Here is a 114,884-nt window from a genome sequence, read left to right as displayed (position 1 = left end):
GCTGAGCACGCTACCGGGCGGTAGCTCAAGGTGCAGGCGTACGCCGCGCTCATAGGCGTTGCGCAACGTAGCACGCCAGTCGACCACCCGCGCCATGTTGCCGGCCAGGTCGTCGCGCAGGCGCTGTGGGTCGAATATCGGCCGTGCGCTGCTGCCACTTAGGTACGTGATACGTGGCCGTTGCAGCACGACCGTGGCGAAAGCACTGGCCAGTTCCGCCGCCGGGCCGGCCAGTAGCGGGCAATGCGACGGCACGCTGACTGCCAGGCGCCGGGCCGCACCTTGGCCAAGGCGACGCGCCCTGGCTGCGACCGCAGCCATCGCAGTATCGCTACCGGCAATAACGATCTGGTTTTCACTGTTGAGGTTGGCGACGTACACCTCTCCCGGCGCCTCGCTCAGCAGGCGCTCGACGCTGGCCAGGTCCAGGCCGCTGAGTGCAGTCATGCCATACCCCTGTGGGTAGGCGCGCTGCATCAGCTCGCCACGCAGGGCAACCAGGCGCACAGCGTCGGCAAACCCCAAGGCGCCCGCTACCACCGCAGCCGGATAGGCACCAATCGACAAGCCCGCCACGTAGTCCGGCGCAGGGCTGCGCTGCATCAGCCAGCGCGCCCAGGCCACACCGAACAACAGCAGGCACAGCTGCACGGCACGGGTCGCTTGCAGTGCATGCTGGCTGTCCAGTGCCAGCGCCGGCTGGCCAAGCACATCGCTGGCCTCTTCCAGCAACTGCCCCGAACCTTCAGGCAGGCGCTGCAACATGCCTACCTGCTGGGCGCCTTGACCGGGGAAGGCGAACAGGCTGCTCATGCCGCGCGCTCCTGCGCCGCCCACGGGTCGCCGACCAAGCGTGGCCCATGGTCCGACTTGAGCAGCACGCGGCGAGCGAAACCGGCCCACTCTCGCAGGGCGACAGCCCCCGCTGGGGTTTCCAGCTGCACGTCGATACGGCAAGGCGCGCAGTCGAGGATATCCAACAGCTCCCGCGCCTGGGCACGGGCCAGCGGTTGTGGCGTATGCAGCAGCAAGTCCAGGTCGCTGCCGGTATGGAGCACTTCGATACCGGTAGCGATCTGGTACCCCGCCCCGCCTGTTGGTCCCCAGGCCAGGCCACTGGCATTCAACACCGGGGCGACCGAGGCCAACGCCTGCAGCGCAGGCCACGGGCTTTGCCCAGGCCCGCGCAGCGCTTCGGGGCCTTGCTGGCGCTGAATGTCGACCAGACGCATCAACGCTGCAAAACGCTGTGTCCGGCCCTGACCACGCAGCCCGACCGCCACCCAGCCATGGTCACAAATGGCACGGCGTACCACCACCGGCTGAGCACCGGCCAGCACGTCCAGCGCCCACTGCGGCGCATCGGCAGGCAAGGCCGACACAGGCATCCCCCACAGCAGGTCGTGCGGCCTTGGCGCGTTCATCTCAGGCGCCCTGCCACTGACGACGCAGCTGTTCACGAACCTGGCGCGAGGCACTGCGGTTTTCGCCCGCCAGCCGTGACGTCAGGTCAGTCGAGTTGCCGATGTCATGCACCGCCTCAACCAGGCAAGTACGCACCCGAGCGAGGTCAGCGCTGCTCGGCGTCTCGGCGCTGTCTACCGCCAGGCGGCGCCACAGCAGGCCCAGCGAGGCGTAGCTGCCCAGGTCGTAGGCCATCGGCGGCACCTCGGCGGCCAAGGCTTCCAGTTGCTCGACGCTGCGCAAGGTGATGCGCGCCGCTGCCGCCTTGCCCATGGCGTGCACCATCACCCCGGCATCGTCCAGGGCAATCAGGCGCTGGGCTTGGTAGCCATGGGCCAGGAAGGCGCCTGACATGGCCTTGCCGACCAGTAGGCCGATCACCGGGTGCCCGGCCAGCCGCGCCTGGGCATAGGCCTGCACGGCACCGGCCAACGCCTGGTGGATACCCAGCGCTTCTTCGCGGCGGCCATAGGCCTGGCTGGGCACGTCGATCACCGCGACAATGGCGCGCTTCTGGCCGTTGCGATCAGCTTCCACCGCGTCGCTCACGGCCTTGGCCAAACCCCAGCCTTCCAGCAGGCCGACCTCGCCTGAGCGCGCGCGGGGAACGGGTTGTCGGCATCCGGCACCACGGCGATGAAGCGTGCCAGGCGGTTGTCCAATTCGCCGTCGATCACCCGCAGCGAGGCAGGATAGCCTGGCAAGGCTTGCCCACCGGCCAGGCCCAGCAGCCAGTTCAAGGCACGGTTCATTGGGTTTCTCCTTGGTAAAGGGCGCGCACGGCGGCGGCATCCAGTTGCGGGCAGTCGTCGCCCAGCTGGGCCAGGTGTGCAAGGAACCAGGCGTGTTGGCTGGCGCGGTCTTTGGAAGGTTGGCCCAGCAGTTGCTGCAAGCGTTCGCGCAGGGCTTCGATGTCGTCGGCCACGTAGGCGTCCACCAGCCCGCTGGCATGGCGTTGCTCGCCACCGCTCAGGCTCCAGATGAAGGGGCGGTCCTTGGCGTCGTATTCGCCAATGCCCGCCTCTTGCTCGATGACCTGCGGGCCATTGAGGCCCAGGCGGGCTTCGCGGGTGACCAGCAAGTGGCTGCACAGGCCGGCGGCGATGGACATGCCGCCAAAGCAGCCGACCGAACCTGCGATCAGCCCGATCACCGGCTGCCAGGCGCGCAGCTCGACGATGGCAGCCTGGATTTCGGCAATCGCCGCCAGGCCCAGGTTGGCTTCCTGCAAGCGCACGCCGCCGGTTTCCAGCAGCAACACGGCGCAGGTGGGGATGCCGTTGCGGTTGTCTTCGATGGCCAGTTCCAAGGCTCCGGCAATCTTGGCGCCGCCCACCTCGCCCATGCTGCCGCCCTGGAACCCCCCTTCAATCGCAGCGACCACGGCATTGCGCCCGTTCAGCAGGCCCTTGGCGATAACCACGCCATCATCGGCCTGTGGCACGATGCCCTGGCGCGGCAACCACGGCGACATCAGGCGGTCGAACGGGCCCAGCAGTTCACGGAAGCTGCCAGGGTCGAGCACAACGCGGGCGCGCTGGCGGGCACCCAGTTCGACAAAGCTGCGGCTGCGCAGCAAGCGTGCGGTGTCAGTCATGGGCGATCTCCTCGAAGCCTTGCTCAAGGCGCAGGCGCACCACGCCTGGGGTGGCGCCGAAGTCATGGATGTCGATGTTCACGGCCGGCCAGGCGCGGCCCTCGAACAGGCGCTGGAACAGTTGCGCCCAGCGGGCTGCACTGCCGTTGACCGAGGTCACCACCTGGATCTGCAGGCTGCCGGCAGTGCCGGGTTCGATCAGCACTTCGAGGTCGCCGGAGCTGACGCAGCCCACCAACGTACGGCCACGCCCAGGTTCGGCGGCGGGAAAATTAAAGGTCAGGGTTTCCATGTCACAGGCTCCCGGCTTTGTCGAGGAACAGGCAGGCGGCAAGCAAGTCGGCGGCGCCGCCCGGTGAGGCATTCAGGTGCAGCAGTTGCTGGTCCAGCCGGCGCAGGTGCCGGCGCCCGGCCAGGGTGGCGCTGCCGCCTTCAGTGAGTACGGCACGCGCCCCGTGCTGCACGGCGGCCAACCCGGCTGGGCCGCTGCGCCACAGCACGCAGGTGTCGCTAAGCACGGCCATGATCGCCAGCAACGCGTCGAGCCGGGCATGCGGCTCGCCGGCCCCGGCAGCGCGGCTGCGCAGCAGTTGCGGCAAGCCATGGCCGATAACCGCGGGGAAGCCTTGCTGTGCCTGCTCGCGGGCGCCGCCGGTGCCGTAACGGTGACGCACCTGCTGGCCGTGGCTGTTGTGGTGCGGCATGGCCGGGTCGTCGAACAGGGCGATACGCCCGGCGCGGGCGGCCAGGGTGGCGGCGTCGGCCTGAGGGGCAAGGGCCCTGGCGGCTACCAGCAAGCCCAACGCCCAGATCGCGCCACGGTGGGTGTTTACCCCTTGGGTGGCGGCCAGCATCGCGGTTTCTCCTTCGCGGCCAAGCTGGCCCAGCGTGGCGCGCAGGGGCTGGCCGATCGTACCGATGGACTGGGCGGCAGCTGCCATGTTGCGCAGGCATGGCCACAGGGCCAGTGCCGAGGCGTGCATCAAGGCCAGCGTCATGTCGTGGTGAGCGCCGTTGCTGCGGCGGTCGACCAGGCCGGGTTTGGGGGACAGGTCGGCTTCGTCGATCAGCGCTTCCACAGCCAGGTCGGCGAGGTGGTCTGGCAGTGGGATTGGCGTTGGCTGGGCTGGCCGCTTAACGGGCACACCCGCTCCCACAAGGACCGAAGTGGCTTCAAAATTCAGGTTTTGTGCCTTCATCACCAGCTCCTGAACCGTGCAGGCGGGTTGTAAAGGCCGCCGGACCATTCGACCAGGTCGGCGATGCTGCGCGCGGCCAGCAGCTCACGGCTGGCGTCGGTACGGCGGATGCCGAGATCTTCGGGCAAGGCGATCAGGCCCTGCTGGCGCATGCGCAGGGTGTCCTTCGGGTCGTGCCGCAGGCCGATGGCAGTGACCCCGGCCACGGCCGCGATCATCTGCTGGCGCTCTTCCAGGCTACGGGCCTTGTACAGGTAGGCAATGCCCTCCTCGGTCAGCAGGTGGGTGACGTCGTCGCCGTAGATCATCACTGGTGCCAGCGGCATACCGGCCTTTTTGGCCACCTCCACGGCATCGAGGGTTTCCACGAAGGTGGGCTTGCCGCCTTCCTGGTAGGTCTCGACCATCTGCACCACCAACTTGCGGCCACGCTCCAGCATTGTTTCCGGCACGGTCATGTCGAGCCAGGCCGGGGTCGCGTGGCGCCGGCCACGAGGGTCGTGGCCCATGTTCGGCGCACCGCCGAAGCCGGCCAGGCGGCCACGGGTCACGGTCGAGGAATGGCCATCACCATCCACCTGCAAGGTGGCGCCAATGAACAGATCGACCGCGTACTGCCCGGCCAGCTGGCACATCATGCGGTTGGAACGCAGCGAGCCATCGCGGCCCGTGAAGAACACATCCGGGCGCTGGGCAATGTAGTCCTCCATGCCCAGCTCGGTGCCGAAACAGTGCACGCTTTGCACCCAGCCGGTTTCGATGGCCGGGATCAGTGTCGGGTGCGGGTTGAGCGTCCAGTTGCGGCAGATCTTGCCCTTGAGGCCCAGAGACTCGCCGTAGGTCGGCAGGATCAGCTCGATGGCGGCAGTGTTGAAGCCAATGCCGTGGTTCAACGACTGCACCTGATGTTTCTCGTAGATGCCACGTATGGCCATCATCGCCATCAGCACATGCACCGGCTTGATATGGCGCGGGTCGCGGGTGAACAGAGGCTCGATATAGAAAGGCTGGTCGGCAACCACCACGAAATCGACCCACGACGCGGGGATATCGACCCGTGGCAGGTCATCCACGCGGTCCACCAGTTGGTTGACCTGGGCGATGACGATGCCATCGCTGAACGCGGCCGGCTCCACCAGGGCCGGTGTGTCTTCGGTGCTGGGGCCGGTGTACAGGTTGCCGTCGCGGTCGGCCATGAAGCCCGCTACCAGGGTAACGTTGGGGATCAGGTCGACCAGCAGCCGCGAGTAAAGCTCGATATAGGTGTGGATGGCACCGACTTCGAGCAGGCCATCTTCCAGCAACTGGCCAATGCGCAGGCTCTGCGGGCCAGCGAAGGAAAAGTCGAGCTTGCGCGCGATGCCGCGCTCGAACAGGTCCAGGTGCTCGGCGCGGCTGACACTGGGCATGATCATGTGCAGGTCGTGCAGGCGCCCGGGGTCGACCTTGGCCAGCGAGCGGGAAAGGAAGTCGGCCTGCTTCTGGTTGTTGCCTTCCAGCACTACCCGGTCGCCGGGCGCCAGCAGCAACTCCAGGGCTTCGACGATGCGGTCGGTGGGCAGCACCACGCCATCGGCAAGGTGGCGGACCCGATCGAGGCGGCGCTGCTTTTCGGCGCGCCGTCGCGACCATTGCGGCGGTGGATTCTGAGTTATTGTCATGGTGACTCCACAGGTTCGCTGTCGTGGAGGCCACCTTAGGGTTGGGCCGCTTGGCGGATCAATCAAGCAACTGGCATGTTCGTTACGGTCAGGTTAATGAATCGCCCAGCCCGATGACTGGCTCACAGCAAAAATGCACGATGCCCCTGCATAATTGTCGATTGTGCAAGGCAAATTCGCATGACAGGATCCTCAGATCCTCCAGCGAACTCCAGACTTCACTTGGAAAATCAATAACAAAGCAGGGAGAACGCAATGACTGCGCACGCTAATGCCTCGGCAACCGACACTATCCTGGCCGAAGTCCGCAACCAGATCGGTCACCTGACCCTGAACCGCCCTGCCGGCCTCAATGCCCTGACCCTGGACATGGTACGCAGCCTGCGCCAGCACCTGGACCAGTGGGCCGAAGACCCGCATGTGCATGCCGTGGTGCTGCGCGGCGAAGGCCCCAAGGGGTTCTGTGCCGGTGGCGATATCCGCTCGCTGCACGACAGTTTCAAAGCCGGCGACACGCTGCATGAAACCTTCTTCGTCGAGGAATACGCCCTCGACCTGGTCATCCACCGCTACCGCAAGCCGATACTGGTATTGATGGACGGTTTCACCCTCGGTGGCGGCATGGGCCTGGCCCAGGGCTGCGACCTGCGCGTGGTGACCGAACGTAGCCGCCTGGGCATGCCCGAAGTCGGTATCGGCTACTTCCCTGATGTCGGCGGCAGCTATTTCCTGTCGCGCATCCCCGGCGAGCTGGGCATCTACCTGGGTGTCAGCGGCGCCCAGGTCCAGGCAGCCGACGCCCTGTACTGCGGCCTGGCCGACTGGTACCTGGCCAGCGACCAGCTCGCCGCCCTCGACCAGGGTCTGGACCAGCTGACGTTTGGCGACACCCCGCTCAAAGACCTGCAAAACCTGCTGGCCAAGCTCGGCACCCAGGTGCTGGGCGATGCACCACTGGAAAAACTGCGCCCGGTCATCGACCACTTCTTCGCCCTGCCCGACCTGCCTGCCATTGTCGAACAACTGCGCGCGGTGAGCATTGGCGACAGCCACGCCTGGGCGGTGGCCACCGCCGACCAGCTGGAAACCCGCTCCCCCCTGGCCATGGCGGTTACCCTGGAGATGCTGCGCCGGGGCCGCCAGTTGGGCCTTGACGATTGCTTTGCCATGGAGCTGCACCTGGACCGCCAGTGGTTCCAGCATGGCGACATCATAGAGGGCGTGCGTGCCCTGATCATCGACAAGGACAAGCAGCCCCGCTGGAACCCGCCGACCCTGGCCGCGCTGCAGCGCCAGCGGGTCGACCAATTCTTCGAAGGCCTGTGAGCCCGGGAGTACACAGATGCAAGACCTGGAACTGAGCGAAGAACAAGTCATGATCCGCGACATGGCCCGGGACTTTGCCCGTGGCGAAATCGCCCCGCATGCCCAGGCCTGGGAAAAGGCCGGCTGGATCGATGATGGCGTGGTGCGCAAAATGGGCGAACTGGGCCTGCTGGGCATGGTGGTGCCAGAGGACTTCGGCGGCAGTTACACCGACTACGTGGCCTACGCCCTGGCCGTGGAAGAGATCGCCGCCGGCTGCGGTGCCACCGGGGCAATGATGAGCATCCACAACTCGGTAGGCTGCGGCCCGCTGCTGGCCTATGGCACGGCTGAACAGCAACAGCAATGGCTGCCACGGCTGGCCAGCGGCGAGGTGATCGGTTGCTTCTGCCTGACCGAGCCGCAGGCCGGCTCCGAAGCGCACAACCTGCGCACCCGCGCCGAGCTGGTGGATGGCCAGTGGGTGATCAACGGCGCCAAGCAGTTCGTCAGCAACGCCCGCCGTGCCGGTTTGGCCATCGTTTTCGCAGTGACCGACCCGGAGCTGGGCAAGAAAGGCCTGTCGGCGTTTTTGGTGCCCACCGACAACCCTGGGTTCAAGGTTGACCGCAGCGAGCACAAGATGGGTATCCGCGCTTCCGACACCTGCGCGGTCACCTTCGACAACTGCCGCATCCCTGCCGCCAACCTGCTGGGTGAGCGTGGAAAGGGGCTGGCCATTGCCCTGTCCAACCTCGAAGGCGGCCGTATCGGCATTGCCGCCCAGGCCTTGGGCATTGCCCGCGCTGCATTCGAGGCCGCGCTGGTCTACTCACGTGACCGCGTGCAGTTCGGCAAGCCGATCAACGAACACCAGAGCATCGCCAACCTGCTGGCCGACATGCAGGTACAGGTGAACGCCGCACGTTTGCTGATCCTGCATGCCGCGCGCCTGCGCAGCGCCGGCAAGCCGTGCCTTTCGGAAGCGTCACAGGCCAAGCTGTTCGCTTCGGAAATGGCCGAGCGGGTGTGTTCGATGGCGATCCAGGTACATGGTGGCTATGGCTACCTGGAAGATTACCCGGTGGAGCGCTATTACCGGGATGCGCGGATTACCCAGATCTATGAAGGGTCGAGCGAGATCCAGCGCATGCTGATTGCGCGCGAGCTGAAGCACTATCCCCTGTAACACGGCGGCCTGTAGGAGCGGCCTTGTGTCGCGATTGGGCCGCAACGCGGCCCCACAATCTGCGTCACACGCCGAAATTGCTGGGGCCGCTTTGCGGCCCAATCGCGACGCAAGGCCGCTCCTACAAGAAAGCAGATCAGTATTTCAGCGCCAATACCTCGAATCATCCACCACCCTGGCATGCCCCTCGAACAACGCCGGCAGTTGCTCCTTGAGGTAGTCGATCCAGGTCCGCACCTTGGCATCCAGGTAATGCCGTGACGGGTACATCGCATACAGCGCACTTTCCCGCAGCCGGTACGGCGCCAGCAGCCGGCACAAACGCCCCTGCTCGATCGCCTGGCTGGCCGTATAGAACGGCAGCAGGCCAATCCCCATGCCCAACTCACTGGCCACCAGCATGGCGTCGGCCACGTTGGTGGAGAAGTTGTCGCTCGGTGTGATCACGCACTGGTCCACACCCTGGGGAATACCCAGTCGCCTTCATACATCGGGTAAGCCATGCGTAGGCAGCGGTGCGCATGCAGGTCCTCGGGGCGCTCGGGCACGCCATGCCGGTTCAGGTAGCTGGGTGCCGCACAAGGGATACTGAAGATGTTGCCCAGCGGCACGGCTATCAACTGCGAATCCGGCAGCGCACCGTCCACGGTGATCACCACGTCATGCCCTTCGGCCAGCGGGTCTGGGTTGCGCTGGGACAGGGTCAATTCGATTACCACTTCCGGGCACAGCGCGTTGTAGCCGGCCACCAGCGGCATCAACAACAGGCCCAGGCCGTGCGGGCAATGCAGGCGCAGATGGCCACGCGGCGTGAGGTGCGCACCTCGGGCCTCGCCCACCGCCTCTTCGGTCAGCAGCATGATCTGCCGCGCACGCTCCAGAAACCGTTCGCCCGCCTCGCTCATGCGCAGGCGCCGGGTGGTGCGGTGCAACAGGCGGGTCTGCAGCTGGTTCTCAAGCTCCGCGACGATGCGCGAAACCTGTGCTGCGGAAATATCCAGGGCATTGGCGGCTGCAGCGAAACTGCCACATTCCACCACACGAGCGAAGGTACGCATGGCATGCAGCATGTCCATGAGGGTGTGCTCCTTGTTCAGTCTTATTCTTGCGTTACAGGCAGGAATCTATCACGAGTTAGCCCATTTATTGTGGATGAGCAATGAATACATCATTAGTCATACATTGAAAAAGGAGCCTGCCATGAAACGTTCGATCGCTGTGTTTGCCGTTGCCGCTGCCCTGGCTTCGTTCGGTGCCTTCGCTGATACGGCCAGCAACCAGCCCGTGAGCAACACCTATGAATACGGCATGCCGCTGGACGTGGCCAAGGTCATCTCCATCACCCCGGCCAGCAACGCCGCCGACTGCCAGGTGGGCACCGCACACATGGTGTACGTCGACCACCAGGGCCAGAAGCGCGAAGTCGACTACCGGGAAATGGGCAACTGCTCGCAGCAGTGAATCAGGCCAGTAGCTGGGTGATCCAACCCACCTGCTGATTGAAGTCGTCGATTTTCGCCTGTGGCACCGCGTCACGGGCCCGCTGGAAATTGGCCAGGGTCTGCTGCTTCTGCCGCAGCATCCGCTGCCACTTGACCCGAAACGCTTCGCTTTTTTCCTGCATCAGTACCGGGCCGAAGTACAGCTGTTCTGCGCTATACACCACCCTGCCCGGCTCGGCGACGATGATTTCGTAGTCGAAGCGGTTTTCCCGCAGCAGCTCTTCGCAGACGATCTGGTAACCATTGCCCGCCAACCACTGGCGCAGCTCGCGCTCACCGCCATTGGGCTGCAGTACCAGGCGCGTGACGCCGCCCAGACACTGCTTGCCGGCCTCGAGAATCTCGCACATGGTGTCGCCGCCCATGCCGCAGATGCTCACCACCGAGATGCGGTCTTGCGGCTCGATCGCTGCCAGGCCATTGGCCAGGCGCACGGTTACCCGCTCCTGCAGGCCGTTTCTGCGCACATTGCGCTGGGCCGAAGCGAACGGCGTCTCGGCCACTTCACCCGCCACGGCGGCCTCGAGCACGCCACGCAGCATCAAGGCCACTGGCAGGTAGCCGTGGTCCGAGCCGATGTCGGCCAGGCGCGCGCCCTGCGGCACATGAGCGGCCACGCGCTCCAGGCGCCTGGACAAAGTCTGTTCGTTCAACGTAAACCCCTGGTTTTGCAATCGGCCGCGATTCTGACGGTGAACGCCGCGTATTTCAAACACCGGGGCACCCTCGACCGGGCTGGTGCGCTCGCGTAGGCTTGCCGTTTTCCTTCCGTAGCAAGGCAAAACACACCATGGCACATGCAGACATCATCTACACCCCGGACCCGGACGCCGAATCGATTTCGTCCGATGTCGCCGAGTACAACGGCGTGCTGGTCACCACGCAGATCCCGACCCACGCCGATGGCAGCCTGGAGCTGGGCGGCATCGTCGAGCAGAGCGAATGCACCCTGCAGGCGCTGAAAGTGGCGCTGGAGAAGGCCGGCAGCGGCATGGACCGCGTGCTGCACCTGACCATCTACCTCACCGACATGGCCGACCGCGCCGCGTTCAACGAGGTGTACCAGCGCTTCTTCAGCAAGCCCTGGCCGGTGCGTGCCGCCGTGGGTGTGGCCTCGCTGGCATTCGAAGGCATGCGCGTCGAAGTGACCGCAATGGCCGCCAAGCGCTGATCGGCGCTTGTGGGAGCGGTCCTCGCTCCCACCTTACCCTGCACCTCCCGGCACCCCGATGATGCCGCCAACCCGTTTCACCGCTACAATGCCCGCCTAAACCGTGACAGCCCGAAAATATAACGACATGTCTCTTCCAAAGAATCACCTGGAACTGCTCAGCCCTGCCCGTGACGTGGCCATCGCCCGTGAAGCGATCCTGCACGGCGCTGACGCCATCTATATCGGCGGCCCAAGCTTCGGCGCGCGCCATAACGCCTGCAACGACGTCAGCGATATTGCCGAACTGGTCGAGTTCGCCCGTCGCTACCATGCACGCGTGTTCACCACGATCAACACCATCCTCCACGACAACGAGCTGGAACCGGCGCGCAAGCTGATCCATCAGCTGTACGACGCCGGCGTCGACGCACTGATCGTGCAGGACCTGGGGGTGATGGAGCTGGACATTCCGCCCATCGAGCTGCACGCCAGTACCCAGACCGACATCCGTACCCTGGAACGGGCCAAGTTCCTCGACCAGGCCGGTTTCTCGCAGCTGGTACTGGCCCGTGAGCTGAACCTGCAGCAGATCCGCGCCATCGCCGCTGAAACCGATGCCGCCATCGAGTTCTTCATCCACGGCGCGCTGTGCGTAGCGTTTTCCGGCCAATGCAACATTTCCCATGCGCAGACCGGCCGCAGTGCCAACCGTGGCGACTGCTCGCAAGCCTGCCGCCTGCCCTACACCCTTAAAGATGACCAGGGCCGCGTGGTGGCGTTCGAGAAGCACCTGCTGTCGATGAAGGACAACAACCAGACCGCCAACCTGGCCGACCTGGTGGATGCCGGCGTGCGTTCGTTCAAGATCGAGGGCCGCTACAAGGACATGGGCTATGTGAAGAACATCACCGCCCACTACCGCAAAGAGCTCGACGCCATTCTTGAAGGCCGCCCGGAATACGCCCGTGCGTCCAGCGGCCGGACCCAGCACTTCTTCCTGCCCGACCCTGACAAAACGTTCCACCGTGGCAGCACCGACTACTTCGTCACCGACCGCAAGGTCGATATCGGCGCCTTCGACTCGCCAACCTTCACCGGCCTGCCGGTGGGTGTGGTGGAAAAGGTCGGCAAGCGTGACATGCAAGTGGTCACCGACGTACCGCTGACCAACGGCGACGGCCTCAATGTGCTGGTCAAACGCGAAGTGGTGGGCTTTCGCGCCAACATCGCCGAACCCCGTGGCGAGTTCGAGGAAGACGGCAGCAAGCGCTACCGCTACCGCGTCGAACCCAACGAAATGCCCGAAGGCCTGTACAAGCTGCGGCCCAACCACCCGCTGTCGCGCAACCTCGACCACAACTGGCAGCAAGCCCTGCAACGCACCTCCTCCGAGCGCCGGGTCGGTGTGGAATGGCACGCAGTACTGCGCGAGCAGCGCCTGATGCTTACCCTTGGCAGTGAAGAAGGTGTGAGCGTGCAGGTAGCCCTGGACGGCCCGTTCGGCGCAGCCAACAAGCCGCAGCAGGCGCTGGAACAACTGCACGACCTGCTCGGCCAACTGGGTACCACGATGTACCATGCCGACAGCATCCAGCTGGATGCCCCGCAGGCGTACTTCATCCCCAACTCACAGCTCAAGGCTCTGCGCCGCGAAGCCATCGAGGCACTGACCGAAGCACGCGTGCAGGCGCACCCGCGCGGCGGGCGCAAGGCCGAGACCACGCCGCCGCCGGTATACCCCGAGTCGCACCTGTCGTTCCTGGCCAACGTGTACAACCAGAAGGCGCGCGATTTCTACCACCGCCACGGTGTGCAACTGATCGACGCGGCCTACGAGGCCCATGAAGAACACGGCGAAGTACCGGTGATGATCACCAAGCACTGCCTGCGCTTCTCCTTCAATTTGTGCCCCAAGCAGGCCAAAGGCGTAACCGGTGTGCGCACCAAGGTGGCACCGATGCAGCTGATTCAGGGTGACGAAGTGCTGACCCTGAAGTTCGACTGCAAGCCGTGCGAGATGCATGTGATCGGCAAGATGAAAAACCACATCATCGACCTGCCGACCCCAGGTAGCGCGGTGGCGCAGGTGGTGGGGCATATCAGCCCGGAAGACCTGTTGAAGACGATTCCGCGCGGGGCGCATTGATCGTTAGCCGGTAACGGCCCTTTCGCCGCACAAAGCTGCTCCTGCACCCTGTGGGAGTAGCCCTGTACGGCGGGGCGGCCAGCCAAGACACAAAAAAGTCTCATATGAGACCTTAAAGCTTGATCCATGCCTCATTTTCTGCACAATAATTGCCCTGCGACCCCACGCGAGGCATGCCGATGACCCCCACTCCCCACGATGAACGCCTGCTCAAGGCCCTGGCCCACGCCATCGTGGTCCACCCGCGCGCCACGCTCAAGGAACTGGCCGAGACCGCCGGCGTCAGCAAAGCTACCCTGCACCGCTTCTGCGGCACCCGCGACAACCTGGTGGCCATGCTCGAAAACCACGGCGAGCAAGTGCTCAACCAGGTGATTGCAAATGCCGCCTTGCACACCGCTGCCCCCTTGGAAGCGGTGCGTCACCTGATTGCCGAACACCTCAAGCACCGCGAAATGCTGGTGTTTCTGATGTTTCAGTACCGCCCCGATACATTGCTCGGCGACAGTGAAGACCGCCGCTGGTTGACCTATACCCGGGCGATGGATGCGTTTTTCCTGCGTGCGCAACAGATGGGCGTGTTGCGCATCGACATCAGCGCAGCGGTGTTTACCGAAGTGTTCATCACCCAGATCTACGCCATGGTCGACGCCGAGCGGCGCGGGCGCGCAGCCAGTGCCAATTCGGCGCAGGCCTTGGAGCAATTGTTCCTGCAGGGGGCGCTGGCCAGGGGATGAGGCCATTGGCCTACGCGCAAAAAAAGGCCCCTGGGCACAAGTCCCAAGGGCCAAAGCGGTTGGATCATCCAACCAAAGGAGCCTTTTTCAGCCGCGTGCCGGCCAGCCGCCGCCCAAGGCGCGGAACAGGTCCACCAGCGCAAGCTGCCGTTGTGTACTCGCCTCGATGTACGCCGCTTCATTCACAAAATCGCTACGCTGCGCATCCAGGTAACGCAGGTGGCTGTCGATCCCACCCTCATAGCGCGCCTTGGCCAGGGTCAAGGTGGCGCGGCTGGTATCGGCCAGGGCCCGCCGCGCGACTTCCTCACGGCGCAGGGTATCGGTGGCCGCCAGGGCATCCGCTACTTCGCGGAACGCCTGCTGGATCGCCCCTTCATAAGCTGCCACCGCCGAATCCTTGCGCGCCTCGGCCAGGCTCAGCCCAGCCTGATTGCGCCCAGCATCGAATATGGGCAGCGACACCTGGGCATGAAGCTCCAGCTACGCGAACCGCCCTCGAACAAACCAGACACCTGCGTACTCGACGTACCCAAGCTGCCGGTCAGGCTGATACGCGGGAAGAACGCCGCCCGCGCCGCGCCGATATCGGCATTGCGCGCCCGCAAGCGGTGCTCGGCAGCAAGGATGTCCGGGCGCCGTTCAAGCAGCGCCGACGGGGCACCGGGGGTAATGTCCTGCAGCACGCTGGGTTCTGCCTGGCGTTCGACCGGTAGAGCCTGGGTCGCCTCACTATTGCCTACCAGCAACACCAAGGCGTTGTAGGCCTGCTGGCGCTGGCGCAGGTTGCTTTCTTGCTCGGCGCGCGCTTGCTCGACCAGGCCGAGCGCTTCCTGGTGGTCCAGCGCCGTGGCGGTCCCGGCGGCGCGGCGTTGGTCGATCAGCGCCAGCGAGCGCTCGCGGCTGGCCAGGGTCTGCCGGATCAACGCCAGGCGCCGCTCGCTACCGTCCAGGGTCAGGTAGGCCTGGCTCACCTCGGCGATCAAGGCGATGCGCGCCGCACGGCCAGCCTCCTCCGTGGCCAAGTATTGCTCCAGCGCTGCATCGCTCAGGCTTTTCACCCGACCGAACAGGTCGACCTCGTACTCAGGCAACGAAAGGCCAACCTGATAGGTGCTGGCGACGCCCTCGCGGCCATCACTGGACAGCCCGGCAGGCTGGTGCTGTCGATTACCGGAAGCACCAGCGCTCAGCCCCGGCACACGGTCCGCGCGCTGGATGCGGAACTGCGCCCGTGCCTGGTCGATGTCCAGCAGCGTCTGGCGCAGCGAGCGGTTGTCGTCCAGCGCCGTGTTCACCAACTGGCGCAACGTCGGGTCGACGATAAAGGCTTGCCAGCCCAGCTTGTCCACCTGCTGCCCTGTGTGGTTGGTGGCGTCGCTCCACTGGTTCGCCACCGGCGCCTCGGGGCGCTGGTAGGTCGGTGCCAGGGAGCAGCCGCTGGCCAGCAAAGCCATGGCAATCGGCACGAACAGATTACGCATGGCCATCACTCCAGCACCTCGGCAGGTTGGGCCTGCGGCGCTGGCTTGCGCTTGAGCAGCGACAGCACCCAGACAAAACAGATCGGCACGAACAGCACGCCCAGCAACGTGGCGCTGAGCATGCCGCCGATCACCCCGGTACCAATCGCCCGCTGGCTGGCAGCACCGGCACCGCTGGCGATCGCCAGGGGTACCACGCCGAGGATGAACGCCATCGAAGTCATCACGATCGGCCGAAAGCGCAGGCGCGCGGCTTCGATCGCAGCGTCACGCAGGCTATAGCCTTTCTCCCACAGCTCCTTGGCGAACTCGACGATGAGGATGGCGTTCTTCGCCGCCAAGCCGATGATGGTGATCAGGCCAACCTTGAAGTACACATCGTTGGGCATGCCGGTGACCATCACCGCCAGCACCGCGCCCAACGCACCGATCGGCACGATGAGCATCACCGTCAGCGGGATCGCCCAGCTTTCGTACAACGCCACCAGCAGCAGGAACACCACCAGGATGGCCAGGGCGAACAGGCTGCTGGCCTGGCCGCTGGAGACCTTCTCCTGGTAAGAAAGCCCCGTCCAGGCGTAGCCGATCCCCGGCGGCAGTTCACTGACCAGGCGCTCCATTTCGGCCATCGCCTGGCCGGTGCTGTAGCCCGGCGCGGCATCACCGGAAATGCGGATCGACGGGTAGCCGTTGTAACGCACGATCTGTACCGGCCCTTCTTCCCAACGGGTGGTGACGAAGCTGCTGAACGGCACCTGCTGGCCATCGACGTTCGGCGCGTACAGGCGCAGCACGCTTTCCGGGGTCATGCGCTCGCCCTGCTCTGCCTGCACCACCACCCGTTGTTGCCGGCCAGCGTTGGTGAAGTCGTTGATCACTGCCGAGCCAAAGGCGGTGGCCAGGGTGCTGTTGATGGTTTCGAAGGGCACGCCAAGGGCACGGGCCTTTTCCCGATCGATGTCGACCCGCAACTGCGGCGCTTCTGCCAACCCTTCCATCATCGCGTAAAGGATGACTGGGTTGCCGTTGGCTTCGCCCAGGATCTTGTCGCGTGCCGCCAGCAAGGCCTCACGGCCCAGGCCGCCACGGTCGAGCAGGCGCAGGGCGAAGCCACCGGCGTTGCCCAGGCCATCGATCGGCGGCGGGTTGACCGCCATGATCGTGCCATCGCCATGGCTGGCAAATTGCGCATTGATCGCCTGGGTTTCGGCATCCACCGATTGCTCGGCGCTACGTACCGACCAGTCTTTGTAGGTAGGGAATGCCAACGCGGCGTTCTCGCCCATGCCCGAGAAGCTGAAGCCGCTGACCAGGAATGCCGAGGCCAGCGCCTCGCGGGACATCAGGAACTGCTCCAGGGCCTGCCCGGTGGCGTCGGTACGCACGCGGCTGGCGCCCGGCGGCAGCTGCACGTCAACGATCGCATAGCCCTGGTCTTCCACCGGTACGAAGGATTCCGGCAGGCGCAGGTAGAAATAGCCGAGCATCGCCAGAATACCGGCATACAGCAGCATGTAGCGGCCGGCACGGCGCACCAGGGCGTTGTTCATCACCGAGTAGCGCTCGGTCAGCCGCGCAAAGCCACGGTTGAAAGCGCCGAAGAAGCCGCGCTTTTCATGGTGCCCAGGGGCCACCGGCTTGAGCATCGTGGCGCACAGGGCCGGGGTGAAGGTAAGCGCGAGGAAGCCCGAGAACAGGATCGACACCGCCAGCGACAGCGAAAACTGCTGGTAGATCACCCCCACCGAACCCGACATGAACGCCAGTGGCATGAACACGGCCGACAGTACCAGGGTGATGCCGATGATCGCGCCGGACACCTGGCCCATTGCCTTGATGGTGGCGTCGACAGGCGACAGCCCTTCCTCGGCCATGATCCGCTCGACGTTTTCCACCACCACGATGGCGTCGTCGACCAGGATGCCGATCGCCAGCACCATGCCGAACATGGTCATCATGTTCACCGAGAAGCCCAGCAGCTTCATCACCATCAACGTGCCCAGCAGGCACACCGGTACCACGATCGACGGGATCAGCGTGTAGCGGATGTTCTGCAGGAACAGGAACATCACCAGGAATACCAGCACCATGGCTTCGAGCAGGGTGTGAATGACCTTTTCGATGGCCACGTCGACAAAACGCGAGGTGTCATAGGGCACCGAGTACTCGACGCCCTCGGGGAAGAACGCGCTCAGCTCGGCCAGGCGTTCCTTGACCAGATCGGCAGTTTTCAGCGCATTGGCGCCCGGCGCCAGCTGCACCGCACCGGCCACCGCAGGTTTGCCATTCAGGCGCGAAGAAAAGTTGTAGCTTTCCATGCCCACTTCCAGGCGGGCGACATCGGCCAGGCGCACCAGCGAACCGTCCGGGTTGGCGCGCAGTACCACTCGGCCGAACGCCTGAGGGTCGTCCAGGGTGCCTTGCACCGCCAGGGTGGCAGTCAGCTCCTGCTGGCTGCTGCCCGGCGCGCTGCCGAAGCTGCCGGCCGGCACCTGCACGTTCTGCCCACGGATGGCATTGCTCACGTCATCGATCGACAGCCCATAGCCCACCAGTTTCTGTGGGTCGACCCACACGCGCATGGCGGCTTCCGACGAGAAGAACTGCAACTTGCCCACGCCCGGGACCCGGCGCAGCTCATTGTTGATGTTGCGCGCGGCGTAGTCGCCCAGCGCCGTGGTATCGGCCTGGCCTGCGCCCTCCTTGTAGCTGAGGGCGTAGATCAGCAGGAAGCCGGCACTGGTCTGCTCGACCTGGATGCCTTGGGTGATCACCGCCTGCGGCATGCGTGCTTCGGCCTTTTTCAGGCGGTTCTGCACATCCACCTGGGCCAGTTCCGGGTCGGTACCCGGCTCGAAGGTGACCACCACTTCGGCCATGCCGTTGGAGTTGTTGGTCGACTCGAAATACAGCAGGTTCTTGGCGCCGTTGAGCGACTCTTCGATGATGCTGGTAACCGAGTCCACCAGCACCTTGGCCGAAGCCCCTGGGTAGGTAGCGGTGATGGTGATTTGTGGTGGCGCTACGTTAGGGTACTGGGCCACCGGCAGCGTAGGTATGACCAGCAACCCCGCCAGGGAAATGAACAGCGCCACGACCCAGGCGAAGTTCGGCCGTTTGATGAAGAACTTGGACATCTCGTTACCCTCGCCTCAGCGTGCTGCGGCTTGTTGCGCCGGGGCAGTCACCACTGGCATGCCCGCAGCCAGCCCGGCAGGGCTGCCGACGATCACCTGGTCACCTGGGCGCAAGCCCTCGGTGACTTGCCAGCGGGCACCGTGCATGGCACCGGTGCGCACACTGCGCGCCTCGGCAACCCCACCGATGCCCACCAGCATGACCCGCGCCTCGCCGTCGCTGCCGCGCTGGATGGCGCGCTGCGGCACAAGGATGGCCTGGTTATCGGTGCCTTGCGGGGTGCGCACGCGCACATACATGCCCGGCAGCAGGATGCCGTCGGCGTTGTCGAAGCGGCCGCGCAAGGTGACCTGGCCGGTGCCGCGGTCGACCGCGACGTCGGTGAACATCAGCGCCCCCTGGCGCTCGTAGTCGGTGCCTTCCACCTGGGCGGTCAGGGCCTGCTGATCACCGGCTGCCAGCGCACCCTCCTTCAGCGCCTGGCGCAGGCGCAGCGCGTCGGCGGCGGACTGGGTAAAGTCGACGTAAATCGGATCGAGTTGCTGGATGCGCGCCATCAGCGTGGCGTCGCCCTGCCCCACCAGCGCACCTTCGGTGACCAGTGCACGGCCGATACGGCCAGAGATCGGCGCCTTGACCGTGGCGTAGCCCAGGTTCAGGCGCGCGGTCTCGACATCGGCCTGGGCCGAACGCACAGCGGCCTGGCCGCTGCGCAGGTCGGCGCTGGCGGTGTCGAAGTCCTGCTGGCTGACTGCCTCGATCTTCACCAGCGGTTCGTAGCGGCGTACCCGCGCCTGGGCTTCGAACATGACCGACTGGGCCCTGGCCAGGTCGGCCTCGGCGCGTGCCAGCGCGGCCTTGAAGGGTGCCGGGTCTATCTGGAACAGCACATCGCCGGCTTTTACGTCGGCGCCTTCTTCGAAGCGCTTGTGCAGGACGATGCCGGCCACTCGGGCGCGAACCTCGGCCACCCGCATGGGTTCGACCCGGCCCGGCAGCGTTGCCGCCAAGGTCAGGGGTTCGCTGGCGACCGTGACGGTCTGGACCGGAAAGGCACTGTGGGCCGCAGACGGCGGCGCTTCAGCTTCGCCGCAGCCGGCCAGCGCGACTGCCGCCGCCAGGCAGCTGGCCATTCCTATTGCACGCAAGTTGCTCATGATTCACCCGAGCTTCAAATGGAAAAACGGCCCGAATGATATGAGCGAAGACAAAATGAGTCAATTTTGTCTCATTTGATACTTTGTTAAGAATTGTGAAGCTCGGCGTGACATCTTCGCCGCCTGGCAGATGCCACGTCAAACCTACAAGGGGAATCAACGAATCTGATGCTTGTGCAGCAAGCGATAAAAAGTCGGCCGCGAGATACCCAGCACCTTCGCCGCCACACTCAGGTTGTCACTGTGCCGGTTAAGCACATCGCACAGCGCCTGGCGCTCGGCGCGTTGCTTGTACTCCTCCAGCGTGCCCAGCGGCTGTTGCTCCTGGTCGAGTAGCTGCAAACCCAAGTCCTGCGCCTCGATCTGCCGTCCTTCGGCCAGCACCAGCCCGCGACGCACGCGGTTGGCCAGCTCGCGCACATTGCCCGGCCAGTCATGCCGGCCCATCGCGGCCAGGGCATGGTCGCTGAACGAACGCGGCCGGCGCCCGGTTTCCAGGCTGTAGAAATGGGCAAAGTGGCTTGCCAGCATGGACAGGTCACCATGCCGGTCGCGCAACGGCGCGGTCACCACCTGCAGCACGTTCAGGCGGTAATACAAGTCTTCGCGAAAACGCCCTTGCTCGATGGCCCGCTCCAGGTCCACATGGGTGGCCGCCAACACTCGCACATCCACTGGGATCGGCTGGCTGCCGCCCACCCGCTCGATGTGCTTCTCCTGCAGAAAACGCAGCAGGTTGGCCTGCAACTCCAGCGGCAGGTCACCGATTTCATCGAGAAACAGCGTGCCACCATGGGCCGCTTCGATGCGCCCGGCCTTGCGCTGATGCGCCCCGGTGAATGCGCCCTTTTCATGGCCGAACAGTTCGGACTGGATCAGATGCTCGGGGATCGCCCCACAGTTGATGGCGATGAACGGCTGCTCGCTGCGTTGCGACTGACGGTGCAGGGTGCGTGCCACCAGTTCCTTGCCGGTGCCGCTCTCACCACGGATCAGCACGGGCGATTCGGTGGGCGCCAGTTTGCCCAGCAACTTGCGCAGCTCACGGATCGGCCGGCTTTCGCCGAGCAACTCGTGGGTCGCCTCATCGACCTTGACCGCCCCCTTGCCGCGCAAACGGGCCATGCCGAAGGCGCGGCCCAGGGTCACCTGCACGCGGGAGACGTCGAACGGCAAGGTGTGGAAGTCGAAAAACCACTCACAAACAAAATCACCGAACGCCGGCATGCGCAGCTGTTCGGCGCTGAGCACGGCAATCCATTCGGTGTTGCTGCGCTTGATCATGTCCTTGACCGCATCCGGATGCCTCAGGTGCGTGGCCTGCAAGCGCAGCAGGCCTACATCGCAGGGATGGTCCAGCGCGGCCCCGAGCATACAGCTGTCCACATCCCAGCCTGCGTTGCGCAGGCCAGGCAATAAGCGGTGGCAGTCGTCGCAGGGGTCGACGATTAGCAAACGGCGTTGAGCGGCAGGCTGCTGCATGACCGATCCTTGGCGCCAGTTTTTGGTTTTTTGAAGTAAAACAGCAAGTTGTGGCGCCCGTTTAACAGTAGCAACGAAGTTGACAGTGCCCACTACCGTTTGTCTGCGGACGCATTTTTTTACAAAGTGCCCCGGGAATTTTCGCACTTTATCGACATCACATGGCGGCGCAGGCAACAACGAATATGCCTCTGACAAAAAAATTTACAACCAATGTGTGACTTGTCCCGGACAACGAGCATCAGTACACATAACCCCGCGCTGCACTTCGCGATCATTGAGGCGACTTTGAAGCAACGCGGACTTCACTTCGATGTTTGGGACCATAGAGAGACCGAACCATGAATGCCCCGCTCCGTGTCAACGAAGCACTGCTGATTGCCGACCACGCCTTCGAACCTTTCCAGTGCGTAGCCTGGGATGCACCCAACGGTACTGGTGAGCTGAGCCTGGCAGTGATCGACCGGACCAGCACCCGCATCGGCGCCAAGCAAGTGTCCTCGCGTATCTACTCCGACCCGGCCCAATGGGCCAGCCTGATTGAAGAAGTGCGCGCCGAATTATGTGAAAAGGGTTACGACCTGCAACCGTGGTCGATGCCGAAGTAATATCGCCCGGTAAACCAAGTGCGTGCAGCGCCACGCACTTGTTCGGATGCAAAGTTGCTGTTCTGGCAACTTTTCCTGTTGCGACATAGTGTCGCGCCAGTACGGTTCAATCCACGACCTTGAAGTGTTGCAAGTGCTGATAATCGGCCTGCAACTGTTCTGCCAGGTGCTGCGCGCGGCCAACACGCACCGGCGCCAATTCCATATCCACCAGCAACGTTGCACAGGGCATGGGTTGAACAGTGTCCCAGCGCTGCAGACGACCGTCGGTAAACACCAGGCAGCGCACGGCTTCATCTGGATAGGCGCGCTGTCGTGCCTGTAGCCAGTGTCGGGCCTGCTCCAATGCACAAATCAGCGGCGTGCCGCCACCCGCACCCAACGCCTGCAGCCAGGGTTGCAAAGCCGACGAGGCCTTCAGGCCGTGGCGCTGCCACTGCGGTGTACGCCCGCTGGCGGTCAGCAACGCCAACCGGGCGCGCTGGCGGTAAGCCTGATCGAACAGCGCTGCCAGCAACCCTTTGGTCTGCGCCAGCGCCTGATGGCGACGGGTCGAGGCCGACGCGTCGACGATGACTAGCCACAGTTCTGCGGGCCGAGCCTGGCGCTGTTGCCAACACAGGTCCTGGCGCAGCCGTGGCCGCCCTTTGAGCAATGTCGGTAGCCAGGCCACCCGGCCGGCCGCCGCATTGCGACCGCGGCCACGGCTGGCCTCGCCCTGCTTGCCTGCACCAGGCCTTGCATCCGCCCCTTTGGCAGGTAGCTGGGGGATGCTCAGGGCTTTTTTGCCCAGTTCGGTACCTCGCGGCGTGCGCCGCTGGCCACCGGCTGCGCCGGCAATGCCCCCCAGTCGCCCTGCGCACCCTGTTCACCAGGGTTGCCGCCACCCGGTTGGCCGGGCTGCTGGTCAGGCTGCTGCGGCGCCGACGGCGTTTTGGCCTGGGGCATGACACGGCGGCGATGACGCAAGGCGAACTCGGCCACCGCTTCGACATCCACCTCTTCAATAGCCGCAGCACCGCGCCAGGCACAATGGGCGCGCGCCGCACGCAGCCAGACCAGGTCGGCGCGCAGGCCGTCGACGCCAGCGGCGTAGCAGCGCTCGGTAATCCAGGCCAGCGCCTGATCATCCAGGGCAATCTGGGCCAAGGCCTGGCGCGCCGCCTGGCAGCGCTCACGCAGTTGCGCCTGGGCCGTTGCCCATTGGTCACAGAATGCCTTGGGGTCACTGTCGAACGCCAGGCGCCGGCGAATGATCTGCTGCCGGGCCTCGGGCTCGGGCAAGCCTTCCAGCGCCACGTTCAGGCCAAAACGGTCGAGCAGTTGCGGGCGCAGCTCGCCCTCTTCCGGGTTCATGGTGCCGATCAGCACGAAGCGGGCATTGTGCCGGTGCGAGATGCCGTCGCGCTCGATGCGGTTGGTGCCGCTGGCAGCCACATCGAGCAACAGGTCAACCAACGTGTCCGGCAGCAGGTTGACCTCATCGACATACAGCACGCCACCGTCGGCTTGGGCCAGCACCCCTGGGGAAAACTGCGCCTTGCCCTGCCCCAGCGCGGCATCCAGGTCGAGGGTGCCGACCAGCCGCTCTTCACTGGCGCCCAATGGCAAGGTCACGAACGGGCCTTCGCCAAGCAGGTCAGCCAGGCCACGGGCCAGGGTGCTCTTGGCCATGCCACGCGGCCCTTCGATCAGCACGCCGCCGATCTTCGGGTCGATGGCGGTCAGGCATAGCGCCAGCTTCAGGTCGTCGGCACCGACCACCGCCGCCAGCGGAAATTGTACGGGTTCACTCATTTCAAGCCTGTTCCTCGCCGTCGAGCAGTTGTTCTTCGAGGGCTTCGCGGTAATTGCCCGGCGCCTGCCACAAACCGCGCTGCTGGGCCTCCAGCAGGCGCTCGGTGAGGTCGCGCAAGGCCTCGGGGTTGTGCTCGCGCATGAAATCGCGGGTGGCCGGGTCGAGCACGTAGGCATCGGCCAGCCCCTGATAATGATGGTCGTCGATCAGGTGCGTGGTGGCGTCGAAGGCGAACACGTTATCGACTGTCGCCGCCATCTCGAAGGCGCCCTTGTAGCCGTGACGCTTGACCCCGTCGATCCACTTCGGGTTGAGCGCACGGGCACGGATTACCCGGTTCAGCTCCTCCTTGAGGGTACGGATACGCGGTCGATCGGCCTGGCTGTGGTCGCCGTGGTAGCTGGCCACCGCCGCCCCGGACAGCGTTTCCGACGCTGCCAGCATACCGCCCTGGAACTGGTAGTAATCATTGGAGTCGAGCAGGTCATGCTCGTGGTTGTCCTGGTTTTGCAGCACCGCCTGCACCTTGGCCAGACGCTGGGCGAACTGGGCGCGGGCCGGGTGCCATCGTCGCTGCCACCGTAGGCATAGCCGCCATGGTTGAGGTAGACCTCAGCCAGGTCGTCACGGCTGTGCCACAGCCGCCCATCAATGGCGTTCTGCACCCCGGCACCGTAAGCGCCGGGTTTGGCACCGAACACCCGCCAACCGGCCTGGCGAGCAGCTTGATCGGCGTCCACGCCTTGCGCCTGCAGCACTGCCCGCTCGCTGCGTACACGGGCAGCCAGGGGGTTGAGGTCGTCGGGCTCGTCCAGCGCGGCCACGGCCTGCACGGCGGCATCGAACAGACGGATCAGGTTACCGAACGCATCGCGGAAGAAGCCGGAAACGCGCAAGGTCACGTCTACACGCGGGCGGTCGAGCAAGCTCAGCGGCAGGATTTCGAAATCGTCCACGCGCTGGCTGCCAGTGGCCCACACCGGCCGCACGCCCATCAGCGCCATGGCCTGAGCAATGTCGTCGCCGCCAGTGCGCATGGTCGCCGTACCCCATACCGACAGGCCGAGCTGGCGCAGGTGATCGCCGTGGTCCTGCAGGTGGCGTTCGAGGATCAGGCTGGCCGAGGCGAAACCCAGGCGCCAGGCCGTGGTGGTGGGCAGGTTGCGCACGTCCACGGTATAGAAGTTGCGGCCGGTGGGCAGCACGTCGAGGCGCCCGCGGCTGGGTGCGCCGCTGGGGCCGGCGGGCACGAAGCGCCCCGCCAATGCCGCCAGCAGGCCATTCATTTCGGCAGTGCCGCAGGCGTCCAGGCTGGGTGCCACCGCGTCACGCAGGGCCTGAAGTACGTCGTGCACCGGCTGCCATTCACTTAGGGCGGGTAACGCTGCAGTGCCTTCCAGCGCCTGCCCGATCACCTGGTGTGCCAACAGTTCGAGGCGCTCGCGGGTATCGCCACACGTGCGCCAAGGGTCATTGCCGATGGCTTGCAGCTGTTCAGGGCGTGTACCCTGCCACGGCTGCCCAAGGTCACAGTCGAGCGGGTCGAAGCCCGGCACCAGTGCTTTGGCCAGCGCCCGCAGGAGGCTGGCATTGCCACCGCGACCGTCGCCACGCTCAACCCGCAACAGCGCCAGCAATGTATCCAGGCGCAGGCGCCCTTCAGGCGACTGCCCGAACACGTGCAGCCCATCGCGAATCTGCGATTCCTTGAGGTCACACAGGTAGGTGTCCAGGCGTGGCAGCCATACGGCGGCATCGTCCAATTGCCCTTCCAGTTGCAACTCGCGGTCGATGTGGTTGGCTTTTACCAGTTCGAGAATATCGCGCTGCAACTCGCGAGCACGCCGTGGGTCGAGCAGCTGCGCTTCGTAGAACTCATCAGCCAACTGTTCCAGGTGGCGCAGCGGCCCATAGGTTTCGGCACGGGTCAGCGGCGGCATCAGGTGATCGATGATCACCGCCTGGGTGCGGCGCTTGGCCTGAGCACCCTCGCCCGGGTCGTTGACGATGAACGGGTAGATGTTCGGCAGCGGGCCGAGCAGCGCATCCGGCCAGCACTGTGCCGACAACCCCACGCCCTTGCCGGGCAGCCACTCAAGGTTGCCGTGCTTGCCGACATGGATCACCGCGTCGGCGGCAAAGGCGTGACGCAGCCAGAAGTGAAACGCCAGGTAGCCGTGCGGCGGCACCAGGTCGGGGTCGTGGTACACCGCGCTCGGGTCCACCTGATACCCCCGCGCCGGCTGGATACCGACGAAAGTCAGGCCAAAGCGCAAGCCGGCGACCATCAGCCGGCCGCTGCGGTACATCGGGTCTTGCTCGGGCGGCCCCCAGCGTTCCAGCACGGCCTGGCGGTTGGCGTCGGGCAGGCGCTCGAATGCAGCCTGGTAGTCGGCCAGGCTCAGGCTCTGGGCGCAGGGGCGTTGGTCCAGGTGGTCAAGGTCGTTGGTCACGCCACCGAGCAGTTGGTGAATCAACTGCGTGCCGCTGCTCGGCAAATCGGCCAGCGGATAGCCTTCGGCCTGTAGCGCCTTGAGGATGTTCAGCGCCGCTGCCGGGGTGTCCAGGCCGACGCCGTTACCAATGCGGCCATCACGGGTCGGGTAATTGGCCAGCACCAGGGCAATACGCTTTTGGGCATTAGGCAGGCGCGCCAGCTCAACCCAGCGGCGGGCCAGCTCGGCGACGAAGTCCATGCGCTCGGGGTGCGCGCGGTAGCACACCACGTCGGACTGGCTGCGCTCGCTGCGCCAGGCCATGTCCTTGAAACTGACCGGACGGGTGATGATGCGCCCGTCCAGCTCCGGCAAGGCGATGTGCATGGCCAGGTCACGCGCGCCCAGGCCCTGCTCGCTGGCTTCCCAGCCGGGCTGGTTGTCTTGCGCGCAAATGGCCTGCAACACCGGGATGTCACGGCGCAACGGCCGCAGGTTGGGGCGCTCTGGGCTGGACAGGGCAAAGCCGGTGGTATTGACCAGCACTTCAGCGCCGACCTCGTCCAGCCAGGCTTCGACCTGCTCCAGGCAGGCGCTTTCCTTGAGGCTGGCCACGGCGATCGGCAACGGGTTCAGCCCGGCTGCTTGCAGGCGCTGGCAGAACACGTCGATGAAGGCGGTGTTGGCCGCCTGCAGGTGCGAGCGGTAGAACAACAGCGGCGTCACCGGGTAATCCGGGTGCCAGTGCGGGTACCAGTCTTCTAGCGCAACGCTCCCCTTGGCCGGGTGATACACGGCGGTGCGTGGCAAAGGCTGTGGCTCGTCCCAGGCGTAGTCACGGCCCAGCCACTGGCTGGCCAGGCAATTGAACAGGTTGATGGCATTGGCCTTGCCGCCCTGGCGCAGGTAGTGCCAGAGGCGTTCGGCCTGTTCGCCACAAACGTTACCCAAGCTGGTCAGTTCCGGGTCCGGGCGATCATCGCCCGGCACCAGAATCAGTTGCACGCCACGGGCGGCCAATTCGACCAGTTGCTCGACGCCGTAGCGCCAGTAGCCAACGCCACCGTGCAGCGACACCAGAATGACCTTGGCGTGGCGCAGCACCTGGTCGACGTACAAGTCGACCGAGGCATGGTTCTGCACCTGCATCGGGTTGGCCAGGCGCAGGCTGGGGAAGTCTTCAGGCAATTGCTCGGCGGTATCGGCGAGCAATGCCAGGTGCGAATCGCCGCTGCAGAGAATCACCAGCTCGGCGGGTGTCTGGCCGAGGTCGGCAATGCTGTCATCCGGCACGAAGCCGCCGGGCTGGGTCCGCAGCAGGTGCATGGGTCAGGCGCCCAGGGCCTGGCGCAGGCGCGCTTCCAGTTGAACAGCGTCAAGGTCCTGACCAATCAGCACCAGGCGGGTGATGCGCGGCTCGTCGTTGCGCCAGGCGCGATCGAAGTGCTTGTCGAAGCGGGTACCCACGCCTTGCACCAGCAGGCGCATCGGCTTGCCCGGGATGGCGGCGAAGCCCTTGGCACGCAGGATGCCGAACTCCACCACCAGTTGCGTCAGTGCGTCGAGCAGCAGGCTTTCGTCGGCCTCGGGCAGGTCGATGGAGATGGAATCGAAGGCGTCGTGGTCATGATCGTCATGGTCGTCGCCGTCGTGGTGCGTGTCGTGGTGGGTGCGGCGGCCATCGATGTGCGCCTCGGACTCGGCACCCACGCCCAACAGCACTTCCAGTGGCAGCTTGCCGCTGCTGGCCTCGATCACCTTGACGGCCGGCGGCAGTTCTTCAGCCACTTCGGCGCGCACCTTGGCCAGGCCTTCGGCGTCGATCAGGTCGGCCTTGTTCAGTACCACCAGGTCGGCGCTGGCCAGCTGGTCGGCGAACAGCTCGTGCAGTGGCGATTCATGGTCCAGGTTAGGGTCGAGTTTGCGCTGGGCATCGACCTGGTCCGGGTAGGCGGCGAAGGTGCCAGCGGCCACGGCCGGGCTGTCGACCACGGTGATGACCGCATCGACGGTGCAGGCGTTGCGGATTTCCGGCCACTGGAACGCTTGTACCAAAGGCTTGGGCAGGGCCAGGCCGCTGGTTTCGATCAGGATGTGGTCGAGGTCGCCACGGCGTGCCACCAGCTCGCGCATCACCGGAAAGAATTCTTCCTGCACGGTGCAGCACAGGCAACCATTGGCCAGTTCGTAGACGCGGCCGCTGGCTTCTTCCTCGGTGCAACCGATGCTGCACTGTTTGAGGATTTCGCCGTCGATGCCCAGCTCGCCGAATTCGTTGACGATAACCGCGATGCGGCGGCCTTGGGCGTTGTCGAGCATGTGGCGCAGCAAGGTGGTCTTGCCCGAGCCGAGGAAGCCGGTGACGATGGTGACGGGGAGCTTGGCCAGTGTTTTCATGTCGCATTGCCCTTGGCAGTGTGGCGCGGGCATGCAGGACGACAGCCACGGGCCAGAGGTTGGCCGAGCTTGTTCGCCACCGGATCACCCCGCCCGGTTGAAAGTCGAAAACGTGACGAGGCAGGTCTCCTGGCTCGCACCGTTCCAGGCCCCCGTTCGGTTGAACAGCGGGCTGGCGGGATGACGCCTTCCCGCGCGCTGGCGCAGTGGCAGTGTCGATCCGTTGTCGGTGCTTACAGTTGCGGGGGCAGCCGCGGCGTGTACCGCGTTCCCATCTTAGCTTCGGCCTGGCCGAAGAACCTCGAACTGGCAAGGCTACGCAGTGGCTGGCGGGTGGTCAACCATTGCGGCGGGCTGGTCGACCACTCTTGGTTCTACTGCGTTACAGTAGCGACTCTGCCCACGGTCAAGGACGTCCCATGCCCCTCGCCCCCGCCATACCCGTACTGCGCATCTTCTCGGTCGACAAGGCCAAGGAGTTCTACCTCGATTTCCTCGGTTTCAGCCTGGACTGGGAGCATCGTTTCAGCCCGGACCTGCCGTTGTACGTACAGATTCACCGCGACGGCCTGATCCTGCACCTTTCCGAGCACCATGGCGATGCATGCCCCGGTTCTACCGTGTTCGCCCGCATCGACGACCTGCGCGCGCTGGAGCGCGAGCTGCAGGACAAACAGTACGGTTACGCCCGGCCAGAGGCCGAGCGCCTGGACTGGGGCCTGCAGATGCAGGTGTGGGACCCGTTCGGCAACCGCCTGCGCTTTTGCCAGCAGATCGATGACGAGGCCAACCCGTGAAGGCACTGGGCAAACGCGAAATGGCCCGCCTGGAGCGGGAGCTGGTGGCGTGCCTGACCGATGCCTGCGAAACCGCCAAGGCGCAGATCGTCGGTTTCAGCTGGCTCACTCACCGCCTCGACCCCGAGGACTTTCCGGGCAGCCTTCGTATTACCTGGGTATTTGAGCAAGAGGCCGACAAAGCCGCTGCCGTCGCGGGCGAAGCGAAGGCGCACATGCTGGCGTTGACCCGCCATGCACTGGAGCAAGCCGGCATACAGCTGGACCATCCGGCCTGGCATGTGCGGTTCGACAGTGAACAAGCCTGCGCGCACGGCCACGCCGGGGACTGGGCTAAACGCTTGCAGGCGCAACGCTGAGGCCCCAACCGGCGGCCGGTGCTTTACCCGGCCCCGGACGGTCCGTTAGGCTACGCGCTCTCTAATTACGAGGTGTTCGTCCAATGCGCCATTGATGCCGCCGTCCGTTCGACGGCCAGTCTTCAGCCTCCGGCTCGCTCCGGAGATGTCGCGGCATTTGTGGAGTTGTGCATGACGAACACGTCGATTCTGACGCTGGACAGCGTCTCCTTGGCCTTGCCTGATGGCAGGCTGCTGTTCAGCAACCTCAACGAAACCTTCGACCAACGCCGCACCGGCCTGGTCGGCGCAATGGCGTGGGCAAAAGCCTGCTAGGGCAGATTCTTGCCGGCCAGCGTGAACCCAGCAGCGGCCATTGCCGGCGCCTCGGGCCTGTCCATTTGCTGGACCAGCAAGTCATCGAGCGCAGCGCCACGCTTGCCGACCTGGCCCAAGTGGGGCCGGTGATTGCGGCGCTGGAGCGTATCGAGCAAGGCAGCATCCAGCCCCACGATTTCGACACCGTTGGCGAGCGCTGGGATATCCGCGAGCAATTGCAACGCCAGCTTCAGGGCCACGGCCTGGGCCAACTCGACTGGCGCCAGCCCGCACGGAGCCTGAGCGGCGGCCAGGCCATGCGCGTGGCGCTGATTGGCGCGTGGCTCAGCGATGCCGACTACCTGATCCTCGACGAGCCAAGCAATCACCTGGACAGCGACGCCCGTGCCCAACTGCTGAGCATGATCGAAGCCTGGGACCGTGGCTTGCTGGTGATCAGCCACGACCGCAGCCTGCTGGCGCACATGGCACGCATTGTTGAATTATCCAGCCTGGGTTTGCAGGGCTATGGTGGCAACTACAGCATCTATGCAGCGCAAAAAGCCAACCAGACGGCGCAGGCCCAGCAGCACCTTGCCCGGCTGAAGCAGGCGCAGCTACGCCAGGCCCGTGAACTGCAGCGCCAGCGCGAAGACCTGGAGCGCCATCAGGCGCGGGCCGGGCGCCAGGCCAAGCACGCCAACCAGGCCAAGATCCTGGTCGACCGCCAGCAGGAGCGCAGCCAGTCCACTGCTGGCAAGCAGCGCCGCGACCATCGCGATGCCCAGCAAGCGTTGGTGGGTAAAGTACGTGACGCCGCCCGTGAGGTCGAGCAAGAAAGCGCTATTACCTTGCACGCGCCTACACCTCAGCGTCATCCAGGCCGAGAAGTGTTGGCCTTGCAGGCACTTCGCTTGCCCCATGGCACCCGCAAACCGCTTGACCTGCGTGTGTGCCTGGGCCAGCGCGTGGGGCTGATCGGCGCCAATGGCAGTGGCAAGTCCACCCTGCTCAGGCTGCTGAACGGGGAGTTGCCGGCACCGCCCGACAATGTGCGCCTCAGTGGCGAAACCGCCCTGCTCGACCAGCACTGCAACACGCTAGCGGGCCACGGCAGCGTGCTCGAACACCTGCGCCAAGCCAACCCGATGCTGGCCCAGGGCGAGTTGCGCAGCCGCCTGGCGCAATTGGGCCTGGATGCGGCCCGTGTCGAACTGCCCAGCAGCCTGCTCAGCGGCGGCGAGCGGATGAAGGCGGCGCTGGCCGCCGTGCTATACCGCGAACGGCCGCTCGACCTGTTGCTGCTGGACGAACCCGGCAACCACCTGGACCTGCCATCGCTGACAGCCCTGGAACGCATGCTTGGGCAATTTCGCGGGGCGCTGATGGTGGCGTCCCATGATGCGGTATTGCTGGAAAACCTGGCGCTCGATGAATACCTGCACTTGTAGGCGCAGCCATGTGCTGCGAAAAATGCATCGCACGCTATCAATTCGTGACTGGCCGTTCCCGATCCGCCAAGGATGTATTAAGGTGGCATGGTGCGCATATAACAGCAGCCCGAGCGATCGGGCACTTGCAAGACAATGAGGGTGTCATGAGCAACGAAAGCATTAATTGGGACAAGCTGGGTTTCGACTACATCAAGACCGACAAACGCTACCTGTCCGTATGGCGCAATGGCGAGTGGGACAAGGGCACCCTGACCGAAGACAACGTACTGCACATCAGTGAAGGCTCCACGGCCTTGCACTATGGCCAGCAGTGCTTCGAAGGCCTGAAGGCCTACCGTTGCAAGGACGGCTCGATCAACCTGTTCCGCCCAGACCAGAACGCCGCTCGCATGCAGCGCAGCTGCGCTCGCCTGCTGATGCCGCACGTGCCGACCGATGTGTTCATCGAAGCGTGCAAGCAAGTGGTCAAGGCCAACGAAAAATTCGTGCCACCGCACGGCAAAGGCGCCCTGTACCTGCGCCCGTTCGTGATCGGCACCGGCGACAACATTGGCGTGCGCACCGCCCCCGAGTTCATCTTCTCGGTGTTCGCCATCCCGGTTGGTTCGTACTTCAAGGGCGGCATGAAGCCGCACAACTTCCAGATTTCCAGCTTCGACCGTGCCGCCCCGCAAGGCACCGGCGCAGCCAAGGTCGGCGGCAACTACGCTGCCAGCCTGCAACCGGGTGCTGAAGCGAAGAAAGCCAACTTCGCCGACGCCATCTACCTCGACCCGCTGACCCACACCAAAATCGAAGAAGTCGGTTCGGCCAACTTCTTCGGCATCACCGCCAACAACGAGTTCGTCACCCCGAAATCGGCCTCGGTGCTGCCAGGCATTACCCGCCTGTCGCTGATGGAACTGGCGCAATCGCGCCTGGGCCTGACCGTGATCGAAGGCGATGTCGAAATCAGCAAGCTGGACCGCTTCATCGAAGCTGGCGCCTGCGGTACCGCTGCGGTGATCACCCCGATCGGCGGCATCGAGTACAACGGCAAGCTGCACGTGTTCCACGACCTGGAAAAGGTCGGCCCGGTTACCCAGAAGCTCTACAACGAGCTGACCGGCATCCAGAGCGGTGACGTTGAAGCACCGGCTGGCTGGATCGTCAAAGTCGCCTGAGGCGCTTCAGCGATTTGAAAAAGGGCATGCCAGCGATGGCATGCCCTTTTTTTTGTCGACACTGGCAGAATCTTCACGCCAGGCGACGCTGCATCAGCAGATGCCGGGCTTTGTCGAAGGCCCAGTTGTACAGCACGGTGTAGGGCAGAATGATGACGAAGAAGCCCAGCTCCACCATGAACGCCTGCGCCAGCGAAATATCCAGCATCCACGCCGCCACCGGCAAACACCACACCACCAGCCCGGCTTCGAAGCCCAGGCCGTGCACGAAACGCGCACGGGCCTTCCAGTGGATACGCTCGGCCTGCACGTAGCGGTCGACCAGCGCGTTGTAGACCATGTTCCACAACATGGCGATGACCGACAGGGTCACAGCCAGCGCGCCCGCCGTCGCCAGTGACTTGCCCATGATCCAGGACAGCAGCGGCGCACACAGCAACACCGCGAACACTTCGTAGCCAACGGCGTGAACCAGGCGTTCGGTAAAGGACACGTGTTTCATTGCAAATTCCATCCATTGCGTGAGTCGTGCTGTCTATTTTCTTTGATAAAACTGATACTCACGACATAGCTACTATCGGTTTTATCAATACCATGCGCTATTCACCCGAAGCTCTGGTCGCGTTTGTCGAAGCTGCATCGCTGGGTTCGTTCTCTGCTGCAGCGCGCAAACTGCGCAAAAGTCAGTCCACCATCAGCATCGCCATCGCCAATTTCGAGGCTGATATCGGCTGCCCGTTGTTTGATCGCGGTGGCCGCCACCCCACGCTGAATGAAGCGGGCCGGCAGGTACTGAGCCATGTCGAGGCGATTCTCGATGCCAGCGCCCAGCTCGATGCGCTGGCGGTGCGACTGGCACAGAACGTCGAGCCCTTGGTATCGGTGGTGATGTCGGACAGCTACAGCGTCACGTTCCAGGGCGCGGTGATGGCCCGCTTCGCCCAGCAGTACTCACACACTGAATTGCGCTGCGGCCCGGCGGAGGACGCTGATGTGATCGAAATGATCCAACAGGGCCTGGCCCATGTCGGCATTCTTGCCACCCAACCCAGCTACCCCGCCGACGTGGCCGTGGCGCGCTTGCCGGAGCAGGCGGAATTTGGCGTTTACGTGGCCAGCGGGCACCCGTTGGCAAGCCTGGCGCAGGTGCAGGCGCAGCACCTGGAGCATGCACGGCAGCTGTATATCAAGACCTATGCCCCCAGCCTGCACCGCGGCCGCGGCCAGGCCTGGTCGGCACCGGACTACCTCACCCTGCTGGAGTTCGCCGTGCGCGGGTTTGGTTGGGCCGAGCTGCCCAGGGCGCTGGTGGCACGGTTTGGCAATGGGCTGGTGGAGTTGCCGATAGCGGGTTACCCACGCCGAGTGGATATGGATGTGGTCTGGTCTAGCCGGCGGGCATTGGGGCCGGCGGGGCAATGGCTGGTGCGGCAGATGTTGAAACCGTAAGGTTTTCACCTGCAATAAGTTGGCGCTGCTGCGCACCCCACCCTGGGGGAGCTGTCGCCGTGTGCGCCCAAACGCAACAACCAGTACACCCAACGACAATCCTTCCCTCGCCCTGCCCCGTAGCCTGTCACCACGCGCCGCCCCTCTGGCGGCACGCACCCAAAGCACAAGAACAAACGTTGGTGACCTATGCAGACAGTAGATCCGATCACCCTTGCGGTTGTCCGGGGTGCGCTGGAGACAGCGCAACGCGAAATGACCCTGACCCTGGAAAAGACCGGGCGCTCCAGTGTGTTCAACCTGGCCCACGACTATTCCAACTCGCTGTTCGATCACCTGCCGGAAATGATCCTGCAAGGCCAGGACATTCCCATCCACCTGGGTTCGCTGATCCCGGCCATGAAATGCGTGGCCGAGTTCTTCGGCGACGACATCGCAGAAGGCGACGTGATCTACCACAACGACCCGGCCTACAAGGGCAGCCATATTCTCGACTGTTGCATGTACAAGCCGGTGTACTACCAGGGCGAGTTGGTGTTCTGGACCGTGTGCAAAGGCCACCTGACCGACATCGGTGGCCCGGTACCGGCTGGCTACAACCCAGATGCCAAGGAAATCTACGCCGAAGGCCTGCGCATTCCGCCGGTCAAGCTGTGGGAAAAGGGCAAACGCCGTGAGGACGTGATCAACTTCATGCTCACCAACATGCGCGCCCGGCCCTATCAGGAAGGCGACCTCAATGCCCAGTATGGCGCCTGCAAGGTCGGCGAGCGGCACTTGCTGGAACTGCTCGACAAGTACGGCGTGGCGCAGGTGCGGGCCTGCATCGCCGAACTGAAAAACATGGCCGACCGGCACATGCGCGCACTGTTGCGCGATGTGCCGGACGGTGACTACAGCGGCACCGCCGTGCTCGAAGATGCCGGCCATGGCCTGGGCGAACTGGCCATCACCGCCCATGTACAGATACGTGGCGACCAGGCCCACGTGCGCATCGACAGCCCGCCGCAAGTGCCGTACTTCATCAATTCCTACGAGGGCAACTCGGTGTCGGGTGTGTACCTGGGGCTGATGATGTTCGCCCAGGTGGCGCCCCCCTACAACGAAGGGCTGTACCGCTGCGTCACGGTCGATGTCGGGCCCAGAGGCACGCTGTGCAATGCCGAAGAACCCGCACCCCACGTCAACTGCACCACCACGCCGATGGAAACCCTGGCCGATGCCGTGCGCACCGCGCTGGAACAGGCTTCGCCACAGCGGGTAACGGCCTCCTGGGGGCATACCAGCGGCATCAACATCGCCGGCCATGACCCGCGCAACGGCAACAGCGAGTACGTGACCATGGTGCTGGCCTCGATCATTTCCGGTGCCGGCGCCAACAAGGTGATGGATGGCTGGCACGCCTGCGGCCCGTTGTGCTGTTTCGGGGCGCTGATGAGCGGTGACATCGAGCTGCTCGAACACGCCTACCCGGTGCTGATCCACCGCTACAGCCTGATGGCCGACAGTGGTGGTGCCGGTGAATTCCGTGGCGGTTCGGGCACCCGCCTGGAGATCGAACCACTGGACCACGCCATGACCGTGGTCGGCTTTGGCGAGGGCCGCCAACTGCCCACCGCCGGTGCCGCCGGGGCACGCAACGCATTGCTTGAGCCCAAGCTGGGCCGGCTGATCCATCGCCACGCCGACGGCAGCGAAGACCATTACACGCAAAACCCCATGCTCACCCTGCAACCAGGCGAACGCATCATCAACGTCAACCCCGGCGGTGGTGGCTACGGCGACCCGCTGCGTCGCCCGGTCGCAGCCGTGCTGGAGGATGTGCGCAATGGCCTGGTCTCGCCACAAGGGGCAGCCCTGGAGTATGGCGTGGTCCTCGATGACCAAGGCCACCTCGACGAAACCGCCACCCGCCTTGCCCGCGCCCCGCGCTGACCGGAGAACCATCATGCGTAACCAATATCGCCTGGGCATCGACGCCGGCGGCACGTTCACCGATTTCATCCTGGCCGACCGCGACGGCGGCGTGCAGCTGTTCAAGGCCCCTTCCACGCCGCAAGACGGCACCCTGGCCATTCGCGCCGGCCTGGCACAGATCGCCGACGCCACCGGGCGCAGCCCGGCCGAACTCATCGCCAACTGTGACCTGTGCATCAACGGCACCACCGTGGCCCTCAACGCGCTGATCGAGCGCACCGGGGTCAAGGTGGGCCTGCTGTGCACCGAGGGGCACGAGGACAGCCTGGAAATCCGCCTGGGCCACAAGGAAGAAGGCCACCGCTACGACGCCCATTACCCGCCGGCACACATGCTTGCCCCACGCCACCTGCGCCGCCCAATTGGCGGCCGTATCCTTGGCGATGGCCGTGAGCACAGCCCCCTCGACGAAGCCGCTGTCCATGCGGCCATCGATTACTTCCGGGCCGAAGGCGTGCAGGCCGTGGCCATTTCCTTCCTGTGGTCGGTGCGCAACCCCAGCCACGAGCAGCGGGCCGCCGAGCTCGTACGGGCCGCCCTGCCCGACGTGTTCGTCTGCACCGGCTGCGAGGTGTTCCCGCAGATTCGCGAGTACACCCGCACCTCCACCACCGTGGTCAACGCCTACCTCAGCCCGGTAATGGCACGCTACGTGGCGCGCATCGACAACCTGTTCCAGGAACTTGGCGCACAGCAGCCGGTGCGCTACTTCCAGTCCAACGGTGGCCTGGCGCCTGGGTACCTGATGCGTGAGCGCGCTGTCAATGCGATCAACTCCGGCCCGGCCTCGGCGCCACAAGCCGGGCTGGCGGTGGCGAAGCCGTTCGGTATCGACAACGTCATTACCGTGGACATGGGCGGCACTTCGTTCGACATCACCCTGACCAACGCCGGGCGCACCAATTTCAGCAAGGACGTGGACTTTCTGCGCCAGCGCATCGGCGTGCCGATGATTCAAGTGGAGACCCTGGGCGCCGGCGGCGGCTCCATCGCTCATCTGGACGAGTTCGGCATGCTCCAGGTGGGCCCGCGCAGCGCCGGCGCCATGCCTGGGCCCGTGTGCTACGGCAAAGGTGGCTGCGAACCCACGGTCACCGACGCCAACCTGGCCTTGGGCTACCTGCCAGACGGCGCGCTGCTGGGTGGCAGCATTCGCCTGAACCGCCAGGCCGCGCTGGACGCTATCCGCAGCAAGATAGCCGAACCACTGGGTATCAGCGTGGAACGCGCCGCATTCGGCATCACCACCCTGGTCAACTTGAACATGGTCAACGGCATCCGCCGGGTGTCGATCGAGCGCGGCCACGACCCGCGCGACTTCGCCCTGATCGGCGCAGGCGGTGCGGCGGGCATGCACGTGGTACGCCTGGCCGAGGAAATCGGCATGCACACCGTGCTGATCCCCAAGGTGGCGTCGGGCCTGTGCGCGTTCGGCCAGATCCTTTCCGACGTGCGCTACGACCAGCTCACCAGCCTGTCGATGCGCCTGGACTGCGGGCACGTGGACCTGGTGCAGCTCAACCAGGCCCTTGCCGAGCTGCGTCAGCAAGGCCTGGCCAACCTGCGCGAAGACGGCTTTGGCGACCAGGCCAGCAGCTGCCACTACACCTTGGAAATGCGCTACCTGGGGCAGATCCATGAATGCAGCGTGGAGCTGGAACAGCATGCCTTGGATGACACAGGCCTGGCCGCCCTGATCAGCCGCTTCCACAGCCGCCACCAAACCCTGTATTCGTACAGCGAGCCTGAAAGCCCGGTGGAGCTGGTGAACCTGGAGTGCTCGGTGATCGGCCACCTGCCACGCCCGCCGCAACCCGAGCTGCAGGGCCCGGCCGAGCCACCCGCGGCGCAGGCGCAAAGCGTGCGTCCGATGCTGTTCAGCGCCGACGGCCAATGGCAGCCCACACCGGTGTTCAATGGCAACCACCTGCTGCCCGGGCAGACCGTGCATGGTCCCTGCGTGATCGAGGAAGACACCACCAACATCGTGCTGCCGCCTGGCTGGCAGGCACGGCTGGAGCCTTCGGCGACCTACCGGGTGACACGCGGGGCTTGATCTGAAGGCCGGCGCGCGCCGATCATGGGCCTGATAACCGCCTGGCAGCTTTGCGCTGCCAGGCGTTTTGCACAATAACAAGAGCTGCTTGAGTAGCTTGCCTGCAGTTCCTTTTTTCAATGCTGCCCTCTTTGAAAAAGGACCCACCATGCCCACAGAACTCTCGACCCTCGGCTGGCCACAGCCCGAACGCCAGGCGCGCTGGGCCGAAGCCATCAGTGACACCTATTTCCCGCTGAGCCTGGAGTTTGCCGCCGAACAACCGTTCGATGGCCACTTGCAGCGCTGGAGCACGCCAAGTACCCCACTCAGCCTGTCGCGCCTGCGTTCCAGCCAGCTGGGCTACTCGCGCAGCAAGGCGCACATCGGCCAGGACCAAGAAGCGTTCTACCTGGTGACCGTGCCGCATCGCAGCGAGGTGCACTTCGAACAGGACGGTCATCAGATCAGCTGCCGCCCAGGTGGCTTCATCGTCGAGCGCGGCGATGCGCCTTACCGCTTCCATTACGGCACGCTGAATGACCTGTGGGTGCTCAAACTGCCCGAGCGTGCACTCAAGGCCAACCTGCTGGGGCACAGGCGCTATACCCGGCATTGTTTCGATGCCCGCCAGGGCTTGGGGCGCATTTTTGTCGAACAGTTGGACCTGTGCGCCCGCCACTTCGACGCTAGCCCCATCGCGGCCCGGCATCTGCTGCTGGAACAGGCTTCGGCCACCTTGCTGCTGGCCCTGCAACAGGACGAGCGAGTGCTGGGTAGCGAAGGCAGCAACCTCAGCACCCTGCACCTGACGCGGGTGGAACAGTATGTGCAGCAACACCTGAGCGACCCCGAGCTGTCGCCGCAAACCATTGCAAGTGCCTGCGGGCTGTCGCTGCGCTACCTGCACAAGCTGTTCGTGATCACGCCCTACACCCTGAGTGAGTGGATACGCCAGCTACGCCTGGAGGCCGTGTACCGGCAATTGCGTGACCCGCATTGCCACCTGGCCATCGGCGAACTGGCATTGCGCTGGGGCTTTACCGACCAGGCGCAGTTCACCCGCGCGTTTCGCCAGCAGTATGGGTGCACGGCGCGGGAGGTGCGGGCTGCAGGCACCCATTGAGCCGAAAGCGAAGATTCCTACGATGCACACCGACCCGTTGCGCCAGCCTCGCGATTATGGCTACGTGCTGCAGGAACAGGATCAATCCCCCGCCGGCACATCCACCACCTTCCAGCTGTCATCCGGGTCGAAGCGTTTCATCTCCTTGGCCAGCCTGTCACCGTGCGGCCCGAGGTCTTTCTCGAACACCTGGCCGTCATGGCTGATCATGAAGCTCATCACCCCGGTGTCGTCGTACTTGGCCGGCCAGGCGACCATGGCGAAGCCACGGCTCATCTGGTTGCCGATAAGGTAGCTGTAGGCGCCGCCAGGGGCGGATGGGCCTTGTGCGTCGAGGATGCGGAAGTGATAGCCATACCAGTCATCACCGATCACATCCTGGCCGAACAGCGGCCCCAGCGGGCTGACCTGGCCATCGCCGTCGTCATCCCAGTACAAACCGTCATGCTTGCCGGGCTCGCTGAAGATTTTCTGTGCGTACTCCAGCGCACCGTTGCCGTTATGGTCCTGGGTCGCGTAGTCCATTTGCGCATCGTGATAGGCCAGCAGCGACTGCAGCACGCCGAGCTCGTTGCGACCGATGCGCCGGGCGCGGATTTCGGCGCTGCCGGCCTTGAGGTCGAAGCGCCAGCCTTGGCTGCTTTTGGTCAACGGAATGGGCAAGGTCCAGTGATCGCTGCCCACCGCCAGGATGGCCTTGCCCTCGCCTGCCATGTCGATACTGTGCTGCGCACGGTACTGCTCCAGAAAGGTGTCCACGTCGCTGCGTTGCACTCCGCCGCGCGGGATGTAGGTGCGCCAGTCGTCGCCCAGCAACTGGGTCAGCCGGGCCTCATCAGCTTTCTCCGTGCCCAGCGCCGCGACAAAGGATTCAACGGCTTTCTCTGGGGTCGGGAAAGCGTCCTGGGCAGCGGCCAGGGATGCGCAGGCCAAGCCCACTGTAAGCAGCATTGCCGCCAGTGCTGGACGTTTCATCGACGACCTCCTCCGCCACGACGAGCGGGTGCACTGGGCCGAGAGATCTGGTGCCCGGCTGCACGCGATGCACTGGGCCGCTGGGCAAACGCCTGGCTGGTGCGACCACGGTTGGCCTGCGCATTGGTGCGCGATGGCGAGCGTACGCCATCGAAGGCGTTGTTACGGGCACGCCCTGCGGTATTCACAGGACGATTCTGACCGACTTGCCGCGCTTGCCCTTGCCGGCGTTGATCCATCTGGTTGTTCTGCTGCCGGCCCTGAGTGTTGCGTGCCTGCTGTTGACGGTCGGCAACCCTCGGATTGTCGCCACGGGGCTGTACACGGTTGCCCAATGCATTGCCCGACTTCGCTTCACGCATTTGTTGGCGTGCCTGAATGTTGCTGGTGGCTGGGCGTTCGATACCCGCTCGGTCCATGGAGGCACGCGCCTTGTCACGCGCCTGGGCACGTTGTGCGTCATCACCGCGAAATGCGCTGCGCTGGGTGGCACCGTCCAACTGGCGGCCGTACTGCTGACGGCTGCGCGCGTCGCGGTAAGGCACACCGTCACGGTTGACGGCATTGTGCTGCCATTTGTTCTGGTTGTTGGTGATGCGATTGTTGCCGTTGATTGTTGTTGTAGCGGTTGACGTCGATGTCGATGTCATTGTTACCCCAGTCACAGTCGCCCCACAACGAGGCGACGATCGCAACGCCAGTACCGAAGGCCAGGCCTGCCACCAGTGCGGAGCCGGGGTAGTACATCGGTGGTGGTGGGTAGTACACCGGCGGTGAGGCCGGGTAGGCCCAGGTGCCATAGGTGGTGGTCGGGTTGTAGCTGGGGACGTACACCACTTGTGGGTCGGCCGGCTCGATGACGATGGTGGTGGGCGGCGCGCTGGCGGTGACCACCTGGGTGCCGCCGGAAGCGGGTGCGGGTGCAGGGGCCGCTGCAGGGGCCGTGGTGGTTTGCACGGTCACATTCTGGTACTGGTTGCTTTGCAGGTTGCCGGCAGCCTGCGCCTGGTGACGCAAACGCTGCACGCTGCCCATGACATCGTCGGGCTGGGCGAGGAAGGCATCACCCAGGCGCTGTACCCAGACCGGGTCCTGGCCAAGGGTCGCCAGCACCTGCGGGAATGCCACCAAGGCTTGTACGCTCGGGTCCCAGGGCTGCTTGGCTACTTGCTTGACCGCCTCGTCGCCGGTGGCCTTGGGGTTGGCCTTGGACCAGGTCACCGCTTCACTGATCTGCCCTGGGTAGGTCGATGCCATCAAAACCTGGGCCAACAGCGGATCGGGGTACAGCGCGATGGGCGCGGTCATCTGATCGAGTTGTTCCTGGCTGAAGACTGGGTCCTTGGCTGCGGCCGCGGCGCCCGGGGGCGCAGGGTCCGGTGCGGGTACGTCTTCAGCCAGCGCCAGGCCGGGCGCGGCGGTCAGGCACAAGAGTGCCGACAGGACAGCAAACAATAGCGTGCGCATCGCTAATCCCCATGAGGTCAGACCGCGTGGAATAAGGGTAGCAATGGCGGTGGGTTTGGCCAGATGCGAGGGTGCAAACTTTTCGTGCTCTAAGGGTGGGCGTGGTTGCTGCCTTTGAATCTATAGGGTGGCGTGGATGGCATCTGTAATAGACCTGTACCGGCCTTTCGCGGGCTTGCCCGCGAAGAGGCCGGTACAGGCCAGCAAAAGAGGACAAGACAGGAGCCCATCTCGGTGAACACGTCCCGCTTCATCGTCGTCATCATGTTGGCGGCACTGTGCAGTACGGCCTGGGCTGCCACCGACCGCGCCGAGCGTCGGCGTGAAGCCCGTGATGTACGCCAGGAAACTCGGCAGGATGCGCGCCAGACCAAACAAGACTGCCGCCACGCCGACCAGAGGAGCAACGCCGGTTGCCGACAGGACAAACGCCACACCAAACAGCAAGGCCGCGAACGTGCCCGTGACATCAAATACTGACCGGGCGTTGCTCAACCGCCCAGGGCAATGATCGCCAGGATCAGTGACGTTCCGACAGCCACCAGCACCACGCCGGTCAACTGGGTGCGGCCACCGGAATAGCGCGCCAGCAGCCAGCCCGCCAGGTACAACATGGCCAAGGCAACCAAGTTCGATACGCGGATGGCTGTGCCAGTGGTGTCGATCAGCAGGAATGGGATAACCAACGGGAACGTCGCCAGCACCACCAGCAGGAATGTCCCCAGCGCAGCCTTGAAATCATCCAGGCACAGGCGCGCCGGCATCGGGCGGGCGGCATCACGTTGCATCTGGCGACGTAGCACCTCCAACCCTTCGTCATCCAGTGCCAGGCCGATGCGTTCTGGCAGTGCATCAGCAATCAGCCTGCGCCCCTGGCCATCCTCAGCGGCCTGCAGGCGCGCCAGCAAAGTACGTGCGCGGGTGCGCTCGGTCCAGGTGCGCATCAGGTAGATGACCGCATCGGCCAGGCCCCAGGCCAGGTTGCAGCCAAGCGCAGCGACCAGCATCAGCCGAGCGTCTTCGCGCCCTGCCGTGGCCACGCTGAGCGAGCCGATGAAGGTCATAGCCATCAGCAGGCCAAAGATGACTTCGGTAATCCGGTCGATTGGCTCCAGCACACCCCATTTACGCGGTTGTTCGCCTTGCCCCATCACGCCCTCCCGGCCCCTCAGGAACCATCGATAGTCACTATCGAGAATGGCAATTTCTACCGAACGCCGTGGCCACATAACCTAGCGCTATCGACCCGCCGCCCACGACCCCATTCCCTGGAGCTACCTGATGATTATCCTGGCTCGCCTGCTGTCCGCCGCCCTTGCCGTGCTTGCCATCGCCATCAGCAGCGGGTGTGCCAGCCACCCTGAACAGCGCCCGTACACGGCAGAAGAAACCCGCCAGCTGCAGCTGGAGGCACTGCAGCGCCGCAGCCTGTCCCTGGACGAATATGAGCGGCAACGCCGGATGATCCAGCGAGCCGACAACCTGCCTGTGATGACCGAAGCCGCTGACGCTGACCGCTCGACCAAAGGCTGAACAGGCCAGCCAACGGTTCCATCCCTCCCCCTGCGCAGGTATCCTCTACCGCTCAACCGCAAGCCTTCCAGGACGGAGACCATGATCAGGCCCCTTCTGTTGCTGAGTGCTGCAGTGCTTTTCAGCCCCGTGTTGCTGGCCCAGCAGATGAAACGCCAACTGGGCGATTTCGACTTCACACTCGGCACCACGCCTTCGCGCAGCATGGCGCAAGGGCTTATCTCACCCAGCGCCGTCGGCGCATTCCACGGTGGCCTCGATTTCAGCCACACCAGTGGCTGGTACCTGGGCCAGTACGCCCCAAGCATGGGCGTCACCCCCAATTCGACCCTGCGTCTGGACAGCTACCTGGGCTACAAGCATCAGTTTGACAGCAGCCTGGGCTACGAAGTGGGGTTGATCCATTATAGTCAGCCAAACATCGCAGGCCCCGACAGTTACGCCCTGTACGGGGGTATCTCGGTGCTGGGCAGCCGCTTCGGCGGGGCGCTGCGTGACAACCCCGACAACCGCACTGGCACGTTGTTCGCCGACTTCGGCCAACTGCCATTGTTCGACGCAGACTTCACCGTCAAGCTCGCCCACCACCGCCTGGGCACGCCCTTTACCATTGGCGATGGCAGCCAGGTGAATGCCTTTTCCGATTGGTCGTTGGAGCTGTCGCGGCCCTGGCTAGGCATTGACCTCAACTTGATCTACAGCAACTCCAGCCTCAGTGGCGGCGGCTGTGATGCGTACTCGGGCATCAACACCTATTGCGACAGCATGGTCACCCTCAAGGCGCAGCGCAGCTTCTTTTAACGACGCGGTGCCAGCGCCAGGGCAATACCGCCCAGGACCACCACGCAGGCGATCAGCAAGCGCAACGACAACGGCTCACCGATCAGGGCGACCCCACCCAGTGCGGCAATCACCGGCACGCTAAGCTGCAGGGTCGCCGCCTGTTGCGCGCTGACCTGCCTGACCACGCCATACCAAACGGCGTAGCCGGCGCCAGAAGCCAGCACACCGGAGCCCAGGGCATACAACAAGCCAAGTGGCGTAAGGTGCGGGCCGGCGCTCAGCAACAGCATCGGTAGCAGCAGCACCAGGCAAGGCAGGCTGCGAGAAAAATTGCCGGCGGTGTCGGCCAGCGGCCTGGGCGAGCCTTTGCCCAGCAGCGTATACACGCCCAGGCCACGCCGGACAAGGCCATCAGCAAGGCACTGGCCAACGGCGGCGCCGAGGCACCGGGCAAAAGAAGCACCAGCAGGCCGGCAAAGGCGATCAGCATGCCCAGCAGCATGCGCACCGTGATGTGTTCACCCTTGTACCAGGCAAAGCCGAACATGGTGATCTGCACTGCACCGAACAGCAACAATGCGCCCGCGCCTGCCCCCAATTGCAGATACGCCGCAGAAAACAGGAACGCGTACAGGAACAGGGCCAGGCCGCCCCGCCAACTGCCACCCATGGCCTGCGCCGGCCTGCGCAGGCGGATCAGCAACAACAGAAACAACGCACCACTGGTCAGGCGCACCACGGTGAAGGATGCCGGGTCGATGGCCCCGTCTTTCAGCGCCAGCCGGCAAAACACCGAGTTGGCAGCGAAAGCCACCAGGCTGAACAGTGCAGGCCAAAGCCAGGCCCTGGCCTTGCGGTGGGCAAGCGTGGTGGTGCCGGTGCTCATGGTGTGGTCACCTCTGAGTAAACATTGTTGTCATGGCGGCAATGCTGAAAGGGCCAGCACCGATATACAACAAAGTGATTCCTGGGCGCCACCGGTGAATCGCCCGGCGCTACAGCACAGCTACGGCCTCGATCTCGACCAACATGGCATCCAGCGCCAGCCGGGGCACCGGTATCAGCGTGCAGGTCGGTTTCATGTGCGGGCCCCAGGCCTTGTCGGCCTCGGCCACCCATTGGCGCAGGCGCGCTTCGGAATGCTCGACAATCAGCAGGGTCAACTTGAACACCTGCGCCAGGCTGGCACCTTTCGACGCCAGGGCCAGCTCCAGGTTGGCCAGTGCCTGGCGGGCCTGTTCGGCGAACAATGGCGACAACTGGCCGTTGCTGTCCTCTCCACCCTGGCCGGCGATGAACAGCAGACGGCTGTCGGCGCGCACTTCGGCGACATGGGAATAGGCGTTGCCACTGGGGTCGTACAGGCCTTCGGGGTTGCTTAGCTGGAATGCACTTGATGGGGTCACGACACGCCCTCGCTTGGTTGAAAGAGTGGCGCAGTATCAGACCTTGAGTTAACTCGAGGTCAAGCACAGAGTAGGACGTTTCGCACAAGGCAATGTGCTGCTTGAACCACGCGTCTGTTTGCGCACTGGCGGCCCGGTAGTAGATTGCAGGACCCGGCATGGAGGCCTGTCCATAACAAGGAAATGCTCATGAGCAAGTATGATTTTCAGCTGGCCTATACCATCAAACCGCACAACGCTGCCCACGATGAAGCCGACGCCGCGCAAGCGCGCCTGCACCTGCGCGTGAAGCTCGGCCTGGACACCGTCGAGCATATCGAAACCACTTTGCTCGGGGTCATCACCCTCAAAAGCGCCACTGTCGCAGACCGCAAGCGGGAAGCTGAGAAGCTGCTTCACGATTACATCCATGACGCGCTCAAACAGTTGCGCGTTCTGTCCACCGTAGAATTCTACGGCTGCCTGATGGTGGACGGGTTGGGCCCGGCCGTACGCTTCGACATCCTGCCCAGATGAACCTCGACGGCATCAGGCGCCCCCGCGCCTGATGCCGAGTACCGTCATTTCTCCTGCAGTACCGCCCTGCCTTTCACCGCCCGCGGCCCGCGCCAGGCCCAGAACAGCAACCCGGGGAATGGTGCGTAGACCACGAACACAATCCACAGCATCTTGCGTTCGGCGCGCCGCTCACTGCCGATGATGTGCCAGATGGCCCAGATCTCCAGCAGGATGACCAGGGCCGCGATGATGAGCCAGATCGTACCGATTTCCATGAGCGCTCTCCCAATTGGCATGTTATGGATTGGGTTGCTGCAAGCGCTGAGGGTTCAGATTGATTTTCCCGCCTCAAGGGCCCTCACGCAGTTGCAACCACTGCGCCAGGCTAGACCGGTTGCCTGAACACGACCTGCAATGCGACACAGCCACCGGGGAGATTGTCTTTCCTCCGGGCACCGTCCACACTCTGCGGGCCAGCCAGGAAGCGGAGTCCAGAGTGCCCACGCCACGCCAGTTCAGCAAGAAGACCAGCACCAGCAACATGCTGCGGCTCAAAACCAGCAGCGCCAGTGCCCAGGCTCCCTATCGGGTCGACTTCGTCCTGCTCGAACACTTCTCGATGGCCAGTTTCACCGTGGCCATGGACGTGCTGGTCACAGCCAACCTGTTGCGCGCCGACAGCTTCCAGTTCACCCCGCTGTCGCTGGACGGCGACCGCGTGCTCAGCGACCTGGGGCTGGAACTGGTGGCCACCGAGCTGTCCGCCGAAGCGTTGCGGGAGCTGGACCTGTTGGTGATCTGTGGCGGCTTGCGCACACCGCTGAAGTACCCGGAACTCGACCGCCTGCTGGACGACTGCGCCACCCACGGCATGGCCCTGGGCGGCTTGTGGAACGGTGCCTGGTTTCTTGGCCGCGCCGGGGTGCTGGACGACTATGGCTGCAGCATCCACCCCGAACAGCGCGCCAGCCTGTCCGAACGCAGCCCGCAAACACGTATTACCCCGGCAAGCTTCACCCTCGACCGCGATCGCCTGAGCGCCGCCAGCCCCAACGGCGCCATGGAGCTGATGCTGGGCCTGGTGCGCCGGCTGTATGGTGACGGCCTGGCCGAAGGCGTGGAGGAAATCCTGTCGTTCTCCGGTGCGCGCTACCGCCAGGTTGGCCCGGGGGCGAAGAAGTCCATGAGCCTGCACCTGCGTACCATCGTCGAACTCATGGAAAACAACCTTGAGGAAACCCTCAGCCTCGACCAACTGGCGGCCTACAGCGGGCGCTCGCGGCGGCAGATCGACCGGCTGTTCCAGGCCCAGCTTGGCACGTCGCCACGGCGTTACTACATGGAACTGCGCATCACCAAAAGCCGCCGCCTGCTGCAGTACTCCGACCTGTCGGTGATGGACGTGGCAGTGGCCTGCGGCTTTGTTTCGGTGTCGCACTTCAGCAAGTGCTATGCGGCGTACTTTGGTTACCCGCCGTCACGTGAGCAGCGGCTGGGCGAGTGAGCGGCGTTCAGGCGCGGATGTACCGCAATACGGCGTCACAGATCATGGCCTTGTGGCGCTGCTTGACCTGGTCATCAGACAGATCGATCTGGAAGATCTCGCCAAAGGTGTGGCGGTTCGACACCCGATAGAAACAGAACGAGCTCATCAGCATGTGCAGGTCGATAACCTCGATGCCGGTGCGGAACACGCCTTCCTGCACGCCACGATGCAGGGTGTTGCCCAAGGCTTCGAGCACCAGGCTGCTCATTTCGCGAATGGCCGGCGACTGCTTGACGTATTCCCCGTAGTGGATGTTTTCGGTGCAGATGATGCGCACGAAATCGACATTGCGGTCGTGGTGATCGAAGGTGAACTCCACCAGCCGGCGTATCGCCTGCTCAGCCGGTAACGACTCCAGGTCCAGGCTCTGCTCGGTCTTGCGAATATCCCCGTACAGCTTCACCAGGCACTCGCAGTACAGCTGCTCCTTGCTGCCGAAGTAGTAGTAGATCATGCGCTTGGAGGTAGCGGTACGCTCGGCGATGGCGTCCACGCGTGCGCCGGCCAGCCCTTGCTGGACGAACTCGTTGATGGCGGCCTGGAGGATGTCCTCGCGGGTTTTCTCGGGGTTGTTCTTGCGCGTTTTGCGCCCCCCTTCGGTTTCAGGCTGGCCGAGACTGACTACGGAATCACTCATACCCACTCACAGGCTATTTATTGGAATGTGGGGGGATTATCCGCGAGCGCGGCCACGCAGGGAAGCACGCTGTTGGTCGGGTAGCCATAACGCATTGTGGCTGGCGGGCCTTGATATCGCGCCCCGCAACCCGCTAGCCTGCCTGCCCTTGCCGTGGATGGACCCTGCCTCATGCACCCGCGCGACCTCGCCGCCTACCTGTTCCTGGCCATCGCCTGGGGCTTTTCTTTCCTGGTGCTGCTCAAGGTGGTGCATGCCTTTGGCTGGGTGGGCGCGGTCAGCCTACGGGCACTGATTGCCAGCGGCACCCTGGCGACCCTTGCCGCCCTGTTGGGCCGCAGGCTGCGCCTGCGCTCGCTGCTGGTACCCTTGCTGGTGGTGGGCGCGACCACGGTGGCCGGGCAACTGATCGGCATGTCATACGCCACCCCACGTATTGGTACGGCCATGGCGGCCATTTTTGTCGCCACCATTCCGCTGTTTTCTATGCTGATCGGGCGGGTGTGGGGGCTGGAGAAAATCACCCCGCAAGGCCTGGCCGGGCTGCTGCTGGGTATTGTCGGCATCGTCATACTGGTCGGTTTTCCGGCCCGCCCTGTAGATGACGATTTCATCCACGGCTGCATCGCTTCGCTGCTAGGCGCCATCAGCGCCGCCTACGGCAGCGATTACGCCAGCCTGCACCTGCGCGGCCAGGACCCGTGGACAGTCACCGGCGGCGCGTTCCTGGCTGGCGGGCTGCTGACCCTGCCGCTGCTGCTGGTAGTACCGGTGCCCAGCGTGCCACAGGCGGGCGATTGGCTTTACCTGCTGATTAGCGGCGCAGTGATGAGCGCTACCACCTATGTACTGTATTTTGGCCTGGTAGCCCGCATCGGCGCGACCCGCGCCATCAGCGTGGAGTTCGTGGTCACGCTGGTAGCGGTATTGGTCGGCGCGCTGTTTCTCGATGAAGCCCTCAGCCTGTTGCAGGCAGCAGGTGGCCTGATAATTCTGCTTGGCTGCATGCTGGTGCTGGGCCTGCTGCCAAGGCGCAAGCAGCGGCTGCCCAGCTAGTGCGGGGTCAGTCGCGCTGGGCGGTGTCGCGCGTCGGTGGCGGGGTCAGGTGCAGCACGCGATTGCGCCCGCCCTCGGCGAGCAAGTAGCCGCCCTTGCCGTCTGCCACGATCGACTGCGGCGCCTTGAGGAAGGTCAGCATGGTGTGCTGGACGCCGTCAGCGTCGATGAGCAACAAGCGCGCGCGGTGCGTGTTGTCCTCGCTGATCCACAGGCCACGTTGGTCACAGTACAAGAACGTAGGGTTACGCAGGCCGTCGACCACTACTGGGTCGCGGCCATCGTCGGACAGGGCGCGGACCTTGCCATTGGCCTTTTCGGTATACAGCAGGCGGCCATCACTGCAACGGGTAAGGCCTTCGGTTTCGGTCAGGCCGGAACGCAGCACATCGAGCTGGCCGCTGTTCCAGTCATAGCGCATCAGGCGGCCGTTGCCCTTGCGGTCTTCGATAGCGAACAGATGGTCGCCGTCGTTCCACAGGCCTTGCACGCTCTCGCCATCGAACAGGTGGGTTACCTGGCCATCGCGAGACAGGCTGACGGGAGCCTGACCACCTTCCTGGCTGAACACCCAACCGCCCTGCGCCGCCACCATGCCATCAGGCTTGGACAGGTTGTCGATCACCACCACGCGATCACCGCTAGCGGTGATCTTGAGGATGCTGCCCCGGCCGTCGTCCAGCTCACGGCTGACCAGCAAGCTGCCATCGGCTTGTGGCAGCAACGAGGCGGCCTTGGTCACGTCGCGATGCAACACCTCGACATCCCAACCGGAAGCGGCCTGAACCGGGTAGAAACTTTGCCAGGCGAAGAAGCCCAGGGTGGCCACGAGCAGGCCAGTGGTGGCAGTCAAGGCGATGCGGGTGCTGCGCTTGCGCAGGATGTGCGGCATGTAGGGCTCCTCGGGATTGCTGGGGATCCTAGCAAGCGAATGTGAAAAAAATGTCGAAACCCACCGTACAGTTACAAAACAAAAGGATATAAAAATAACAAAACAATCTAACAAACTGGAATATATAAATTGAAAGCCTAACGCCGGCTCCTTAGTCTGGATGCATCGCCTCTCAGCCGATTCAAGGAACTATGCCCATGCCCGCCCGCACCTTCTCTCCCCTACGCCGTCTGCTGATCGGCGGATTGCTGGCCAGTGTCGCCAGCGCCTTGCTGCCCTGGTCCGAAGCCATTGCCGATGACGCCAAGACCCTGCGCATCGGTTACCAGAAGTTCAACAGCATCAACATCCTCAAAGGCAGCGGCGCGCTGGAGAAGGCCCTGGCACCGCAAGGCGTGAACGTGAGCTGGCACGAGTTTGCCGCCGGCCCGCAGTTGCTCGAAGCGCTGAGCACTGGCGCCATCGACCTCGGCCACGCTGCCGACGCCCCGTCGGTATTCGCCCAAGCCGCAGGCAAGCCGGTGGTGTACCTGGCTGCCGAACAACCGTATCCACGCGGCATCGGCCTGGTGGTGCGCGAGCAGGACCACCTGGCCAGCGTGCAGGACCTCAAAGGCAAGCGCGTGGCTACCGGCCGTGGCTGGAATGCCCAGTACCTGCTGGCCGTCGCGCTGGAACAAGCGGGCCTCAGCTATCAGGACATCACCCCCGCCTACGTCAACAATGCCGCCGATGCCGTGGCCGCGCTGCAATCGGGCAGTGTCCAGGCGGTGACCCTGTGGGACCCGTTCCTCGCCGCCGCAGAAAGCCAACCAGGGCTGAAAAACCTGCGCGACGGCAGCGGCCTGTCCAACAACCGCACCTTCTACCTGTCCACCGCCAGCTATGCCGACCAGCACCGTGCGCTGCTGAAGACCTTCTTTACCGAACTGGGCAAGGTCAGCCAGTGGGCCAACGCCAAGCCAGCCGAAGTCGCCGCGCTGCTGGCTCCGCAGCTGGGTATCAGCGCCAACGTGTTGGAAGTGGCCAGCGAACGGCGCAACTACAACGCCGTGGCCATTACCCCGCAGATCGTTGCCGAACAACAGAAGCTGGCCGATACCTTCCAGGGCCTAGGCCTGATTCCACGCAAGCTGCAGGTGGCCGATGCGGTCTACCCGGCTTCCGTGTTGCCTTGAGCGGAGCGCGCCGACCATGCCTCGCCCGATCCGCTTCAACGCCTTCAGCATGAACGCTGCCAGCCACCAATCCCCCGGCCTGTGGCGCCACCCACGCAACACCAGCGTGGCGTTCAACCGCCTGAACTACTGGACCGACCTGGCCCGCCTGCTTGAACGGGGCCTGTTCGACGCACTCTTCATTGCCGATGTGCTGGGCATCTACGACGTTTACCAGGGCGGCCCTGAAGCCGCCCTGCGCGGCGGCGTGCAGGTGCCGGTCAACGACCCGCTACTGCTGGTGCCGGCGATGGCCGGCGTTACCGAACACCTGGGTTTCGGTGTCACCTTCTCGTTGACCTACGAGCACCCTTACCCCTTCGCCCGGCGCATGTCCACGCTCGATCACCTGAGCAATGGCCGGGTCGGCTGGAACATCGTCACCGGCTACCTGGACAGCGCCGCCCGCAACCTGGGCCTGGCGCGTCAACTGGGCCACGACCAACGCTACGACCTGGCCGAGGAATACCTGCAGGTGTTGTACAAACTGTGGGAAAAAAGCTGGGACGACGATGCCGTGCTGCTGGAACGCGACAGTGGGCGCTATATCGAACCCTCGCGGGTACACCCCATCAACCATGTGGGCGAGCATTTTCAGGTGCCCGGCATGCACCTGTGCCAGCCGTCGCCGCAGCGCACGCCGGTGCTGTTCCAGGCCGGGGCTTCGGCACGCGGCCAGCAGTTTGCCGCACGGCATGCCGAATGCGTGTTCATCAGCGGCCCAACGCCCACGGTGTTGCGCCGCTACGCCGACGGCATTCGCCAGGCCAGCGAGGCAGCTGGGCGTGGCCGTGACGAAGTGCTGATATACGCCCAGGCGCTATTGATCGTCGCCCCCACGAGGGAGCAAGCCGAGGCTCGCTTCGCCGAATACCGGCGCTATGTCGACCTGGACGCCGCCCTGGCACTGTTGTCGGGCTGGACCGGTATCGACTTTGCGGGCCTCGACCCCGACGCGCCGATCGAATACGTCGAAAACGACGCTGGCCGCGCTGCCTTGGCGGCCTTTACGGCAGCCGACCCTGGCCGCCGCTGGACCGTACGCGAGGCCGCCGAGTTCGTTGGCCTGGGGGGCCGAGGCCCGGTGTTGGTGGGTGCCGCCAGCGAGGTGGCCGACCAGCTGGAAAGCTGGCTGGACCAGACCGGCATCGATGGTTTCAACCTGACGTACGCCGTGCAACCGGACGACCTGGCCAATGTGGTCGAGCTATTGGTGCCCGAGCTGCAGCGCCGCGGCCGCTACCCGCTGAACTACACCGAAGGTACCTTGCGCCACAAACTGTTCGGCCAAGGCGACCAGTTACCGGAACAGCATGTTGGGCGTCAGGTAGACATTCAGCAACCAAATACCGGGTATTCCAACATTTAATTTGTGGATGGCGCGCGCTCGACCCTATTCTGTCGCCACATCCCCTGCGCCGCACCGGCCGGTGCGGTTCAAGGCACGGGGAGAGAACAACAAGTCGAGATCGTCCATGTCGAACCATTCGTACTTCGCCCCCCACGGTGGGCACCCGGCTCAAACCGAGCTGCTGACTGACCGTGCCATGTTCACCGAAGCCTACGCTGTCATCCCTAAAGGCGTGATGCGTGACATCGTCACCAGCCACCTGCCGTTCTGGGACAAGATGCGCATGTGGGTCATCGCCCGCCCGCTGACCGGCTTTGCCGAAACCTTCTCCCAGTACATCGTCGAGCTGGCCCCGGAAGGCGGCAGCGAGCGCCCTGAGCTGGACCCGAACGCGGAAGCCGTGGTGTTCATCGTAGAGGGCGAACTGGACATCACCGTCGAAGGCAAGCACCACACCCTGGTACCAGGCGGCTACGCCTTCCTGGCCCCGGGCGCCGAATGGAGCCTGCGCAACAACAGCAAGTCCAACGTCACCTTCCACTGGCTGCGCAAGCACTACCAGAAAGTTGAAGGCCTGGACGTACCAGAATCCTTCGTCACCCACCGTGACAACGCCACCGTCATCGAGATGCCGGGCACCGAAGGCCGCTGGAAAACCACCCGTTTCGTCGACATGGCCGACATGCGCCACGACATGCACGTGAACATCGTCACCTTCCAGCCGGGCGGCGTGATCCCGTTCGCTGAAACCCACGTGATGGAACACGGCCTGTACGTGCTGGAAGGCAAGGCGGTGTATCGCCTGAACCAGGACTGGGTCGAAGTGGAAGCTGGCGACTTCATGTGGCTGCGCGCCTTCTGCCCGCAAGCCTGCTACGCCGGCGGCCCAGGCAACTTCAGCTACTTGCTGTACAAGGACGTGAACCGTCACGTACACCTGACACTGAACCCTAAGCGCTAAGCCCAGGCTGATGCCCGCAAGCCCGCCAACCTGGCGGGCTTTCTGTTTGCCGCGCATACTCAAACACCCATCCCTCGCGCGGTACCAGCCATGAACCGCTGCCTGCTGCTCGCCGCCCTGCTGCTGTGCACCTCTGCCCTGGCTGCCGATGACTGGAACCTGGCCTACGATCGCGAAGGCATTCGCGTGTACCTGAGCGCCGCAGCGGATTCGCCCTACCAGCAATTTCGTGGCGTGAGCACCATGAAAGCCAGCGTACGTACCCTTACCGACCTGCAAGAGAACCTGCGCGTAGCCTGCAAATGGCTGTACGCCTGTGACCAGATGCGTTTGCTGGACGTGGACGGCGCCAATACCTGGGTGTACCTGACCACCAACCTGCCCTGGCCGACGATGCCGCGGGACATCGTGCTGAAGGTGACCAGCGAACGCCTGGACGACGGCACCCTGCTGCGGCACCTGAGTGCCGAGCCCGACAGGATCCCCAAGGTGGACGGGCTGATCCGCGTGCAGCACCTGAGCGGCGAGTGGCGGATGAAGCCGCTGGGTGAGCGCGAAACCGAAGTGACGTATCAGTTGCAAGCCGACCCGGCCGGGGACGTGCCGGGCTGGCTTGCCAATCGGTTCGTGGTGGATGCGCCAGTGGTGACGTTGCGTACGTTGCGGGCGGTGGCTGAGCGCCAGCCTTGAGGTGTGGGCAGCCCTGCGCTTTACGGCCGCGAACGCTAGGCGGCGGTAGCTGCCTGTGGCCGCATACATGCCTTGGCCCGGCGCCGGTAGGACAGCAGCAGGCCCGCGTACCACAACGGCATCACGTACAACGCCGTGCGGGTGTCCGGTTCCAGGGCCAGCAGGCACAGCACGAAGATCAGGAACAGCTGCGCCAGCGCAGCGGTGGCCTTGCCACCTGGCAGCTTGAACCTGGACCGCTCATGGGCCTGCGGATTCTGCCGACGGTAAGCGAAGTAGGACAGCAGGATCAGTGACCAGGTAACGATGATCATCACTGCGGAGATGGTCGACACCAGGGTAAACACGGTCATCACTTCTGGAATCACGAACAGCAGCGTCAAGGCAATCGCCATGCACACCCCCGAGAACACCAGCGCCCGCACGGGCGTACCCGAGCCGGACAGCCGCCCGAACGCCACAGGCGCCTGCTGCTGATGTGACAGGCCGTAGAGCATCCGCGAGCCCGAGTAGACACCGCTGTTGGCCGACGACGCAGCCGACGTCAGCACCACGAAGTTGATGATGCCAGCGGCTGCGGGCAACCCGCCAAGCAGGAACAGTTCAACGAATGGGCTGCGGTTGGCCGGCACATTGGCCCAGGAGACCACACTGATGATGCACACCAGCGAACAGATGTAGAACAACAGGATGCGCACGGGGATGGTGTTGATTGCCTTGGGCAGGGTCTTCTCCGGGTCTTTGGCCTCCGCCGCTGCGGTGCCGATCAGCTCGGTGCCGACAAAGGAGAAGATGGCGATCTGAAACCCGGCGAGAAAGCCCAGGATGCCATGTGGCATGACCACGCCCGGTGCTACCAGGTGGCTGAACGAGGCGGTTACCCCTGCCGGCGAAGTGTAGGAGGTCGCGACCATTACCAGGCCGGTCACCACCAACAGCACGATGGCGACGATCTTGATCAGGCCAAACCAGAACTCCACTTCGCCAAAGGCCTTCACCGCCAGCATGTTCAGCCCCAGCAGCAGGAACATGGTACCGAAGGCCGGTAGCCAGGTGGGCACATCGGGGTACCAGTACTGCACGAACCCCGCGACCACCACCACGTCACCCACCGCTGCCACGACCCAGCTGAGCCAGTACGACCAGCTGAGAATGTAACCGGCCCGTGGGCCCAGGTAGTTGTGCACCAGGTCGGCGAACGATTCCATCTGCAGGTTGGCCAGCAGCATCTCGCCCATGGCGCGCATGATGCAGAACACGAAAAAACCGATGATGGCGTAGACGAGGATGATCGAGGTGCCAGACAGCGCAATGATCTTGCCCGAACCCATGAACAGGCCGGTACCAATCGCACCACTGATGGAAATGAGCTGTATGTGCCGGTTTTCCAGCCGCCGTTTGAGCACACGGCTTTCTTCTGGAACTGCGCTTTGCGCGTTGCACGTTGGTTGCATAGTTGACCTCTTATTCTTTTTTTGTAAAACCCCGCCGCCCCGCGCCGCACCATTTAATTGGTACTAAAGTGCAGGTTCTCGCCATTCAAGTCAGTCGAAACGTGGGTATTAACTCAGATGAAAAAACAGTGCCCGGTGCAACTTCGCAGCGGGTGTATTTGTTTTATTGAAACGCACCCAAGTGGCGCGTCCGATACAGTCCCGCGAAAGCCGTTTCATTCTGCCAGCGGCCCCGGTCAAGCGGAACGCTACAGAATGCACACCACCATCGGGATTTTGTGCAGTGTGAAAAGCCCGGGTGACAGTTTGCACAATGCACCTGCCAGAAGGCTTGACCCGGCAGTCACATCTTGTAGGTCGAAAGCAGAATGCTGGTCTCGGTGTTTTCGATGTGTGGTATCGAGCGAATGGTGTTCAACGCCCGGTCGAAGGCCTCGAGGGTGTCGGCGCGCAGTTCGGCCATCAGGTCCCAGCGGCCATTGGTGGTATGGATGGCCACCACGTTGGGGTGCCCGCGCAGCGCGTGCTTGACCTCTGCGGCGTGGTGGCCGCTGATACCGATGCTGGTGATTGCGCGCACGCCCTGCTCCAGCGCATCGGAGCGCAGGCGTACCGTGTAGCCGATGATCACGCCCTGCTCTTCGAGCCGGGTAATACGGTTTTGCACGGTTGCCCGTGCCACCTTGAGCTTCTTTGCCAGGGTCAGCACGGGGGTGCGTGCATTGTCCCGCAACAGTGCAATCAGTTCCCGATCAATAGTGTCCATAGGCCTGCCAAATAATCAGATTGCTACTTTGGGGTGGCAGATTGTCTAGAAAGTTGACAAAACTGGCAACCTGCATTCTTCCGATTGACGCAACCTTTCATCAAAATGTTCACGCCACTTCAACAATCTCAAGCGTGTACCCGGAAGTACAGGGGTGACCGCGCAATAACAAGGTGCAAGAGCATGACGTATTTCATTGATGTTCCAACCATGTCGGACTTGGTACATGACATTGGCGTAGCGCCCTTCATTGGTGAACTGGCGGCAGCCATTCGCGAAGACTTCAAACGCTGGCAGGAGTTTGACAAGTCTGCGCGAGTTGCCAGCCATTCGGAAGTGGGTGTAATTGAACTGATGCCGGTCGCCGACAACAGCCGCTATGCCTTCAAATACGTCAACGGCCACCCGGCCAACACGGCCCGCGACCTGCATACGGTCATGGCCTTCGGCGTGCTGGCCGATGTCGACACCGGTTACCCGGTGCTGCTGTCCGAGCTGACCATCGCCACCGCCCTGCGCACCGCTGCGACTTCGCTGATGGCAGCCCAGGCACTGGCCCGGCCCAACTCGCGCAAGATGGCGTTGATTGGCAACGGCGCACAAAGCGAGTTCCAGGCACTGGCCTTCCACAAGCACCTGGGCATCGAAGAAATCGTAGCCTACGACACCGACCCGCTGGCCACCGCCAAGCTGATCGCCAACCTCAAGGAATACAGTGGCCTGACCATCCGCCGGGCCGGCTCGGTGGCCGAAGCGGTGAAAGGCGTGGACATCATCACCACGGTGACCGCCGACAAGGCCTACGCCACCATCATCACCCCCGACATGCTCGAACCCGGCATGCACCTGAACGCTGTGGGTGGTGACTGCCCAGGCAAGACCGAGCTGCACGCCGATGTACTGCGCAAGGCCCGAGTGTTCGTCGAGTACGAACCGCAAACCCGTGTCGAAGGTGACATCCAGCAGTTGCCGGCAGACTTCCCGGTGATCGATTTGTGGCGCGTGCTGCGCGGTGAAAGCGAGGGCCGCCAAAGCGTCAGCCAAGTCACCGTGTTCGATTCGGTGGGCTTCGCCCTGGAAGACTACACCGTACTACGGTACGTACTACAGCAAGCTGAAAAGCGCGCCATGGGCGCGAAGATCGACCTGGTGCCATGGGTAGAAGACGACCCGAAAGACCTGTTCAGCCATACCCGCGGCCGCGCGGGCAAAAGCCGCATCCGACGCGTTGCCTGACCCTGCTCCCAACCCGGTATTCCCACATGGCATTTCCAACGCGTTCGATTCAAGCACCTGCAGCCGTGGTCATGGTCCGGCCACATGCCTTCACCCCCAACCCAGAGACCGCAGCCGACAACTCGTTTCAACGCAGCCACCCGAGCCTCGCCGCACAAGCGCTGGCCGAGGTGGCACGTGATGAAGTCACCCAGGCCGTCGGTCGCCTTGAGGCCGAAGGCGTACGGGTACACCTGTTCGATGACTTCGGCGAACTCAATACCCCTGACTCGGTATTCCCCAACAACTGGTTCTCCACCCACCCCGGAGGGCACATCGCGATCTACTCGATGTACTCGCGCAACCGCCGCCGCGAGCGGCGCACCGATGTGATCGAAATGCTCAAGCATGAGTACCGCGTACAGGATGTCATCGACTATTCAGGGCTGGAGCAGGACGAACTGTTCCTCGAAGGGACCGGCGCCATGGTGTTCGACCACCTGTCACGGGTGGCCTACACCGCGCGTTCCAACCGCGCCGACCCGATTGCTCTCGAACGTTTCAGCACACACTTCAACTTTGAACCGATGGTGTTCGACACGGCCGATGAACAAGGCACGCCGATCTACCACACCAATGTGCTGATGTGCGTGGCGACCGAGTTTGCCCTGGTAGGCTTCGGCACCTTCACCAACAAGGCGCGAGCCGAGGAAGTGCGCATGCGCCTGATTGAATCGGGGCGCGATGTGATCGACCTGAGCAACCAGCAAATCAGCCAGTTTGCCGGCAATGCCATCGAACTGTCCGGGCGTGACGGGCGCATTCTGGCGCTGTCACGCAAGGCCTTCGACAGCCTGAACGCCGAGCAACGCCAACGCATCGAACGCTCGGCGCGGCTGGTGCCACTGGACGTGCCGACCATCGAGATGGCCGGCGGCTCGGTGCGCTGCATGATTGCCGGCATTCACCTGTCGCCCCGCCTGGCTGCGGCGTACACCTGCGCCGGATGACTCGCGGCCTTGGTGCTGGTTGACGCGGTCGGTGTAGGAGCGGCCCTGTGTCGCGAAAGGGCCGCCACGCGGCCCCAGCAACTTGTGCACCACCGCTGAAATTCTGGGGCTGCTTTGCAGCCCTTTCGCGACACAAGGCCGCTCCTACAGCGACCGCGTCAGATCGTCAGGCCGCGTCAGATGCCACCACCTGCCAATAGCTGCGTCATCACCTCGGCCAACGCCTTGACCATCACATCTGCCGTCGGCCGGTGGACGATGACGATCTCATAGCTGTCGACCTCCGGCAGCCCTTGCCCTGCCCCCAGCACCCGGTGCTCACCAGTGGCCGCCCTTGGTGGCAGCAGGCTCACGCCCATGCCATCGGCGACCGCGGCCTGGATGCCACTGAGGCTGGAACTGGTGAAGCTGATACGCCAGCGTCGGCCCATGCCTTCGATCGCGTTGATCATGTCTTCGCGGTACAGGCCGCGTGGCGGGAAGGTCACCAGCGGGATCGGGTCGAGCTCGAAGGCGGGCGTACGCGCGCTGTCGATCCATTGCAGGCGCTCTGGCCAGCAGGCCACGCCCTCGCGGGTGTTGCGCCGCTGCTTGAGCAGCACCAGGTCAAGTTCACCATTGTCGTAGGCCTGGCTGAGGTCCCGGCACAAGCCACTGGTCACTTCCAGCTTCACCTGTGGCTGCAGCCGGCTGAAGGCCGACAACGCATTGGTGGTACGCCCGCCAACGAAGTCCTCGGGCACGCCAAGGCGCACGGTGGTACCCACCATCGCCCCGGCCAGGGCCTCGAGCATCTGGTCGTTCAGCGCCAGCATGTGCCGGGCATAGCCGAGCAGGGTTTGCCCGGCATCGGTCGGTAGCACATCACGGTTGCCGCGTACCAGTAGGCGGTGGCCGACCATGTCTTCCAGGCGGCGCACCTTCTGGCTGATCGTCGACTGGGTCGAATGCAGGCGCGCGGCAGCGGTGGTGAAGCTGCCGCAATCGGCCACCACGACAATGGCGCGCAGCAGGTCGAGGTCGAACAGAGCCCTATTCGATTTCACGCTGATAGACATCTTGGTATTCAACTACTGAATGGCGAACCTGCGTTCTATCACGGCTAGTCGCCAAGGGCCACACCTTCCCGCCGAGGGTCGGCACCACCTGACCAACCCTCGCCACTGCGCTGAATGATCTGCATGCCGCTGGTCATGGTCATCGGTGTCACGTCGTGTCCCCAGGCCGCCAACTGGCGGATCAGCGACGGGCTGGCCAGCCCTGCTTCCACTTCGGTACCCGCATTGCGGCTGCCGAAGTTGGGCAGGCCGGCGGCCTGCTGCGGGTCGAGCTGCCAATCCAGCAGGCCGACCAGCGCCTTGTTCACGTAACCAATGATCTGAGAACCGCCCGGCGAGCCGAGGCTGGCCACAAGCTCGCCAGAGGCACGCGAGAACACCAAGGTCGGCGCCATGGCCGACAGTGGCCGCTTGCCCGGCTGCACCCGGTTGGCCACCGGCTTGCCGTGCTCTTGGGGGGTGAAGGAAAAGTCGGTCAGGTGATTGTTGAGCAGGAAGCCTTTGACCATCAGGTGCGAACCGAATGCGGCCTCCACCGAGCTGGTCATGGCCAAGGCCTGCCCACTGTCATCCACGGCACTGAGGTGCGACGTGGAAATGCGCAATGGCGAGCGGTCAGGCGCCAGGGCCAGGTCCGCGCCTTGCGGCCGGCCCGGCAGTGCACGCTTCATGCTGTATTCACCGATCAAGGCGGCGCGGCTGGCCAGGTAGGCGGGATCGGTCAGGGCCTTGACCGGGACCGGCACATAGTCGCTGTCAGCCAGGTACTGGGCGCGGTCGGCATAGGCCAGGCGTTCGGCCTCGGCAATCAGATGCACGGCCAGTGGCGGTGCCTCCAGCCGGGCCGGGGACGAGGTGGCCAGCGGACGCAGCGCTGCCAGGTCGCGCTGGGGCGCAGCGTGTTGCACGGCTTCGAGCATGCCCAAGGTCTGCAGCACCGTCACCCCGCCCGACGATGGCGGCGGCATGCCGCATATTCGCCAGGCTTTGTAAGGGCCACACACCGGCTCGCGCTCCTTGGCCTGATACTGCTGCAAGTCCTGCAGCGACAGGTAACCCGCATTGGCATGGCTGCGCACCTTGGCCACAATGGCTTCGGCAATTTCACCGCTGTAGAACGCCTCGGGGCCTTCTGCCGCGATCCGCTCGAAGGTGTAGGCCAACTCAGGGTTTCGCAGTGTTGTGCCCACTGCCAGCGGCTTGCCCTGTTCATCCAGAAAATAGCGAGCCATTGCGGGTGAACGGCCAATGTAGGGGTCCCCGGCCAGCAACGTGTGCAGGCGCTCGGAAACCGCGAAACCGTTGCGTGCCAGGGCAATGGCCGGGGCGAACAGGTCGCGCCAAGGCAGCTTACCGTGTTGATCGTGGGCCAGTTTCAAGGCACGTAGCACCCCTGGCACGCCGACCGAACGGCCACCAATCTGCGCTGCCCGGAACGGCATCGGTGTACCGTCGGCTTGCAGGAACAGCTTCTCTGTCACCGCCGCCGGCGCAGCCTCGCGACCGTCGAATGCCTGTACGCGCCTGCCGTCCCAATACAAGATGAACGCCCCGCCGCCAATGCCACTGGACTGGGGTTCGACCAGGGTCAGCACCATCTGCATGGCGATGGCAGCGTCAATCGCACTGCCCCCGGCACGCAATATCGCCCGCCCCGCTTCACTGGCCAGCGGGTTGGCGGCAGCGGCCATGTGCCGGCTGGCGTGCACCGGCTGCAGCCCGCTGCGGTAACCAGAGGCCAGCTCCGGTGGTGCGGGCAGCACCTGGTCGGCACAGGCCCAGCCACTGGCAGCCACCAGGCACAGAGCGCTCATCAGCGGCGTAGAAAATTTCATCGTCTTGCTTCCTGCCTTCAACTATTCAGCCAGGCACTGTCGGTCATGCGCAAAGTTAACTTCAAGCCTTGCCGCGATTTTTCTAGGATGTAGCCAGGTCGATAAGGAGCCCGCCCATGCGTTTATCAATTGCCGCGACGCTGTTTGCCCTGTGCACCAGCCTTGCCACCCACGCCGAGACCCGCACTGTGGACAACCGCCTGCACAACGCCGCCCGCCACGATGACGTGCGCACTTTGCAACAATTGCTGGGGCAAGGTGCCCGGCTGGACAGCCGTGATGAGCAAGGGCGCACTGCCCTGCTGGTGGCGACCCACGGCAACCAGCTGGCGGCGGCGAAAGCCCTGATCGAAGCCGGGGCCGATGTGAATGCCAAGGACAACATCGACGACAGCCCCTACCTGTATGCTGGCGCCCGGGGCCTGAACGACATCCTGCGGCTGACCCTGCGCCACGGGGCGGACCTCAAGAGCACCAATCGTTACGGCGGCACCGCGCTGATTCCGGCTGCCGAGCGCGGGCATGTCGAGACCGTGCAAATGTTGATTGATGCCGGCGTTGACGTGAACCACCTTAACCGGCTGCACTGGACCGCGCTTATGGAGGCCGTGGTGCTGGGCGATGGCGGGCCGCGGCATGTGGAGGTCGTGCGGCGGTTGCTGGCGGCCGGGGCGGATCGGCAGATTGCCGACAAGGACGGGGTGACCGCGCTGGAGCATGCGCGGCAGCGGGGGTATCGGCAGATGGAGATGCTGCTGGCCCGCGAGTAAAGCTTGGCGTTGAAATGCTGGGGCGCAAAGCGCCCCTTAGAAATCACACCACTTCTTCGAACGGCAGCCCCACATAGTTCTCGGCAATGTTCACCAGCCCCGCTGGCGAGGTCAGGAAATACTCGCGGTCAGCCTCCTGCATCTTCTGGTCCCAGGCATCCTTGTGGCTACCGAAGTCATGCAGCAGCTGGGTCATGAACCAGCTGAAGCGCTCGCCTTTCCATACCCGGCGCAAGGCCAGCGGCGAGTACTGCTGCAACAGGTCGGTGCGCCCTTCGCGGTATACCTTGAGCAGAATGCGGTACAGGTAGTTGACGTCCGAAGCGGCCAGGTTAAGGCCTTTGGCGCCGGTAGGCGGGACGATGTGCGCGGCGTCACCCACCAGGAACAAGTGGCCATACTGCATCGGCTCCACCACCAGGCTGCGCAGTGGCGCAATGCTTTTTTCCAGGGCTGGGCCCGTAACCAGGTCTGCCGCTACGTCGGCTGGCAAACGGGCTTTCAGCTCGTCCCAGAAACGCTCGTCAGACCATGCTTCGACCCGGTCCTGCAAAGGTACCTGCAGGTAGTAGCGGCTGCGGGTTTGCGAGCGTTGGCTGCACAACGCGAAACCTCGCTCGTGGTGGGCATAGATCAACTCGTGGTTGACCGGTGGGGTGTCCGACAGCAGGCCCAGCCAGCCAAACGGGTAAACCCGCTCGTACTGTTTCAGCACGCCCTCGGGAATGCTTTGCCGAGAGACGCCGTGGAAGCCGTCACAGCCGGCGATATAGTCACAGTCCACCCGATGCACCTGGCCGTCTTTTTCGAAGGTGAGATACGGCTTCTCGCCCTTCAGTTCGTGCGGCTGGACATTGCTGGCTGAATAGATGATTGGCGCGTCGTTGGCTTCACGGGCCTGCATAAGATCACGGGTGACTTCGGTCTGCCCATAGACCATCACCGTCTTGCCACCGGTGAGGGCCTTGAGGTCCAGGCGTTGGCGGCGCCCGCCAACCAGCAGCTCGACACCTTCGTGCACCAGGCCCTCGCGGTCCATGCGTTCTGAGACTCCGGCTTCGCGCAACAGGTCGACAGTACCTTGCTCCAGCACCCCGGCGCGGATGCGACCAAGGACATATTCGGCCGTCTGGCGTTCGAGGATGACGTTATCGATACCGGCCTTGTGCAGCAGCTGGCCCAGCAGCAGGCCCGATGGACCTGCACCAATAATTGCAACCTGAGTTTTCATTGTTGTTGTCTCTTGTTCGGACGATGCCGGCCCAGGACTGGCAGTGGGCCCGCATCTGCTGTTAGGGTTTGCCCTTGCATTTTTACTGGCAAAAAACGCCAGTTAACTGTGCTATTCCATGCAAAACCTGCACTTTTACAAAAAACGTTCGATTAACGGACAGGTCAGCCCAGATGAAATCCACCCTCCCCGGCGTCCCGTTGTTCAAGCTGTATGGCGAAAACCAGGCGTGGCCCGGCACTGACCTGATGCATTGCGAATCGATCCCGGCACGCAGCCGCCTGCATCACTGGGAGATCAAGCCGCACCAGCATGCCGAGCTGTTCCAATTGCTGTATGTGCAGCGCGGCCAGGCCCAGGTGGAGATCGAGGGGGTGCGCAGTGCCATCGATGAGGCGGCGATCCAGGTGGTACCGCCGATGACCGTGCATGGCTTTCGCTTCAGCGCCGATATCCAGGGCTACGTGCTGACCTTCGGCACTGCGCTGGTAGCGAATCTGGAACAACGCCTGGGTGCGCCACTGACCGTGCTGGCACAACCTGCCTGTTACCCGCTGGGGCATGAGCGCGTGCACCTGCGCAGCCTGATCGACACCCTGCATCAGGAGTACCAAGGCAATGCCCCGGCGCGCGCGGCAATGCTTGAAGCATTGGTTACCGCGCTTATGGTATGGATCAGCCGCCGCCAACAGTTGGGGCAAGCGCCACGTAACCGCGATGAGCGTGACCGCCTGTTGCTGGGGCAGTATTTGCGCCTGGTTGAAGCGCATTATCGCGAGCATCTGTCGGTAGAGGATTTTGCCGCGCGGCTGAATGTACCGAGCTTGCAGCTTAACCAGCTGTGCCGGGCGCTCAGTGGCCAGACTGCGCTGCAGGTTGTGCACCAGCGTTTGTTGCTGGAGGCTCGGCGTAACCTGATTTACACGCGGATGAGCATCGGGCAGTTATCGGATAGCCTGGGGTTCACCGACCCGACTTACTTTGCGCGGTGGTTCAAGCGTTTGAGCGGGCAGACGCCCAATGGATATCGGCGATCGGGGCAGCCTGACTGATTTGCAGCCGCCTGCTTGACGTATACGTCAACCTGCCTTCAGGATAGCCGCATACCCCACGCCGAGCCCCAGCATGAGCACCCAGACCTACAGCATCTCCGACCTGTCCCGCGAGCTGGACATCACCACCCGCGCGATTCGCTTCTACGAGGAACAGGGCCTGTTGAGCCCAGAGCGCCGTGGCCTGGAGCGTATCTACTCGCCGCGCGACAAGGTCAGCCTGAAGCTCATCCTGCGCGGCAAGCGCATCGGCTTTTCTTTGGCCGAGTGCCGCGAGCTGATCGAGCTGTACGACCCCACCAGCGGCAACCTCAAGCAGCTCAACAGCATGCTGGCGAAAATCGCCGAGCGTCGCGCCCAGCTGGAGCAGCAGATGCTCGACATTCACCAGATGCAACTGGAACTGGACACCGCCCAGGAGCGCTGCGAACAAGCCCTGGCCGCCACCCTGAACAACAAAGACAACCGCTGAACGCCATAGGAAACCCGCCATGTCCTTGCCCAAACACGTCCGCCTGGTCGAAGTAGGCCCCCGCGACGGCCTGCAGAACGAAGCCCAGCCCATCAGTGTCGCCGACAAGGTGCGACTGGTTGACGACCTCACCGAAGCAGGCCTGGCCTACATCGAAGTGGGCAGTTTCGTCTCGCCCAAGTGGGTGCCGCAGATGGCCGGCTCTGCCGAGGTGTTCGCCGGCATTCAGCAACGCCCAGGCGTGATCTATGCAGCGCTGGCGCCGAACCTGCGCGGCTTCGAGGACGCCCTGGCTGCCGGGGTGAAAGAAGTGGCGGTTTTCGCTGCGGCCTCCGAAGCGTTCTCGCAGCGCAACATCAATTGCTCGATCAGTGACAGCCTCAAACGCTTCGAGCCCATCATGGAGGCTGCGCGCAGCCATGGTGTGCGCGTGCGTGGGTATGTGTCGTGCGTGCTCGGCTGCCCTTATGAGGGCAAGGTCAGTGCCGAGCAGGTGGCCCCGGTGGCTCGCGCCCTGCACGACATGGGCTGCTACGAGGTCTCGCTGGGCGACACCATCGGTACCGGCACCGCCGGCGACACCCGCCGCCTGTTCGAGGTGGTCTCGGCGCAAGTACCGCGCGAGCAACTGGCCGGGCACTTCCATGACACTTATGGTCAGGCCCTGGCCAACGTCTATGCCAGCCTGCTTGAAGGCATCAGCGTGTTCGACAGCTCGGTGGCCGGGTTGGGCGGTTGCCCTTACGCCAAGGGCGCTACCGGCAACATCGCCAGTGAAGACGTGGTGTACCTGCTGCAAGGGCTGGGTATTGAAACCGGCATCGACCTGGGCCGGCTGATCGCCGCCGGCCAGCGCATCAGCAGCGTGCTGGGCCGCGACAACGGGTCGCGGGTAGCACGGGCGCGCAGCGCGCAATAAGTCACACGGGTGTCACATACGTGTGGGTGAAGTGTTACCGCCCCCACGTTTCACAGCAAAAAATCGGGTAACAGGGAAACAAATCGACAAAATTTCAGGCCAAGCGGTTTTGACGAAAAAAGCTAAGTGCTTGATTTTAAAGGGTTTGTAAAAGTTGGCACGCACCCTGCTATATCTTCGGTACAACAACAAAAAAAATGTGACACCCAATAAAAACAACAGGTAACGGCTCTGACATAACAAGAACAACACGGCAGAGGCGTAGCAAGCAGATTTTTTTGGAGTCGACACGCTTTTCAGGGGTACGCCCCGCGGTCTGGCACAGAACAATAAAACTACCTCAAGGTAGCAGCAGCCAGGTTCGGATCAGCCATGATGAAAGCAGGTCAGCGCTCAAAAAAATACGTTTGCTCTTGACCCCGCATGGGGGTCGCCCGCAACACCAGGACAAGCCGACAAAAACAACAATAGGCCGGTCCCAATAATAAAAAAGAGCAGGCAACAACGCTTTGAGGGGAGCTTCGGCTCCCCTCAGTGCTTCCTGCCCTCTTCCTCCTTCTGCTTCTCCTCATCCTGCCCTTCGACCTTCTCTACCAGTAACGGCATCGTGCCCAGCACCAACAGGGCCAGTACCGTGCTGATCAGTGCCGTGGCTTCGCGGCCCATGCCAGCTGCTGTACCGATGGCTGCTGTCATCCACAACCCGGCAGCAGTAGTCAGGCCTTTCACATGGCTGGTGTCCTGGCCGTTACCCTTGAGGATGGTGCCCGCCCCCAGAAAGCCGATCCCGGCGACGATGCCCTGGATCACCCGGCTCAACGCTTGCTCGTCAGCCCCGGCCATACTGGGTGCCAGCACGAACAAGGCGGCCCCCAGCGAGACCAGCATATGGGTACGCACCCCGGCAGACTTGCCTTTGTGTTCACGCTCGAATCCCAGCACGGCACCAAGTACCGCAGCCATCAGCAGGCGCACAAGGATTTGTGTAACCTCGCGCTCATCGGTGACATCGGCGAACTCGGCCTGGATTGCTTGCCAGATGACGTCCATCGCGGTGGTGCCCCTGCCTGAACATCGTGCTTGCATGGTTGACCTCTGCACACAGGGCAAAGTGCCGCTCAGCCTGCCGATGCAGCAACCAGCCCCAAACCGCGGTCCACCCTGTAACCCCCCCAGGAGGACCACCCCATGCCCATTGAAGTCGACGAAACCACGCGCCGTTGCACACTGATCGGCGAAGACCTGCGCATCGAAGGTGAAGGCCCTGATATCGAAATCATCACCGACGAACAGTTGCATATGTCGGTGGCCCTGCTTGCGGGCCAGCGTGTGCCGATCACTGAAGCCGAGGCCGACGCACTCACCGTGGCGGGTGCGGTGGATAGCCGCAGGCATCTGAAGGCTAGCGTGCCAGGCTCGGTAATCTAAGGCCTGGCGGGGCCAAGCGGTAAATCTGATATGGTTTTTATCGCAAAACCTGAACCTGTGCTGATAACAGGTTCAAGGCCATAGTGCTCATGCCTGATCGAGGCCTGATGAGCACCGAGCCATGAACGATAGAATCCCTTTTACAGAGATCGCCACCGCCCCAGCCAGCCCCCAACCGCGACGCACCGACAGCGGCATCCATACCCGCAGCTTCACCGGGCTGTACCGCAACCTGCGCATCGGCTTTGCCGGCGCCCTGTTCGTGCTGTTCTTCGGCACCGCCTGGCTGAACTGGAACGGCCGCCAGGCCGTGCTGTGGGACCTGGGTAACAGTAAATTCCATATCTTCGGCGCCACGTTCTGGCCACAGGACTTCATCCTGCTGTCAGCGCTGCTGATCATCTGCGCCTTTGGCTTGTTTGCCATCACCGTCTATGCCGGGCGGGTATGGTGCGGTTACAGCTGCCCACAAAGTACCTGGACCTGGCTGTTCATGTGGTGCGAAAAGGTGACCGAGGGTGACCGTAACCAACGCATCAAGCTGGCCGCCGCGCCCTGGAGCCTGAACAAACTGGCGCGCCGCACGCTCAAGCACAGCCTGTGGCTGGCCATTGGCGTAGTCACCGGGCTGACCTTCGTCGGTTACTTCACCCCGATCCGGCCACTGGCTGCAGAGCTGTTCACCCTGCAACTGGGTGGCGTGGCGTTGTTCTGGGTTCTGTTCTTCACGGCCGCCACCTACATCAACGCCGGCCTGCTGCGCGATGCCGTGTGCCTGCATATGTGCCCGTATGCGCGCTTTCAGAGCGTGATGTTCGACAAGGACACCCTGGCAGTCGCCTATGACCCGCGTCGTGGCGAAACCCGTGGCCCCCGCAAGAAAGGCAGTGACGTTCAAGCTCAGGGCTTGGGCGACTGCATCGATTGCACCTTGTGCGTGCAGGTGTGCCCCACCGGCATCGACATTCGCGATGGCTTGCAGATGGCCTGCATCGGTTGCGCCGCGTGCATAGACGCCTGTGACGGGGTGATGGACAAGATGGGTTACGCCCGAGGCCTGATTGGCTACAAGTCCGAGCACAGCCTGCAAGGCGGTACCACTCACTGGCTACGCCCGCGCCTGCTGGGCTACGCCGCTGCACTGGTGGTGATGATCGGGGCGCTGGTGGTGGCCTTGCAGTTGCGCCCGATGGTGTCGCTGGATGTGATCAAGGACCGCGGCCTGTTCCGTGAAAACGCCCTGGGCCAGATCGAGAACATCTACCTGCTCAAGGTCATCAACAAGACCGAACGTACCCAGCATTATGAGCTGCGCCTGGTGGACGCCGACGGCTTTGCCTTGCAGGGCAACACCGCATTGGTCATCCCTGCGGGTGAAATGAGCGAATTGCCGGTGTCGGTGGCGATGCTCGCCGAACGCCCGACCAGCAGCTCGCAGACGCTGAGTTTTGAAATCAGCGAACGTGACGACCCCGCTATCCGTAGCGTGGCGCACAGTCGCTTCGTCGCCCCCATGAACCGTTGATCCCTTACACTGACACCACCTTGCCTGCCAGGCTTCGACAGAAGGCCAGAATGAAACGCTACGAACGCTTCGCCGACGACATTGCCGAACTGATTCGCTCCGGGGTGCTGGGCCCCGGCCAGCGCGTGCCTTCGGTGCGCTACGCCAGCCAGACCCACGGGGTCAGCCCGTCTACTGTGTTCCAGGCCTATTACCTGCTGGAGCGGCGCGGGTTGATTCGCGCCCGGCCGCGCTCCGGGTATTTCGTCAACGCCCACGCTCCGCGCCAGTTCAGCGAGCCGCAGGCGCTGCAGCCGGTCAGCGAGTCTACCGACGTGGACGTCAGCGCGTTGGTGTTCTCCATCCTCGACTCGATCAAAGACCCCAACACCATACCGTTCGGCTCGGCCTTCCCCAGCCCCAGCTGTTCCCCCTGCAACGCTTGTCGCGCTCGCTGGCCAGCGCCAGCCGCAGCATGGACCCGCGCATGGTGGTGACGGACCTGTCGCCGGGCAACCCGCAGCTGCGCCGGCAAATCGCACTGCGTTACATGGTCGGCGGGCTGATGTTGCCCATGGAAGAGCTGCTGATCACCAACGGTGCGCTGGAAGCCTTGAACCTGTGCCTGCAGGCAGTGACCCAGCCGGGTGACCTGGTCGCGATCGAAGCCCCCGCCTTCTATGCCTGCCTGCAGGTGCTGGAGCGGCTCAAGCTCAAGGCCGTGGAGATTCCGGTGCACCCGCGCGAGGGCATGGACCTGGGGGTACTTGCGCAAACCCTGGAGAAGCACCCGGTTAAAGCCGTGTGGTGCATGACCAACTTCCAGAACCCGGTGGGTGCGAGCATGCCAGAAGCCAAGAAGCAGGCTTTGGTTGAGTTGCTGACACGCCATCAGGTGCCGTTGATCGAAGACGACGTCTATGCCGAGCTGTACTACTCGCAACAGGCGCCCAAGCCAGCCAAGGCTTTCGACACCCAAGGCCTGGTCATGCACTGCGGTTCGTTCGCCAAAAGCCTGGCACCGGGCTATCGCATTGGCTGGGTGGCCGCCGGGCGCTTTGCGCAGAAGATCGAACGGCTGAAACTGATGACTTCGTTGTGTGCCTCGATGCCGGCCCAGGCGGCCATCGCCGACTACCTGCAACACGGCGGCTACGACCGCCACCTGCGCAAACTGCGCTACGCCCTGGAAGGCCAGCAGGCCAACATGCTGGCGGCCATCGCGCGCCACTTCCCGGCGCAGACGCGGGTCAGCCAGCCCTCTGGCGGCTACTTCCTATGGCTGGAACTGCCCGAGCAAATGGACGCCCTCAAGCTGTTCCACATGGCCTTGGCGCAAGGGATCAGTATCGCTCCCGGGCCAATCTTTTCACCCACCCGGCGCTTCGGCAACTGCATCCGCCTGAACTACGGCAGCCCCTGGCACGACGGTGCCGAGCGGGCCATGGAAACCCTTGGGCGGATCATTCGCTCGTTTTGATAGCGACTGGCCCGAGGGGCGACTATAGTTGCTCGATCCGTTCATCGGGCCCTCGCCATGCAACCAGACGCGCCTCCGTCGATTATCCAGTTGCAAGCGCGTGTCGCAGAGCTGGAGGCGCGCCTGGCAGAGCGCGAAGACACCTCACAAGCACACATCAAGCTGCTGGGCGAACTGCTCGACAGCAGCCTGGCCAATGTATTCGCTGCCGACCGCAAGATGCGCCTGGTGGCCATCAACCGTACGGCACGCGAAACCTTCGAACGTTACCGAGGTTTCGTACCGCAGATTGGCGACCACGTATCGCAGTTTCTGACCAACCAACCCGACATCATGGACCGTCTGGCCCCAGTATGGCCGCGCGTAATGGCCGGCGAAGCGTTCATCGACACCATCACCCTCGGGCCCGTTGACGCACCACGCCATTACGAAATCCGTTGCCACCCGTTGCTCGATATTCAGCAACGCATCCAGGGCGGCTACATGTTCGCCTATGACATCACCGAGCGCACGGCCGAACAGCAACGCCTGCGCCAGGCCGAGGAAGCGTTGCGTCAGTCGCAAAAAATGGAAGCGGTCGGCCAGTTGACCGGTGGTATTGCCCACGACTTCAATAACCTGCTGGGCAGCCTGCTAGGTGCGCTGGAACTGGCCGAGCAGCGCTTGCGCGAACAACGCCACGCCGACACCGCGCGCATGCTGGAACTTTGCCGCAACACCACGATACGCGCCGCCACGCAGGTACAGCGCCTACTGGCCTTCTCGCGCCAGCAAACGCTGATGCCGCAACCCATCGATGTGCAGTGCTTGGTTGCCGGTATGCAAGACTTGATCGCCAGTTCTACCGGTCCTCACATTGATTTCCACGACCAGACATTGGCCGGACTGTGGCAGATTCGCATCGATCCGCAGCAACTGGAAAATGCCTTGCTGAACCTGTGCATCAATGCCCGAGATGCCATGCCCTTGGGCGGTATCCTCAGCATCTCGTGTGCAAACAGTGACCTTGCTGTGGCCGAGGCCGGGCAACTGGACCTGCCCGCAGGGCGGTATTTGCACATTCGCGTCACCGATACCGGCATGGGCATGTCCAACGAAGTGATGCAGCGAGCCCTTGAACCCTTCTTCACCACCAAACCGCTCGGACAAGGTACCGGCCTGGGGCTGTCCATGGTCTATGGCTTCGTCCGCCAGTCCGGCGGGCAGTTGCAGATCGAAAGCGTGGCTGGGCAAGGCACGTGCATTCACCTGTATTTTCCTCAGGAAGAGTACATCAGTGCCGACAACCCACCTGTGCCAGCCACAACCTGTGTTGTGCTTTCCGCCCCCCGTGTGCAGCGGGTCATGCTAGTGGAGGACCAGTCCGCCATGCGCTTGGTGCTCGTCGAAGTACTGACTGAACTTGGCCATGAAGTACAGGCTTTCGACGTTGGCCGCCCGGCACTTGAGGCGCTGCATGCGGGCCCGCTACCGGACTTGCTCATCACAGATGTCGGCCTACCCGGAGGTATCGACGGTTATCAGCTGGCAGAGGCGTTTCAAGGGTTTCAGGCCAACGCCCCGGTATTGCTGATCACCGGCTATGACGCTGCCGAGCTCCCGCCCAGTACCCGTCCCGACAGCCGCACCGAGCTGCTGTCCAAACCGTTCGACCTGCAGAGCTTCTGCAGTCGGGTAAACCGCTTGCTGGGTATTGCGCCGCCGCAACGCTGATCGTCTATCCGCCAGCAGGTGAACACGTTAAAGTTTGCTTCTCCTCTTTTTGTCGGACAACGGCATGCCCTCCCGCGACCTGCTCTCCCTGCGTCAACAAGTCGAAGCTCTGCAACGGCAGAACGCACTATTGGAAGCACGTCTTGCCAGCCTTCAAGACCATGATCAGGGCTTTTACCGGTCGTTGTTCGACACCATGGACGAAGGCTTTTGCATCATCGAATTCTTCGACGGCCCGCACGGTCCGTTGAGTGACTATGTGCATGTGCTGGCCAACGCGGCCTACGCCAAGCACGCTGGTATTCCCAACGTGGTCGGGCAGAAGCTGCGCGAGATGGTGCCTGACGAGGCCGATGACTGGGTGGCGCGCTATGGCGCTGTACTTCGTACCGGCGACCCCCTGCACTTCGAGCAGGAGCTGGTCGCCACCGGCCATGTGCTATCAGTAACCACTTTTCGCGTAGAGCCAGCCGAAAAGCGTCAGGTAGCCGTGTTGTTCAAGGACGTGACCGAACGCCGGCGTGCGGAGCAAGCCCTGCAGCGCCTGAACGAAGAGCTCGAGCAACGCGTGAACACGGCACTGGCAGAGCGACGCTTGTTTGCAGAGTTGGTCGACCACAGTGTGGTCAATGTGCATGTGCTCGACAACGACATGCGCTGGCTGGCCATCAACCGCCAGGCCAAGCTTGATTTCCAGCTGCTGTTTGGGAAAACCCCGGAAATCGGCGATTGCCTGACAGATCTGATAGATGATGGGCTTCACGGTCAGGCGCTGAACCTGACCTTGTGGAAGCGCGCCCTGGCGGGTGAGCAGTTCGTAGAAGTCGGCACCTTCGGCAAGGAGCCCCTGGCGCGCCATTACGAGCTGCGCTTCAACGCCCTGCGCGACCATGAAGGAGAAATACAAGGGGCCTTTCTGTTCGCCTACGACATCACTGAGCGGGTGCAAGAGCAGGATCGCTTGGCCAAGGCCGAAGAAGCCCTTCGTCAAGCGCAGAAGATGGAAGCCGTGGGCCAGCTCAGCGGCGGCATCGCCCACGACTTCAACAACTTGCTGGGCGGCATACTCGGCGCTCAGGAACTGATGCGCCAACGCCTGGACCAATCACGCTTCGACGCCCTGGAGCCGTTGCTGGAGCTGTCCAGCGGCTCGGCGCAGCTGGCCTCTTCGCTGGTGCACCGGCTGCTGGCGTTCTCCCGCCAGCAGACCCTGCAACCCTGCTCCACGCAGGTGGCCACATTGGTGGCCGGCATGGAAGAGTTGCTGCGCCGCACCATAGGCCCGGAAATTACCCTGAACAGCCAGTTCGCCAGCCAGCTGTGGCCGACCTTCATCGACCCGCCACAACTGGAAAGTGCCCTGCTCAACATTTGCATCAACGCCCGCGACGCCATGCCTGCGGGTGGTTTGATCGACATCATCGGCGACAACCTGCAAATTGACGAAGCGCAGGCCCAGGCATTGGAGATACCTGCCGGCGAGTACGTGCGGCTAAGCATCGTCGACAACGGTAAAGGCATGTCGGCCGAAGTGGCGGAGCGCGCAGTCGACCCGTTTTTCACCACAAAACCTATCGGCCAGGGCACCGGCCTGGGGTTGTCGATGACTTACGGCTTCGTGCGCCAATCGGGAGGGCAATTGCGCGTGTTGTCCGTACTTGGTGAAGGTACACGAATCGAGCTGCTGTTCCCACGACACCATGAGCAACCCAAAGCCCCAGCGCCCAAGGCCCGCGACACGCGACTTGAAAAAAGCAGCACGGCGGCACGGCGAATCCTGCTGATCGAGGACCAGGCGGCCTTGCGCATGGTGGTCGGCGAAGTGCTGGAGGAGCTGGGCTACCAGGTGGACGCTTTCGAGAATGGCCCGACTGCCCTCGCCCACCTGCAACGTGGCGAACGGCCAGACCTGCTGCTGAGCGATATCGGCCTGCCGGGCGGCCTGAATGGTCGCCAGGTGGCCGAACGCTGCCGTGAGCGCTACCCAGACATCAAAGTGTTGTTCATCACTGGCTACGACGAAAGCGCGGCGCTCAGCGACGGCCAGTTGCTGCAAGGTACATTGGTGCTGACCAAGCCGTTCGAGCTGGAAGTGCTGGCCGAGCGGGTACGAGAACTGCTGGAGGATTGACGGGCGCGTTCAGCGCCCGCCGCTCAGGTCGATGAAACTACCGGTGGAATAGGATGCTTTGTCCGAGAGCAGCCAGAGGATGGCCTCGGCCACTTCCTCGGGGCGTCCACCGCGGCCCATGGGCAAGCCGGGTTCGAGCTTGCTGACGCGATCCGGGTCACCGGACAGCGCATGGAAACCGGTGTGGATATAGCCCGGTCGTACGCCATTGACCCGTACGCCCTCGCCTGCCACCTCTTTGGCCAGGCCGATGGTGAAGGTATCGAGCGCGCCCTTGGAGGCTGCATAGTCGACATATTCATTGGGTGAACCAAGCCGTGCGGCCACCGACGACACGTTGACGATGGCCCCGCCCTGCCCGCCATGCCGGTGCGCCATGCGCAGCAAGGCGTGCTTGGCGCAGAGCATGGGGCCGACGACGTTGGTCTTCATGATCTTGAGCAGGCGGAACTCGGACATTTCCTCAACGCGGCTTTGCTGGCCGATGGTACCGGCGTTGTTGACCAATGCGGTGACCGGGCCGAGTTCTTCGTCGACGCGCTGGAACAGTTGGATGATTTCATCCTCGACGCTGGCGTCGGCGCGCACGGCAATGGCCTCGGCGCCCAGGGCGCGTACCTGGCCGAGGATGTTTTGCGCAGCCTGGTCGTCGGTGTGGTAATTGATGCAGATGCGGTAGCCGTGACGGGCGGCCAGCAACGCCGTGGCGGCGCCGATACCGCGGCTGCCGCCGGTGATGACGATGACGTTCTCCATGAATGTGCCAATCGTTTGGGGAAGGGAGGATCGACAATAGGCGAAAAGGCGACGTAGGGGAATGACCAAGGTCAGCTCCCACCTCCGGTTCCCACCCCACTCCGGCTCTTGATCTTGCTCTTGCTCTTGCTCTTGCTCTTGCTCTTGCTCTTGCTCTTGATCTTGCTCTTGCTCTTGCTCTTGCTCTTGCTCTTGATCTTGATCTTGATCTTGATCTTCGCGACTTCAGGAGGCCGAACGTAGGCCTTGCGGAGGGAGGTGACGGGCATGGATGCCCGTCAAGCGCTGGGCCCCAGGATGGGGCCTGCAGCGCGGTCCTCCCGGGAGCAAGGCCGGAGTGAGGGGACCCCGGAGCGCAGCGTAGGGGCCGGATGATGGGAGCGCAGCGTTTTTTGGTTACTTTTTGTCGCGTTTGACAAAAAGTGACTCGCCGTAAGGGCGAAAAGGTGAGTCAGTGTCGCCATCGCAAACGGACTGTGCGCCGGGTCAAAACAGACAAACTCTGCTTCTTGCTTCTTGGATGTGGGCCTTCACACCGAGTAAACATTCATTCACGCAGATCGTCGCCTGGACTATCACGCGCTTAGAAGCAAACGCCGAAGCAAGAGCAAGAGCAAGAGCAAGAGCAAGAGCAAGAGCAAGAGCAAGAGCAAGAGCAAGAGCAAGAGCAAGAGCAAGAGCGTTTGAATCTAATCGTGTACGTGCTCAATGCCCAGCCGACGCCGGCCCCGCCTTGGCCGTAAACGGTGGCTTGGCAAACCACACCAACAGAATCAACCCAGCAAACACCCAGGTCATCAAAGTGAAGTAGTCCACCGTGGACATCATGTAAGCCTGCCCATTGAGTATCTGCTCCAGTTGCGCATAGCTCTGCGGGCTGGCCCCACCCAACTGCTCAAGTGTATGCCGCGTCGCCGGGTCGAACTGGCTGATGTTCTCGCTCAGGTAGGCATGATGCTGGTCCGCCCGCCGAATCCAGATCCACGTCGTCAACGAAGCCGCAAAACTCCCGCCCAAGGTACGCAGGAACGTCGCCAGCCCAGAACCATCGGCAATCTGGTGCGGCGGCAGGTCGGACAGCAGAATGCTCAAGGTCGGCATGAAGAACAACGCCACCCCAATACCCATGAACAACTGCACCAAGGCCACATGCTGGAAGTCCACTTCACTGGTGAACCCCGCGCGCATGTAACAACTGGTACCGATCGCCAGGAACGCCAGCCCCGCCAGCACCCGCAAGTCGAACCGGTGCGCATACTTGCCCACGAAAGGCGACATGATCACCGGCAGCAAGCCAATCGGCGCCACCGCCAGGCCCGCCCAGGTCGCGGTGTAGCCCATCTGCGTCTGCAACCACTGCGGCAGGATCAGGTTGATACCGAAGAACCCGGCATACCCCCCGACCAGCACGATGGTGCCGACGCGGAAGTTTCGATGCACGAACAAACGTAGATTGACCACCGGGTGGCGGTCGGTCAGCTCCCAGATCACGAACACCGCCAGAAACACCACCGAGATCAGGCTGCCGACGATGATGAAGGATGACTCGAACCAGTCCAGGTCGTTGCCTTTATCCAACACCACCTGCAAGGCGCCGACGCCGATGATCAGCGTGAGCAGGCCGATGTAGTCCATCGGTTGACGACTGGTGACCACCGGCCGCGTACGCATCTGCTGACGCACCACCGCGGCAGCGAACAGGCCGATCGGCACGTTGATGAAGAAGATCCACGGCCAACTGTAGCTATCAGTGATCCAGCCACCCAGAATTGGCCCGGCAATCGGCGCCACCACCGTGACCATCGCCAGTAATGCCAGGGCCATCCCCCGTTTCGCCGGGGGATAAACAGCAATCAGCAGCGTCTGGGTCATCGGGTACAACGGCCCGGCGACCACACCCTGCAGCACACGAAACCCGACCAGCTCGGGCATCGACTGGGCGATACCGCACAGGAACGAAGCCAGCACGAACAGCAGTGTGGCCCAGATGAACAGTTTCACCTCACCAAAGCGGCGGCTCAGCCAGCCAGTCAACGGCAAGGCGATGGCGTTGCTCACCGCGAACGAAGTGATAACCCAGGTACCCTGCTCATAGCTCACCCCCAGGTTGCCGGAAATGGTCGGCAAGGCCACGTTGGCGATGGTGGTGTCGAGCACCTGCATGAACGTCGCCAGCGACAGGCCGATGGTGGTCAGCAGCAGGCTTGGCGGCGTGAACTGGGCAGCGGCGTTGTTGCTCATCGCTGCGCCGTCTTGCCGGGAGCGCTGTTTTCGTGAATCAGCTGAGCAATCAGGTTATCGGCTTCGACCAGCTGGCGGTCATACACCTGGGTGGTGTAACTGGCCTGCTGCGGTGGCTGCTGGGCCAGGGTCGGGCCGCTCTGGTCGTGCAGGTCGACTTCCACCACGGTGGACAGGCCGATCCGCAGCGGGTGGTCCTTGAGCTGGTCGGGGCTGAGGTGGATACGCACGGGTACACGCTGGACGATCTTGATCCAGTTACCGGTGGCGTTCTGCGCCGGCAGCAAGGCAAAGGCACTGCCAGTACCCGCGCCAAGGCTGTCGACCGTGCCGCTGTACTTGACCTCGCTGCCGTACAGGTCAGCGCTGATTTCCACGGGCTGGCCAATGCGCATGTCACGCAGCTGGGTTTCCTTGAAGTTGGCGTCGATCCACACCTGGTCCAGCGGGATTACCGCCATGGTCGCGGTGCCCGGCTGCAGGCGCTGGCCCAGCTGCACGGTGCGCTTGGCGACATAGCCGGTGACCGGCGCAACCAGGGTGGTGCGGGCGTGGTCGAGGTAGGCCTGGCGCAAGTCGGCTGCGGCAGCCATCACCTCGGGGTGCGAGGACACCACGGTGTCGTCGACCAGCGCGCTGCTGGTGCTGAGTTGCTGGCGTGCACTGTTGACGGCGGCCTGGGCCACGCTCAAGTCGTCGCGGGCATGGGACAGCTCTTCTGCGGCAATCGCACCGCTGTCGGCCAGCACCTTGCGCCGGTTGAAGTCCTGCTGCGCCTTGCGCAGTTCGGCCTGGCGCGTTTCCAGCTGGGCCTTGAGCGAGTCGACGTTGCTGTACAGCCCGCGGACCTGGCGCACACTGCGCGCCAGCTTGGCTTCGGCGGACTGCAAGGCCACCTCGCTGTCGGCTGGGTCGAATTGCAGCAACACCTGGCCGGCATGGACCAGGTCGCCGTCATCGGCTCCGATGCTGGTCACAGTGCCGGTGACCAGTGGGGTGATTTCCACGACGTTGCCATTGACGTAGGCATCGTCGGTGCTTTCGTGCCAGCGGCCGACCAGGCTGTACCAGGCCCACGTGCCGATACCACCAAGTATCAGCAGCAACAGCAGGCCAAGCAGCCAGGCCTTGCGCTTGCGCGAGGGCTCGGCGGAGGGAGTCGGGGTGTCTGCGGGAGTGGCCATGACAATACCTTGGATAATTCGTGACAGGGTTCAACGGTCGCCGAAACGGCGGATCGTCAACGGGTCGCCAGCACCGAGCAGCACCTTGGCCAGCAGGCCTTCCAGGGTCTTGAGCTCTTCAGGTGCCAGCACGCCGCACAACTCGTTCATCGCGGCGGCGCCTATTTCTGGCAGGCGGTCGGCCAGACGCTGGCCGTCGGCCGTGAGCGCCAGGCGCACCAAGCGCCGGTCGTCGGCGCAACGGTTGCGCACGATCAGCTCCTTCTGCTCGAGGCGGTCGAGCATGCGGGTCATCGAACCGCTGTCCAGGCCCAAGTAGCGGCACAACTCGGCCGGGGTATCCACCTGGTACTGGGTGACGATGATCAACACCTTGAACTGCGCGGCGGTGACGCCCTCTGATTCGAGGTGCCAGTCGAGAATGCGGTCCTTCAGGATCGCCGCACGGCCAAGCAACATGCCGATGGCGCAGGTCTGGAAGTTTTCGGGAGAGAAATGGGCCATCGAAGACTGCTCGGGTAATTGTGTAAAAATATTACTGCCTAGGCAGTGAATGTCAAAGCTTTGATTAGCTAGCTATGAAAAATTTCATGATTTCTACGGGATACGCCGCTCCAGCAAGGGGCCGTGCAAAAGCGGCTAGCGCGCTTGCAGGCCCAACGCCTCGACCGCCCCGCAGGCAATCGCCATGCCTACCAGCTCCGCCAGGCTAGCCGCCTGCAAGCGTTTCATCACCCGCCCCCGATACAGGTCCACGGTCTTCACGCTGATGCCCAACTGCTCAGCAATCTCGCGGTTGCTCAACCCTTGGACCAGTGGCACGAACACGTCACGCTCACGCGGTGTGAGGCCGTCGATGCGCACCTGCACCATGGCCAGCGCCTGGTCGCCCTGGCGTGCCCGCGCGGCGTGCTCCAGTGCGGCCTGCACACTGTCGAGCAGCAACTGGTCGTTGTAGGGCTTTTCGATGAAGTCGCAGGCACCCGCCTTGAACGCCCGCACCACGATCGGCACATCGGCATGGCCGCTGACGAAGATCACCGGCAACATCAGGCCACGCTCACTCATCGCCTGCTGCACGGCCAACCCGCCCAACCCCGGCATGCGCACGTCCAACAACACACACGCGGGCGCATCGTTCACGCAGGCGTCGAGAAATGCCTGCCCGCTGGCAAACGGCAAGGCTTGCAGGCCCACCGACTGCAGCAGCCACACCGTCGAGTCGCGCATACCCTGGTCGTCATCGACCACATACACTTTCGCTTGCACCCTAGCCTCTCCCTAACCCCTGCTGACCGCCAGCCGGCAGCACAGTACCAAACCGCCGTCGACACCCGCCCGCGCCCACAGGTTGCCACCAAAGCCTTCGATCAGGCTGCGGCTCATACTCAAGCCCAGGCCCAGGCCGTCGGCTTTGCTGGTGGTGAACGGCGTGAAGATTTCATCCAGGCACTCGGGCGATACGCCCGGGCCCTGGTCGGCGACCTCGACGAGCACACCCTCGCCATCGCGGGTGGCGCCGAGCAGGATACGTGACGGTTTTTCCCCGTGCAGCTCGCGGTTGGCATCGATGGCATTGCGCAACAGGTTGAGCAGCACCTGTTCAAGCAACACCCGGTCGGCATACACCGAGGGCAGTTGCGCGCTGATGCGCAGCTCGACCTGCACCTGGTCACGCGCGGCTTCCCAGGCGCACAGGCGCATGGCTTCGCCGGCCACCTCGGCCACGTCCAGTGCCTGCAGGCGTCGCGGTCCCTTGCGTAGAAAGGCGCGCAGGCGGCGGATCACTTCGGCGGCATGAGTGGCCTGCTCGCTGATGCGCTGCAGGCCCTGGCCTACCCGCTCGCGGGCTTGCGGGTCGCGCTCCAGTCCCTGCAAGTAACGCTGGCTGGCGTTGGCGTAGTTAACCACCGCAGCCAGCGGCTGGTTGATCTCATGGGCAATGCCCGAAGCCAGTTCGCCCAGGGTGGCCAGGCGGGCACTGTGTGCCAGGCTTTCCTGCGCTTCGATGCGCAAGGTGATGTCACGGGACACACTGACCACCTCAACCACCGCGCCGGTGTAGGTCTCGCGGATCGCCCGGCTGGCGATTTCGAACCAGCGGTAGCCGCCAGCGGCCTGACGCACCCGGCAGGTCATGGTGTGGTAGCCGTCCTGGTCCAGCGCGGCAGCGGCCTGGCGCAGTACCTGGCGCCGTTCACGCGGGTGCAGCAGGGTGTGCACGGGCATGCCGCGCAGTTGCTCGGGCCACAGGCCGAGCAGGCGAAATGCTGCCGGTGAAGCATCGAGAAAACGGCCATCGGGGCTGTGCCGGGAAATCAGGTCGGTGGTGTTTTCGATGATCAGCCGGTACAGGCGCCGGGCGCGGCTGGCTTCACGTGCACCGTGGCGTTCTTCACTGGCATCACGACAGCGGCCCAGCACCTGTTGGCCCTGGTCATCCGGCATGAACGTCCACAGCACGATGCGCTCGCCGACCTGCACTTCGACATCGCTGATCGCCCGATGCTGGCGCAGGCAGGCACGCACCAGGGCGGCACAGTTGGCCGGCAGCCAATGGACCAGCGCCGGGCCTTCGGCAACCCAGGCCTGCAGGGCTGGGTTGAGCGCCAGCGGGCTGGCATCGCTGGCCAGCAACAGGCTGGGTTGTGGGTCTTTGGCGAGCAAGGGGTAGGCAGTGTTATGCACGATGGGCGGCTCGTTGTTATAGTAGTTTTACTATATTGCTATAGTCGATATTCCTACTACCATAGCGACTCGCGTAAAACTGCGACAGAGGGAGCGGCCCACCGTCCGCCTCCCTGCACCCTGAACAGAGCTAACAATCAGCCATCGGGGGCCAAGCGCACATGCTGCGTCTGCCTCCCTTACAGGATTACCGCATGTCGATCTATGCCCAGGGCCTGATGCCCGCTGCCGTCAACCATGTCGCCCTCACCCCGCTGAGCTTCATCGAACGCACCGCCGCCGTATACGGCAATTACCCGGCCGTCATCCACGGCGCCATCCGCCGCAACTGGCAGGAAACCTACCAACGCTGCCTGCGCCTGGCCAGTGCCCTGGCTGGCCGTGGCATCGGCCGTGGCGACACTGTGGCAGTGATGCTACCCAACACCCCGGCCATGCTTGAGGCGCACTTCGGCGTACCCATGATCGGTGCCGTGCTCAATACCTTGAACGTGCGCCTGGATGCCGAGGCCATCGCCTTCATGCTGCAGCACGGCGAGGCCAAGGTGCTGATCACCGACCGCGAGTTCCATGCCGTCATCGAAGCAGCCCTGGCGCTGCTCGAACACCCGCCGCTGGTGATTGATGTGGATGACCCGGAGTATGGCGAGGGCCGCGCTGTCAGCGAGCTGGACTATGAAGCCCTGCTTGCCGAAGGGGACCCGGACTTTGCCTGGGAATGGCCCGATGACGAGTGGCAGGCCATTTCGCTGAACTACACCTCCGGCACCACCGGCAACCCCAAGGGCGTGGTCTACCACCACCGCGGCGCTTACCTGAACGCACTGGGCAACCAGATGACCTGGGCCATGGGGCACCGCCCGGTTTACCTGTGGACCCTGCCAATGTTCCACTGCAACGGCTGGTGCTACCCCTGGACCATCACCGCGCTGGCCGGCACCCATGTGTTCCTGCGTCGGGTCGACCCGCAGAAAATCCTCACCCTGATCCGCGAGCACCGGGTCAGCCACCTGTGCGGGGCGCCAATCGTGCTCAACGCCCTGGTCAACATGCCCGAAGCCGCCAAGGCAGCCATCGAGCACCCGGTGCAGGCCATGGTCGCCGGTGCCGCGCCGCCGGCCAAGGTGATTGGCGCCGTGGAGGAAATGGGCATCAAGGTCACCCACACCTACGGCCTGACCGAGGTCTACGGCCCGGTGACCGTGTGTGCCTGGCATGACGAATGGGATGCGCTGTCGCTGGACGAGCGTGCGCGGATCAAGTCGCGCCAGGGCGTACGCTACCCAACCCTCGACGGCCTGATGGTCGCCGACCCGCAAACCCTCCAGCCGGTGCCGCGCGACGGCAACACCCTGGGCGAAATTTTCATGCGCGGCAATACCGTGATGAAGGGCTACCTGAAAAACCCTGAAGCCACCGCCGAAGCCTTCCGTGGCGGCTGGTTCCACACCGGCGACCTGGCCGTATGGCATGCCGACGGATATGTCGAAATCAAGGACCGGCTCAAGGACATCATCATTTCCGGTGGCGAGAACATTTCCACCATCGAGGTCGAAGACGCCCTCTACAAGCACCCGGCTGTACTGGAAGCCGCCGTGGTGGCACGCCCGGATGAAAAGTGGGGCGAAACGCCGTGCGCCTTCGTTGCCCTCAAGCCGGGCCGGGAAGACACCCGCGAGACCGATATCACCAGTTGGTGCCGCGAGCACCTGGCCGGGTTCAAGGTGCCGAAGACCGTGGTGTTTGGTGAGCTGCCCAAAACCTCCACCGGCAAGATCCAGAAGTACGTGCTGCGCGACCGGGCCAAGGCCCTCTGAAAGCGCAGCCGCTTCTTCGCGGGCTTGCCCGCGAAGAGCCGACCCTGACTTCCTCCTTCAAGAGCCAACGATGACTACCTATTCCGCCCCCCTGCGTGACATGCGCTTCGTCCTGCATGACGTATTCAACGCCCCGGCCCTGTGGGCCCGCCTGCCCGCCCTGGCCGAGCGCATCGACGCCGATACCGCCGACGCCATCCTCGAGGAAGCCGCCAAAGTCACCGCCCAGTTGATCGCCCCGCTCAGCCGCAACGGTGACGAGCAAGGCGTGCACTTCGACGCAGGCGTGGTTACCACCCCCGGCGGCTTCCGCGAGGCTTGGAACACCTACCGCGAAGGTGGCTGGGTCGGCCTGGGTGGCAACCCGGAATACGGCGGCATGGGCATGCCGAAGATGCTCGGCGTGCTGTTCGAGGAAATGCTCTACGCCGCCGACTGCAGCTTCAGCCTGTATTCGGCGTTGAGCGCCGGCAGCTGCCTGGCAATCGATGCCCACGCCAGCGAAACGCTCAAGGCCACTTACCTGCCGCCCCTGTACGAAGGCCGTTGGGCCGGCACCATGTGCCTGACCGAACCCCATGCCGGCACCGACCTGGGGCTGATCCGAACCCGCGCCGAACCCCAAGCCGATGGCAGTTACCGCATCAGCGGCAGCAAAATCTTCATCACCGGTGGCGAGCAGGACCTGACCGAGAACATCGTCCACCTGGTGCTGGCCAAGCTGCCCGACGCACCCGCCGGCGCCAAGGGCATCTCGCTGTTTCTGGTGCCCAAGTACCGGGTCGAGGCCAATGGCCAGCTAGGCGCGCGTAACGCCGCCCACTGCGGCTCGATCGAGCACAAGATGGGCATCAAGGCCTCGGCGACCTGTGTAATGAATTTCGATGGTGCCTTCGGTTACCTGGTGGGCGAACCCAACAAAGGTTTGGCGGCGATGTTCACCATGATGAACTACGAGCGCCTGTCCATCGGCATACAAGGCATCGGCTGCGCCGAGGCGTCCTACCAGAGCGCCGCCCGCTACGCCAACGAGCGCCTGCAGAGCCGCGCCGCTAGCGGCCCACAGGCGCAGGACAAGGCTGCCGACCCGATCATCCACCACGGCGATGTACGGCGCATGCTGCTGACCATGCGCACCCTCACCGAAGGTGGCCGGGCGTTCGCCGCCTACGTTGGCCAACAGTTGGACCTGGCGCGCTATGCCGAAGACGCCGGCGAGCGCGAACATGCCCAGCGCCTGGTGGCGCTGCTGACACCAGTGGCCAAGGCATTCTTCACCGACAACGGCCTGGAAAGCTGCGTGCTGGGCCAGCAAGTGTACGGCGGCCACGGCTACATCCGCGAATGGGGCCAGGAGCAGCGAGTGCGCGACGTGCGCATTGCGCAAATCTATGAAGGCACCAACGGTATTCAGGCTCTTGATCTGCTCGGGCGCAAAGTGCTGGCCGACGGCGGTCAGGCGTTGGCCAGCTTTGCCGCCGAAGTACGAGCGTTCAGTGTGGATGCGCCATTGCACCGCGAGGCACTGCAGGCAAGCTTGGCGCGGTTGGAGGCTACCAGCGCCTGGCTACGGGCGCGGGCCGGCGCGGATGCCAACCTGGTCAGCGCAGTGGCAGTCGAGTATCTGCAACTGTTCGGGCTTACCGCATATGCCTATATGTGGGCGCGAATGGCGGCGGTGGCGTTGGCCAAGCGTGATGAGGACGAAACGTTTCATGGGGCCAAGCTTGCGTGTGCGGCGTTCTTCTACCAGCGGGTATTGCCGCGCGGGTTAGGGCTGGAGGCCAGCATCAGAGCGGGCAGCGACAGCCTTTATGGGTTGGAGGCAGCACAGTTCTGAAAGGCCCTGGGGGCGCTTGGCGTCCCTAGCGCGACATCGGGCCGCCCCCACAATAGACGCGCAGTCCCTTGTGGGGGCGGCCTTTGTCGCGATGGGCTGCGCAGCAGCCCCGTGGATTTCAGCCTGCATTCTTGTACGCGAAGGGTTCTCAGACGCTGAAAAACCGTTGCAAAACCGACGAAAAACCGGCACAACTGATAGTCATTCGCCATTACGCCGGTTCTCGGGGGCCCTTCTGCAAGGGTAGAATGCGCAAAACCCGGAGCCGCAATGAACCACGACCGCCTCAATCCCAGCCCAGACGATGCCATCACCGACGCCGCCGCGCACTGGTGCATGCGCCTGCACGCCGAAGATTGCACGGCGGCCGAGCGCGAGGCATTCGCCCGCTGGCAGGCGGCCGACCCACGGCATGCCGAGGAATACCAGGCGATGCTGGAAATCTGGCAAACCGCCGACTTGCTGCCGCGCAACGCCACCGTCATCGACTTCAACCCGCCCGCCAAGCAAGCCGCACGCCCGCGCAACTGGCGGCCGCTGGCGTCTGCGGCGGCGATTGCCCTGGCAGTGCTGCCACTGGCAGGCTGGATGGGGTGGGAGCAGGGTTGGCTGCCCAACCATTACCAACACTTCGAAGCCAGTGACCGCATGCAGACGGTGGAGCTGAGCGACGGCAGCACGGTGCAGCTCAACCTCAACACCGAGCTCACCTACCTCAACTACAAAGACCAGCGCCAGGTCACGCTCAAGCGCGGCGAGGCGTTCTTCAAGGTGCAGCACGACAGCAGCCACCCGTTCATCGTGCGTGCCGGCCGTGGCCAAACCCGGGTCACCGGCACCCAGTTCAACGTGTGGAGGTACCAGGACCAGGTCAAGGTTACCCTGGTGGAAGGCTCGGTGCTGGTGTCCAGCGATGGCAGCGCCGGCGGCTATCGCCTCGGCCCTGGCATGCAGGCCAGCTACCACAAGGGCGACTTCGAGCCACAACTGGAGCAGAGCGACGACTACGGCAACAGCCTGGCCTGGCGCAGCGGCAAGTTGGTGCTCGACAACTTGAGCCTGGAACAAGCGCTGCCGGTGATCAACCGCTACCTCGACGCACCGCTGCAGCTGGCCGACGCCAGTACCGGTCGCATTCGCATCAGCGGTATCTACAACACCCGTGAAGTGGGGCGCCTGGTCAACAACCTGCCCAAGGTGCTGCCGGTCTACCTGACCCGCAGCAAGGACGGCAGCACCGTGCTAAACCGCATCTCGCCGCCCCCCGACAAGGGCTGACGCCCTCCCCGCCTTACAAGGTCATTGCCGCCAACCAGCCGAACGCCAGCAACGGCAGGTTGTAGTGGATGAAGGTCGGCACCACCGTGTCCCAGATATGGTGGTGCTGGCCATCCACGTTCAGGCCCGAGGTCGGCCCCAGGGTCGAGTCCGAGGCCGGTGAACCCGCATCCCCCAGCGCACCGGCAGTACCGACGATGCACACCGTGGCTAGCGGGTCGAAGCCCAGTTGCACGCACAGCGGCACGAAGATCGCGGCCAGGATCGGCACAGTGGAGAACGACGAGCCGATCCCCATGGTCACCAGCAAGCCCACCAACAGCATCAGCAAGGCGCCGATGCCCTTGCTGTGGTCGATCCATTGGGCCGAGGTTTCCACCAGGCTCTTCACCTCACCGGTAGCCTTCATCACGTCGGCAAAACCGGACGCGGCAATCATGATGAAACCAATCATGGCCATCATCTTCATGCCTTCGGTGAACAGGTCGTCGGTATCCTTCCACTTGACGATGCCTGACAGCGAGAAGATCAGGAAGCCAACCATGGCACCGATGATCATCGAGTCCAACAGCAACTGAACGATAAAGGCAGCAGCGATCGCCAACCCGGCCACCAGCAAGGTCAGCGGGTTGTACTGCACGCTCACCTGTTCCACCTGTTCGATACGCGCCAGGTCGTAGTCACGCTTTTTGCGATAGCTGATGAACACCGCCAGCAACAGGCCGACGAGCATACCGGCAGCTGGGATGGCCATGGCGTGGGTGACATTGACGCCACTCACGTCGACACCCGCGCGGGCGACGTTGGCCAGCAGGATTTCGTTGAGGAAGATGTTGCCGAAACCCACCGGCAGGAACATGTACGGCGTGATCAGACCAAAGGTGATCACACAGGCGATCAACCGGCGGTCGATGCGCAGGCGCGTCAGCACGTACAGCAGCGGCGGCACCAGCAACGGGATGAAGGCAATGTGGATGGGCAGGATGTTCTGCGACGACACGGCCACCACCAGCATCAGGCCGATCATCAGCCATTTGACCTTGCCGCCATGGGCATGGCCCTGGCGGTCGATCATGACCAGGGCGCGATCGGCCAGGGCATGGGCCAGACCAGACTTGGCGATGGCCACGGCAAAGGCGCCCAGCAGTGCATAGGACAACGCCACCGTGGCGCCACCGCCGAGGCCACCGTTGAAGGCCTTGAGCGTGCCTTCGACACCCAGGCCACCCACCAGCCCACCGACCAGGGCGCCGATGATCAGGGCGATGACCACGTGCACGCGGGACAGGCTGAGTATCAGCATGATGCCGACCGCGGCGATCACTGCATTCATGATTGGCTTACCTCATTACGGCGGAAAAAACCGCGAACTCTGAAGCAGTGGGCGGCAGATGTCAAAAGCGCCATGTTGCGTCACATTACCAATGCCTTGCAGCGGACCTGATAATTAAATTGAACGTTTGAATAAAGAAAAAACCCAGGCCGCCGACACAGTCGCAAGCCACACTCTTATTACAAGGGATCCGCCCCCATGCCTTTGCGACAACTTTCCATCCAGTGGAAGATCACCCTGCTCGCCGGTCTCTGCCTGGCCGGCATCGTCACCTTGCTCGTCGGCCTGTCGCTGTACCGCATGGACCACAGCTCGGACCTGGTCAAGGCCAGCAGCATGCAGATGCTGACCGAGGCGGCGCAGTCGCGTATCGAGTCGCAGGGTGAAGTGCAGGCGCTGAACATCCGCCGCCAGTTCATGGATGCCTACCAGTACGGCGCCGGCTTCGCCCGCCAGGTGCTGTTCCTGCGCGAGCAGGCTGAAAAGCGCTTTCTCGATGCCTTCGACCTGCGCGAGGACATGACCCGTCAGGTACGCGCCGCGCTACAGGCCAACCCCGACCTCCTCGGCCTGTCGCTGGTGTTCGAGCCCAACGCCCTGGACAGCAAGGACAGCCTGTTCGCCGGCAAGGCAGAGCTGGGCAGCAACGAAACCGGTCGCTTTGCCCTGTACTGGTCGCAGCCGCGTGCCGGCCAGCTGACCGCCATGGCGCTGCCTGAGCATGACATGGCCAACACCGAGATCGGCCCCAGCGGCCAGCCAGCCAACACCTGGTGGGTATGCCCGCGCACGACCGGCAAGGTGTGCGTGGTAGAACCCTACTTCTATGACATCGACGGCCAGCAGGTGCTGATGACCAGCATCGTCTTCCCGCTGGCGGTCAACGGCAAGATCATTGCCACCCTGTCCATCGACATCAACCTCAACAGCCTGCAGGCACTGAGCCAGGAGGCCAGCCGCAGCCTCTACGAAGGCCGCACCACGGTCGGCATACTCAGCCCGGTCGGCCTGCTGGCGGGCTACAGCGCCGATGCCAGCAAGCTGGCCCAGCGCTTCGACCAGGTAGACCCGGCCAAGGGCGCCGAACTGGTAGGCAAACTGGCCAATGGCAAGATGACTATCCTCCACGACCAGCAGCGTTTGAAGGTGCTGGCGGCCTTCCGGCCGATCCCCGACGCACAACCTTGGGGCGTGTTGCTGGATGTACCGGAAAATGCCCTGACCGGCCCGGCCGAAACACTGAAGCAGGAACTGGACGCGCTGAATACCAGCGGCACCTTGCTGGAATTGGGCCTGGGCCTGGCCGCTGCCATTGCCGGCCTGCTCATGGTGTGGCTGATGGCCCGTGGCGTTACCCGGCCGATCCTCGGCGTGGCTGCCATGCTCAAGGACATTGCCAGCGGCGAAGGCGACCTGACCCGCCGCCTGACCTACCAGAAGCAGGACGAACTGGGTGAATTGGCCGGCTGGTTCAACCGCTTCCTCGACAAGTTGCAGCCGACCATCGCCGAGGTCAAACGCTCGGTGCAGGCCGCCCGAGGCACTGCCGACCAGTCCTCGGCAATTGCCACTGAAACCAGCGCCGGCATGGAGCAGCAGTATCGCCAGGTTGACCAGGTAGCCACCGCCTCGCATGAAATGAGCGCCACCGCCCAGGATGTCGCCCGCAGCGCCGCGCAGGCGGCACAGGCCGCGCGTGACGCCGACCAGGCCACCCGGGAAGGCCTGGCCGTGATCGACCGCACCACCACCAGCATCGATACCCTGGCCGCCAACATGAGCGACGCCATGGCCGAAGTCGAAGGCCTCGCGCAGAACAGCGAAAAGATCGGTTCGGTGCTGGAGGTGATCCGCTCGATTGCCGAACAGACCAACCTGCTGGCGCTCAACGCCGCCATCGAGGCGGCCCGTGCCGGTGAAGCCGGCCGTGGCTTTGCCGTGGTTGCCGATGAAGTACGCAACCTGGCTCGACGCACTCAGGAGTCGGTGGAAGAAACCCGCCAGGTGATCGAAGCCTTGCAGAACGGCACCCAGGAAGTGGTCGGCGCCATGGACCACAGCCACCGCCAGGCACAGAGTGGCGTTGCGCAGGTCGGCCAGGCCGTCACTGCACTGCAGCGCATTGGCCAGGCGGTGACGGTGATCACCGACATGAACCTGCAGATCGCTTCGGCCGCCGAAGAGCAAAGCGCGGTAGCCGAGGAAATCAACAGCAACGTGGCGACCATTCGTGATGTGACGGAGTCGCTGTCAGGCCAGGCCAACGAGTCGGCGCGGGTCAGCCAGTCGCTGAACAGCCTGGCCAACCAGCAGCAGGCGCTGATGGACCAGTTTCGCGTATGAGCCGGGCGGGGCCGGCACCTGCCGGCCCCGACTCAGGCCGCGAACCTGCCGCCGCCGAGGATGCGGTCCAGCAGCACCAGCGCGCCATGCACATTGGGCCTGGCGCCCATCGGCAGCACCTCGGTACCCGCTAGCGTGGCATCGTCGTAGCCAGACGCCATGACCAACTGATGCATCTGGTTGCCATTGAGGTAGACGTGGTGCTGCTCCATGGCGTAGGACTGGATCAGGCTCAATGCACCGCACACCATCGGTGTGGCGCTGGAAGTGCCAGCATAGCGGCTTGTGTAGTCCCTTTCCTCACCACGCAGGTCCTGCAAATCGCCATAGGAAAGCGTGACTACGCTGTCGCCCCAGGCATTGAGCATACGGTAACGGTAATGGTAATTGGAGTAGGCGTGGGGCTTGCCGTCATACGAATGGCAGGCCCCCACCAGAATCGCACCTGAATCGCCATGGTCGGCAAAATAGGGCCAGTTGGCCAGGTCGACACCTTCGCCAGCACGGGTGCCTTTGTCCGCAAGCGTCCTGCTGCTGCCATTGGCTGCTGCATTGACCACCACGGCACCGCGCCGGCTCAACTGCTGCATGACAGTCCACCAGGCCTTGTCGTGCAAGGATGGCAACATGGTGCTCAGCACCTCGGCATGGGCGGTCTGCCGATTGATACCCACGATGTCGCCGGGTTCTACATTCCGTAGCAGGTCCTTGAGCGCCTGGAAGCTGCCTTGGGCATCCTCCGCGCGGTTGTTGTACAGGTACAGTTCGCTGTTACGGCTGATCCCGGTCGCGCCAATACCGTTGCCCGCAGCCAGAATGATTCCCACCGAAGCCGTTCCGTGGTCGGGATCATGGTTGGGTTCGAGCGAGACGATTTTCAAGGCAGGATTGCCGCGCAAGTCTTCATGATCAGGGTGCAACCCCCCATCACTGAAGTGAATCCGCGCGCCGTAACCCGTTACCTGCTGCGCCCAGGCCTCGCGCACATTCAGCCCTTGCCACCGGGGGCCAGGTGCGTCGAGGTAATGCTGGCGCGGCTCGAAATCGGGTGTAGCTTGAGCATTTTCATAGGCATGGTTGCCCGCCACCACGGCGCCGCCGGTCAGCAGCGTTGCCAGTAGCCCGGCCAGGCCGAGCAAAATTAGGCTTGGCTGGGGCGCTGCCGGCATGAACTGCAGTGACTGCACATACTCCCGCGCCGCCAAAGCCTTGAGCAAGGCGAGGTAGGTGTCACCGAGCATGCTGGCTGGCTGGTCGAGAATGTAATGGTCGCGCAATGGCCGGAGCCTGTCTTCGCCCTGTTCCTGTTCGTCCAGAACAGGTCGCAACGCGAGTACCGATTCAAGGTTCGGCCAGTAGCGGACCCATGCAGAACCTGAGCCCGGCTCCAGCTCTCGGAGAAATCGCTCGTGCCCTCCGGGGATGAATTCGATGACAACCGGCGGGAACGGTGTGCCGGGTGCCAAGGTGGGCATCCCTTGCGGCCCATCGTCGCCTCCCTGCACCTGCTCCACGGCTCGTTTACGACGCCCGCCAGCACCGGGTACCGGCACCTTGTCGAGGATGCTCCTGTTGACCTCGTCAGCCTTTATGTCGAGCACCAAGGGCCGCATGTCGATAACGCCAGCTGCGCCAACCGGCCGGCCCAGCGCCCGAGCATGCTCATCGAGCAGCACGACTTTGGGCTGGATCGAATACACGCCCGCCTCTTCTTCGGCCAGCAACGTGGCAGGGCATCCATGGTCGCTCGGCTTGCCGCTGCGTGCCTGGGAGTACACGGACTTTCCCGGGAATGAAACCGGGCCGTCGGGGCCAGCCCGTTCAAGTTCGTAGCGGATGCGATTGACCTTGTGCAGGTCTGCACCGTAACAGCGAACATGAAGTTTTCCATCGAAACGAAAGTTGCGGTAATACACGAAATGTAAATCCAGCGTCATCGGGGCTGCCTCTTCAGGTGTGCATGCCAAGCAGAAGAGCCCAGCTTTGCAACGCGCAGCACGCCTGGGCAGTGGGAGCACCTTCCCCCGACCGCGCCGGCGATGCGCCAGGGGCCTCGTCTACACTTGCCCGCATCCACTCAATGGCAATCGAAGGCCCCGATGAACAGACTTCCAATGCTGCTGGCCAGCCTGCTGCTCGCTGTCAGCCTGGCCGCCACCGACAGCGCCGCCTCGGCAGAACGCAGCGAGCCCATCCACTTTGGCGCCATCGGCTGGGAAAGCGGTGCCCTCACCACCGAAATCCTGCGGCTGATCGTGGAGCGCGGCTACGGCTACACCACCGACACCCTGCCCGGTAGCACCGTCAGCATGGAGGTGGCCTTGGCGCGCAATGACCTGCAAGTGATCGCCGAGGAGTGGGCCGGGCGCAGCCCTGCCTGGGTCAAGGCCGAACAGGCCGGCCAGGTGTTCGCGCTGGGCGATACGGTGAAAAATGCAGAGGAAGGTTGGTGGGTGCCGGCCTATGTGATCGAAGGCGATGCCGCACGCAAACTGAAACCCTTGGCACCCCAGTTGCGCAGTGTCGAGGACCTCAAGCGTTACCCGCAGGTTTTCCGCGACCCCGAGTCGCCCGACAAGGGCCGTTTCCTGAACAGCCCCAGCGGCTGGACGTCTGAAACGGTCAACAGCCAGAAGCTCAAGGCCTACGGTTTGAATGACCTCTATACCAACTTCCGCAGTGGCTCCGGCGCGGCGATGGACGCCGAGATCGGCTCGGCTATCCGTCGTGGCCAACCGGTGCTGTTCTACTACTGGAACCCGACCCCGCTGATGGGGCGCTACAAGCTTGTACGCCTGCAAGAGCCACCGTTCAATGCCCAGGCCTGGGCCACCCTCACCGATGCCGGCAACCCCAACCCGAAGGGCAGCCGGTCGCTGCCGGCGAAGTTGTCGATTGGCGTGTCCAAGGTCTTTCGTGATAGCTACCCGGACCTGGTCAGCGTGTTCGAACGGGTGGACCTGCCCATCGATCGCCTGAACCAGGCCTTGGCCGCAATGAGCGAAAAACGAACACCACCGCGCGACGCAGCCCTGACCTTCCTGCGCGATAACCCTGATGTGTGGAAAACCTGGCTGCCTGCGGACATCGCCGCCAAGGTCGAGGCCAGCCTGTGAGTGACGGCTTCCCGCAGACTCTGCAGTTTTCCTTTGCCGACAGCGTCAACCGCCTGGTCGACTGGCTGGTGATGAACTACGGCGACCACCTGCGCAGCGTCTCAGACCACTTGCTGCAACTGCTGGTCGGCCTGGAGAACCTGTTGCGCCTGCTGCCCTGGTGGCTGTTGTTGCTGCTGGTCGGCCTGCTGGCCTGGCACGCCACCCGCAGCGTTGTGCGCAGCACAATACTGGTCGCGCTGCTGGCATTTATCGGCATGCTCGGGCTGTGGGACAAGCTGCTGCAAACCCTGGCGCTGGTGCTGGTCAGTACCGGCCTGTGCGTGCTGGTGGGCGTGCCATTGGGCATCCTGCTGGCCGCCCGACCGCTGGCCAGGCGGTTGCTTCTGCCGGTACTGGATGTGATGCAGACGCTGCCGGCGTTCGTTTACCTGATCCCGGTGCTGATGCTGTTTGGCCTGGGCAAGGTGCCCGCCGTATTCGCCACGCTGATATACGCCCTGCCACCGCTGGTGCGGTTGACCGAACTGGGCTTGAGCCAAATCGACCCTTCGTTGTTGCAGGCGGCCCACGGCCTGGGCGCCAGCCGCTGGCAGCGGTTGCGGCGCATCGCCCTGCCCTTGGCGCTGCCAAGCATCATGGCCGGGCTCAACCAGTCGGTGATGATGGCCTTGTCGATGGTGGTAGTGGCGTCGATGATCGGCGCCCGTGGGCTGGGTGAGGATGTGCTGGCGGGGATCCAGACCTTGAATGTTGGTCAGGGCGTGCAGGCCGGGCTGGCAATTGTTGCCCTGGCCATGGTGATCGACAGGATCAGCCAGGCGTATGGGCGTAATAGGCGCTGAGCAGCCTTGTGCTGCGAAACGGCCGGGCCTGACAATGCAGCACTGACCGTTCAACCCTGGACCCGCCCGCATGTCTCTCAAAGCCCTGCGCACCCTGGTGACCATCGCCCGCCACGGCACCTTCGCCCGCGCCGCCGACCTGCTCAGCCTCACCCCTTCAGCGGTGAGCCTGCACATCAAAACCCTTGAAGACGAGTTGCAGGTTCCCCTGTTCGACCGCAGCCGCAGGCAGGTGGCCCTGACTGAAGCAGGCCAATTGGCGGTGGCTCGCGCCGAGAGCATTCTGGCTGCCTACGACGAACTGGCCGACGCCTTGGCCTGCGGCCCGAGCCTGCGCGGCCGCCTGCGCCTGGGGGCGATCCATACGGTGTTGGCGCGGCGCCTGCCCAGGGCGCTGGTGTGGATCAAGGCCAACCACCCGCAGTTGCACATCAGCGTGGCCTCGGGCATGTCGGCGGAGCTGGCGCGACGCGTGGAGGACGGTGAACTCGACGCGGCGATTACCACCGAACCCGTCAGCCCTTACCCGCAAAGCCTGGACTTCACTGCATTGTTCGAAGACCGCTTCTGGGTCATCGCCAGCCCTGAACTGGCCGGGTACAGCGTGCCGCAGTTGCTGGCCAGCCAGCCATTCCTGCGCTTCGACAAGCGCGCCTGGGCCGGGCGACAGATCGAGCAGGAGTTGCGTCGCCAGCATTTGCAGGTGAGCGAGCAGATGGAACTGGACAGCCAGGAAGCTTTGGCGCGCATGGCGGTGATGGGCCTGGGCGTGGCGATCGTACCCATGGCCGATGACGACCTGCAGCGCTTGCCGCCCGCCACTTGCCTGCCGTTTGGCGAGCCGCAGCTGACGCGACGTGTGGTGTTGCTGGAGCATGAGAAAAGCCAGCGACGGCATTTGAGTGCTGTGCTGAAGACAGCCTTGGAGTCGTAAGCTGCAACAATGCATTTTTTCTCAATAGTCAGTGCAGAAAACAACGTTTTTACAGACCGTTCCTCACCCGTAGTCTGTTCGCGTACCCGACCACGGAACGTCGATCATGCTCCACTTGCTGCTGACCACCCTGCTCCCGATCATCCTGCTGATTGCCTTGGGCACCTTCCTGCGCCTACGCGGCTTTCTTGGCGAAAGCTTCTGGCCCGGCGCCGAGCGCCTGAGCTACTACGTACTGCTGCCGTCGCTGTTTCTGCACGGCCTGGCCACTGCCAACCTTGATGGCGTACCGGTGCTGGACATGGTCGGCGCACTGATGCTTTCGACCCTGGCCGGTGCCGTATTACTGATGCTGTATCAAGGGGCGGTAAGCCACGATGGCGCCGATTTCACCTCGGTGTTCCAGGGTGGTATTCGTTTCAACAACTACATTGGTGCCACCCTGGCAGCTGGCATCTACGGCAGTGCAGGGATTGCCCTGGCGGCGGTAGCCAATGCCGCCATCGTCCCCCTGGTCAACCTGCTCTGCGTGCTGGTGTTCGCCCGCTTCAGCGCCCGCCACAGTTCACCGCTCACGGTGCTACGGGCAATCTTCGCCAACCCGCTGATCGTCGGCTGTGCGGGTGGGCTGCTGCTGAGGGCCACCGGTTTGGGCTTGCCGACCGGGATCGAGCCCACGGTCAAGGCCTTGGGCCAGGCCGCCCTGCCGCTGGGCTTGCTGTGCGTCGGCGCGGCACTGGGCGGCGCTCGCCTGGGCCAGCAGGTGCGCCCGCTGATGGCGGCGTCGGCGTTCAAGTTCCTGGTCATGCCACTGACCACCTGGGGCCTGTGCAGAGTGCTCGGCCTGAGTGGTCAGGCGGCGGTGGTGGCGGTGCTGTTCCAAGCGCTGCCCACCGCTTCGTCATCCTATGTGATGGCCCGGCAAATGGGCGGCAATGCGCCCTTGATGGCCACCATCATCGCCCTGCAGACCGTAGCGGCCGCCGCCACCCTGCCTTTGGTGTTAATGCTTACGCTTGGCTAGACTGAGACTCACTCCACCCTTCGGAAGCTTGCCCATGCGCCGTTACTGGATGCTGCTCGGCCTCACCTCGGCACTGCTCGCTGGCCCCTTGAATGCGGCCGACCCGGCCAAGGCCGCCGTCGCCGAGGACAAGGCCGAAGTGCTTGAAGAAAAGGTGGTGGAAGATGCCCCTCCCCCCAAAAAAGCTGAAAAACTGACCCCAGGCGAAGCGCAGGCGGTCGACCCGGTTGGCAAGGCGCCGTTGGATGACAGCATTACCTGCCTGGCCCGCACCATCTACTGGGAAGCCAAAGGCGCCGATGCCGAGGACATGACCGCCGTGGCCAGCGTGGTGCTCAACCGCCTGGGCCACGATGGCTTCCCGGACACCATCTGCGGGGTGGTCAAGCAGGGCGTGGAAAGCAAGGCCTGCCAGTTTTCCTGGTGGTGCGACGGGCGCTCGGATCAGGTCGAGGAAGCCCAGCGCTACGATGTCGCCAAAGAAATCGCACGCAAGGCACTGAACCAGCAGTTGAAGGACCCCACCGGCGGCGCGCTGTACTTCCACGACCGCACCGTGCACCCCGATTGGGCCAAGGCGTATCGCAAGACAGCGCAGACTACCCACTTCCTGTTCTACAAGCCGAACCAGGCGTTGGCGCGTTGATGCGAACGCGGCGGACCGTGCGGGCTCGATAAGAATGATTAGCAATTCATCGCACTTTTCCGCAGGCCAGTGGTCTACTCCCTCTTTTGCCGCCAGCAACGATTGCCGGCGCTTTCATTGCTTTGCACGAGCTAGGGCCAAAAGCCCCCGGCTTGTGTAGGATGAGCAGCGCATACCACGACGCTGCCAGTCATAGGGAGATCCACATGCGCGTCCTGTCATCCGTTGCCGCCTTGTCGCTGGGCCTGGTCGTTTCGACCGGGGTACTGGCTGTCACCGGCGAAGAGGCGCAACTGATCGATTCGATCAATGTGTACCGCAGCAAGGCCCAGCCCTGCGGTGGCGAGGCGTCGCTGGAGCTGCCGCCGCTCAATAGCGACACTCGCCTTGCGCTGTCGCCAGAAGGCACCCGCGACTTGCAACAGGCCATGACCCGCGCGGCCTACCCCATGGTCAACGTCCAGGCCATCAGCCTGTCGGGCCCGCGCGATGCGCGCGCCGCCATGCATGCCATCGAGGAAAGCTTCTGCCAGGTAGTGCTCGACCCGCAATTCGTCGATATCGGCGTCAGCCAGGAGGGCCGCGACTGGCGCATCGTGCTGGCCCGGCCGTTGCTCAGCGGCCGCCTGGGTGACTGGCAAGCCGAGGGGCAGAAAGTGCTGCAGGAGATCAACGCTGCGCGCAAGGTGCCACGCCAATGCGGTGGCCAACCCTTTGCCGCCGCCCCGCCACTGAGCTGGAGCACAGTACTGGCCGGGGTGGCTGCCAACCACACGCGGTCCATGGCCAACCAGAACTTCTTCGACCACATCGACAAGGATGGCCGCACACCCGGTGACCGGGCGGAACTGGCCGGGTACTTGTATCAGCAAATCGGCGAGAACATTGCCGCCGGGCGTGATACTGCGCACAAAGTGGTCGACGGCTGGCTGGATAGCCCAGGGCACTGCGCCACGCTGATGAACCCAGACTTCCGTGAACTGGGGGCTGCCTATGCGGTAGACCCGAAGAGCGATGCCGGGATCTACTGGACAGGCTTGTTCGGCACACCGCAGTAAGCGCTGCCTGCTCGCAAGGCCAAGGCCGTACAGCCAAACCGACGGCGCACGCACTTGCCCAGGTAGCTGGCATCGCCCAGGCCCACTTCATCGGCAATCTGCGCCAGGCTATGACTGGAGTTGAGCAAACGCCAGCGCGCCTGCTGCAAACGCATTTCCAGCCACCAGGCCTTGGCGCTCATGCCGTGGCTGGCCTGAAACTGGCGGTCCAGCTGGCGCCGGCTGATGCCCAGTTCCTTGGCCAGTTGCTCCACTGCCAACGGCGAGCCCAGGTGATGGCGCATCAGCGCCTGTGCCCGCTGCACCTGCCGCCCCTGCCCGGCGCCCAGCTCCAGCGAACGCAAGGCATGACGGCTGTCGCGGGTTTCGTCCACCAGCATATCGGCCAGCCCCTTGAGCGCGCGGGTACGCCCGCAAGCGTGTGAGAGCAGCGCAACAGCCAGGTCGATGGCGGCGGTGCCGCCGGCACACGTGATGCGATTGCCATCGATGCAGTACAACTGCTCACGCAGCAATCGCAGCTGCGGGAAGGCAGCACGAAACTCGGCTTCGTGACGCCAGTGCACCACCACCTCATGCCCCTGCAGCAGTCCGCAGGCGGCCAGCAGGAAGGCGCCATTATCGACCCCTACCAGCTTCACACCGGCCTTGCCGGCCTGGTGCAGCAGCGCCTGATAGCGTGGCGCCAGCGCGGCAGTGGCCATGGCATTGCGACCGCCGAACACCACCAGGTAGTCGAAACTGCTCAGGTCGAGCTGGCTGGCAATCGCCTCGACCTGCAGCACCGCACCACTGCTTGATTGCACCGGGTCAAGGCTGAGCCCGGCCACGGTCCAGCTGCAATAGCGCTGCTGGCTGTAGTCCTCGTCGTCGGCGCTGAAGCGCAATTTGTCGAGAAAGGCGCCAAACGGCAGCAGGGCAAAATCCGGTAACGGCAGGATCAGCAGGCGGATGTCGGGCTGCATGTCAGCGAGTCCATAAACGACCATTAAATGTCTAGATCATACTCTATCAGCCGGATCATCAGGCCCTAGACTGGCATCCCCACATCACCAGGCATTTCCAACATGGCCCTCGACACATGGCTCATCTACCTGCTGGCCAGCATCGGCCTGTCGCTGACCCCAGGGCCCAACAGCCTGTTGGCGCTGACACATGGCGCCCTGTATGGCGCGCGGCGAACGTTGTTCACCATCGTGGGCGGGGTGTTTGGCTTCAGCGCCTTGATCGCCCTGGCCATGTTCGGCCTCAGCGCGCTGCTACAAACCTCGGCTTCGGTATTGGGCGTTTTGAAGTGGGTGGGTGGCGCCTATCTGATCTGGCTGGGTATCCAGCTGTGGCGCAGCCCCGGCCTGCAATTGGAGCTGACCGAGCGCAGCGCGCGGCTCGGCAATGCCGGGTTGTTCCGCCAAGGCCTGCTGTCGGCCATGGCCAACCCCAAGGTGCTGCTGTTCTATGGTGCCTTCCTGCCACAATTCATCGACCCACAGCGTGGGCTGGTGCTGCAGTTCGTGGTAATGGCGGCGACCTTCGCCAGCGTCGAGTTCCTGGTCGAGTACCTGCTGGCGCGCCTGGCATTTCGCATTCGCCCTTGGCTGGCCAAGGGCGGCAAGGGTTTCAATCGCTGCTGCGGCAGCCTGTTCGCCTTGATTGGCGTGGCGCTGCCGCTTGGCCGATAGCACGCTCCCTGTTCAGGCGCGCCGGGCCTTCAGCAGGAAGACCAGCAACGCAACACCCGGCAAGCCTGCCCCCACCAGCGCCACCCCCTGCCAGCCAAACTGGCTGAACAACGCGCTGGCCACCGCCGACCCCAGCGCCCCGCCAAGGAAGATGCTGGTCATGTACACCGCGTTCAGCCGCCCGCGGCTGGCCGGGTCCAGTGCGTACACTTCGCGCTGGCCAATGACCATGTTCATCTGCACCGCAAAGTCCAGCAGCACGCCGGTAAGGCCCAGGCCGATCACGCTGTAACCCGGGCTTGTTAGCCCCAGCAGCAAGGCCACCGGCGCCAGCATCAGCGCCAACAGCGAGCCGGCGCGGGCATGCCCGGCATCCGCCAGGCGCCCGGCCATGGGTGCAGCGATGGCGCCCACTGCACCGACCAGGGCGAACACGGCGATCTGGCTCTGCGACAGGCCGTGTTCACTGGCCAGGGCCATCGGCACGGCCGTCCAGAACAGGCTGAACGCTGCGAACATCAACGCCTGGTACAACGAACGCTGGCGCAGCAGTGGATAACGGCGCAGCAGAGTGAGCAGCGACAGCATGAGCCCGGCATAGCTGGCCTTGTGCTCGGGACGACGCTGCGGCAGGGTCAGCGCCAGCAACAGGATGATCGCCAGCATGACTCCGGCGGCGCCAATGAACACCGCGCGCCAGCCAAAGTGGTCAGCCACCAGGCTCGAAACCGGGCGCGCCAGCAGGATACCCAGCAGCAGGCCGCCCATGATATTCCCCACCACCCGGCCACGCTGCTGTTCCGGCGCCAGGTGCGCCGCCAGCGGGATAAGCATCTGCACCGACACAGAACTGAAACCGATCAGCAGTGCGTAACCCAGGAACAACTGCCCCTGACCACTGCTGCTGGTGCCCGCCAGCAGCAGACTGAAACAGGCCAGGACAGCGGTAGCCACCATCAGGCGGCGGTTTTCCAGCAGGTCGGCAAGCGGCACCAGCAACAACAGGCCCAGGGCATAACCCAGTTGGGTAAGGGAAACGATCAGGCTGGCATGCTCGGTGGATAGCCCCAAGTCTGGGGCAATCAGCCCGACGATGGGCTGGGCATAGTAGATGTTGGCGACGATCGCGCCGCAGCAGAATGCCAGTAGCACGACCAGGGCCCGGCTCAGGCTGGCAGCTGCCGGTTGCGCTGCCGCAAGGGAGGGATTCATGCGAGGTTCCTCGACTAGGGGTATATGCTGGCTACCTTACCCATGCGCGCTTTCGCCGAGAATCCGGTCTTGGCGCAACGCGGCTTTGCGCTCTGCGCAACACTACCCGTCGTTTTTCAGTAAATTTTCGCAAAAGTCGATGAACGCGTTCACCCGCCGCGAACCCCGGTGGTTGGGCAGGTACAGGGCATTGATGCTGTTGTTGGCCGTGCCAGGGCTGGCCTGCCAGTCGGGGAATACCCGCTGCAGGCGCCCGGCCAGCACATCTGCGCGTACCAGCCAGTCGGCCAGCAGAGCGATGCCACTGCCTGCCAATGCCGTTTCACGCAGCATGTCGGCGTTGGCGCTGCGCAGCGGCCCGCTTACGTCCAGCTCCAGGCTCTCCTGGCCGCAGGCCAGGCGCCAGGGCCGCGCTTTCTGCCCGTAGCGAAAGCGCAGGCAGGCGTGCTCCAGCAATTGCCGGGGGTGCTGCAGCGGCTCACGCCCCGCCAGGTAAGCCGGGCTGGCCACCAACCAACGCTGGAAGCGACCGAGCTGGCGGCACACCAGCTCGTCATTGGGCGATGGGTCGCCCAGGCGAACCGACAGATCGTAGCGCCCGTCCAGAAGGTCATCCAGGCGGTCGCTGAGGTCGATGTCCAGCTCCAGTGCCGGGTGCCTTGCCAGGAACGGCCCCAGGTGCGGGGCGATGACCCGCCTGCCGAACTCCACTGGCAAGCACAGTCGCAATACGCCGACTGGCTCTTCGCCGCGATCGGCAACACTGGCATCAGCCTCGTCCAGCGCCTCGAAAATACCCCGTGCGCGCTCGTAGTAACGGGCACCGGCCTCAGTCAAGCTCACCTGACGCGTGGAACGGTTGAGCAAGGTGGCGCCCAGCGCCGTTTCCAGGGCATCGACCAGGCGCGTCACCGACGATGTCGCCAGCCCTAGCCTGCGCGCGGCCGCAGAAAAGCCCTGGGCATCGACGGTGGCCACGAACATCTTCATTGCCAGGAGTTTGTCCATTTGCTGGCCACCTTCCAAAACTCGGAAAGTTCTTACAAACGGCCGGGCGGGTCAAGAAGCGCGCTGCATGGCATTTGCGTCCATAGTGGCATCACACCTTCACAGCGAGGCTTTCCATGATACCGAACAACCTGCTGGCCGCCCTGCCGCCCTGCGACCCCGCCAGTGCCGAACATGTCGACGAACTGCTCAGCCGCCCAGGGGTGCGCGTGGAGCGTATCGTCTCCAGCGGCCAGGCCAGCCCGCCCGGTTTCTGGTACGTCCAGGCCGAAGGCGAGTGGATCGTGCTGCTCAGTGGAGCTGCGGGGCTGCGCTTCGAGCACGAGCACCACACCCGCCTGTTGGCGCCGGGCGATTGCCTGGATATTCCGCCGCACTACCGCCACCGCGTGGAATGGACCGCACCCGGCACGGCCACCATCTGGTTGGCGGTGTTCTATGGCAGTAGTTCCCCGTGGCCAGCCTGAAGCTGAGGCTGAACGTGGGCGCGCAACACACTCGACGAAAGTATGAATGCCGGTTGCAAAAACGGCAGAAACTCCCCGTTTAATGCTTTTTTCAGCACCTGATCTAGACTTTTAGCGACACCTTCACACGTTCAGCCCTGCGACAATCAGCCTCAGAAAATTATGTACCAACTTGTTAATTAGCAAGCTAAGGGCTTAGACTGCGCGCATTCCACCTGCTGAGATCCCTGGCATGAAAGAAACACCGCGCGCCTCTGGCGCCCCAAACATCATTCTGATCGGCCTGGGCGTAATCATCGCCCTGCTCGGCCTCCTCCTGGCTGCCGGCGGCGTCAAGCTCGCCGGCCTGGGCGGCTCCTGGTACTTCCTGATCGGCGGCCTGGCCATGGCCATCGCCGGTGTACTCATTGCTCGCCGCAAGCTGGCTGGCGCCTGGCTGTATGCCGCGTTCCTGATCGGCACCGTGATCTGGGCACTGAGCGATGTCGGCCTGGTGTTCTGGCCGTTGTTCTCGCGCCTGTTCATGTTCGGCGCAATCGGCATGGTGGTGGCACTGGTCTACCCGCTGCTGGTGCGTACCAATGGCGCCAGCGCCGGTCGCGGTGCCTACGGTATCGCCGGGGTAATGGCGGTGGTGTTGGTGATCGCTGCCGGCAACATGTTCGTTGCCCACCCAAGCGTCGCCCCCACCGGCAAAGGCCCAGGCATGACCCCGGTCGAAGCCGGCAAGGAACAGAAAGACTGGGCCCACTACGGCAACACCGAAGGTGGCAGCCGCTTCGCCGCGCTGGACCAGATCAACCGGGACAACGTCAACAAGCTGAAAGTGGCCTGGACCTACCACACCGGTGACGTCGCCATCAGTGACGGCAACGGTGCCGAAGACCAGCTGACACCGCTGCAGATCGGCAACAAGGTGTTCATCTGCACCCCGCACAACAACCTGATCGCCCTCGATGCCGACACCGGCAAAGAACTGTGGAAAAACGCAATCAACGCCCAGTCCAAGGTCTGGCAGCGTTGCCGTGGCATGGCCTACTTCGACGCCACTGCCGCCATCGCTCAGCCGACCCAGCCGAACAGCTCGCCGATTACCGGCGGTAGCGTAGCGGCGGGTGCCAACTGCCAGCGTCGCCTGCTGACCAACACCATCGATGGCCGCCTGATTGCCGTCGACGCCGACACCGGCGAGTTCTGCCAGGGCTTTGGCAACAATGGCCAGGTCAACCTGATGGCCGGCCTGGGCAATGTCCCGGACTCCTACTACCAGCTCTCCTCGGCACCGCTGATGGCCGGTACCACCGTGGTGGTTGGCGGCCGCGTTGCCGACAACGTCCAGACCGACATGCCAGGTGGCGTGATCCGTGGCTTCGACGTGATCACCGGTGAAATGCGCTGGGCCTTCGACCCGGGCAACCCGGAAGATCGCCAGGCACCGCAAGGCGACAGCACCTATGTGCGCAGCACGCCGAACAGCTGGGCACCGATGTCCTACGACCCGGCGATGAACACCGTGTTCCTGCCGATGGGCTCGTCGTCCACCGACATCTACGGTGTTGAGCGCAACAAGCTGGACCACACCTACGGCGCTTCGGTGCTGGCCCTGGACGCCACTACCGGCAACCAGAAGTGGGTATACCAGACCGTGCACAACGACCTCTGGGACTTCGACCTGCCGATGCAGCCAAGCCTGATCGACTTCACCAAGGATGACGGCCAGTCGGTACCTGCGGTAGTGATCGGCACCAAGGCCGGGCAGATCTACGTGCTCGACCGCGCCACCGGTAAGCCGTTGACCCAGGTCGACGAAGTACCCGTCAAGCCAAGCAACATCCCGAACGAGCCATACTCCCCAACCCAGCCCAAATCGGTAGGCATGCCGCAGATCGGCGCACAGACCCTGACCGAGTCGGACATGTGGGGTGCCACCCCGTATGACCAGCTGCTGTGCCGCATCGACTTCAAGAAAATGCGCTACGACGGCCTGTACACCGCGCCGGGCACCGACCTGTCGCTGAGCTTCCCAGGTTCGCTGGGTGGCATGAACTGGGGCAGCATTTCCACCGACCCGGTGCATGGTTTCATCTTCGTCAACGACATGCGTCTGGGCCTGTGGATCCAGATGATCCCGTCGCAGAACAAAGGTGGCGCGGCCTCTGGCGGTGAGGCACTGAACACCGGCATGGGCGCGGTACCACTCAAGGGCACGCCGTATGCCGTGAACAAGAACCGCTTCCTGTCGGTAGCGGGCATTCCATGCCAGGCGCCGCCGTTCGGCACCCTGACCGCCATCGACATGAAAACCCGCCAGGTGGCCTGGCAGGTACCCGTGGGCACCGTTGAAGACACTGGCCCGCTCGGCATCCGCATGCACCTGCCGATCAAGATCGGCCTGCCAACCCTGGGCGGCACCCTGTCGACCCAAGGCGGCCTGGTGTTCATTGCCGGCACCCAGGACTTCTACCTGCGCGCCTATGACAGCAGCAACGGTAACGAAATCTGGAAAGCTCGCCTGCCAGTGGGCAGCCAGGGCGGCCCGATGACCTACGTTTCGCCGAAGACCGGCAAGCAGTACGTGGTGATCACTGCTGGCGGCGCCCGCCAGTCGACTGACCGTGGCGACTACGTGATTTCTTACGCGCTGCCGTAAGACCGCGTCGCCTTCTTCGCGAGCACGCCCGTTCCCACAAGGCCCACAGCGGCCATGTAGGCACGGGTTTGCCCGCGAATGGCCCCAAAGACAACCCGAGATTCAGCAATGCCATCCGCAATTCGCATCACCCCCACCCTGCTGCTGGCCCTGGCCAGCACCACAGCCCTGGCCGACGGCGACCTGCTGACCCGCAGCACCCTGACCGGCGACTGGGGCGGCCTGCGTCATCAACTCGAAGAAGACGGCGTCAAAGTCACCGGTGACTACAGCGGCGAAACCGCCTACAACGCCCACGGTGGTTTGCACCGATCGGCGCGCTATTCGCAGAACGTCAAGCTGGGCGTGCAGTTCGACCTGTCGAAGCTGTACGGCCTGGACAACGGCGGCAAAGTCCAGCTGACCGTCAACGACCGCCGCGGTAACAGCGCGTCGGAAGACCTGGTAGGCAACCGCCTGCCGATCCAGGAAAACTTCGGTGGCCTGTACACCCGCCTGACCGAGCTGAGCTACGAGCGTACCCTGTTCACTCCGGCGCTCAACGTTAAGCTTGGCTACATGGCCATGGGCAACGACCTCGGCGGCCTGGACAGCGGCATCCTGTGCAACTTCATGAACGCCGGCTTCTGCGGCCACCCGCTGAACATGTCCGGTGGCAGCGGCTGGACCAACTACCCCAATGCTCACCTCGGCGTGCGGGTGAAGTACGACCTGTCGCCTTCCTGGCAGCTGCGCGTGGCGGCGTTCAACGTAGACCCCGAGAGCAACGGCAACTCCAGCCGCGCCTGGCACCTGGGGCCCAAGCACACCACCGGCACCGTGGTACCGGTGGAGCTGGTGTACAAGCTGCAGGGTGAACTGCCGGGCGAGTACAAGCTCGGTTACTACTACGACAGCTCCGATGTGAAACGCATCGGCAGCGACGACGAAGTATCCGGCCGCTCAGGCCACTACCTGCTGGTCGACCAGGCGGTATGGAACGACCAGGGCTCGCCAGGCCGTAGCCTGCACGCCTTCGGCCAGTACTCGGCGTCGAGCAAGGCCGCCTCGCCGTTCACCAAGTGGTATGGTGCCGGTGTGGTGCTGTACAAACCGTTCGAAGGCCGCCCGAAAGATACCGTGGCACTGGGTTACGGCCGTGCCGTACCTAATCCGCGTAGCCGCGATGTGCTTGAAGATGCCGCCTTCAACGCTGGCCAGCAGTTCCCCGATATCGACAGTGCCGAGCAGTTGATCGAACTGAGTTATGGCTACCAGGCCACACCGTGGCTGAACCTGCGCCCAGATGTGCAATACATCATCGAGCCAGGGGCGTTCTCGGGGAAGGACATCGACAACGCGCTGGTGGTGGGCCTGCAGGTCAAGGCTACCTTCTGATTCGCCAGGGCCTCGCTGTGGCCCATTCGCGGGTGTACCCGCGAAGACGCCACAGCTATCAATCCTGCTTGAGGTAATCGACCAGCCTGAGCAGCATGGCATCACAGCCCTGCAACTGCTCCACACTGACAAACTCATCCGGCTTGTGCCCCTGGTCCATGCTGCCAGGCCCGCACACCACGGTCGGGATGCCGGCCTGGTCGAACAAGCCGCCTTCGGTACCGAACGCCACCGTGCCGAACTCATTCGAGCCACTGAGCAATGCCACCAGCCGCGCAGCCTCACTGTCCTGCGGTGTGGCCAGCCCCGGATAGGCGCTCAGCGGCTCCAGGCGAATGGCGCTGGCGGCATTGACCTTGCGCATACGCGGCAGCAACTCGGCCTCTGCATAAGTCTGCAACTGATCGGCCACCGCCTGCGCCTCGAACCCTGGCAGCGCGCGCACTTCAAAATCGAATTCACATTCGGCGGGCACGATGTTCAGCGCCCTGCCCCCTTTGATTACCCCGGTCTGCACCGTGGAAAACGGCGGGTCGAAGCGCTCGTCATGATGCTGCGGCAAGGCCAGTGCATCACCGATGTCACCCAACTTGCCGATCAGTTTCGCCGCGTACTCGATGGCATTCACCCCAGACGGCGCATACGCCGAGTGGCAGGCCGCGCCATGCACCTGGCAGCGCATTGCCAGCTTGCCCTTGTGCCCCAGCACCGGCTTGAGCTCGGTGGGTTCGCCAATCAGGCACAGTCGGGGTTTGTGCGGGCGCTGTTCGAGGGCTTCCAGCATCGAGCGTACGCCCAGGCAACCGACTTCCTCGTCGTAGGAGAACGCCAGGTGCACGGGCATGCGCAACGGCTGGGCGAGGAACGCGGGCACGGCTGCCAGCACCGACGCGATGAAACCTTTCATGTCAGCCGTGCCGCGACCATACAGGCGCCCGTCGCGTTCGCTCAGGGCGAACGGCTCGACGCTCCAGGCCTGGCCATCCACCGGCACTACATCTGTGTGCCCCGACAGCACCACGCCGCCTACGTCCTTGGGGCCGATGGTGGCGAACAGGTTGGCCTTGGTGCCCTCCGGGTTATGGAACAGTTCGCTTTCCACCCCCAGTTCCGCCAGGTAATCACGGATAAAGCCGATCAGCTGAAGGTTGGAGTCCCGGCTGACCGTGGCAAAGCCGATCAGCCGGGCCAGCAGCGCGCGGCTGGCAAATTCACTCATCGCCTGGCACCCCGTAGCTTGGCGCGGCGGTCGGGTTGAGGGCGCGGGTGACATAGTCCTGCATCTGTGGCCGATAGGCTTGCCACAAGCCATCGAGCACACCGATCGGGTCTGCATCGGCCCAGTCGACGCGCAGGTCCACCAGTGGCCAGGTCAGTTCGCCAGCAATCTTCAACGCCGCCGAGTGCACCGGCCCGGCTTCGCCACCGGCGGCCATCGCCGCGTGCATGGCCGCCAGCAGGCGGTCGGCCAGGTGCCCACCCGCCTGCTCGAAAGCCAGCACCATGGCCTCTATTACCTGGGTAGAAGACAGCAGGTTGCCCGCCGCTGCGCAGTGTTCGCCGGCCACCGCATTGTGTGTACCCAGCGCTTCGCGCCCCGTGAACAGCGCCACTTGCCCCTGGCTGTCGATCACCGTGACCTGGCGATACTCACTCCAGCCGTTGGCACTCAGCACCCGGTCCAGGGCCGCGGCGGGTGGCAACTGGCCTTGCTCCATGGCATCGAGAATCTGCGGGCCCAGTGCCGGCAGGGTGATGTTCTGGGTAGAGACCGCGCCTACACCGGCGCGCACCCACGGGCAACGGGCGCCTACGGCGATGCTCGACGAGCTGATGGCGATGCCGACCTGGCCGGTTTCCTGGCAGCGGCCAATGATGGAGAAGGTCATGGTGAAGCTCCTGTTGTCCTGTGCGATGCAGGGCATTCTGGGCGCAACCTTCTACCCCACGAAACAAACATTTTCCTGTGCTTTGAGCAGGAAAAAACTAAGCCCGCAAAAGTGCGCCAAACACCACACGAAAACCCCCTTAAAGTTTGCTACAGGCCATGCAATTCAAGGCCTTCGCCGTTTTATCGGCAAGCACCAGCTAAATACTATTTTCGCCATTCGTGCCGCATCCCTAGTCTGGCTCCAGACAACGGCGGTCCTCCAAACCGACCTGACAACAACCGCCTGAACAAGGGCTCGGACATGACACTGAACAACCTCGAAATCGACACCCTCGTCGTCGGCGCCGGCCAGGCCGGCGTGGCCATGAGCGAACACCTGAGCAAGCTTGGCGTGCCGCACCTGGTGCTGGAGCGCAACCGTATCGCCGAGGCATGGCGCACTGGCCGCTGGGACTCGCTGGTCGCCAACGGCCCGGTCTGGCACGACCGCTTCCCGGGGCTGGAATTCAACCTCGACGCCGACGCCTTCGCAGGCAAGGACCAGGTGGCCGACTACTTCGAGCAGTACGTACGCAAGTACAACCTGCCGGTACGCACCGGCATTGAAGTAAAGCGCGTAGTTCGTAACAGCGACCGCCCCGGCTTCACCATCGAAACCAATGAAGGCGTGATTCGCGCCAACCGAGTGGTCGCCGCCACCGGCCCGTTCCAGAAGCCGGTGATCCCGGCCATTGCGCCTAAAGACAGCAACCTGCATCAGATCCACTCCGCCGCCTACTTCAACCCAGAGCAACTGCCCGAGGGCGCGGTATTGGTGGTTGGTGCCGGTTCCTCCGGCGTGCAGATTGCCGAAGAGCTGATGCGCGCCGGGCGCCAGGTGTACCTGTCGGTCGGCGCCCACGACCGCCCGCCGCGTGCCTACCGCAACCGCGACTTCTGCTGGTGGCTGGGCGTGCTGGGTGAGTGGGACGCAGAAATCGCCAAGCCCGGACGCGAGCACGTGACGATCGCCGTCAGCGGCGCCCGTGGCGGCCACACCGTGGACTTCCGCGCCCTCGCCCACCAGGGTATGACCCTGGTCGGCCTGACCCAGTCGTTCGAGAACGGCGTGGCGCACTTCCAGGACAACCTGGTCGAGAACATCAACCGCGGCGATGAAAACTACCTGGCCCTGCTGGATGCCGCCGATGCCTACATCGAATGCAACGGCCTGGACCTGCCGGAAGAACCCGAAGCCCGCACACGCCTGGCCGACCCGGCCTGCATGAGCAACCCGCTGCAGCAATTGGACCTGGCCAAGGCCGGCGTCAGCAGCATCATCTGGGCTACCGGTTACGGCGTGGACTTCAGCTGGCTGCAGGTGGACACCTTCGATGCCAACGGCAAGCCCCAGCACCAACGCGGCGTGGCCCGCGAACCCGGCGTGTACTTCCTTGGCCTGCCGTGGTTGTCCCGCCGTGGCTCGTCGTTCATCTGGGGCGTGTGGCACGACGCCAAGCACGTCGCTGGCCACATCGCCACGCAACGCACCTACCTGGCCTACCGCGACCGCGAACAGCGCGAAGCGGATGAGCAGCAAACCAACATGATCAGCAACGTCAGCACCCTCGGAGCCCACTGATGCCTACCCATACTCGCATCCGCATGTTCAACACCAAGGAAACCTACCCCAACCAGACCCTGGACAACGACCTGTGCCAGGCCGTGCGGGCCGGCAACACCATTTATGTGCGAGGCCAGGTAGGTACCGACTTCGAAGGCAAACTGGTGGGCCTGGGTAACCCGCAGGCGCAAACCGAACAAGCAATGAAGAACGTCAAGCAACTGCTTGAAGAAGCTGGCTCGGACCTGTCGCACATCGTCAAGACCACCACTTACATCACCGACCCGCGCTTCCGCGAGCCGGTGTACAAGGAAGTGGGCAAGTGGCTGAAGGGCGTATTCCCGATCTCCACCGGCTTGGTGGTCGCCGGGTTGGCCCAGGCCGAGTGGCTGATGGAGATCGACGTGATCGCCGTGGTGCCCGATCAGGAATGACCGGCGGCCTGCAGGGTGGACGGGAACCGCCGCCTGCCCTGCAACCACGCCTGGGTTACTCGTGCCGCCGCTTGTAACCGCTGTTCTGCGGGCACGCCAGCGGATGGCACCTCTACACTGACGCACAGCTGCGTCGGTAACGCCGCCACCAACGCGGCCAGCGGCAGTTGCCCTTGCCCCGGCAGCATACGGCCCTCACGCGCTTCCGCGATGATCAGCTCCTCTACGGGCGCCAGCAACGGCGCATCACACAGCTGCACCGCACGCAGCAGACGCGGATCGACCCCGGCGAGGTCGGCCACCTGGCCACCGGAGCGGAACAGGTGCAAGGCATCGACCAGTACGCCGCCGTTGTCCTGCCCCGCCCCTGTCACAACCGTGCATGCCTGTTGCAGGGTTGCCACTGGCCGCCAGCGCATGAACTCCAGGTCCACACGCAGGCCATGACCACGCGCCAGTTCACACAGCGCCGCGAAATTGCCGGTCAGCCGCGCTACATCGTCGTCGTCCCCGGACACCGTCAGGCTCAGCGCCCCCAGCTCGGCACCTGCGGCCAACAGCGGTTGGTAATCGGCAACCTGTGCCTGTGCCGTCAATGCAACAAACTCGATATCGGTAACACGCACACCTTCACCCGCCATCACCGCCCGCAGTTCGCGCAGCGCCTGGCTACCCGGCGCAACCGGGTACGCCTGTGCACCCGGCATCACCGGGTGCAGGCGCAGCCCAACCGCGCTAAAGCCCGCGCGCCGCGCCTCACGTACCAGCCTGGCCGGCGCCAGTTCCAGGGCGGTGAGGTGCGCCACGCCCAGGCCATTCAATAGGTCGCCCTCCCGCCGCTGAGGTCGAAGACGAAGCCGGTGGTAAAGCTGCACTCCGGCCCGGCAATCCAGCTGACCATATTGGCGATCTCCTCGGCCTTGAGGAACCGCCCCATGGGGATCTTGGCCTTGCTCGCGGCAATGTGCTCGGCCGTCATCTCGGCCATCAGCGGGGTCTCGACCATGGCCGGTGCCACGCAGTTGAGCAGCACGCCGTCCTGCGCCAGCTCCTTGGCCGCTGCCTTGGTAAAGGCGATGACCCCAGCCTTGGCTGCCGAATAGGCCGAGATGTACTGCACGCCATCCTTGCCGGCCATGGAGGCGATATTGACGATGCGCCCGTAGCCGTTGTCACGCATATGCGGGATGGCGGTACGGCAGCAATAGAACACGCCGTTCAGGTCAATGGCGATGACCTTGTCCCAGGCCTCTGGCGGGTACTCCCACGACGAAACCACAGGGCCATTGATGCCAGCGTTGTTGACCAGAATCTGCACCTGCCCTATACGCTTCAGCGTCTCGGCGAAGGCTGTCTCTACCGAGGCCAGCGACGATACATCCACCGCCTGGCGCAGCACGGGCTCAAAGCCGTTTTCCGCGTTGCTCCAACCCTCCACGGCGAGGTCCCAGATCACAACCTGGGCGCCGGCGGCATGCAGGCGCTGGGCAATCGCCAGGCCGATGCCACGCATCCCTCCGGTGACGATTGCGGTCTGGCCTTGCAGGTACTGGCTCATTGTTTTGCTCCATTTTCGACTGAAGGAATCTCCGGCAAGCGACGCAGGTCGCTGACCATGAACAGGTAGCACAGCGCACCGAGTACGGTGATCGACGACACGAATGCCAAGGCCCAGACGAACGAGCCTGTCAGCGAGACGATGATGCCGATGGTCAACGGCGTGACGATGCCTGCTGCGTTGGCGAACAGGTTGAACAAGCCGCCGCTGAGGCCCAGCAGGCCTTTGGGGGCGATATCGGACACGATCATCCAGGCCAGCGCCGACATGCCCTGGGCAAAGTAGGCGATGCACAGGATGGCAATCACCAGCGCGTCGGACTCGACGTAGTTGGCCAGCACGATCACCGACGCGGTAAGCAACCCGGCGATTACCGGCAGCTTGCGCGCCACGTTCAGCGAGTAGCCGCGGCGCAGCAACGCGTCAGACAGCCAACCGCCGACCAGCGTGCCCAGCGAGGCGGCAATGAATGGCAGCACCGCTACCCAGCCGACCTTGAGCCAGGGCATGTGCCGCTCGGTCACCAGGTAGGTGGGGAACCAGGTGAGGAAGAACACGTTGGTCGAATTGCAGGCGAACTGGCCCAGGCAGATGCCCAGCATGTTGCGGTGCTTGAGCAACGCCGGAATCTGCGACCAGCGGAACGACGTGGCTTTCTGCCCACCATCTATCACCCCACCGCCAGCGGCGATGTAGTCCAGCTCGGCCTGGTTGGCCGTGGTCGACTGGTGTGGCTCGTGGTATTTGCGCCACCACACCAGGCCATAGAGGATGCCCATCAGGCCGACCGCCAGCAGCAGGAAACGCCAGCCGTAAGCGTGCAGCACCCAGAACAGCAGCGGGGTCAGAAACGCCAGCCCGGTGTATTCGGCAAAGGTGTAGATACCGGTCGCCCTGGCCCGCTCGCTCTGCGGGAACCAGGTGGCCACCACCCGGCTGTTGGTGGGAAAGCATGGTGCTTCAGTCATCCCCACCAGAAAGCGCATGCCCAGCAACGACAGGAAGCCCTGCGCCAGCCCTTGCAGCCCGGTGAACAGCGACCACAAGGTCAGTGCCAGCCAGTAAGTGAGCTTGGTGCCCAGCCGGTCGATGAGGATGCCGCCCGGAATCTGCGCAGCGGCGTAGGTCCAGGAAAAGGCGGAAAAGATCACCCCCATCATCGCTGCGTTCAGGCCCAAGTCAGCACTGATACTCGGCGCGGCAATACCCATCACGCTGCGATCGAGGTAGTTGATCATGGTACCGCCGGAAATCAGCGCCAGGATCATGAAACGGGTGCGGGTGCGTTGCTGGACGCGCGCAGGGGTGTCGAACACCCCGAGGCTGGCGTTCTGTTCAGTGGTCATGACGGTTGCTCTCTTGTTATTGGAATGGCAATCAACGGGGCGTTAGGCAAACCCGAACAATCGACGCGGGGTGTCCCACATCACCGCACGGCGCTGCCGGGCATCCGGCATCAGGCGCTCGGCCAGTTTCAGCAGCGGCCCGTAGTCCACCCGCGAACGCTGGCGAATGAACGGCCAATCCGAACCCCACACACAGGCTTCGGCGCCAAAGGCTTCGAGCAGGGCCTGGACGTAGGCACCGCTTTGCTCCAGCAAGGCATCGGCTGCGGCGAACTTCTGCATACCGGACAACTTCACGCAGGCGCGGCCACTGTCGGCCAACCGCAGCAGCGCCTGGAAGCCGGCTTGCTGCACACCCGCCGCAACATCCGGTCGGCCGCAATGGTCGATCAGCAGGCGTGCATGGGCGCCTTGCAGCAGGCCATGCAGGTCAAGCAACTGGTCCTCACATACCTGCACCTGCGCAAACAGGCCAAGCTCGGCGAGTTTGCCGAACAGCCCATCAGCGTCCTTCAAGCTGGTTACCCCGTACAGCGCGGGGTTGAAGGCGATACCCACTACACCTTGCGACTGCAAGGCCGCCAGCGCATCGAGGCTGATATCCGCTTCGACCACCGCCACGCCCTTGAAGCGCCCCTGCCCGGTGGCCAAGGCATGCAGCAGGCAGCGGTTGTCGGTGTGGTAGCCGCTGTTGGGGCCAACCAGCAAGGCATGTTGCACCCCATAGGCATCCATCACCCGACTGAACTGCGCCTGGGTGGCGACCTCCTGCCCGGAAGGTGCATAGGGTGCGTCGGGGTGGTAAGGGAAACGCGCGGGGTCAAACAAATGGTTATGGCAATCGATCTTCGCTTCGTCAAAGATGGTCACGCAGCACTCCCGTCAAGCGCCACTGCGCTTGCCTGCAGATCTTGTTATTGTTCGCCGCAAGGGCGATCAGGCTGGGGTTTACGATACTGCGCGGCCGAGTTTGACGCTCATACCCAGATGGCGAAGACCATAACCGAAGGTAATACACATGCTGCTTGGCAACGAAGGCGCAGACGCAAACCCGATGGTATTCAAACTGCGGCACATGGAAGTGTTCCGGGCGGTGATGCTGACCGGCTCGATCAGCGCGGCGGCCAAGCTGCTTTACGTGTCGCAGCCGGCCGTGAGCAAGCTGATCCAGTACATCGAAGGGCGCCTGGCCTATCCGCTGTTCGAGCGCATCAACAACCGCCTGGTGCCCACGGCCGAAGCGCAGGTGCTGTTTCGTGAAGTCGAGCGGGTGTACCAAGCCGCGTTGGAGGTCAATGAATGCGCCCTGGCACTGGGCGCCGGTGGCCAGCGCAAGCTGCGCATTTCGTGCAGCGCGTCGTTGTCGACGGTGGTCATCCCCATCGCCCTGGCCCAGCTCAAGCGCGAGTCACCGTCGCTGAACATCGAGTGGCAAACCTCGCTGATGGGCGAAATGCCCAACCAGATCCTGTCGAAAAAGGTCGACCTGTCGATTGCCGCCCTGCCGGTGGTGCATGACCACCTGCATTCGCAGGCGTTCATGCGTGGGCGCATGGTGGTGGTGATGCCGCCCGACCACCCGCTGGCTGGGCAACCCACGCTGAGCTTGCAACAGTTGGAAGGCCATGCCTTGCTGCTGTTCCGGCCCGACATGCCGTTTGGCAAGCTGCTCGCCGAGCACATCGAGCGCAGCGCAGTGCAGCTGAAATCACTGTTGTCGTTTACCAATGCCAACGAGGCTGTGGCGCTGGTCAAACAAGGCATGGGCATCAGCGTGATCGACGAGTTCGTTGCGCAGGACAGCGGGCTGGCGGTGGTGCCATTGGCCGATGAAATTCACTTCGATATCAGCTTTGTCTATTCACGGTTCGAGCCGCCGTCTCATGCAGCGGTGCATTTGATGCGGGTGTTGCAGGGCCAGGCGCAGAGGCTTGGGAGAGCGGTGGCATCAAGCTGATGCAGATGGGTGCGACCTCTTGTGGAGGCTGGCCTTGCTGGCGACGGGGCGCGTAGCGCCGCTGTCACCGCTCTCCACCGCATCGATGATCGCCGCGTGCTCTTGCCAGGCGCAATGCTCGCAGCTGGGCGACTCATATCGGACGATGATCAGCGACGTCATCGGCGCCAGCCCGTTGAGAAAACGCGCCAGTGGTACGTTGGCGGCCAGGTGCGCCAGCCTCATGTGAAATTCGCCACCCAGGCGGATCGCCGTGCAGCGTTCGCCCTGCTCATGGTGCTGGCGTTCGCGTTCGACCAGCTGGAGGATCTGTGCCGGGCGCGCGCGCTGGGTGGCCAGGCCGATCAGCGTGGTCTCGGCCAGGCGCCGGGCGCTGAGCACCTGGCGCGCCTGCTCGGGCAAGGCGCTGCCCGGTCGCAGGCGCTGTTCGAGAATGGCAT

General features: G+C 63.8%; 96 protein-coding genes, 9 pseudogenes and 1 riboswitch (2 of these 106 cut by a window edge). Of the genes and pseudogenes, 54 read left to right on the top strand and 51 right to left on the bottom strand.

The genetic code is table 11. The annotated features are described in order from the left end of the window. From mdcH to mdcA, 7 genes and pseudogenes are all read right to left on the bottom strand, one after another. Window positions 1–813: the 5' portion of a malonate decarboxylase subunit epsilon gene (mdcH, locus tag AB5975_22280; GenBank protein ID XDR19246.1), read on the bottom strand. Its footprint begins 108 nt before the window's first position; only the first 813 of its 921 coding nucleotides appear in the window; its start codon is at window positions 811–813; its stop codon lies off the left edge, out of view. Beyond that, window positions 810–1,424 (bottom strand): malonate decarboxylase holo-ACP synthase, encoded by a 615-nt coding sequence (locus AB5975_22275; protein ID XDR19245.1) that lies wholly within the window; start codon window positions 1,422–1,424, stop codon window positions 810–812. Before AB5975_22275 ends, mdcH begins: the two co-directional genes overlap by 4 nt. 1 nt (window position 1,425) lies before the next feature. Continuing rightward, window positions 1,426–2,216, bottom strand: a pseudogene (mdcE, locus tag AB5975_22270) (biotin-independent malonate decarboxylase subunit gamma). Then, window positions 2,213–3,061: a biotin-independent malonate decarboxylase subunit beta gene (locus AB5975_22265; GenBank protein XDR19244.1), complete on the bottom strand. Its 849-nt coding sequence runs from the start codon at window positions 3,059–3,061 to the stop codon at window positions 2,213–2,215. Before AB5975_22265 ends, mdcE begins: the two are co-directional and overlap by 4 nt. After that, the gene (locus tag AB5975_22260) at window positions 3,054–3,353 is read right to left on the bottom strand and encodes a malonate decarboxylase subunit delta (protein XDR19243.1); all 300 of its coding nucleotides are present in this window, start codon (window positions 3,351–3,353) and stop codon (window positions 3,054–3,056) included. Before AB5975_22260 ends, AB5975_22265 begins: the two co-directional genes overlap by 8 nt. A gap of 1 nt (window position 3,354) precedes the next feature. After that, window positions 3,355–4,260 carry a triphosphoribosyl-dephospho-CoA synthase gene (locus tag AB5975_22255; protein ID XDR19242.1) on the bottom strand — a complete coding sequence of 302 codons (906 nt, stop codon included), beginning with the start codon at window positions 4,258–4,260 and terminating at the stop codon, window positions 3,355–3,357. Further along, a complete protein-coding gene (gene mdcA / locus AB5975_22250) occupies window positions 4,260–5,921 on the bottom strand; it encodes a malonate decarboxylase subunit alpha (GenBank protein XDR19241.1) in 1,662 nt (553 codons plus the stop codon). The genes AB5975_22255 and mdcA overlap by 1 nt, the downstream gene beginning before the upstream one ends. 255 nt (window positions 5,922–6,176) lie before the next feature. On the opposite strand from mdcA, the gene AB5975_22245 reads away from it, so the two are divergent. After that, the gene (locus AB5975_22245) at window positions 6,177–7,247 is read left to right on the top strand and encodes an enoyl-CoA hydratase/isomerase family protein (GenBank protein ID XDR19240.1); all 1,071 of its coding nucleotides are present in this window, start codon (window positions 6,177–6,179) and stop codon (window positions 7,245–7,247) included. 16 nt (window positions 7,248–7,263) lie between these two features. Further along, on the top strand, window positions 7,264–8,415 hold the full coding sequence (locus AB5975_22240; GenBank protein XDR19239.1) for an acyl-CoA dehydrogenase family protein: 1,152 nt from the start codon (window positions 7,264–7,266) through the stop codon (window positions 8,413–8,415). Between the two features lie 144 nt (window positions 8,416–8,559). On the opposite strand, the pseudogene AB5975_22235 reads toward AB5975_22240, so the two are convergent. Next, window positions 8,560–9,491, bottom strand: a pseudogene (locus AB5975_22235) (LysR family transcriptional regulator). Between the two features lie 124 nt (window positions 9,492–9,615). Here AB5975_22235 and AB5975_22230 point away from each other — a divergent pair. Then, window positions 9,616–9,876 carry a DUF2790 domain-containing protein gene (locus AB5975_22230; GenBank protein ID XDR19238.1) on the top strand — a complete coding sequence of 87 codons (261 nt, stop codon included), beginning with the start codon at window positions 9,616–9,618 and terminating at the stop codon, window positions 9,874–9,876. A 1-nt stretch (window position 9,877) separates the two neighbouring features. Here the strand turns inward: AB5975_22230 and AB5975_22225 are convergent, their stop codons facing one another. After that, complete coding sequence (locus AB5975_22225; GenBank protein ID XDR19237.1) at window positions 9,878–10,570, bottom strand: tRNA (adenine(22)-N(1))-methyltransferase TrmK; 693 nt, start codon at window positions 10,568–10,570, stop codon at window positions 9,878–9,880. A gap of 137 nt (window positions 10,571–10,707) precedes the next feature. Between AB5975_22225 and AB5975_22220 the strand changes: the two genes are divergently transcribed. The 3 genes from AB5975_22220 (at window position 10,708) to AB5975_22210 (ending at window position 13,953) form a co-directional block, all read left to right on the top strand. After that, window positions 10,708–11,088: a RidA family protein gene (locus AB5975_22220; protein XDR19236.1), complete on the top strand. Its 381-nt coding sequence runs from the start codon at window positions 10,708–10,710 to the stop codon at window positions 11,086–11,088. A gap of 127 nt (window positions 11,089–11,215) precedes the next feature. Then, window positions 11,216–13,216 carry a U32 family peptidase gene (locus AB5975_22215; GenBank protein XDR19235.1) on the top strand — a complete coding sequence of 667 codons (2,001 nt, stop codon included), beginning with the start codon at window positions 11,216–11,218 and terminating at the stop codon, window positions 13,214–13,216. 179 nt (window positions 13,217–13,395) lie between these two features. Further along, window positions 13,396–13,953, top strand: coding sequence for a TetR/AcrR family transcriptional regulator (locus AB5975_22210; GenBank protein XDR19234.1), 558 nt, complete (start codon window positions 13,396–13,398; stop codon window positions 13,951–13,953). Between the two features lie 87 nt (window positions 13,954–14,040). Here the strand turns inward: AB5975_22210 and AB5975_22205 are convergent. The 4 genes and pseudogenes from AB5975_22205 to AB5975_22190 all read right to left on the bottom strand — a co-directional run bounded on the left by AB5975_22205 (window position 14,041) and on the right by AB5975_22190 (window position 21,214). After that, window positions 14,041–15,437: pseudogene (locus tag AB5975_22205) on the bottom strand (efflux transporter outer membrane subunit). A 5-nt stretch (window positions 15,438–15,442) separates the two neighbouring features. Next, on the bottom strand, window positions 15,443–18,574 hold the full coding sequence (locus AB5975_22200; protein XDR19233.1) for a multidrug efflux RND transporter permease subunit: 3,132 nt from the start codon (window positions 18,572–18,574) through the stop codon (window positions 15,443–15,445). A gap of 15 nt (window positions 18,575–18,589) precedes the next feature. Further along, on the bottom strand, window positions 18,590–19,732 hold the full coding sequence (locus AB5975_22195) for a MexC family multidrug efflux RND transporter periplasmic adaptor subunit (protein XDR19232.1): 1,143 nt from the start codon (window positions 19,730–19,732) through the stop codon (window positions 18,590–18,592). Between the two features lie 156 nt (window positions 19,733–19,888). Further along, window positions 19,889–21,214, bottom strand: a complete 1,326-nt coding sequence (locus tag AB5975_22190; GenBank protein XDR19231.1) for a sigma 54-interacting transcriptional regulator — start codon at window positions 21,212–21,214, stop codon at window positions 19,889–19,891. Window positions 21,215–21,555: 341 nt separating this feature from the next. On the opposite strand from AB5975_22190, the gene AB5975_22185 reads away from it, so the two are divergent. Next, entirely contained in the window at window positions 21,556–21,822 is a 267-nt protein-coding gene (locus tag AB5975_22185; protein XDR19230.1) for a hypothetical protein, read from the top strand. A gap of 106 nt (window positions 21,823–21,928) precedes the next feature. On the opposite strand, the gene AB5975_22180 is transcribed toward AB5975_22185, so the two are convergent. From AB5975_22180 to cobW, 4 genes and pseudogenes are all read right to left on the bottom strand, one after another. Beyond that, window positions 21,929–22,495 (bottom strand): VWA domain-containing protein, encoded by a 567-nt coding sequence (locus AB5975_22180; GenBank protein ID XDR19229.1) that lies wholly within the window; start codon window positions 22,493–22,495, stop codon window positions 21,929–21,931. A 101-nt stretch (window positions 22,496–22,596) separates the two neighbouring features. Beyond that, window positions 22,597–23,619 carry an ATP-binding protein gene (locus tag AB5975_22175; GenBank protein XDR19228.1) on the bottom strand — a complete coding sequence of 341 codons (1,023 nt, stop codon included), beginning with the start codon at window positions 23,617–23,619 and terminating at the stop codon, window positions 22,597–22,599. A 1-nt stretch (window position 23,620) separates the two neighbouring features. Beyond that, window positions 23,621–27,381: pseudogene (gene cobN / locus AB5975_22170) on the bottom strand (cobaltochelatase subunit CobN). Window positions 27,382–27,384: 3 nt separating this feature from the next. Continuing rightward, the gene (cobW, locus tag AB5975_22165; GenBank protein XDR19227.1) at window positions 27,385–28,452 is read right to left on the bottom strand and encodes a cobalamin biosynthesis protein CobW; all 1,068 of its coding nucleotides are present in this window, start codon (window positions 28,450–28,452) and stop codon (window positions 27,385–27,387) included. Window positions 28,453–28,553: 101 nt separating this feature from the next. Next, window positions 28,554–28,771, bottom strand: a riboswitch (cobalamin riboswitch). A gap of 100 nt (window positions 28,772–28,871) precedes the next feature. Between cobW and AB5975_22160 the strand changes: the two genes are divergently transcribed. From AB5975_22160 to AB5975_22145, 4 genes and pseudogenes are all read left to right on the top strand, one after another. After that, window positions 28,872–29,249, top strand: coding sequence for a glyoxalase superfamily protein (locus AB5975_22160; GenBank protein XDR19226.1), 378 nt, complete (start codon window positions 28,872–28,874; stop codon window positions 29,247–29,249). Further along, on the top strand, window positions 29,246–29,608 hold the full coding sequence (locus AB5975_22155; protein ID XDR19225.1) for a hypothetical protein: 363 nt from the start codon (window positions 29,246–29,248) through the stop codon (window positions 29,606–29,608). The genes AB5975_22160 and AB5975_22155 overlap by 4 nt, the downstream gene beginning before the upstream one ends. 171 nt (window positions 29,609–29,779) lie before the next feature. After that, window positions 29,780–31,356: pseudogene (locus AB5975_22150) on the top strand (ATP-binding cassette domain-containing protein). A 146-nt stretch (window positions 31,357–31,502) separates the two neighbouring features. Beyond that, window positions 31,503–32,522: a branched-chain amino acid aminotransferase gene (locus tag AB5975_22145; GenBank protein ID XDR19224.1), complete on the top strand. Its 1,020-nt coding sequence runs from the start codon at window positions 31,503–31,505 to the stop codon at window positions 32,520–32,522. Window positions 32,523–32,595: 73 nt separating this feature from the next. Here AB5975_22145 and AB5975_22140 read toward each other — a convergent pair whose 3' ends face one another. Further along, window positions 32,596–33,024, bottom strand: coding sequence for a multidrug/biocide efflux PACE transporter (locus AB5975_22140; GenBank protein ID XDR19223.1), 429 nt, complete (start codon window positions 33,022–33,024; stop codon window positions 32,596–32,598). A gap of 92 nt (window positions 33,025–33,116) precedes the next feature. On the opposite strand from AB5975_22140, the gene AB5975_22135 reads away from it, so the two are divergent. From AB5975_22135 to AB5975_22120, 4 genes are all read left to right on the top strand, one after another. Next, window positions 33,117–33,971, top strand: coding sequence for a LysR family transcriptional regulator (locus AB5975_22135; protein XDR19222.1), 855 nt, complete (start codon window positions 33,117–33,119; stop codon window positions 33,969–33,971). A 189-nt stretch (window positions 33,972–34,160) separates the two neighbouring features. Next, the gene (locus tag AB5975_22130) at window positions 34,161–35,906 is read left to right on the top strand and encodes a hydantoinase B/oxoprolinase family protein (protein XDR19221.1); all 1,746 of its coding nucleotides are present in this window, start codon (window positions 34,161–34,163) and stop codon (window positions 35,904–35,906) included. Window positions 35,907–35,919: 13 nt separating this feature from the next. Further along, a complete protein-coding gene (locus AB5975_22125) occupies window positions 35,920–38,004 on the top strand; it encodes a hydantoinase/oxoprolinase family protein (protein XDR19220.1) in 2,085 nt (694 codons plus the stop codon). Between the two features lie 148 nt (window positions 38,005–38,152). Beyond that, a complete protein-coding gene (locus AB5975_22120; protein XDR19219.1) occupies window positions 38,153–39,109 on the top strand; it encodes a helix-turn-helix domain-containing protein in 957 nt (318 codons plus the stop codon). 81 nt (window positions 39,110–39,190) lie between these two features. Here the strand turns inward: AB5975_22120 and AB5975_22115 are convergent, their stop codons facing one another. Both AB5975_22115 and AB5975_22110 read right to left on the bottom strand, forming a co-directional pair. Beyond that, window positions 39,191–40,084 carry a DUF2950 domain-containing protein gene (locus AB5975_22115; GenBank protein XDR19218.1) on the bottom strand — a complete coding sequence of 298 codons (894 nt, stop codon included), beginning with the start codon at window positions 40,082–40,084 and terminating at the stop codon, window positions 39,191–39,193. Next, a pseudogene (locus AB5975_22110) lies at window positions 40,081–41,551 on the bottom strand (DUF3300 domain-containing protein). The gene AB5975_22115 and the pseudogene AB5975_22110 overlap by 4 nt, the downstream one beginning before the upstream one ends. Window positions 41,552–41,815: 264 nt before the next feature. On the opposite strand from AB5975_22110, the gene AB5975_22105 reads away from it, so the two are divergent. Beyond that, window positions 41,816–42,031, top strand: a complete 216-nt coding sequence (locus tag AB5975_22105; GenBank protein XDR23010.1) for a hypothetical protein — start codon at window positions 41,816–41,818, stop codon at window positions 42,029–42,031. Window positions 42,032–42,042: 11 nt separating this feature from the next. Here AB5975_22105 and AB5975_22100 read toward each other — a convergent pair whose 3' ends face one another. Further along, the gene (locus AB5975_22100) at window positions 42,043–42,702 is read right to left on the bottom strand and encodes a hypothetical protein (GenBank protein ID XDR19217.1); all 660 of its coding nucleotides are present in this window, start codon (window positions 42,700–42,702) and stop codon (window positions 42,043–42,045) included. Between the two features lie 130 nt (window positions 42,703–42,832). Between AB5975_22100 and AB5975_22095 the strand changes: the two genes are divergently transcribed. Together AB5975_22095 and AB5975_22090 are read left to right on the top strand one after the other, a co-directional pair. Further along, window positions 42,833–43,084 (top strand): hypothetical protein, encoded by a 252-nt coding sequence (locus AB5975_22095; GenBank protein XDR19216.1) that lies wholly within the window; start codon window positions 42,833–42,835, stop codon window positions 43,082–43,084. Between the two features lie 81 nt (window positions 43,085–43,165). Then, on the top strand, window positions 43,166–43,885 hold the full coding sequence (locus AB5975_22090; GenBank protein XDR19215.1) for a TorF family putative porin: 720 nt from the start codon (window positions 43,166–43,168) through the stop codon (window positions 43,883–43,885). Here the strand turns inward: AB5975_22090 and AB5975_22085 are convergent. Together AB5975_22085 and AB5975_22080 are read right to left on the bottom strand one after the other, a co-directional pair. Next, window positions 43,882–44,753: pseudogene (locus AB5975_22085) on the bottom strand (DMT family transporter). The gene AB5975_22090 and the pseudogene AB5975_22085 overlap by 4 nt on opposite strands. A gap of 109 nt (window positions 44,754–44,862) precedes the next feature. Next, window positions 44,863–45,273, bottom strand: a complete 411-nt coding sequence (locus AB5975_22080) for a RidA family protein (protein ID XDR19214.1) — start codon at window positions 45,271–45,273, stop codon at window positions 44,863–44,865. A 189-nt stretch (window positions 45,274–45,462) separates the two neighbouring features. Between AB5975_22080 and AB5975_22075 the strand changes: the two genes are divergently transcribed. Next, complete coding sequence (locus AB5975_22075) at window positions 45,463–45,789, top strand: hypothetical protein (protein ID XDR19213.1); 327 nt, start codon at window positions 45,463–45,465, stop codon at window positions 45,787–45,789. 44 nt (window positions 45,790–45,833) lie between these two features. Here the strand turns inward: AB5975_22075 and AB5975_22070 are convergent, their stop codons facing one another. After that, the gene (locus AB5975_22070; protein ID XDR19212.1) at window positions 45,834–46,046 is read right to left on the bottom strand and encodes a PLDc N-terminal domain-containing protein; all 213 of its coding nucleotides are present in this window, start codon (window positions 46,044–46,046) and stop codon (window positions 45,834–45,836) included. Window positions 46,047–46,267: 221 nt separating this feature from the next. On the opposite strand from AB5975_22070, the gene AB5975_22065 reads away from it, so the two are divergent. Beyond that, the gene (locus AB5975_22065) at window positions 46,268–47,275 is read left to right on the top strand and encodes a GlxA family transcriptional regulator (protein ID XDR19211.1); all 1,008 of its coding nucleotides are present in this window, start codon (window positions 46,268–46,270) and stop codon (window positions 47,273–47,275) included. A gap of 7 nt (window positions 47,276–47,282) precedes the next feature. Here the strand turns inward: AB5975_22065 and AB5975_22060 are convergent, their stop codons facing one another. Next, entirely contained in the window at window positions 47,283–47,954 is a 672-nt protein-coding gene (locus tag AB5975_22060) for a TetR/AcrR family transcriptional regulator (GenBank protein XDR19210.1), read from the bottom strand. 171 nt (window positions 47,955–48,125) lie between these two features. Here AB5975_22060 and AB5975_22055 point away from each other — a divergent pair, with 171 nt between their 5' ends. Beyond that, window positions 48,126–49,010, top strand: a complete 885-nt coding sequence (locus AB5975_22055; GenBank protein XDR19209.1) for a DMT family transporter — start codon at window positions 48,126–48,128, stop codon at window positions 49,008–49,010. Window positions 49,011–49,017: 7 nt separating this feature from the next. On the opposite strand, the gene AB5975_22050 is transcribed toward AB5975_22055, so the two are convergent. Further along, on the bottom strand, window positions 49,018–49,902 hold the full coding sequence (locus AB5975_22050; GenBank protein XDR19208.1) for a hypothetical protein: 885 nt from the start codon (window positions 49,900–49,902) through the stop codon (window positions 49,018–49,020). Window positions 49,903–50,099: 197 nt separating this feature from the next. Between AB5975_22050 and AB5975_22045 the strand changes: the two genes are divergently transcribed. The 4 genes from AB5975_22045 (at window position 50,100) to AB5975_22030 (ending at window position 54,121) form a co-directional block, all read left to right on the top strand. Beyond that, window positions 50,100–51,080: an aliphatic sulfonate ABC transporter substrate-binding protein gene (locus AB5975_22045; protein ID XDR19207.1), complete on the top strand. Its 981-nt coding sequence runs from the start codon at window positions 50,100–50,102 to the stop codon at window positions 51,078–51,080. Between the two features lie 16 nt (window positions 51,081–51,096). Further along, window positions 51,097–52,488 carry an LLM class flavin-dependent oxidoreductase gene (locus tag AB5975_22040; GenBank protein XDR19206.1) on the top strand — a complete coding sequence of 464 codons (1,392 nt, stop codon included), beginning with the start codon at window positions 51,097–51,099 and terminating at the stop codon, window positions 52,486–52,488. Window positions 52,489–52,594: 106 nt separating this feature from the next. Next, window positions 52,595–53,431 carry a bifunctional allantoicase/(S)-ureidoglycine aminohydrolase gene (locus AB5975_22035; protein XDR19205.1) on the top strand — a complete coding sequence of 279 codons (837 nt, stop codon included), beginning with the start codon at window positions 52,595–52,597 and terminating at the stop codon, window positions 53,429–53,431. A 90-nt stretch (window positions 53,432–53,521) separates the two neighbouring features. Then, entirely contained in the window at window positions 53,522–54,121 is a 600-nt protein-coding gene (locus AB5975_22030; GenBank protein XDR19204.1) for an START domain-containing protein, read from the top strand. Between the two features lie 35 nt (window positions 54,122–54,156). Here AB5975_22030 and AB5975_22025 read toward each other — a convergent pair whose 3' ends face one another. Beyond that, window positions 54,157–55,575, bottom strand: a complete 1,419-nt coding sequence (locus tag AB5975_22025; protein XDR19203.1) for an amino acid permease — start codon at window positions 55,573–55,575, stop codon at window positions 54,157–54,159. 343 nt (window positions 55,576–55,918) lie between these two features. Continuing rightward, entirely contained in the window at window positions 55,919–56,341 is a 423-nt protein-coding gene (locus AB5975_22020; protein XDR19202.1) for an Lrp/AsnC family transcriptional regulator, read from the bottom strand. A gap of 183 nt (window positions 56,342–56,524) precedes the next feature. On the opposite strand from AB5975_22020, the gene AB5975_22015 reads away from it, so the two are divergent. Both AB5975_22015 and ctlX read left to right on the top strand, forming a co-directional pair. Then, window positions 56,525–57,577, top strand: coding sequence for an ornithine cyclodeaminase (locus AB5975_22015; protein XDR19201.1), 1,053 nt, complete (start codon window positions 56,525–56,527; stop codon window positions 57,575–57,577). Window positions 57,578–57,603: 26 nt separating this feature from the next. Continuing rightward, window positions 57,604–58,566, top strand: a complete 963-nt coding sequence (gene ctlX, locus AB5975_22010) for a citrulline utilization hydrolase CtlX (GenBank protein XDR19200.1) — start codon at window positions 57,604–57,606, stop codon at window positions 58,564–58,566. Between the two features lie 176 nt (window positions 58,567–58,742). Here ctlX and AB5975_22005 read toward each other — a convergent pair whose 3' ends face one another. Beyond that, the gene (locus AB5975_22005) at window positions 58,743–59,624 is read right to left on the bottom strand and encodes a LysR substrate-binding domain-containing protein (GenBank protein ID XDR19199.1); all 882 of its coding nucleotides are present in this window, start codon (window positions 59,622–59,624) and stop codon (window positions 58,743–58,745) included. 44 nt (window positions 59,625–59,668) lie between these two features. Next, window positions 59,669–61,459 (bottom strand): gamma-glutamyltransferase, encoded by a 1,791-nt coding sequence (gene ggt / locus AB5975_22000; protein XDR19198.1) that lies wholly within the window; start codon window positions 61,457–61,459, stop codon window positions 59,669–59,671. A gap of 116 nt (window positions 61,460–61,575) precedes the next feature. On the opposite strand from ggt, the gene AB5975_21995 reads away from it, so the two are divergent. Next, the gene (locus AB5975_21995; GenBank protein XDR19197.1) at window positions 61,576–62,229 is read left to right on the top strand and encodes an ankyrin repeat domain-containing protein; all 654 of its coding nucleotides are present in this window, start codon (window positions 61,576–61,578) and stop codon (window positions 62,227–62,229) included. Between the two features lie 43 nt (window positions 62,230–62,272). Here AB5975_21995 and pobA read toward each other — a convergent pair whose 3' ends face one another. Further along, window positions 62,273–63,460 carry a 4-hydroxybenzoate 3-monooxygenase gene (gene pobA / locus AB5975_21990; protein ID XDR19196.1) on the bottom strand — a complete coding sequence of 396 codons (1,188 nt, stop codon included), beginning with the start codon at window positions 63,458–63,460 and terminating at the stop codon, window positions 62,273–62,275. A 173-nt stretch (window positions 63,461–63,633) separates the two neighbouring features. Here pobA and AB5975_21985 point away from each other — a divergent pair, with 173 nt between their 5' ends. From AB5975_21985 to AB5975_21975, 3 genes are all read left to right on the top strand, one after another. After that, window positions 63,634–64,512 (top strand): helix-turn-helix domain-containing protein, encoded by an 879-nt coding sequence (locus AB5975_21985; GenBank protein XDR19195.1) that lies wholly within the window; start codon window positions 63,634–63,636, stop codon window positions 64,510–64,512. A 73-nt stretch (window positions 64,513–64,585) separates the two neighbouring features. After that, entirely contained in the window at window positions 64,586–64,984 is a 399-nt protein-coding gene (locus tag AB5975_21980) for a MerR family DNA-binding transcriptional regulator (protein ID XDR19194.1), read from the top strand. 19 nt (window positions 64,985–65,003) lie between these two features. Beyond that, complete coding sequence (locus tag AB5975_21975) at window positions 65,004–65,903, top strand: hydroxymethylglutaryl-CoA lyase (GenBank protein XDR19193.1); 900 nt, start codon at window positions 65,004–65,006, stop codon at window positions 65,901–65,903. Window positions 65,904–66,434: 531 nt separating this feature from the next. On the opposite strand, the gene AB5975_21970 is transcribed toward AB5975_21975, so the two are convergent. Continuing rightward, complete coding sequence (locus AB5975_21970) at window positions 66,435–66,953, bottom strand: MgtC/SapB family protein (GenBank protein ID XDR19192.1); 519 nt, start codon at window positions 66,951–66,953, stop codon at window positions 66,435–66,437. A 138-nt stretch (window positions 66,954–67,091) separates the two neighbouring features. Between AB5975_21970 and AB5975_21965 the strand changes: the two genes are divergently transcribed. The 5 genes and pseudogenes from AB5975_21965 to AB5975_21945 all read left to right on the top strand — a co-directional run bounded on the left by AB5975_21965 (window position 67,092) and on the right by AB5975_21945 (window position 74,159). Beyond that, window positions 67,092–67,331: a DUF3203 family protein gene (locus AB5975_21965; GenBank protein ID XDR19191.1), complete on the top strand. Its 240-nt coding sequence runs from the start codon at window positions 67,092–67,094 to the stop codon at window positions 67,329–67,331. A 121-nt stretch (window positions 67,332–67,452) separates the two neighbouring features. Beyond that, window positions 67,453–68,856 (top strand): cytochrome c oxidase accessory protein CcoG, encoded by a 1,404-nt coding sequence (gene ccoG / locus AB5975_21960; protein XDR19190.1) that lies wholly within the window; start codon window positions 67,453–67,455, stop codon window positions 68,854–68,856. Between the two features lie 50 nt (window positions 68,857–68,906). Next, window positions 68,907–70,315 (top strand): annotated as a pseudogene (gene mapR, locus AB5975_21955) (GntR family transcriptional regulator MpaR). A 57-nt stretch (window positions 70,316–70,372) separates the two neighbouring features. Further along, window positions 70,373–72,028 (top strand): ATP-binding protein, encoded by a 1,656-nt coding sequence (locus tag AB5975_21950; GenBank protein ID XDR19189.1) that lies wholly within the window; start codon window positions 70,373–70,375, stop codon window positions 72,026–72,028. Window positions 72,029–72,092: 64 nt separating this feature from the next. Next, window positions 72,093–74,159 carry a PAS domain-containing protein gene (locus tag AB5975_21945; GenBank protein ID XDR19188.1) on the top strand — a complete coding sequence of 689 codons (2,067 nt, stop codon included), beginning with the start codon at window positions 72,093–72,095 and terminating at the stop codon, window positions 74,157–74,159. Window positions 74,160–74,168: 9 nt separating this feature from the next. Here the strand turns inward: AB5975_21945 and AB5975_21940 are convergent, their stop codons facing one another. From AB5975_21940 to AB5975_21910, 7 genes are all read right to left on the bottom strand, one after another. After that, window positions 74,169–74,915 (bottom strand): SDR family oxidoreductase, encoded by a 747-nt coding sequence (locus AB5975_21940; GenBank protein ID XDR19187.1) that lies wholly within the window; start codon window positions 74,913–74,915, stop codon window positions 74,169–74,171. Window positions 74,916–74,986: 71 nt separating this feature from the next. Continuing rightward, window positions 74,987–75,184: a hypothetical protein gene (locus AB5975_21935; protein XDR19186.1), complete on the bottom strand. Its 198-nt coding sequence runs from the start codon at window positions 75,182–75,184 to the stop codon at window positions 74,987–74,989. Window positions 75,185–75,620: 436 nt separating this feature from the next. Continuing rightward, on the bottom strand, window positions 75,621–77,156 hold the full coding sequence (locus AB5975_21930; GenBank protein XDR19185.1) for a DHA2 family efflux MFS transporter permease subunit: 1,536 nt from the start codon (window positions 77,154–77,156) through the stop codon (window positions 75,621–75,623). Then, window positions 77,153–78,340, bottom strand: a complete 1,188-nt coding sequence (locus tag AB5975_21925) for an HlyD family efflux transporter periplasmic adaptor subunit (protein ID XDR19184.1) — start codon at window positions 78,338–78,340, stop codon at window positions 77,153–77,155. The genes AB5975_21930 and AB5975_21925 overlap by 4 nt, the downstream gene beginning before the upstream one ends. Window positions 78,341–78,370: 30 nt before the next feature. Next, window positions 78,371–78,844, bottom strand: a complete 474-nt coding sequence (locus tag AB5975_21920; protein XDR19183.1) for a MarR family winged helix-turn-helix transcriptional regulator — start codon at window positions 78,842–78,844, stop codon at window positions 78,371–78,373. 135 nt (window positions 78,845–78,979) lie between these two features. Next, the gene (locus AB5975_21915; protein ID XDR19182.1) at window positions 78,980–79,609 is read right to left on the bottom strand and encodes a response regulator transcription factor; all 630 of its coding nucleotides are present in this window, start codon (window positions 79,607–79,609) and stop codon (window positions 78,980–78,982) included. Window positions 79,610–79,621: 12 nt separating this feature from the next. Beyond that, on the bottom strand, window positions 79,622–81,028 hold the full coding sequence (locus AB5975_21910; protein XDR19181.1) for a sensor histidine kinase: 1,407 nt from the start codon (window positions 81,026–81,028) through the stop codon (window positions 79,622–79,624). A 194-nt stretch (window positions 81,029–81,222) separates the two neighbouring features. Here AB5975_21910 and AB5975_21905 point away from each other — a divergent pair, with 194 nt between their 5' ends. The 3 genes from AB5975_21905 (at window position 81,223) to AB5975_21895 (ending at window position 85,963) form a co-directional block, all read left to right on the top strand. Continuing rightward, complete coding sequence (locus AB5975_21905; GenBank protein ID XDR19180.1) at window positions 81,223–82,845, top strand: acyl-CoA synthetase; 1,623 nt, start codon at window positions 81,223–81,225, stop codon at window positions 82,843–82,845. A gap of 70 nt (window positions 82,846–82,915) precedes the next feature. After that, window positions 82,916–84,685 (top strand): acyl-CoA dehydrogenase C-terminal domain-containing protein, encoded by a 1,770-nt coding sequence (locus tag AB5975_21900; GenBank protein XDR19179.1) that lies wholly within the window; start codon window positions 82,916–82,918, stop codon window positions 84,683–84,685. 270 nt (window positions 84,686–84,955) lie between these two features. Then, window positions 84,956–85,963, top strand: coding sequence for a FecR domain-containing protein (locus AB5975_21895; GenBank protein ID XDR19178.1), 1,008 nt, complete (start codon window positions 84,956–84,958; stop codon window positions 85,961–85,963). Window positions 85,964–85,976: 13 nt separating this feature from the next. On the opposite strand, the gene AB5975_21890 is transcribed toward AB5975_21895, so the two are convergent. Then, a complete protein-coding gene (locus tag AB5975_21890; protein ID XDR19177.1) occupies window positions 85,977–87,296 on the bottom strand; it encodes a Na+/H+ antiporter family protein in 1,320 nt (439 codons plus the stop codon). 198 nt (window positions 87,297–87,494) lie between these two features. Between AB5975_21890 and AB5975_21885 the strand changes: the two genes are divergently transcribed. Beyond that, window positions 87,495–89,639 (top strand): methyl-accepting chemotaxis protein, encoded by a 2,145-nt coding sequence (locus AB5975_21885; GenBank protein XDR19176.1) that lies wholly within the window; start codon window positions 87,495–87,497, stop codon window positions 89,637–89,639. A gap of 32 nt (window positions 89,640–89,671) precedes the next feature. Here AB5975_21885 and AB5975_21880 read toward each other — a convergent pair whose 3' ends face one another. Beyond that, window positions 89,672–91,576 (bottom strand): S8 family peptidase, encoded by a 1,905-nt coding sequence (locus AB5975_21880; protein ID XDR19175.1) that lies wholly within the window; start codon window positions 91,574–91,576, stop codon window positions 89,672–89,674. A 162-nt stretch (window positions 91,577–91,738) separates the two neighbouring features. Here AB5975_21880 and AB5975_21875 point away from each other — a divergent pair, with 162 nt between their 5' ends. From AB5975_21875 to AB5975_21850, 6 genes are all read left to right on the top strand, one after another. Further along, the gene (locus AB5975_21875; protein ID XDR19174.1) at window positions 91,739–92,755 is read left to right on the top strand and encodes an ABC transporter substrate-binding protein; all 1,017 of its coding nucleotides are present in this window, start codon (window positions 91,739–91,741) and stop codon (window positions 92,753–92,755) included. After that, a complete protein-coding gene (locus AB5975_21870; GenBank protein ID XDR19173.1) occupies window positions 92,752–93,600 on the top strand; it encodes an ABC transporter permease in 849 nt (282 codons plus the stop codon). Before AB5975_21875 ends, AB5975_21870 begins: the two co-directional genes overlap by 4 nt. Before the next feature lie 70 nt (window positions 93,601–93,670). Next, window positions 93,671–94,534: a LysR family transcriptional regulator gene (locus AB5975_21865; GenBank protein ID XDR19172.1), complete on the top strand. Its 864-nt coding sequence runs from the start codon at window positions 93,671–93,673 to the stop codon at window positions 94,532–94,534. A gap of 106 nt (window positions 94,535–94,640) precedes the next feature. After that, complete coding sequence (locus tag AB5975_21860) at window positions 94,641–95,558, top strand: AEC family transporter (protein XDR19171.1); 918 nt, start codon at window positions 94,641–94,643, stop codon at window positions 95,556–95,558. A 34-nt stretch (window positions 95,559–95,592) separates the two neighbouring features. Continuing rightward, window positions 95,593–96,204 (top strand): cell wall hydrolase, encoded by a 612-nt coding sequence (locus tag AB5975_21855; protein ID XDR19170.1) that lies wholly within the window; start codon window positions 95,593–95,595, stop codon window positions 96,202–96,204. Between the two features lie 206 nt (window positions 96,205–96,410). Continuing rightward, window positions 96,411–97,262, top strand: coding sequence for a CAP domain-containing protein (locus AB5975_21850; protein ID XDR19169.1), 852 nt, complete (start codon window positions 96,411–96,413; stop codon window positions 97,260–97,262). Here the strand turns inward: AB5975_21850 and AB5975_21845 are convergent. Next, window positions 97,229–98,227 (bottom strand): GlxA family transcriptional regulator, encoded by a 999-nt coding sequence (locus tag AB5975_21845; protein ID XDR19168.1) that lies wholly within the window; start codon window positions 98,225–98,227, stop codon window positions 97,229–97,231. The genes AB5975_21850 and AB5975_21845 overlap by 34 nt on opposite strands. A 102-nt stretch (window positions 98,228–98,329) precedes the next feature. Between AB5975_21845 and AB5975_21840 the strand changes: the two genes are divergently transcribed. Then, on the top strand, window positions 98,330–98,941 hold the full coding sequence (locus AB5975_21840; protein XDR19167.1) for a LysE family translocator: 612 nt from the start codon (window positions 98,330–98,332) through the stop codon (window positions 98,939–98,941). A 12-nt stretch (window positions 98,942–98,953) separates the two neighbouring features. On the opposite strand, the gene AB5975_21835 is transcribed toward AB5975_21840, so the two are convergent. Both AB5975_21835 and AB5975_21830 read right to left on the bottom strand, forming a co-directional pair. Then, on the bottom strand, window positions 98,954–100,153 hold the full coding sequence (locus AB5975_21835) for an MFS transporter (GenBank protein XDR19166.1): 1,200 nt from the start codon (window positions 100,151–100,153) through the stop codon (window positions 98,954–98,956). A gap of 102 nt (window positions 100,154–100,255) precedes the next feature. Continuing rightward, a complete protein-coding gene (locus AB5975_21830; GenBank protein ID XDR19165.1) occupies window positions 100,256–101,161 on the bottom strand; it encodes a LysR family transcriptional regulator in 906 nt (301 codons plus the stop codon). A gap of 116 nt (window positions 101,162–101,277) precedes the next feature. Here AB5975_21830 and AB5975_21825 point away from each other — a divergent pair, with 116 nt between their 5' ends. From AB5975_21825 to AB5975_21815, 3 genes are all read left to right on the top strand, one after another. After that, entirely contained in the window at window positions 101,278–101,628 is a 351-nt protein-coding gene (locus tag AB5975_21825) for a cupin (GenBank protein ID XDR19164.1), read from the top strand. Between the two features lie 232 nt (window positions 101,629–101,860). Beyond that, window positions 101,861–104,278: a glucose/quinate/shikimate family membrane-bound PQQ-dependent dehydrogenase gene (locus AB5975_21820; protein XDR19163.1), complete on the top strand. Its 2,418-nt coding sequence runs from the start codon at window positions 101,861–101,863 to the stop codon at window positions 104,276–104,278. 108 nt (window positions 104,279–104,386) lie between these two features. After that, complete coding sequence (locus tag AB5975_21815; GenBank protein ID XDR19162.1) at window positions 104,387–105,655, top strand: carbohydrate porin; 1,269 nt, start codon at window positions 104,387–104,389, stop codon at window positions 105,653–105,655. 58 nt (window positions 105,656–105,713) lie between these two features. Here the strand turns inward: AB5975_21815 and argE are convergent, their stop codons facing one another. Together argE and AB5975_21805 are read right to left on the bottom strand one after the other, a co-directional pair. Further along, window positions 105,714–106,874 carry an acetylornithine deacetylase gene (argE, locus tag AB5975_21810; protein XDR19161.1) on the bottom strand — a complete coding sequence of 387 codons (1,161 nt, stop codon included), beginning with the start codon at window positions 106,872–106,874 and terminating at the stop codon, window positions 105,714–105,716. After that, entirely contained in the window at window positions 106,867–107,544 is a 678-nt protein-coding gene (locus AB5975_21805) for a DUF1028 domain-containing protein (protein XDR19160.1), read from the bottom strand. Before AB5975_21805 ends, argE begins: the two co-directional genes overlap by 8 nt. Here AB5975_21805 and AB5975_21800 point away from each other — a divergent pair. From AB5975_21800 to AB5975_21790, 3 genes are read left to right on the top strand one after another with little or no spacing between them, the layout of a single operon-like run. Beyond that, complete coding sequence (locus AB5975_21800; protein ID XDR19159.1) at window positions 107,543–107,833, top strand: hypothetical protein; 291 nt, start codon at window positions 107,543–107,545, stop codon at window positions 107,831–107,833. The two genes, AB5975_21805 and AB5975_21800, sit on opposite strands and share 2 nt — an antisense overlap. A 14-nt stretch (window positions 107,834–107,847) precedes the next feature. Continuing rightward, the gene (locus tag AB5975_21795) at window positions 107,848–109,167 is read left to right on the top strand and encodes a flavin-containing monooxygenase (GenBank protein XDR19158.1); all 1,320 of its coding nucleotides are present in this window, start codon (window positions 107,848–107,850) and stop codon (window positions 109,165–109,167) included. Beyond that, window positions 109,167–109,583, top strand: coding sequence for a RidA family protein (locus AB5975_21790; GenBank protein ID XDR19157.1), 417 nt, complete (start codon window positions 109,167–109,169; stop codon window positions 109,581–109,583). Before AB5975_21795 ends, AB5975_21790 begins: the two co-directional genes overlap by 1 nt. Here the strand turns inward: AB5975_21790 and AB5975_21785 are convergent. The 4 genes from AB5975_21785 to AB5975_21770 are packed head-to-tail and all read right to left on the bottom strand — an operon-like array spanning window position 109,574 to window position 113,357. Beyond that, complete coding sequence (locus AB5975_21785; GenBank protein ID XDR19156.1) at window positions 109,574–110,404, bottom strand: sugar phosphate isomerase/epimerase family protein; 831 nt, start codon at window positions 110,402–110,404, stop codon at window positions 109,574–109,576. The two genes, AB5975_21790 and AB5975_21785, sit on opposite strands and share 10 nt — an antisense overlap. Continuing rightward, window positions 110,401–111,141 (bottom strand): SDR family NAD(P)-dependent oxidoreductase, encoded by a 741-nt coding sequence (locus AB5975_21780; GenBank protein ID XDR19155.1) that lies wholly within the window; start codon window positions 111,139–111,141, stop codon window positions 110,401–110,403. Before AB5975_21780 ends, AB5975_21785 begins: the two co-directional genes overlap by 4 nt. Continuing rightward, entirely contained in the window at window positions 111,138–112,487 is a 1,350-nt protein-coding gene (locus AB5975_21775; GenBank protein ID XDR19154.1) for an MFS transporter, read from the bottom strand. Before AB5975_21775 ends, AB5975_21780 begins: the two co-directional genes overlap by 4 nt. A 42-nt stretch (window positions 112,488–112,529) precedes the next feature. Further along, window positions 112,530–113,357: an amidohydrolase gene (locus AB5975_21770; protein XDR19153.1), complete on the bottom strand. Its 828-nt coding sequence runs from the start codon at window positions 113,355–113,357 to the stop codon at window positions 112,530–112,532. Window positions 113,358–113,505: 148 nt separating this feature from the next. On the opposite strand from AB5975_21770, the gene AB5975_21765 reads away from it, so the two are divergent. Beyond that, on the top strand, window positions 113,506–114,444 hold the full coding sequence (locus AB5975_21765) for a LysR family transcriptional regulator (GenBank protein XDR19152.1): 939 nt from the start codon (window positions 113,506–113,508) through the stop codon (window positions 114,442–114,444). A gap of 60 nt (window positions 114,445–114,504) precedes the next feature. Here the strand turns inward: AB5975_21765 and AB5975_21760 are convergent. After that, window positions 114,505–114,884 (bottom strand): annotated as a pseudogene (locus AB5975_21760) (FCD domain-containing protein); it runs 91 nt beyond the window's last position.

The organism is Pseudomonas putida (assembly GCA_041071465.1).
Classification (GTDB): domain Bacteria; phylum Pseudomonadota; class Gammaproteobacteria; order Pseudomonadales; family Pseudomonadaceae; genus Aquipseudomonas; species Aquipseudomonas putida_P.
The sequence above is the reverse complement of the archived record's forward strand: the minus strand, read 5'-3'. Positions and strand labels throughout refer to the sequence as shown.

Coding starts and splice junctions, on each gene's coding strand:
- AB5975_22100 (XDR19217.1), bottom strand. CDS start 42,702: ATGGGGCAAGGCGAACAACCGCGTAAATGGGGTGTGCTGGAGCCAATC.
- AB5975_22005 (XDR19199.1), bottom strand. CDS start 59,624: ATGTCTATCAGCGTGAAATCGAATAGGGCTCTGTTCGACCTCGACCTG.
- AB5975_21925 (XDR19184.1), bottom strand. CDS start 78,340: ATGGCCACTCCCGCAGACACCCCGACTCCCTCCGCCGAGCCCTCGCGC.
- AB5975_22020 (XDR19202.1), bottom strand. CDS start 56,341: ATGGACACTATTGATCGGGAACTGATTGCACTGTTGCGGGACAATGCA.
- AB5975_21880 (XDR19175.1), bottom strand. CDS start 91,576: ATGACGCTGGATTTACATTTCGTGTATTACCGCAACTTTCGTTTCGAT.
- AB5975_21940 (XDR19187.1), bottom strand. CDS start 74,915: ATGGAGAACGTCATCGTCATCACCGGCGGCAGCCGCGGTATCGGCGCC.
- AB5975_22090 (XDR19215.1), top strand. CDS start 43,166: ATGATCAGGCCCCTTCTGTTGCTGAGTGCTGCAGTGCTTTTCAGCCCC.
- AB5975_22035 (XDR19205.1), top strand. CDS start 52,595: ATGTCGAACCATTCGTACTTCGCCCCCCACGGTGGGCACCCGGCTCAA.
- AB5975_21985 (XDR19195.1), top strand. CDS start 63,634: ATGAAATCCACCCTCCCCGGCGTCCCGTTGTTCAAGCTGTATGGCGAA.
- pobA (XDR19196.1), bottom strand. CDS start 63,460: ATGAAAACTCAGGTTGCAATTATTGGTGCAGGTCCATCGGGCCTGCTG.
- AB5975_21885 (XDR19176.1), top strand. CDS start 87,495: ATGCCTTTGCGACAACTTTCCATCCAGTGGAAGATCACCCTGCTCGCC.
- AB5975_22215 (XDR19235.1), top strand. CDS start 11,216: ATGTCTCTTCCAAAGAATCACCTGGAACTGCTCAGCCCTGCCCGTGAC.
- AB5975_21975 (XDR19193.1), top strand. CDS start 65,004: ATGTCCTTGCCCAAACACGTCCGCCTGGTCGAAGTAGGCCCCCGCGAC.
- AB5975_22015 (XDR19201.1), top strand. CDS start 56,525: ATGACGTATTTCATTGATGTTCCAACCATGTCGGACTTGGTACATGAC.
- AB5975_21790 (XDR19157.1), top strand. CDS start 109,167: ATGCCTACCCATACTCGCATCCGCATGTTCAACACCAAGGAAACCTAC.
- AB5975_21830 (XDR19165.1), bottom strand. CDS start 101,161: ATGGACAAACTCCTGGCAATGAAGATGTTCGTGGCCACCGTCGATGCC.
- AB5975_21765 (XDR19152.1), top strand. CDS start 113,506: ATGCTGCTTGGCAACGAAGGCGCAGACGCAAACCCGATGGTATTCAAA.
- AB5975_22125 (XDR19220.1), top strand. CDS start 35,920: ATGCGTAACCAATATCGCCTGGGCATCGACGCCGGCGGCACGTTCACC.
- AB5975_21780 (XDR19155.1), bottom strand. CDS start 111,141: ATGAGCCAGTACCTGCAAGGCCAGACCGCAATCGTCACCGGAGGGATG.
- AB5975_21840 (XDR19167.1), top strand. CDS start 98,330: ATGGCCCTCGACACATGGCTCATCTACCTGCTGGCCAGCATCGGCCTG.
- AB5975_22200 (XDR19233.1), bottom strand. CDS start 18,574: ATGTCCAAGTTCTTCATCAAACGGCCGAACTTCGCCTGGGTCGTGGCG.
- AB5975_21890 (XDR19177.1), bottom strand. CDS start 87,296: ATGAATGCAGTGATCGCCGCGGTCGGCATCATGCTGATACTCAGCCTG.
- AB5975_21795 (XDR19158.1), top strand. CDS start 107,848: ATGACACTGAACAACCTCGAAATCGACACCCTCGTCGTCGGCGCCGGC.
- ggt (XDR19198.1), bottom strand. CDS start 61,459: ATGAAATTTTCTACGCCGCTGATGAGCGCTCTGTGCCTGGTGGCTGCC.
- AB5975_21950 (XDR19189.1), top strand. CDS start 70,373: ATGCAACCAGACGCGCCTCCGTCGATTATCCAGTTGCAAGCGCGTGTC.
- AB5975_22220 (XDR19236.1), top strand. CDS start 10,708: ATGGCACATGCAGACATCATCTACACCCCGGACCCGGACGCCGAATCG.
- AB5975_22130 (XDR19221.1), top strand. CDS start 34,161: ATGCAGACAGTAGATCCGATCACCCTTGCGGTTGTCCGGGGTGCGCTG.
- AB5975_21845 (XDR19168.1), bottom strand. CDS start 98,227: ATGCAGCCCGACATCCGCCTGCTGATCCTGCCGTTACCGGATTTTGCC.
- AB5975_21865 (XDR19172.1), top strand. CDS start 93,671: ATGTCTCTCAAAGCCCTGCGCACCCTGGTGACCATCGCCCGCCACGGC.
- AB5975_21965 (XDR19191.1), top strand. CDS start 67,092: ATGCCCATTGAAGTCGACGAAACCACGCGCCGTTGCACACTGATCGGC.
- AB5975_22160 (XDR19226.1), top strand. CDS start 28,872: ATGCCCCTCGCCCCCGCCATACCCGTACTGCGCATCTTCTCGGTCGAC.
- AB5975_21920 (XDR19183.1), bottom strand. CDS start 78,844: ATGGCCCATTTCTCTCCCGAAAACTTCCAGACCTGCGCCATCGGCATG.
- AB5975_22060 (XDR19210.1), bottom strand. CDS start 47,954: ATGAGTGATTCCGTAGTCAGTCTCGGCCAGCCTGAAACCGAAGGGGGG.
- AB5975_22075 (XDR19213.1), top strand. CDS start 45,463: ATGAGCAAGTATGATTTTCAGCTGGCCTATACCATCAAACCGCACAAC.
- AB5975_21900 (XDR19179.1), top strand. CDS start 82,916: ATGACTACCTATTCCGCCCCCCTGCGTGACATGCGCTTCGTCCTGCAT.
- AB5975_21860 (XDR19171.1), top strand. CDS start 94,641: ATGCTCCACTTGCTGCTGACCACCCTGCTCCCGATCATCCTGCTGATT.
- AB5975_21945 (XDR19188.1), top strand. CDS start 72,093: ATGCCCTCCCGCGACCTGCTCTCCCTGCGTCAACAAGTCGAAGCTCTG.
- AB5975_22115 (XDR19218.1), bottom strand. CDS start 40,084: ATGAAACGTCCAGCACTGGCGGCAATGCTGCTTACAGTGGGCTTGGCC.
- AB5975_21815 (XDR19162.1), top strand. CDS start 104,387: ATGCCATCCGCAATTCGCATCACCCCCACCCTGCTGCTGGCCCTGGCC.
- AB5975_22025 (XDR19203.1), bottom strand. CDS start 55,575: ATGCAACCAACGTGCAACGCGCAAAGCGCAGTTCCAGAAGAAAGCCGT.
- AB5975_21820 (XDR19163.1), top strand. CDS start 101,861: ATGAAAGAAACACCGCGCGCCTCTGGCGCCCCAAACATCATTCTGATC.
- AB5975_22265 (XDR19244.1), bottom strand. CDS start 3,061: ATGACTGACACCGCACGCTTGCTGCGCAGCCGCAGCTTTGTCGAACTG.
- AB5975_22140 (XDR19223.1), bottom strand. CDS start 33,024: ATGAAACACGTGTCCTTTACCGAACGCCTGGTTCACGCCGTTGGCTAC.
- AB5975_21775 (XDR19154.1), bottom strand. CDS start 112,487: ATGACCACTGAACAGAACGCCAGCCTCGGGGTGTTCGACACCCCTGCG.
- AB5975_22145 (XDR19224.1), top strand. CDS start 31,503: ATGAGCAACGAAAGCATTAATTGGGACAAGCTGGGTTTCGACTACATC.
- AB5975_21930 (XDR19185.1), bottom strand. CDS start 77,156: ATGAGCAACAACGCCGCTGCCCAGTTCACGCCGCCAAGCCTGCTGCTG.
- AB5975_22030 (XDR19204.1), top strand. CDS start 53,522: ATGAACCGCTGCCTGCTGCTCGCCGCCCTGCTGCTGTGCACCTCTGCC.
- AB5975_22195 (XDR19232.1), bottom strand. CDS start 19,732: ATGAGCAACTTGCGTGCAATAGGAATGGCCAGCTGCCTGGCGGCGGCA.
- AB5975_22275 (XDR19245.1), bottom strand. CDS start 1,424: ATGAACGCGCCAAGGCCGCACGACCTGCTGTGGGGGATGCCTGTGTCG.
- AB5975_21980 (XDR19194.1), top strand. CDS start 64,586: ATGAGCACCCAGACCTACAGCATCTCCGACCTGTCCCGCGAGCTGGAC.
- ctlX (XDR19200.1), top strand. CDS start 57,604: ATGGCATTTCCAACGCGTTCGATTCAAGCACCTGCAGCCGTGGTCATG.
- AB5975_22105 (XDR23010.1), top strand. CDS start 41,816: ATGTTGGCGGCACTGTGCAGTACGGCCTGGGCTGCCACCGACCGCGCC.
- AB5975_21850 (XDR19169.1), top strand. CDS start 96,411: ATGCGCGTCCTGTCATCCGTTGCCGCCTTGTCGCTGGGCCTGGTCGTT.
- AB5975_21800 (XDR19159.1), top strand. CDS start 107,543: ATGGTGAAGCTCCTGTTGTCCTGTGCGATGCAGGGCATTCTGGGCGCA.
- AB5975_21855 (XDR19170.1), top strand. CDS start 95,593: ATGCGCCGTTACTGGATGCTGCTCGGCCTCACCTCGGCACTGCTCGCT.
- AB5975_22240 (XDR19239.1), top strand. CDS start 7,264: ATGCAAGACCTGGAACTGAGCGAAGAACAAGTCATGATCCGCGACATG.
- AB5975_22055 (XDR19209.1), top strand. CDS start 48,126: ATGCACCCGCGCGACCTCGCCGCCTACCTGTTCCTGGCCATCGCCTGG.
- AB5975_22045 (XDR19207.1), top strand. CDS start 50,100: ATGCCCGCCCGCACCTTCTCTCCCCTACGCCGTCTGCTGATCGGCGGA.
- cobW (XDR19227.1), bottom strand. CDS start 28,452: ATGAAAACACTGGCCAAGCTCCCCGTCACCATCGTCACCGGCTTCCTC.
- AB5975_21825 (XDR19164.1), top strand. CDS start 101,278: ATGATACCGAACAACCTGCTGGCCGCCCTGCCGCCCTGCGACCCCGCC.
- AB5975_22050 (XDR19208.1), bottom strand. CDS start 49,902: ATGCCGCACATCCTGCGCAAGCGCAGCACCCGCATCGCCTTGACTGCC.
- AB5975_21875 (XDR19174.1), top strand. CDS start 91,739: ATGAACAGACTTCCAATGCTGCTGGCCAGCCTGCTGCTCGCTGTCAGC.
- AB5975_21835 (XDR19166.1), bottom strand. CDS start 100,153: ATGAATCCCTCCCTTGCGGCAGCGCAACCGGCAGCTGCCAGCCTGAGC.
- AB5975_22175 (XDR19228.1), bottom strand. CDS start 23,619: ATGAGTGAACCCGTACAATTTCCGCTGGCGGCGGTGGTCGGTGCCGAC.
- AB5975_22135 (XDR19222.1), top strand. CDS start 33,117: ATGCGCTATTCACCCGAAGCTCTGGTCGCGTTTGTCGAAGCTGCATCG.
- AB5975_22095 (XDR19216.1), top strand. CDS start 42,833: ATGATTATCCTGGCTCGCCTGCTGTCCGCCGCCCTTGCCGTGCTTGCC.
- AB5975_22245 (XDR19240.1), top strand. CDS start 6,177: ATGACTGCGCACGCTAATGCCTCGGCAACCGACACTATCCTGGCCGAA.
- AB5975_22190 (XDR19231.1), bottom strand. CDS start 21,214: ATGCAGCAGCCTGCCGCTCAACGCCGTTTGCTAATCGTCGACCCCTGC.
- AB5975_22230 (XDR19238.1), top strand. CDS start 9,616: ATGAAACGTTCGATCGCTGTGTTTGCCGTTGCCGCTGCCCTGGCTTCG.
- AB5975_21905 (XDR19180.1), top strand. CDS start 81,223: ATGTCGATCTATGCCCAGGGCCTGATGCCCGCTGCCGTCAACCATGTC.
- AB5975_22070 (XDR19212.1), bottom strand. CDS start 46,046: ATGGAAATCGGTACGATCTGGCTCATCATCGCGGCCCTGGTCATCCTG.
- ccoG (XDR19190.1), top strand. CDS start 67,453: ATGAACGATAGAATCCCTTTTACAGAGATCGCCACCGCCCCAGCCAGC.
- mdcA (XDR19241.1), bottom strand. CDS start 5,921: ATGACAATAACTCAGAATCCACCGCCGCAATGGTCGCGACGGCGCGCC.
- AB5975_22255 (XDR19242.1), bottom strand. CDS start 4,260: ATGAAGGCACAAAACCTGAATTTTGAAGCCACTTCGGTCCTTGTGGGA.
- AB5975_21935 (XDR19186.1), bottom strand. CDS start 75,184: ATGCCCGTCACCTCCCTCCGCAAGGCCTACGTTCGGCCTCCTGAAGTC.
- AB5975_22260 (XDR19243.1), bottom strand. CDS start 3,353: ATGGAAACCCTGACCTTTAATTTTCCCGCCGCCGAACCTGGGCGTGGC.
- AB5975_22120 (XDR19219.1), top strand. CDS start 38,153: ATGCCCACAGAACTCTCGACCCTCGGCTGGCCACAGCCCGAACGCCAG.
- AB5975_22040 (XDR19206.1), top strand. CDS start 51,097: ATGCCTCGCCCGATCCGCTTCAACGCCTTCAGCATGAACGCTGCCAGC.
- AB5975_22210 (XDR19234.1), top strand. CDS start 13,396: ATGACCCCCACTCCCCACGATGAACGCCTGCTCAAGGCCCTGGCCCAC.
- AB5975_21970 (XDR19192.1), bottom strand. CDS start 66,953: ATGGACGTCATCTGGCAAGCAATCCAGGCCGAGTTCGCCGATGTCACC.
- argE (XDR19161.1), bottom strand. CDS start 106,874: ATGAGTGAATTTGCCAGCCGCGCGCTGCTGGCCCGGCTGATCGGCTTT.
- AB5975_21805 (XDR19160.1), bottom strand. CDS start 107,544: ATGACCTTCTCCATCATTGGCCGCTGCCAGGAAACCGGCCAGGTCGGC.
- AB5975_21995 (XDR19197.1), top strand. CDS start 61,576: ATGCGTTTATCAATTGCCGCGACGCTGTTTGCCCTGTGCACCAGCCTT.
- AB5975_21895 (XDR19178.1), top strand. CDS start 84,956: ATGAACCACGACCGCCTCAATCCCAGCCCAGACGATGCCATCACCGAC.
- AB5975_22185 (XDR19230.1), top strand. CDS start 21,556: ATGAATGCCCCGCTCCGTGTCAACGAAGCACTGCTGATTGCCGACCAC.